88 protein-coding genes and 1 tRNA gene are annotated in these 93,442 nt (G+C 73.0%); 64 read left to right on the top strand and 25 right to left on the bottom strand.

Going from position 1 to position 93,442, the window contains the following annotated elements:
* Positions 1-106: 106 nt before the first annotated feature.
* The gene (locus DT076_RS18200; RefSeq protein WP_233494065.1) at positions 107-3,163 is read left to right on the top strand and encodes an Rne/Rng family ribonuclease; all 3,057 of its coding nucleotides are present in this window, start codon (positions 107-109) and stop codon (positions 3,161-3,163) included.
* A gap of 20 nt (positions 3,164-3,183) precedes the next feature.
* On the opposite strand, the gene DT076_RS18195 is transcribed toward DT076_RS18200, so the two are convergent.
* Genes DT076_RS18195 through DT076_RS18180 form a run of 4 tightly spaced genes read right to left on the bottom strand, consistent with a single transcriptional unit; the run spans position 3,184 to position 9,070 of the window.
* Positions 3,184-4,932: a hypothetical protein gene (locus DT076_RS18195; protein WP_114128115.1), complete on the bottom strand. Its 1,749-nt coding sequence runs from the start codon at positions 4,930-4,932 to the stop codon at positions 3,184-3,186.
* Between the two features lie 16 nt (positions 4,933-4,948).
* The gene (locus DT076_RS18190) at positions 4,949-6,733 is read right to left on the bottom strand and encodes a hypothetical protein (protein ID WP_114128114.1); all 1,785 of its coding nucleotides are present in this window, start codon (positions 6,731-6,733) and stop codon (positions 4,949-4,951) included.
* The gene (locus DT076_RS18185; RefSeq protein WP_114128113.1) at positions 6,720-8,117 is read right to left on the bottom strand and encodes a polysialyltransferase family glycosyltransferase; all 1,398 of its coding nucleotides are present in this window, start codon (positions 8,115-8,117) and stop codon (positions 6,720-6,722) included. The genes DT076_RS18190 and DT076_RS18185 overlap by 14 nt, the downstream gene beginning before the upstream one ends.
* Positions 8,114-9,070, bottom strand: a complete 957-nt coding sequence (locus DT076_RS18180) for a glycosyltransferase family 2 protein (protein ID WP_114128112.1) — start codon at positions 9,068-9,070, stop codon at positions 8,114-8,116. The genes DT076_RS18185 and DT076_RS18180 overlap by 4 nt, the downstream gene beginning before the upstream one ends.
* 237 nt (positions 9,071-9,307) lie before the next feature.
* Between DT076_RS18180 and rplU the strand changes: the two genes are divergently transcribed.
* From rplU to DT076_RS18045, 28 genes are all read left to right on the top strand, one after another.
* Positions 9,308-9,616: a 50S ribosomal protein L21 gene (rplU, locus tag DT076_RS18175; RefSeq protein ID WP_114128111.1), complete on the top strand. Its 309-nt coding sequence runs from the start codon at positions 9,308-9,310 to the stop codon at positions 9,614-9,616.
* Positions 9,617-9,628: 12 nt separating this feature from the next.
* On the top strand, positions 9,629-9,895 hold the full coding sequence (gene rpmA, locus DT076_RS18170) for a 50S ribosomal protein L27 (protein ID WP_114128110.1): 267 nt from the start codon (positions 9,629-9,631) through the stop codon (positions 9,893-9,895).
* A gap of 64 nt (positions 9,896-9,959) precedes the next feature.
* Positions 9,960-11,120, top strand: coding sequence for an ATP-binding protein (locus DT076_RS18165; protein ID WP_147264192.1), 1,161 nt, complete (start codon positions 9,960-9,962; stop codon positions 11,118-11,120).
* A 76-nt stretch (positions 11,121-11,196) separates the two neighbouring features.
* The gene (gene obgE, locus DT076_RS18160; RefSeq protein ID WP_114128108.1) at positions 11,197-12,651 is read left to right on the top strand and encodes a GTPase ObgE; all 1,455 of its coding nucleotides are present in this window, start codon (positions 11,197-11,199) and stop codon (positions 12,649-12,651) included.
* On the top strand, positions 12,644-13,858 hold the full coding sequence (proB, locus tag DT076_RS18155) for a glutamate 5-kinase (RefSeq protein ID WP_114128107.1): 1,215 nt from the start codon (positions 12,644-12,646) through the stop codon (positions 13,856-13,858). The genes obgE and proB overlap by 8 nt, the downstream gene beginning before the upstream one ends.
* A 107-nt stretch (positions 13,859-13,965) precedes the next feature.
* Complete coding sequence (locus DT076_RS18150; protein WP_114128106.1) at positions 13,966-15,003, top strand: glycosyltransferase; 1,038 nt, start codon at positions 13,966-13,968, stop codon at positions 15,001-15,003.
* A complete protein-coding gene (locus DT076_RS18145; protein ID WP_114128105.1) occupies positions 14,996-15,472 on the top strand; it encodes a GtrA family protein in 477 nt (158 codons plus the stop codon). Before DT076_RS18150 ends, DT076_RS18145 begins: the two co-directional genes overlap by 8 nt.
* The gene (locus DT076_RS18140; RefSeq protein ID WP_114128104.1) at positions 15,469-16,962 is read left to right on the top strand and encodes a hypothetical protein; all 1,494 of its coding nucleotides are present in this window, start codon (positions 15,469-15,471) and stop codon (positions 16,960-16,962) included. Before DT076_RS18145 ends, DT076_RS18140 begins: the two co-directional genes overlap by 4 nt.
* A gap of 129 nt (positions 16,963-17,091) precedes the next feature.
* Positions 17,092-18,756 carry an ABC transporter substrate-binding protein gene (locus DT076_RS18135; protein WP_114128103.1) on the top strand — a complete coding sequence of 555 codons (1,665 nt, stop codon included), beginning with the start codon at positions 17,092-17,094 and terminating at the stop codon, positions 18,754-18,756.
* 3 nt (positions 18,757-18,759) lie between these two features.
* Entirely contained in the window at positions 18,760-19,782 is a 1,023-nt protein-coding gene (locus DT076_RS18130) for an ABC transporter permease (protein WP_114128102.1), read from the top strand.
* Positions 19,779-20,747 carry an ABC transporter permease gene (locus DT076_RS18125; RefSeq protein WP_233494062.1) on the top strand — a complete coding sequence of 323 codons (969 nt, stop codon included), beginning with the start codon at positions 19,779-19,781 and terminating at the stop codon, positions 20,745-20,747. The genes DT076_RS18130 and DT076_RS18125 overlap by 4 nt, the downstream gene beginning before the upstream one ends.
* Positions 20,748-20,752: 5 nt before the next feature.
* Positions 20,753-21,796 carry an ABC transporter ATP-binding protein gene (locus tag DT076_RS18120; RefSeq protein WP_233494061.1) on the top strand — a complete coding sequence of 348 codons (1,044 nt, stop codon included), beginning with the start codon at positions 20,753-20,755 and terminating at the stop codon, positions 21,794-21,796.
* The gene (locus tag DT076_RS18115) at positions 21,793-22,962 is read left to right on the top strand and encodes an ABC transporter ATP-binding protein (RefSeq protein ID WP_114128101.1); all 1,170 of its coding nucleotides are present in this window, start codon (positions 21,793-21,795) and stop codon (positions 22,960-22,962) included. Before DT076_RS18120 ends, DT076_RS18115 begins: the two co-directional genes overlap by 4 nt.
* 248 nt (positions 22,963-23,210) lie before the next feature.
* Complete coding sequence (locus DT076_RS18110; protein ID WP_114128100.1) at positions 23,211-23,840, top strand: PQ-loop domain-containing transporter; 630 nt, start codon at positions 23,211-23,213, stop codon at positions 23,838-23,840.
* Positions 23,841-23,930: 90 nt separating this feature from the next.
* On the top strand, positions 23,931-25,031 hold the full coding sequence (locus tag DT076_RS18105; RefSeq protein WP_114128127.1) for an S-(hydroxymethyl)mycothiol dehydrogenase: 1,101 nt from the start codon (positions 23,931-23,933) through the stop codon (positions 25,029-25,031).
* Positions 25,028-25,657 (top strand): MBL fold metallo-hydrolase, encoded by a 630-nt coding sequence (locus tag DT076_RS18100; protein ID WP_114128099.1) that lies wholly within the window; start codon positions 25,028-25,030, stop codon positions 25,655-25,657. Before DT076_RS18105 ends, DT076_RS18100 begins: the two co-directional genes overlap by 4 nt.
* A 294-nt stretch (positions 25,658-25,951) precedes the next feature.
* Positions 25,952-26,986: a LacI family DNA-binding transcriptional regulator gene (locus DT076_RS18095; protein ID WP_114128098.1), complete on the top strand. Its 1,035-nt coding sequence runs from the start codon at positions 25,952-25,954 to the stop codon at positions 26,984-26,986.
* A gap of 74 nt (positions 26,987-27,060) precedes the next feature.
* Positions 27,061-28,368 carry an ABC transporter substrate-binding protein gene (locus DT076_RS18090; protein ID WP_114128097.1) on the top strand — a complete coding sequence of 436 codons (1,308 nt, stop codon included), beginning with the start codon at positions 27,061-27,063 and terminating at the stop codon, positions 28,366-28,368.
* A 63-nt stretch (positions 28,369-28,431) separates the two neighbouring features.
* The gene (locus DT076_RS18085) at positions 28,432-29,424 is read left to right on the top strand and encodes a carbohydrate ABC transporter permease (protein WP_233494060.1); all 993 of its coding nucleotides are present in this window, start codon (positions 28,432-28,434) and stop codon (positions 29,422-29,424) included.
* A complete protein-coding gene (locus DT076_RS18080; RefSeq protein WP_233494059.1) occupies positions 29,421-30,287 on the top strand; it encodes a carbohydrate ABC transporter permease in 867 nt (288 codons plus the stop codon). Before DT076_RS18085 ends, DT076_RS18080 begins: the two co-directional genes overlap by 4 nt.
* 34 nt (positions 30,288-30,321) lie before the next feature.
* Positions 30,322-31,422 (top strand): glycoside hydrolase family 172 protein, encoded by a 1,101-nt coding sequence (locus DT076_RS18075; RefSeq protein ID WP_233494058.1) that lies wholly within the window; start codon positions 30,322-30,324, stop codon positions 31,420-31,422.
* A gap of 144 nt (positions 31,423-31,566) precedes the next feature.
* Positions 31,567-32,850, top strand: a complete 1,284-nt coding sequence (locus DT076_RS18070; protein WP_147264191.1) for an MFS transporter — start codon at positions 31,567-31,569, stop codon at positions 32,848-32,850.
* Positions 32,851-32,914: 64 nt separating this feature from the next.
* Positions 32,915-34,156, top strand: a complete 1,242-nt coding sequence (locus DT076_RS18065; RefSeq protein ID WP_114128095.1) for a glutamate-5-semialdehyde dehydrogenase — start codon at positions 32,915-32,917, stop codon at positions 34,154-34,156.
* Entirely contained in the window at positions 34,149-34,751 is a 603-nt protein-coding gene (locus tag DT076_RS18060) for a GNAT family N-acetyltransferase (RefSeq protein ID WP_233494057.1), read from the top strand. The genes DT076_RS18065 and DT076_RS18060 overlap by 8 nt, the downstream gene beginning before the upstream one ends.
* A gap of 10 nt (positions 34,752-34,761) precedes the next feature.
* Complete coding sequence (locus DT076_RS19505; RefSeq protein ID WP_157973972.1) at positions 34,762-34,911, top strand: hypothetical protein; 150 nt, start codon at positions 34,762-34,764, stop codon at positions 34,909-34,911.
* Between the two features lie 13 nt (positions 34,912-34,924).
* On the top strand, positions 34,925-35,617 hold the full coding sequence (gene nadD / locus DT076_RS18055; RefSeq protein WP_114128094.1) for a nicotinate-nucleotide adenylyltransferase: 693 nt from the start codon (positions 34,925-34,927) through the stop codon (positions 35,615-35,617).
* Positions 35,604-35,972 (top strand): ribosome silencing factor, encoded by a 369-nt coding sequence (rsfS, locus tag DT076_RS18050; protein ID WP_114128093.1) that lies wholly within the window; start codon positions 35,604-35,606, stop codon positions 35,970-35,972. Before nadD ends, rsfS begins: the two co-directional genes overlap by 14 nt.
* Positions 35,969-36,607, top strand: a complete 639-nt coding sequence (locus DT076_RS18045) for a histidine phosphatase family protein (protein WP_114128092.1) — start codon at positions 35,969-35,971, stop codon at positions 36,605-36,607. The genes rsfS and DT076_RS18045 overlap by 4 nt, the downstream gene beginning before the upstream one ends.
* A 70-nt stretch (positions 36,608-36,677) precedes the next feature.
* Here the strand turns inward: DT076_RS18045 and DT076_RS18040 are convergent, their stop codons facing one another.
* On the bottom strand, positions 36,678-37,817 hold the full coding sequence (locus DT076_RS18040) for a phosphatidylinositol-specific phospholipase C1-like protein (protein ID WP_114128091.1): 1,140 nt from the start codon (positions 37,815-37,817) through the stop codon (positions 36,678-36,680).
* 181 nt (positions 37,818-37,998) lie between these two features.
* On the opposite strand from DT076_RS18040, the gene DT076_RS18035 reads away from it, so the two are divergent.
* A tRNA-Ala gene (locus tag DT076_RS18035) sits at positions 37,999-38,074 on the top strand.
* A 26-nt stretch (positions 38,075-38,100) separates the two neighbouring features.
* On the opposite strand, the gene DT076_RS20160 is transcribed toward DT076_RS18035, so the two are convergent.
* The 5 genes from DT076_RS20160 to DT076_RS18015 form a co-directional block, all read right to left on the bottom strand.
* A complete protein-coding gene (locus DT076_RS20160; protein ID WP_233494056.1) occupies positions 38,101-38,739 on the bottom strand; it encodes an ArdC family protein in 639 nt (212 codons plus the stop codon).
* Positions 38,740-38,991: 252 nt separating this feature from the next.
* A complete protein-coding gene (locus DT076_RS20155; protein ID WP_233494055.1) occupies positions 38,992-39,420 on the bottom strand; it encodes a helix-turn-helix domain-containing protein in 429 nt (142 codons plus the stop codon).
* Entirely contained in the window at positions 39,417-39,926 is a 510-nt protein-coding gene (locus DT076_RS20150; RefSeq protein WP_233494054.1) for a hypothetical protein, read from the bottom strand. The genes DT076_RS20155 and DT076_RS20150 overlap by 4 nt, the downstream gene beginning before the upstream one ends.
* A 304-nt stretch (positions 39,927-40,230) precedes the next feature.
* Positions 40,231-41,784, bottom strand: coding sequence for an ABC transporter permease (locus DT076_RS18020; RefSeq protein ID WP_114128090.1), 1,554 nt, complete (start codon positions 41,782-41,784; stop codon positions 40,231-40,233).
* A complete protein-coding gene (locus tag DT076_RS18015; protein ID WP_114128089.1) occupies positions 41,781-42,692 on the bottom strand; it encodes an ABC transporter ATP-binding protein in 912 nt (303 codons plus the stop codon). Before DT076_RS18015 ends, DT076_RS18020 begins: the two co-directional genes overlap by 4 nt.
* Before the next feature lie 85 nt (positions 42,693-42,777).
* Between DT076_RS18015 and DT076_RS18010 the strand changes: the two genes are divergently transcribed.
* The 3 genes from DT076_RS18010 to DT076_RS20375 all read left to right on the top strand — a co-directional run bounded on the left by DT076_RS18010 (position 42,778) and on the right by DT076_RS20375 (position 44,449).
* Complete coding sequence (locus DT076_RS18010; RefSeq protein WP_114128088.1) at positions 42,778-43,221, top strand: GbsR/MarR family transcriptional regulator; 444 nt, start codon at positions 42,778-42,780, stop codon at positions 43,219-43,221.
* Positions 43,222-43,348: 127 nt separating this feature from the next.
* Positions 43,349-43,813, top strand: coding sequence for a TetR/AcrR family transcriptional regulator (locus tag DT076_RS20380; protein WP_407642746.1), 465 nt, complete (start codon positions 43,349-43,351; stop codon positions 43,811-43,813).
* Between the two features lie 228 nt (positions 43,814-44,041).
* The gene (locus DT076_RS20375) at positions 44,042-44,449 is read left to right on the top strand and encodes a relaxase domain-containing protein (protein ID WP_325048388.1); all 408 of its coding nucleotides are present in this window, start codon (positions 44,042-44,044) and stop codon (positions 44,447-44,449) included.
* Between the two features lie 92 nt (positions 44,450-44,541).
* On the opposite strand, the gene DT076_RS17995 is transcribed toward DT076_RS20375, so the two are convergent.
* Both DT076_RS17995 and DT076_RS17990 read right to left on the bottom strand, forming a co-directional pair.
* Positions 44,542-45,237, bottom strand: coding sequence for a DUF4365 domain-containing protein (locus tag DT076_RS17995; protein ID WP_267896850.1), 696 nt, complete (start codon positions 45,235-45,237; stop codon positions 44,542-44,544).
* The gene (locus DT076_RS17990; protein ID WP_114128086.1) at positions 45,238-46,407 is read right to left on the bottom strand and encodes a hypothetical protein; all 1,170 of its coding nucleotides are present in this window, start codon (positions 46,405-46,407) and stop codon (positions 45,238-45,240) included. It lies immediately after the preceding gene.
* A gap of 343 nt (positions 46,408-46,750) precedes the next feature.
* Between DT076_RS17990 and DT076_RS17985 the strand changes: the two genes are divergently transcribed.
* Positions 46,751-47,083, top strand: coding sequence for a hypothetical protein (locus DT076_RS17985; RefSeq protein ID WP_114128085.1), 333 nt, complete (start codon positions 46,751-46,753; stop codon positions 47,081-47,083).
* Positions 47,084-47,094: 11 nt separating this feature from the next.
* Here DT076_RS17985 and DT076_RS17980 read toward each other — a convergent pair whose 3' ends face one another.
* Together DT076_RS17980 and DT076_RS17970 are read right to left on the bottom strand one after the other, a co-directional pair.
* Positions 47,095-47,403: a helix-turn-helix domain-containing protein gene (locus DT076_RS17980; RefSeq protein ID WP_114128122.1), complete on the bottom strand. Its 309-nt coding sequence runs from the start codon at positions 47,401-47,403 to the stop codon at positions 47,095-47,097.
* A gap of 463 nt (positions 47,404-47,866) precedes the next feature.
* On the bottom strand, positions 47,867-48,724 hold the full coding sequence (locus DT076_RS17970) for a helix-turn-helix transcriptional regulator (RefSeq protein WP_114128083.1): 858 nt from the start codon (positions 48,722-48,724) through the stop codon (positions 47,867-47,869).
* A 102-nt stretch (positions 48,725-48,826) separates the two neighbouring features.
* On the opposite strand from DT076_RS17970, the gene DT076_RS17965 reads away from it, so the two are divergent.
* Complete coding sequence (locus DT076_RS17965; RefSeq protein WP_114128082.1) at positions 48,827-49,585, top strand: SDR family oxidoreductase; 759 nt, start codon at positions 48,827-48,829, stop codon at positions 49,583-49,585.
* 27 nt (positions 49,586-49,612) lie between these two features.
* Here the strand turns inward: DT076_RS17965 and DT076_RS17960 are convergent, their stop codons facing one another.
* The gene (locus tag DT076_RS17960) at positions 49,613-50,245 is read right to left on the bottom strand and encodes a M15 family metallopeptidase (protein ID WP_114128081.1); all 633 of its coding nucleotides are present in this window, start codon (positions 50,243-50,245) and stop codon (positions 49,613-49,615) included.
* Between the two features lie 88 nt (positions 50,246-50,333).
* Between DT076_RS17960 and DT076_RS17955 the strand changes: the two genes are divergently transcribed.
* Both DT076_RS17955 and DT076_RS17950 read left to right on the top strand, forming a co-directional pair.
* Positions 50,334-51,014: a response regulator transcription factor gene (locus DT076_RS17955; RefSeq protein ID WP_114128080.1), complete on the top strand. Its 681-nt coding sequence runs from the start codon at positions 50,334-50,336 to the stop codon at positions 51,012-51,014.
* Entirely contained in the window at positions 51,007-52,209 is a 1,203-nt protein-coding gene (locus DT076_RS17950; protein ID WP_114128079.1) for a sensor histidine kinase, read from the top strand. The genes DT076_RS17955 and DT076_RS17950 overlap by 8 nt, the downstream gene beginning before the upstream one ends.
* On the opposite strand, the gene DT076_RS17945 is transcribed toward DT076_RS17950, so the two are convergent.
* Positions 52,140-52,610, bottom strand: a complete 471-nt coding sequence (locus DT076_RS17945) for a hemerythrin domain-containing protein (protein ID WP_114128078.1) — start codon at positions 52,608-52,610, stop codon at positions 52,140-52,142. The genes DT076_RS17950 and DT076_RS17945 overlap by 70 nt on opposite strands.
* A gap of 292 nt (positions 52,611-52,902) precedes the next feature.
* Here DT076_RS17945 and DT076_RS17940 point away from each other — a divergent pair, with 292 nt between their 5' ends.
* Together DT076_RS17940 and DT076_RS17935 are read left to right on the top strand one after the other, a co-directional pair.
* Positions 52,903-54,021 (top strand): glycerate kinase, encoded by a 1,119-nt coding sequence (locus DT076_RS17940; protein WP_114128077.1) that lies wholly within the window; start codon positions 52,903-52,905, stop codon positions 54,019-54,021.
* Positions 54,022-54,106: 85 nt separating this feature from the next.
* Positions 54,107-54,556 carry an iron chaperone gene (locus DT076_RS17935; protein ID WP_114128076.1) on the top strand — a complete coding sequence of 150 codons (450 nt, stop codon included), beginning with the start codon at positions 54,107-54,109 and terminating at the stop codon, positions 54,554-54,556.
* Here DT076_RS17935 and DT076_RS17930 read toward each other — a convergent pair.
* A complete protein-coding gene (locus DT076_RS17930) occupies positions 54,549-55,511 on the bottom strand; it encodes a beta-ketoacyl-ACP synthase 3 (protein ID WP_114128075.1) in 963 nt (320 codons plus the stop codon). The two genes, DT076_RS17935 and DT076_RS17930, sit on opposite strands and share 8 nt — an antisense overlap.
* Before the next feature lie 82 nt (positions 55,512-55,593).
* Here DT076_RS17930 and DT076_RS17925 point away from each other — a divergent pair, with 82 nt between their 5' ends.
* The 4 genes from DT076_RS17925 to DT076_RS17915 all read left to right on the top strand — a co-directional run bounded on the left by DT076_RS17925 (position 55,594) and on the right by DT076_RS17915 (position 59,187).
* A complete protein-coding gene (locus tag DT076_RS17925; protein WP_114128074.1) occupies positions 55,594-56,109 on the top strand; it encodes an ArsR/SmtB family transcription factor in 516 nt (171 codons plus the stop codon).
* A gap of 11 nt (positions 56,110-56,120) precedes the next feature.
* Positions 56,121-57,179, top strand: a complete 1,059-nt coding sequence (locus DT076_RS17920) for a serine hydrolase domain-containing protein (RefSeq protein ID WP_199539284.1) — start codon at positions 56,121-56,123, stop codon at positions 57,177-57,179.
* A gap of 2 nt (positions 57,180-57,181) precedes the next feature.
* Positions 57,182-57,550 carry a hypothetical protein gene (locus tag DT076_RS19725; RefSeq protein ID WP_199539283.1) on the top strand — a complete coding sequence of 123 codons (369 nt, stop codon included), beginning with the start codon at positions 57,182-57,184 and terminating at the stop codon, positions 57,548-57,550.
* A gap of 92 nt (positions 57,551-57,642) precedes the next feature.
* The gene (locus tag DT076_RS17915; protein ID WP_114128073.1) at positions 57,643-59,187 is read left to right on the top strand and encodes an NCS2 family permease; all 1,545 of its coding nucleotides are present in this window, start codon (positions 57,643-57,645) and stop codon (positions 59,185-59,187) included.
* Here the strand turns inward: DT076_RS17915 and DT076_RS17910 are convergent.
* Positions 59,145-59,648: a DUF1707 SHOCT-like domain-containing protein gene (locus DT076_RS17910; RefSeq protein ID WP_114128072.1), complete on the bottom strand. Its 504-nt coding sequence runs from the start codon at positions 59,646-59,648 to the stop codon at positions 59,145-59,147. The genes DT076_RS17915 and DT076_RS17910 overlap by 43 nt on opposite strands.
* A 275-nt stretch (positions 59,649-59,923) precedes the next feature.
* Here DT076_RS17910 and DT076_RS17905 point away from each other — a divergent pair, with 275 nt between their 5' ends.
* The 16 genes from DT076_RS17905 to DT076_RS17840 all read left to right on the top strand — a co-directional run bounded on the left by DT076_RS17905 (position 59,924) and on the right by DT076_RS17840 (position 78,947).
* Positions 59,924-61,081 carry a L,D-transpeptidase family protein gene (locus DT076_RS17905; protein ID WP_233494053.1) on the top strand — a complete coding sequence of 386 codons (1,158 nt, stop codon included), beginning with the start codon at positions 59,924-59,926 and terminating at the stop codon, positions 61,079-61,081.
* On the top strand, positions 61,078-62,304 hold the full coding sequence (locus DT076_RS17900) for a glycosyltransferase family 4 protein (RefSeq protein ID WP_114128070.1): 1,227 nt from the start codon (positions 61,078-61,080) through the stop codon (positions 62,302-62,304). Before DT076_RS17905 ends, DT076_RS17900 begins: the two co-directional genes overlap by 4 nt.
* A gap of 149 nt (positions 62,305-62,453) precedes the next feature.
* Positions 62,454-63,359 (top strand): DMT family protein, encoded by a 906-nt coding sequence (locus tag DT076_RS19720; protein WP_199539282.1) that lies wholly within the window; start codon positions 62,454-62,456, stop codon positions 63,357-63,359.
* Complete coding sequence (locus DT076_RS19715; RefSeq protein ID WP_199539281.1) at positions 63,356-64,537, top strand: glycosyltransferase; 1,182 nt, start codon at positions 63,356-63,358, stop codon at positions 64,535-64,537. Before DT076_RS19720 ends, DT076_RS19715 begins: the two co-directional genes overlap by 4 nt.
* A 42-nt stretch (positions 64,538-64,579) precedes the next feature.
* Positions 64,580-65,230 carry a DedA family protein gene (locus tag DT076_RS17890; protein WP_233494052.1) on the top strand — a complete coding sequence of 217 codons (651 nt, stop codon included), beginning with the start codon at positions 64,580-64,582 and terminating at the stop codon, positions 65,228-65,230.
* Positions 65,231-65,319: 89 nt separating this feature from the next.
* Complete coding sequence (locus DT076_RS17885) at positions 65,320-66,306, top strand: DUF4192 domain-containing protein (protein ID WP_114128069.1); 987 nt, start codon at positions 65,320-65,322, stop codon at positions 66,304-66,306.
* A 65-nt stretch (positions 66,307-66,371) separates the two neighbouring features.
* Positions 66,372-67,133 (top strand): CPBP family glutamic-type intramembrane protease, encoded by a 762-nt coding sequence (locus tag DT076_RS17880; protein ID WP_114128068.1) that lies wholly within the window; start codon positions 66,372-66,374, stop codon positions 67,131-67,133.
* Between the two features lie 49 nt (positions 67,134-67,182).
* The gene (locus DT076_RS17875; protein ID WP_158548194.1) at positions 67,183-68,562 is read left to right on the top strand and encodes an NAD(P)H-binding protein; all 1,380 of its coding nucleotides are present in this window, start codon (positions 67,183-67,185) and stop codon (positions 68,560-68,562) included.
* A complete protein-coding gene (locus DT076_RS19500; RefSeq protein WP_158548193.1) occupies positions 68,559-69,335 on the top strand; it encodes a tryptophan-rich sensory protein in 777 nt (258 codons plus the stop codon). The genes DT076_RS17875 and DT076_RS19500 overlap by 4 nt, the downstream gene beginning before the upstream one ends.
* An 11-nt stretch (positions 69,336-69,346) precedes the next feature.
* Positions 69,347-70,315, top strand: a complete 969-nt coding sequence (locus DT076_RS17870) for a PfkB family carbohydrate kinase (protein WP_158548192.1) — start codon at positions 69,347-69,349, stop codon at positions 70,313-70,315.
* A gap of 153 nt (positions 70,316-70,468) precedes the next feature.
* Positions 70,469-72,997, top strand: a complete 2,529-nt coding sequence (leuS, locus tag DT076_RS17865) for a leucine--tRNA ligase (protein ID WP_114128066.1) — start codon at positions 70,469-70,471, stop codon at positions 72,995-72,997.
* Between the two features lie 31 nt (positions 72,998-73,028).
* Positions 73,029-74,225, top strand: coding sequence for a glycosyltransferase (locus DT076_RS17860; RefSeq protein WP_233494051.1), 1,197 nt, complete (start codon positions 73,029-73,031; stop codon positions 74,223-74,225).
* Positions 74,222-74,986: a PIG-L family deacetylase gene (locus tag DT076_RS17855; protein ID WP_199539279.1), complete on the top strand. Its 765-nt coding sequence runs from the start codon at positions 74,222-74,224 to the stop codon at positions 74,984-74,986. The genes DT076_RS17860 and DT076_RS17855 overlap by 4 nt, the downstream gene beginning before the upstream one ends.
* Positions 74,987-75,079: 93 nt before the next feature.
* A complete protein-coding gene (locus tag DT076_RS20310) occupies positions 75,080-76,324 on the top strand; it encodes a helix-hairpin-helix domain-containing protein (protein ID WP_147264190.1) in 1,245 nt (414 codons plus the stop codon).
* A 58-nt stretch (positions 76,325-76,382) separates the two neighbouring features.
* Complete coding sequence (locus DT076_RS19710) at positions 76,383-77,516, top strand: NTP transferase domain-containing protein (RefSeq protein ID WP_199539278.1); 1,134 nt, start codon at positions 76,383-76,385, stop codon at positions 77,514-77,516.
* A gap of 87 nt (positions 77,517-77,603) precedes the next feature.
* Positions 77,604-78,947 (top strand): MFS transporter, encoded by a 1,344-nt coding sequence (locus tag DT076_RS17840; RefSeq protein WP_114128064.1) that lies wholly within the window; start codon positions 77,604-77,606, stop codon positions 78,945-78,947.
* A 376-nt stretch (positions 78,948-79,323) separates the two neighbouring features.
* Here the strand turns inward: DT076_RS17840 and DT076_RS17835 are convergent, their stop codons facing one another.
* The 4 genes from DT076_RS17835 to DT076_RS17820 all read right to left on the bottom strand — a co-directional run bounded on the left by DT076_RS17835 (position 79,324) and on the right by DT076_RS17820 (position 85,398).
* On the bottom strand, positions 79,324-80,460 hold the full coding sequence (locus DT076_RS17835; protein ID WP_114128063.1) for a fatty acid desaturase: 1,137 nt from the start codon (positions 80,458-80,460) through the stop codon (positions 79,324-79,326).
* 154 nt (positions 80,461-80,614) lie between these two features.
* Positions 80,615-82,261, bottom strand: coding sequence for a DNA repair helicase XPB (locus tag DT076_RS17830; protein WP_114128062.1), 1,647 nt, complete (start codon positions 82,259-82,261; stop codon positions 80,615-80,617).
* A 58-nt stretch (positions 82,262-82,319) separates the two neighbouring features.
* Positions 82,320-84,497: a helicase-associated domain-containing protein gene (locus DT076_RS17825; protein ID WP_114128061.1), complete on the bottom strand. Its 2,178-nt coding sequence runs from the start codon at positions 84,495-84,497 to the stop codon at positions 82,320-82,322.
* Position 84,498: 1 nt separating this feature from the next.
* A complete protein-coding gene (locus DT076_RS17820) occupies positions 84,499-85,398 on the bottom strand; it encodes an MFS transporter (RefSeq protein WP_147264189.1) in 900 nt (299 codons plus the stop codon).
* A 121-nt stretch (positions 85,399-85,519) separates the two neighbouring features.
* Between DT076_RS17820 and DT076_RS17815 the strand changes: the two genes are divergently transcribed.
* Both DT076_RS17815 and nagB read left to right on the top strand, forming a co-directional pair.
* Positions 85,520-87,919 (top strand): FdhF/YdeP family oxidoreductase, encoded by a 2,400-nt coding sequence (locus DT076_RS17815; protein ID WP_114128059.1) that lies wholly within the window; start codon positions 85,520-85,522, stop codon positions 87,917-87,919.
* Positions 87,920-87,975: 56 nt separating this feature from the next.
* Complete coding sequence (nagB, locus tag DT076_RS17810; protein WP_114128058.1) at positions 87,976-88,761, top strand: glucosamine-6-phosphate deaminase; 786 nt, start codon at positions 87,976-87,978, stop codon at positions 88,759-88,761.
* Between the two features lie 28 nt (positions 88,762-88,789).
* Here the strand turns inward: nagB and DT076_RS17805 are convergent, their stop codons facing one another.
* Both DT076_RS17805 and DT076_RS17800 read right to left on the bottom strand, forming a co-directional pair.
* Entirely contained in the window at positions 88,790-89,077 is a 288-nt protein-coding gene (locus DT076_RS17805; protein WP_114128057.1) for a HesB/IscA family protein, read from the bottom strand.
* A 111-nt stretch (positions 89,078-89,188) separates the two neighbouring features.
* Positions 89,189-90,451: an MFS transporter gene (locus DT076_RS17800; protein WP_158548191.1), complete on the bottom strand. Its 1,263-nt coding sequence runs from the start codon at positions 90,449-90,451 to the stop codon at positions 89,189-89,191.
* A 174-nt stretch (positions 90,452-90,625) separates the two neighbouring features.
* Here DT076_RS17800 and DT076_RS17795 point away from each other — a divergent pair, with 174 nt between their 5' ends.
* Positions 90,626-91,492, top strand: coding sequence for a LysR substrate-binding domain-containing protein (locus DT076_RS17795; RefSeq protein WP_233494050.1), 867 nt, complete (start codon positions 90,626-90,628; stop codon positions 91,490-91,492).
* Between the two features lies 1 nt (position 91,493).
* On the opposite strand, the gene DT076_RS17790 is transcribed toward DT076_RS17795, so the two are convergent.
* Positions 91,494-91,919 (bottom strand): DoxX family protein, encoded by a 426-nt coding sequence (locus DT076_RS17790; protein WP_114128054.1) that lies wholly within the window; start codon positions 91,917-91,919, stop codon positions 91,494-91,496.
* Positions 91,920-92,028: 109 nt separating this feature from the next.
* On the opposite strand from DT076_RS17790, the gene DT076_RS17785 reads away from it, so the two are divergent.
* Entirely contained in the window at positions 92,029-92,412 is a 384-nt protein-coding gene (locus tag DT076_RS17785) for a cold-shock protein (protein WP_114128053.1), read from the top strand.
* Complete coding sequence (locus DT076_RS17780) at positions 92,409-93,209, top strand: DUF3027 domain-containing protein (protein WP_114128052.1); 801 nt, start codon at positions 92,409-92,411, stop codon at positions 93,207-93,209. The genes DT076_RS17785 and DT076_RS17780 overlap by 4 nt, the downstream gene beginning before the upstream one ends.
* Positions 93,210-93,442: the final 233 nt, after the last annotated feature.

The raw sequence follows: 93,442 nt of genomic DNA, 5'->3' as shown, positions 1-93,442 counted from the left end.
CGCGCAGAGCTCCGGCTTCTCCGGGATCATCCGCTACAGCACCTTCACCCACGTCGACCGCCGCCGTCGTGCGGCCACCCGTCCCGCCGGGACGCCCGCCCCGGTCGTGCCGGCGCCCACCCCGGAACCGCCCGCCCCGGAGCCGGTCGCGGAGCAGCCTGCCCCCGAGGAGGAGGCGGAGGACGAGCAGGCCGCCGAGGCCACGGTCACCGAGGAGCCGGTCGCCGACAGCACGCTCACCGAGGAGCCGGTCGCCGACAGCACGCTCACCGAGGAGCCGGCGACCGGGGCCCCGACCGCCGAGACCCCCGCCGCCGAGACCCCCGCCGCCGAGACCCCCGCCGCCGAGGGCGCGCCGGTCGAGCCCGCGCCGACCGCGGACGAGAAGCCGCGCCGCACCCGTGGGGGACGCGGTCGCCGCCGTGCCGCCACCGAGGACGAGACCGCTCCCGCCACGACGGCCCCCACCGAGACCAGCGCCGCCGAGCCGGGCGCCACCGGGACCAGCGCCACCGAGGACGCGGCCGCCGCCACCCCCGCGCCGGAGGAGACCGAGCCGGTCGAGCCGCCGACCCGCACCCGCGGACGCCGCCGCCGTCCGACCGCCGGCGTGGCCAACCCCTTCGCCACCCCCGCCGATCCCGCGCCCGACGCCGTCGAGGACAGCCAGGACGGCGATGAGGTCGACCCGCTGAGCGTGGCCGTCCGGGCGGTCTTCGACCAGGCCGACCGTGACGGCTCCGCCGAGACGGCCGACGACGAGCCGACGACGCCGGAGACCGCCGCCGAGGCCACCGACCAGGACGAGGAGCCGGCGGGGGCGGGCACCGCCGAGACCGATGAGGACGACGACCAGCCGCGCCGCCGTCGTCGTCGCCGGGGCGGTCGGCGCCGCCGCCGTGGCGCGGGCGAGAACGACAACGACAACGACAACGGCGACACCGACGACGACGAGGACGGCGACGACGAGCCGGCCGACCAGGAGGGCGAGGACGGCGACGACGGCCGGACCGCCCAGCAGACGGGCGCCGAGGACGGCGAGGGCGAGGAGGACTCCGGCGAGCAGTCCTCCGGACGGCGCCGGCGCCGGCGTCGGCGTCGCCGCGGTGAGGACGCCTCCGGCAGCGACGACGACCCGAGCGACACCGTGGTCCGCGTCCGCGAGCCGCGGCGAACCTCGCGGGAGAAGACCGCTAGCGACCAGATCACCGGCATCGACGGGTCGACCCGGCTGGAGGCCAAGCGGCAGCGCCGGCGCGAGGGCCGGCAGAGCAGCCGCCGTCGCACCCCGATCCTCAGCGAGGCCGAGTTCCTGGCCCGCCGGGAGTCGGTCGAGCGCACGATGGTGATCCGCCAGCGCGACGACCTCTCCCAGCTGGCCGTGCTGGAGGACGGCGTCCTGGTCGAGCACTACGTCGACCGGGAGAGCGCCACCTCGCTGATCGGCAACGTCTACCTGGGCCGCGTGCAGAACGTGCTGCCCTCGATGGAGGCCGCCTTCGTCGACATCGGCCGCGGCCGCAACGCGGTGCTCTACGCCGGTGAGGTCGACTGGGACGCCCACGGCGCGGCCAAGTCCGACCGGCAGATCGAGAAGGTGCTGAAGTCCGGCCAGACCGTCCTGGTGCAGGTCACCAAGGACCCGGTCGGGGCCAAGGGCGCCCGGCTGACCAACCACGTCTCGATCCCCGGCCGCTACGTCGTGTACTCCCCGGGTGGCCACCTGTCGGGGATCTCGCGCAAGCTGCCCGAGAACGAGCGCAAGCGGCTGAAGGCCATCCTCGGCGAGCTGGTGCCCGACGAGGCCAGCGTCATCGTGCGGACCGCCGCCGAAGGGGCCAGCGAGGACGAGCTGGTCCGCGACGTCAACCGGCTCAAGGCGCAGTGGGAGCAGATCGAGAAGAAGATCCGCTCCGGCAGCGCCCCGCAGCTGCTCTACGCCGAGCCCGACCTGACGCTGCGGATCGTCCGCGACCTCTTCACCGAGGACTTCTCCTCGCTGGTGGTCGACGGCAACGCCGGGCAGAACGACGCCTACGAGACGGTCGAGAGCTACGTCGGCCACGTGGCCCCGCACCTGGCCGACCGGCTGCAGCGCTGGGACTCCGAGGAGAAGGGCGACGTCTTCGCCGCGCACCGGCTGGACGAGCAGATCGCCAAGGCGCTGGACCGCAAGGTGTTCCTGCCCTCGGGCGGGTCGCTGATCATCGACCGCACCGAGGCGATGACGGTGATCGACGTCAACACCGGCAAGTTCACCGGTTCCGGCGGCAACCTCGAGACCACGGTGACCAGCAACAACCTGGAGGCGGCGGAGGAGATCGTCCGCCAGCTCCGGCTGCGCGACATCGGCGGGATCATCGTCATCGACTTCATCGACATGGTGCTGCCGAGCAACCGCGAGCTGCTGCTGCGCCGGCTGGTGGAGTGCCTGGGTCGCGACCGCACCCGGCACCAGGTGGCCGAGGTGACCAGCCTCGGTCTGGTGCAGATGACGCGGAAGAAGATCGGCACGGGGCTGGCCGAGGCGTTCACCGAGCCGTGCGAGCACTGCGACGGTCTGGGCTACCACACCTACGAGACGCCGGTGCAGAGCCAGCACGCCGCCGACGGGGGCGAGCGGACGTCCCGGAAGGGTCGCAGCAGCCGCAACAAGGGCGGCCGTGGACGCGGCAAGAAGGGCGAGCAGCCCGAGGAGCCGGTGAAGCGCAACGGCGGCCCGCAGGACGTCTACGCCGCCATGCACAAGGACGGCCACCCCAGGGACGACTCCGAGGACGCCGGGACGGCACCTGCGGACGCCCCGCAGACGGCCGCCGGTTCGGACGAGCCGGCGCTGCCCGTCGCCGAGCCCGCCACCGCCGAGGCCGGCGAGCCGGCACCCGCCGAGCCGGTCGTGGCTGAGCCGACGCCCGAGCCGGCCGTCGCCGGGGCCACCGACGCCGAGCCGGTCGGCGCGACGGAGGAGGAGCCCGTGGCGGATCCGGTGACCGCCGAGGTCGTCGGGGACCCGTCCGCAGCCGACCCGGTCGCCGAGACCTCGCCGCTGCCCGGTGTGGCGGACGCCGCGACCGGGGAGACCACCTCGGAGCCGGAGACGCCGGAGCCGGCCAGCGACACCCGCGACGAGCAGGAGCAGGAGCAGGGGCCGACGGCCGGCTGAGCGGCGCCGGTCGGCCGGGATCAGCCGCGGGTGGCTGCTCCCGGTCCGGGCGGCTGGCAGAACGCCGCCCGTGCGGCCACCGGGTCGGCGGGCACGTCGAGGAAGGTGAGCCGCGGCGCGGCGGCGACGTTGTCCCAGAACCGCTCCACGGTCAGCGGCGCCGAGACGGCGTCCTGCAGCTCGGCGAGGTCACCGCAGGCCAGTGCCGAGCGGGCCGCCCGCACCTCCGGCGGGTCGTCCACGCGCGGCGCGGCGTAGCGGGCGCGGCGCCAGTCCGGGGGAGTGGTGGAGTGCCCGACCCGCGAGCCCGGCTCCGGGACGACCTCCATCCGCGACTGCACCGCATCGGCCAGCGAGTGGCGGTCGGCCATGAAGACGTCGGTGCCGGCCACGACGGCCGTCAGCCCGATGTTGTCCTCGGTGGTGATGACGCCCATCCCCGCCGCCGCGGGGAGCCGCAGGGTGCGGTCGGAGTAGTAGGACCGGCCCTGCGCGGCGGCCTGGCGGTGCTCCAGCCCACGCTCGTACCAGCCCGAGCCCTGCCAGTCCTGCACCGAGACCGACCGGTGGCTGGGGATGCGGGCCAGGTAGTAGGCCCGCTCGTCGGCGATGCCGGTCGCCTCGTCCCAGCGTTCGAAGGCTGGGAAGCGCAGGAACAACCCGCTCACCAGGCTGCTCACCGCGACCACCGCGAAGGCGCCGACCAGCACCCGGCTCCGCAGCCGCACCGCCACCACCGGCGCCGCCATCGCGAGCGCGAACAGCGCCGGCAGCAGCATCCGGCCGTGCATGAAGTCACCACCCACCCGGATCACGTACAGCCCGTGCAGCACGGCGGCGACCAGCGGCGCCAGCGCCAGCGCGGTGCGTCCCAGGTCGCGGCCCGTGAGCACGGTGTCGAGGGCGCGGGCGAGCACCAGCAGCGCGATCAGCGCGCCCGGCAGCAGCAGCCCGTAGCGGCCGAAGAGGTCGAGGAAGTAGGTCGTCCCACGCTGCCACTCCGCGTCCCCGGCCGCCTTGGCCAGCGCGGTGTTCGGCACCAGAGAGGCGAAGTAGCCCATCCGGAACAGCTGCCAGGCCGCGGGCAGCACCAGCGCGGCCAGCAGGGTGGCCCACCAGGAGGAGAGGCGTCGGGGGTTCTGCAGCACCAGCGCCAGCCCGAAGATCGCGCCCATCAGGGTGAGGTCGGGACGCACCAGGGGCGCCAGCCCGATCAGCACCGGCACCCACAGCGGGCGCCAGGCCGGCAGGTCGGGACGGGCCGAGAGCCGCCAGCTGAGGGCGAGCAGGCTGCAGCCGATCCAGGCGAAGGTCAGACCGGTCTCCAGGCCGCTGGTGGTGAAGTCCCACACCGGCGGCACCATCGCCACCAGCAGCGTCCCGAAGGGCAGCAGCAGCGCGCCCCGCCCGCGGTCGCGGTACCACAGCACCCCGGCCAGGGTCCCGGCCACCAGCCCGCCGAGGGTCAGCACCCAGCCCAGACCCACCGCGAGCACCGAGGTCTCGCTCATCGGGGTGACGGCCTGGGCGAGCACCAGCAGCCACAGCCACAGCGTGCTGGTGGTCACCTCCACCCGCTCGGCGGCGTTGAACCCCAGGCCGTTGCCGGCCAGCACCTGGTGCACCACCCGGACGTTGATCATCCCGTCGTCGGCCATCCACCGGCGCTGCCACCCGGCCACCGCCAGGACCGCCACCGGCACCGCGAGCAGCACGAGACCGATCCAGGTCCGCGCCGGCGCGACGAGCCCATCCTTCGACGTCACCACGTGCCTCTCCGTCCGATCAGCCGTCTCGGCGGGGGCAGACCCGCCACGAGCTGGTACCCACGTCGCGCCCGCAGTCGAACCAGCGCTCGATGGCCTCCCGGGTCGTCTGCGCCCGGTCGCGCTCGAGCTTCATCCAGTGGTCGTTGATCACCACGTACTCCGCCCGTGGGTCCTCCAGACAGGCGAGGTTCTCCGCGAAGCCCCGCAGCCCCTCGGTGTCGGCCCACAGGTTGCGCTGCAGGTAGGTCGCCGCGGCGTACCGACAGTACGTGGGGTGGCCGAACAGGTAGCTGTCCTCGCCGAAGGCGAGGTAGACGACCGGGGCGTCGGGCCCGATCCGCTGGTCGATCTCGGCGATCTGCTCCAGCCCCTGCTGGCGGCGCTCCTTCTCGCTCTCGGGGGTGTAGCCGCCGAGCTGGAAGCCGTAGGAGAACGGCATGCTCGGCAGCAGCGCCCCCGCCAGCCCGATCACGACGACCGCGGTCGCGACCCCCACCGCGACGCGCGGCCGGGCGCGACCGGCGGCTGCCGGGTGCGGCGCGGACGCCCGTCGGGTGCCGGCCAGCGCCACGCCGACCGCCACCACCAGCAGGACGACCACGAGCACGACCTGCCCCCAGTAGGCCAGCTCGGTGCGCGGCAGCACCCCGAGCACCGGCGGCGCCTCCTCACGCACCTCCAGTGGGGGCGTCATCAGCCACCAGGTGGACACCGCGGCCACCAGCGTGCCCAGACCCAGCACCACCCGTGCGGGCCAGGGGCTGGCCGCCACCGCCCAGGCCACCCACCCGGCGGCCAGCACCGGCAGCGCGTCGAGCTGGTAGCTGTACCAGGACGCCTGCACGACCACGCCGGCGCCGACCAGCAGCACGGCCGCCGCCGGGACGACGAGCGCCACCCGCCGGGCGGCGCCGCGCAGCCGGAGGACGAGGACGCCGATCGCCGCCGGCCAGACCAGCAGCAGCGGGCTGAGCAGCCCCATCGTGGCCAGCAGGGACTGCGGCGGGCAGCTGCCCCAGCTCTCACCGGTCTGGCACCACCACTGGGCGCTGAACTCGCTGTTGAGCGCGCCCAGCTCGGTGAACCAGGTCCACTCCACCGGCACCAGCGCGAACTGCACGCCGAGCACGACCAACCCCACCACCCCGGTCAGCAGCGCGACCACGACCGCGCGGCGCAGCTGCACCAGGGCCAGCACGAGCAGGGCCACCAGGGCGGTGGTGGCGGTGGTGTACTTCATCAGCGCGGTCGCGGCGAGCAGCACCGCGGCGAGCGGCACGCCCCAGCGCGCACGGGCCAGACCCGCGGCGACGGCGGCCACGGCCAGCGCGCTGGCCGACCACTCCGGTTGCCAGACGTCACGCTGCGGGGCCCAGACGAGGGCGACGAGCACCCCGGTCGCCAGCGCGGCGGCCTGCGCGTCGGGCAGGTGGGAGCGCAGCGCATGCGCCAGGCAGGCCGCGGCCACCCCGCACAGCAGACCGCCGGCCAGCAGCCAGAGCACCTCACGGGTGGCGGGCTCGCCCCAGGTCACCGCGTCCACCGCCGCCATCAGGAGCCGGTTCGTCATCGGCCGGTGGGCCCAGACCTCCGCCGGCGACCATCCGGTCGCGGCGGTGGTGTGCAGCGCCCCCAGCGTGTAGCGGACGTCGCCGTTGAGGCTGAACACCGGCGCCCGCACCGCACCGAGCAGGAGACCGAGCAGCGGCCAGGCCAGCCACCACCACCGCGCCGCCCGCGGGCGGGCCGCCGACTCGCCGGCGGTGTGGCGCGGGGCGGTGGTGCGGTCAGCGACGGGCACGGCGGATCCGGCGGTAGACCTTGCGAGCGCGGCTGACGGCCTCGCGGATCCGGGGGTGGTCGGCCTGACCGGCCTCGAGCAGGACGCGCTGCACCGGTGTGCGCTGGGGACCGGGGAGCTCGGCGGCCAGCAGCCGCCGCTTGTAGAAGTAGCGCTTGTAGGCCGGGTAGTTCTCGCGGAGGAACTGCACCGCCGCCGGACGCAGGTGCTCGGTGTGGCCGGGCTGCATGGCGTGGGCCACCGCGGTCAGCAGCGGCGCGAGGTCCTCGGCGCCGGGCCGGTCGGCGCGACGCAGGTCGGCCACCGACTGCGGGACCAGCTGGTCGATGATCGTCAGCGGGATGCGGTTGCTGTTCTGGTAGGGCCGCAGGACGGTCAGCAGGGTGTCGGTGCCGAGGCTGGCCACCGGGACGCCGTAGAGGTTGGCCGCCGTCATCAGCGCGGTGGAGAACGCGCTGAGCACCAGGCCCACCGACAGGCGTTCGTACAGCACCTCGGCGATGATCGGCTCGTCGAAGACCACCAGCCGCACCCCCAGCTCCTCGGCGCGGCGCTGCAGCGGCGTGATCATGGCCGAGCCCGCGCTCGGGTGCGGCTTGAAGACGACGGTGCCGAAGCCCGCCTCGGCGGCCAGAGCGAGCAGGCGCAGGTGGAGGTCGGTCTCCTCCTCCAGCGTGATCAGCTCGAGGTCGCTCATGTACTGCCCCAGCACCAGCGCCACCGGTTCGTCCGCAGGCACCGGCAGCGCGAGGTGCTCGCCCAGACCAGCCACCACGGCCCGGAAGGCCGCGGTGTCGACCACCTCGGTGCGGGCCCCCCACTCCGAGAGCAGCAGCGGGCGCAGCCCCGGCACCAGGTCCAGGTGCAGCACCCGGTCGATCCGGGTGCCGACGGTCGCCCCCAGCCGGTCCCGGGTGGGGCCGTAGCTCATCAGGCCGTCGGCGTAGACGTCGATGGTGGCGTCGGGGAACATCCGGCAGACCGTCGTCGCCGGCGGGGCCTGGATGCTCTCGCAGACGATCTGCACCTCCGCCTCGCCGATGCCCCAGGCCTGGCGTGCGGCGCGCTCCCACATCAGCAGCTCCTCCTCGCGGGGGCGCCAGGCCGACGGGTGCAGGGGGGTGATCCAGGCGTTGTAGTCGACCACCTCGTCGAAGTGGCGGGCGAGGTGGTCGAAGTCGGGCTGGTCGACCAGTCGCGGCGACGTCTCGGGGTGGGCGGAGTTGTTGCTCAGCACCAGCACCCGCCGGTCGGGTCGACCGAGCTGGCCGGAGTCGGCGAGCGCGGTCAGGGTCACCGTGCCGTAGAGGGTGGAGGCGAGGCAGAGCTGGACGGTCGGACGCGGGCGGGCGCTCGGACGGGGCTCGACGATCTGCTCGGTCATGCGGGCACCCCCACCTTGGACAGGACGTGGCGACGGTCGGGGGACTGCAGCGCGTACTGCTCGGCGAAGGCGTCGTCCCACAGCACGGTCAGCGACTGGTGGGCCCGCCGGCGCAGCTCGGCCTTGAGCGCGTGGCTGTACTCGGGCTTGGTGAGGTGGAAGGAGAGCATCGCCAGGTAGGTCCGGGCCACCTTGGGCTCGAACCGGAGGAAGTCCGGGTTGGCGCGGACGGCGGCGAGCACCTTCTCGTAGGAGGGGATGAAGTCGAACTGCCGGTCGTCGGTGATGGCGGTGAGGGAGGAGGTCACCTCCCGGCGCCAGAACTGCCCGGTCAGCCCGACCACGGCGAAGGAGTCGGCGGCCAGGTAGAGCCGCCACATCTGCTCGCGGTCCTCCGCGGTGCGCAGGCTCTCGTCGAAGCGCAGCACGTCGAGCTCGTCGTGCAGCCGGCGCGAGTAGATCCCGGTCCAGGGCTGGGGCACGTCGATGGAGGTGGAGAGGTTCACCGGCAGGATGCCGTTGCGCGGCGAGTCGGGCACCCGGCGCGGTCCGTGCGGGATCCGGTGCACCTGCCGCCGACGCCCGTGCACCCGGACGTGGTCGGCCCGGACGAAGTCGACCCCCAGCTCCTCGATCGCGGCGATCATCGAGGTGTAGTGGTCGGGGGCCACGAAGTCGTCGCCGTCGAGGTAGCAGATGTAGTCACCCTGGGCGCGGGAGAGGGCCAGGTTGCGGGTGGCGGAGATGCCCAGGTTGTGCTCGTTGCGCAGCAGCGTGGCGTTCGGCACCCGCTCGACCAACCGGGTGAGCTCGTCGTAGGTGCCGTCGGGGGAGCAGTCGTCGACGAGGATGAACTCGATGTCGGGGGTGGCAGCCCGGCTCAGGCTGGTCAGGGTGTGGGCGACGATGGACTCGATCGAGTAGAACGTGGCGATGACGGACAGTCGTGGCATTCGGTCGGGTCTGCTCCTCGTACGGGGGGTCTGGGTGCGACTCAGGCTCCAGCGCCGGGTAGTAGGCTAACGGCAACGCCGGGGCGCAGCCGTCCCAGCGCGTGTTTGACCCTCGTCCCCCGTGACGCGTAAAGTAGCCCCTCGGTGCTTGCCTCCTGCTCTGCGTGGCCCCGCTCCGCGGCGGCCCCGGCGGTCAGCCGGCACCGAGCCCAGACGTGAGAAGAGAGAAGGTCAGTCGTGTACGCGATCGTGCGCTGTGGCGGACGCCAGCACAAGGTGGCCGTCGGCGACGTCGTCACCATCGACAAGGTGGCGGACGAGGCCGGGGCCGAGCTCCAGCTCCAGCCCCTGCTGCTGGTCGACGGTGAGACCGTCACCACCGACAAGGGTGCCCTGGACAAGGCCACGGTGACCGCAGAGGTGCTGGCCGAGACCAAGGGTCCGAAGATCCGCATCCTCAAGTACAAGAACAAGACCGGCTACCGCAAGCGCCAGGGCCACCGCCAGCGCCACACGCAGGTCAAGGTCACCGGGATCAAGGGCTGAGGGAGACAAGCAATGGCACACAAGAAGGGCGCGTCGTCCACCCGTAACGGGCGCGACTCCAACGCCCAGCGGCTCGGTGTGAAGCGCTTCGGCGGCGAGGACGTCAACGCCGGCGAGATCATCGTCCGCCAGCGCGGCACCCACTTCCACCCCGGTGACAACGTCGGCCGTGGTGGGGACGACACCCTGTTCGCGCTGCGTCCGGGCACCGTCGAGTTCGGTACCCGTCGCGGGCGCCGGGTGGTCAACATCCTCGAGCGCGACGCCGTCGCCAGCTGACTCCCGCTGTACCTCAATAACCTAAAATCTTCGGGTTTTAGGTTATTGGGGTAGAGTGCTGTTCATGGCCGGTCCGTTCTTCCCCGGCGCGGGGACCAGCCCCTTCCGGCTGGAGGGCCGCGACCGCGAGTTGCGCACCTGGCGGCGGATGCTGACCGACGTCGGGGTCTTCGGCCACACCCAGGAGCGCCAGCTGATCCTGCAGGGCGTTCGCGGGGTCGGCAAGACCTCGCTGCTCAAGCAGTTCGCCGAGGACACCCTGCGCCAGGGCGGGCTCGCGGTGCGGGTGCGCTGCCAGACCAGTGCCCGGGAGCCGCTGATGGAGCGGGTCCGGGCCGCGGTGCAGGAGGCGCTGCAGCGTCCGCCCGACTTCGCCGACGCCCACGGCCGGGTGGTGCGCGCCGCGATCTCGACCCCCGTCGGCGGTCTGGAGGTCGAGCGTGAGCTGCGGCCGGAGTCCCCGGGGCTGACCGACACCGCCTTCATGCAGGAGCTGGTGGACGCCACCACCGAGGTCTGCCGGCGCGGCGGGCTCGGGCTGGCCCTGCTGGTCGACGAGACCCAGTACGCCGACCAGGCCAGCCTGGTCAACCTGTCCGAGCTGGTCTCGCTGATCGGGGAGCGCGACGGCGACAAGCCGCCGCTGCTGCTGTGCTTCGCGGGGCTGCCCGACACCGTGGAGAAGGTCGGCCGGTCCTCCAGCCACGCCGAGCGGGTCTACCGCACGCTCGAGCTGGGCTACCTGGACGAGGACAGCACGCGCGACGCCTTCCTGCTGCCGGTGCACGAGGCCGGCGGGCGCTGGACACCGGAGGCGCTGGCCGAGGCGGTCACCGTCTCCGGCGGCTACCCGGCCTTCATCCAGGAGTACGGGCAGGCGTTCTGGGAGCTGCGCCGCGATGACCTCATCGACGCCGACGTGGTGGCCGAGGGTGTCAGAGCGGCCGGCCCGCAGATCGAGGCCTACTTCCAGGGCGCCTGGAACGCCGCCCCGCCGCTGGGGCGCTCGGCGCTGGTCGAGCTGGCCCGGGCCGGTGGCCGGCTGCGGATGCGCGAGCTGGCGACCGCCCTGGGTCGCGGCTCGAGCAGCGAGATCTCCTGGGCGGTGGACGAGCTGCGCCGGCGCGGCACCGTCGCCCGCCCCGAGCGCGGGGTGGTCGTCTTCGGCCGCCCCGGCATGCGGGAGTGGGTGCTCGCCCAGCAGGACGACGGGGACGACCGGTGAGCACACCTCCGACCACCTCCCCGACCCGACCCGGACGGCCCGCGCCGTCCGGCACCACCGACCCCAGGAGGCCGTGATGGCGATCCCCAGCTTCGTCGACCGCGTGACCCTGCAGGTGCAGGGCGGCAACGGAGGGCACGGCTGCGCCTCGGTGCACCGCGAGAAGTTCAAGCCGCTCGGCGGTCCCGACGGGGGCAACGGCGGTGACGGCGGGTCGGTCCTGCTGCGCGTCGACCCCGGCCTGACCACGCTGGTGGAGTACCACCGCCAGTCCGTGCGGCGGGCCCAGAACGGCCAGCCCGGACGCGGTGACCACCAGAACGGCTCGCGCGGGGAGGACGTCGTGCTCGGCGTGCCCGACGGCACCGTGGTCAGCGATGCCGACACCGGCGAGGTGCTGGCCGACCTCACCGGTGCCGGGGCGGAGCTGGTGGTGGCCGCGGGCGGACGCGGCGGGCTCGGCAACGCCGCGCTGGCCTCCAGCACCCGCAAGGCACCCGGTTTCGCCCTGCTCGGGGAGGAGGGCGACGGGCGCCGCATCCAGCTCGAGCTCAAGGTGGTGGCCGACATCGGCCTGGTCGGCTTCCCCAGCGCCGGCAAGTCCTCGCTGGTCGCGGCCATCTCGCGGGCCCGTCCCAAGATCGCCGACTACCCGTTCACCACCCTGGTGCCGAACCTCGGCGTGGTGGTGGCGGGGGAGACCACCTTCACCGTGGCCGACGTGCCCGGGCTGATCGAGGGCGCCAGCGCGGGACGCGGGCTGGGTCACGACTTCCTGCGCCACGTCGAGCGCTGCGCGGCGCTGGTGCACGTCATCGACACCGCCACCTACGAGCCGGGCCGCGACCCGCTGTCCGACCTCGACGTGATCGAGGGCGAGCTGGCCGCGCACGGCGGGCTGGAGGACCGGCCGCGGCTGGTGGTGCTCAACAAGGCCGACGTCCCCGACGGCGCCGACCTCGCCGAGCTGGTCCGCGAGGACGTCGCCGCCCGCGGCTGGCCGGTGTTCGTGGTCTCGACGATGAGTGGGCAGGGGCTCAACGAGCTGACCTTCGCGATGGCCGAGCTGGTCCGCCGGCGTCGCGCCACCCAGCCGGCGCCGGAGCCGCAGCGGATCGTGCTGCGGCCCGATCCCGTCCGCGGCGGGGGCGCGGAGTTCACCGTCGACCGCCAGGGCGACGGGCAGGGCGGCCACGTGTGGCGGGTGCGGGGGACGAAGCCGGAGCGGTGGGTCCGCCAGACCGACTTCAACAACCCCGAGGCGGTGGGCTACCTCGCCGACCGGCTGAACCGGATCGGCATCGAGGACCGGCTGCTCGAGCTCGGCGCCCGGGCCGGCGACGCGGTGGCGATCGGCGGCGAGGACGCCGTCGTCTTCGACTTCGCCCCCCAGGTCGAGGTCGGTGCGGAGATCCTCAGCCGCCGCGGTGAGGACCAGCGGCTGGAGAGCGACCGGCCGGCCGCCCAGCGCCGCCGGGCCAAGGACGCCGAGTACCACGCCCGCCGCGAGCTCGAGGACGACGATGAGTGACGGCGCCACCGACGCACCGGCCGCAGGGGCAGCAACCCGGCCCCAGCGCCCGGAGCCCGCACCCCGGCGCCCTGAGCCTGTCGAAGGGCGGGCAGCCGACACCCGGCACCAGATCGCCGCCGCCCGCCGGGTGGTGGTCAAGGTGGGGTCGTCCTCGCTGACGAGCCCCGACGGCCGCCTCGACCTCGACCGGGTGGCCCGGCTGGTGGATGCCCTGGCCGGGGTCCGGCAGCAGGGCCGGGAGGTCGTCCTGGTCTCCTCCGGTGCGATCGCGGCCGGGCTGGCACCGCTCGGGCTGCGCCGGCGCCCGCGCGACCTGGCCACCCAGCAGGCGGCGGCCGCGGTCGGCCAGGGGCTGCTGGTGGAGCAGTACATGCAGCGCTTCGCCCGCCACCGGATCACCGTCGGGCAGGTGCTGCTCACCGTCGAGGACGTCACGGTGCAGAGCAAGTACCGCAACGCCTACCGCACCGCGGCCAAGCTCCTCGAGCTCGGCGTGCTGCCGATCGTCAACGAGAACGACACGGTGGCGACCAAGGAGATCCGCTTCGGCGACAACGACCGGCTGGCCGCGCTGGTGGCGCACCTGGTGCACGCCGAGGCCCTGGTGCTGCTCAGCGACGTGCCCGCCCTCTACACCGCCCACCCCGAGACCCCGGGTGCCGAGCGGGTGCGCGACGTCGTCGACGTCGGCGCGCTGACCGGGATCGACATCTCCCGCCGTGGCTCGGCCGTCGGCACCGGCGGCATGGTCACCAAGCTGGAGGCGGCCCGGATCGCCACCTCGGCCGGCATCCCGGCCCTGCTGGGCGCCGCCGACGACGCCGCGGCCGCGCTGGCCGGGCAGGACGTCGGCACCGCCTTCGCCGCCACCGGACGCCGCCGTCCCACCCGGTTGCTCTGGCTGGCCCACGTCTCCGACGCCCAGGGCAGCCTGGTGCTGGACGCCGGGGCGGTGCAGGCCGTGACCCAGCGCAAGGCGAGCCTGCTGCCGGCCGGCATCACCGACGTGCACGGCAGCTTCACCGCCGGCGAGCCGGTCGATCTGGTCGGCCCCGACGGCGCGGTGGTGGCCCGCGGGTTGGTCAGCTACGACGCCGCCGACCTGCCGCAGATGATCGGGCAGCGCACCGGCGACCTGGTCGAGGAGCGCGGGGCCGAGTACGCCCGCGTGGTCGTCCACCGCGACGCCCTGGTGGTGCTGTGAGCACGGACCGCCCGGGCGGACCGGCCGCGCGTCGGGATCCCGCCCTGCACCCCGCGCCCTATCCTGAGCCCGTTCCCACCCCGACCGACCACGAGCAGGGACCCCGGATGTCGCCTCACGACCCACGCGCCGGCCTGCGCATCGCCGCCATCGTGCCGTGCCACAACGAAGAGCTCACCGTCGCCAAGGTGGTGCGCGACCTCCGGGCCGCCGTGCCCGGGATGACGGTGTACGTCTACGACAACAACAGCACCGACGCCACCGCCGAGCAGGCTCGCCAGGCGGGTGCGGTGGTGCGCAGCGAGAGCCGCGCGGGCAAGGGCAACGTCATCCGGCGCGCCTTCGCCGACGTCGACGCCGACATCTACGTCACCATCGACGGCGACGACACCTACGAGGCCGCCGACCTGCCGGCCATGATCGACCTGCTGCTACGGGGTCCCTACGACCACGTGCTGGGCGTGCGCACCGAGACCCAGGAGACGTCCTCCTACCGGCCGGGGCACGAGGCGGGGAACCGGATGTTCAACTGGCTGACCAGCGCCCTGTTCCGCGACCGGGTGACCGACATGCTGTCGGGCTACCGGGTCTTCTCCCGCCGGTTCGTCAAGTCGTTCCCGGCGATCAGCAAGCGCTTCGAGACCGAGACCGAGCTCACCGTGCACATGATGTCGCTGCGGCTGCCGTGCACCGAGTACCCGGTCGGCTTCCGCGACCGGCCCGAGGGCAGCGAGTCCAAGCTGTCCACCTTCGGCGACGGGTTCCGCATCCTCGGGCTGCTGTTCGAGCTGGTGCGCCACGAGCGGCCGGCGGTCTTCTACGGCGCGCTGTCGTTCCTCGTCGCGGTCCTCTCGCTGGCGCTCGGGGTGCCGGTGGTGGCCGAGTACGCCGAGACCGGGCTGGTGCCGCGGTTCCCGACCGCGATCCTCGCCTCGGCGCTGATGATCCTGGCCTTCCTGCTGGGCAGCGTCGGGCTGGTGCTGGACGGCCTGCGCCGGGCCCGTCGGGAGGCGGCGCGGCTGGCCTACCTGCAGCTGCACCCGACGACCGACCGCGGCACGTTGGAGGTGCTCGAACCCGCACCCTCCCCGGAGCGTCCCGGCGTCGAGCGCAGCAGCACCGCGGTCCCGCAGCCCCGTGGCTGAACGCCGCTGGCGCGCCCTGGCCACCGAGGTCTGGCGCTTCGGCGTCATCGGCGGGCTCACCTACGTGGTGGACACCGGGCTGTCGAACCTCCTGGTCTACGGGCTCGGCCCGGTCCCCGCGCTGCTGCCGGACGCGCCGCTGGTGGCCAAGTCGATCGCCTTCCTCGTCGCGATGGTGCTCGCCTGGGCCGGCAACCGCTGGTGGACCTACGGCCACCGCGAGACCGGCTCCTCGCTGCGCAGCGTCGGGCTCTACCTGCTGGTCAACCTGGCCTCGATGGTCATCGTGCTCATCCCGGCTGGGGTCAGCTGGTACCTGCTCGGGCTGCAGGACCCGGTCTCGTTCAACATCTCGACCAACGTCATCGGGTTCGTCCTCGGGCTGCTGTTCCGGTTCTGGGCCTACCGCACCTGGGTCTTCCGCGACCAGCGCGAACCGGACGCCGTCCCGACGGAGGAGGTCCGGTGAGCACCCTGCTGGCGCGGCTCGACGCGCTGCTGCGCCCCCGCGCGGCCTGGGCGGTGGTCTGCGCCGTGGTGCTGGCCGTCCAGGGCGCCTTCATGCTGCTGCTCAGCGCGCCGGGACGGGCCAACGTCGATGTCGTCTACCAGGCACGGCAGGCGCTCGGCGAGGTCCCCTACAACGACTGGCACCCGCCGGTGATGAGCGCGCTGTGGGAGCTGCTGATCGACCTCACCGGCGACGTCGGTTCGCTGTTCCGCCTGCAGACCGGCGTCCTCCTCCTCACCGTGTGGGCGTCCGTGCTGCTCGTGCACCGTGCCACCGGTCACCGGCGCTGGACGCTGTGGCTGCTGCTGCTGCCGCTCGCGCCGTGGGTGCTGGGGCAGACCGCGGTGCTGTGGAAGGACACCCAGATGGCGGTCGCGCTGCTCGCGGGCTGCCTGTGCCTGTTCTTCATCGACGTCCGCCGCCGCCGCACCTGGATCCTCGTGCTGCCGGCGCTGGTGCTGCTCAGCTATGCCACCGCGGTGCGCAAGAACGCCGTGTTCGCGCTGGTGCCGATCGCGGTCTACCTGGGGGTCCTGCTGGCTCAGGTGGTGTGGAAGCGCTTCTACCGGGCCGGTGACGGGCGGCGCTGGGTCCGGCTGACGGCGGCCAGCCTGGTGGCGCTGCTGGTGCTCGGCGCCTCCAGCTCGCTGCTGGACCGCGGGGTCACCGCCGCGAAGGAGGTGCAGCCGACGTCCTCGCTCGCGACCGTGATGCTGGACGACGTCACCTTCAGCGTGCCGGAGGCGGAGCTGCGGGCCAGCGACGCCCCGCCGGAGCTGGTGGAGCGCATCCTCGGCTCCCGCGCGAGGTGCCGCGAGATCGACGAGGCCTGGGACTCCTACCTGCACTGCTTCGGCCGGGGCGGTGCCGAGCTCTTCGCCCCCGTCGAGGACGCCGAGGCCATCCAGGAGCTGTGGGTGGAGCACGTCCTGCCGCACCCGGTGCGCTACCTCATCTACCGCTCGGGCGTGTTCAGCTACTACTTCTTCAGCTCGGCCCTGGAGTGGTGGCCCTACGGGTGGCGCGGGGACGCCGAGACGGTCGGCCTCGGGCCGCAGAACTACAACGCCGACGTGATCGCCCGCTACTACGTCGTCGACTTCGCGGCCGAGACGTTCCCGATGCTGTTCAAGCCGTGGTTCTGGAGCGCCCTCGGCATCGCCTGCGTGGTGCTCAGCCGACGAGCCGGACGCCGGCTGCAGGGGCCCGTCCTCGCCCTGGCCTGGTCCGCCCTCGCCTACGTCGCGGGGTACCTGCCGATCGCCCCGGCCAACCACTTCCGCTACACGTTCTGGCCGGCGCTGGCGGTGTCCGTCGCGCTGGGGATGCTGTGCGCGGGCTGGTGGGCCCGGCACCGGCGGACCTCCCTCCGCCGGGTGGAGCCGGACGCCGTCCGGACCGACGGGCACGCCGAGCGGGCCGCGACCCCCGGTGGGGAGCCGACGTGAAGAAATGTTGCGAACACGACACGATCCGGTGAGCGTGGCGACAACCGGCGGTCACCCCGCTAGGTTCTCCCGTACGCGCTGGGCGACCCCCGAGCGCGGTCAGGCCACGACCCGCGAGGTGGACAGCACATGCAGCGATCGATCCTTCGTCGAGCGGGGGCGCTGCTGGCGTCCCTCGCCCTGGTGGGCGGGCTGGCCGCCTGCGCCGAGAGCCAGCGGGAGTTCGACGCCGGGGGCGAGGGCACCGAGGGCGGCACCTTCGTCTTCGCCGCCTCCTCCGACCCGGTGATGCTCGACCCGGCCATGGCCAGCGACGGCGAGACCTTCCGCGTCGCCCGCCAGATCTTCGAGGGCCTGGTCTCCACCGTCCCCGGCACCACCGAGCTGGCCCCGCTGCTGGCCACCGAGTGGAGCAGCAGCGACGACGGCCTGAGCCACTCCTTCACGCTGCGCGAGGGCGTCACCTTCCACGACGGGACGCCGTTCGACGCCGACGCGGTCTGCGCCAACTTCGAGCGCTGGTACAACTGGACGGGCATCAACCAGTCCGACAACATCACCTACTACTACGGCAAGCTGTTCCGCGGCTACAAGGGCGACGAGACCGCCCTGTACGAGAGCTGCAGCGCAGAGAGCCCGACGCAGGTGACGATCAACCTCACCTCGCCGTTCGCCGCCTTCGTGCAGGCGATGACGCTGCCGGCGTTCTCGATGCAGAGCCCCACCGCGCTGGAGCAGCACAACGCCGACGACACCGCCGGCACCGAGGACGACCCGCGCTTCTCCGAGTACGCCACCGCCCACCCGACCGGCACCGGACCGTTCCGCTTCGGCAGCTGGGAGCGCGACCAGCAGGTGACGCTGGAGCGCTACGACGAGTACTGGGGCGAGAAGGCGATCATCAGCCAGGCGATCATCCGCACCATCAGCGACCCGACCGCCCGCACCCAGGAGCTGCAGCAGGGCAGCATCGACGGCTACGACCTCGTCGCGCCGGCCGACCTGCAGCCGCTGCAGGACGCCGGCTTCCAGATCCAGAACCGTCCGGCGTTCAACATCCTCTACCTGGCGCTGAACCAGAACACCCCGGAGATGAAGGACGTCCGCGTCCGCCGCGCGATCGCCCACGCCATCGACAAGGACGCGCTGATCTCCCAGACGCTGCCCGAGGGCACGCTGCCGGCCACCCAGTTCATGCCGGAGATGGTCAACGGCTACGCCGAGGACGTCACCACCTACGACTACGACCCCGACCGGGCCCGGGCCCTGCTGGCCGAGGCCGGCCAGGAGGACCTGACCATCCGGCTGGCCTACCCGACCGGCGTCTCGCGGCCCTACATGCCCACCCCGGAGGACACCTTCGTGGCCATCCAGTCCCAGCTCGAGGCGGTCGGCATCACCATCGAGCCGGTGGCTGCCCAGTGGAGCCCCGACTACCTCGACATGGTCCAGGGCGAGGCCGGCCAGGGTGCGCGTGACGCCCACTTCCTCGGCTGGACCGGCGACTACAACGATCCCGACAACTTCGTCGGGACGTTCTTCGGCCAGCAGGGCTACGAGTTCGGCTTCGACAACCCCGAGCTCTTCGACGCCCTGCGCGAGGCCCGCGGCCTGCCCACCGCCGAGGAACAGATCCCGGCCTACCAGGAGATCAACCGCACCATCGCCGAGTTCGTGCCCGGCGTCCCGCTGGCCCACCCGGCGCCGTCCCTGGCCTTCTCCGAGAACGTCCAGGGCTACGTCGCCAGCCCGGTGCAGGACGAGGTCTGGAACACCGTCAGCATCACCGAGTGATCGATGGCCCGGTTCATCATCCGGCGCCTGCTGCTGCTCGTGCCGGTGCTCTTCGGGCTGAGCGTGCTCCTCTTCCTGTGGTTGCGCGCCCTGCCCGGGGACCCGGCACGAGCACTGCTCGGCGACAAGGCGACGCCTGAGTCCATCGCGCGGGTCAACGAGCAGTACGGCTTCGACGAGCCGCTGCTGCAGCAGTACCTGCGCTACACCGGATCGCTGCTGCGCGGTGACTTCGGCGCCTCGGCGATCAGCGGCGAGCCGGTGCTGCCGACCTTCCTCGACCGGTTCCCCGCGACCATCGAGCTGGCCGCGGCGGCGCTGCTGTTCGCGGTCGTCGTCGGCATCCCGCTGGGCTACCTGGCCGCCCGCCGCAACGGCGGCGCGCTCGACCTGCTGGCCGTCGGCACCTCGCTGGCGGGGGTGACCATCCCGGTGTTCGTGCTGGCCTACCTGCTCAAGCTGGTCTTCGCCGTCGGGCTGCCCGGTCTGGACTTCCTCGCGGTGCTGCCCGCCTCGGGACGCCAGGACGTCCGGATCGACGCCACCCACATCACCAACTTCTACGTCCTGGACGGGCTGCTGACCCGGGAGTGGGACGCCGCCTGGAACGCCGTGGTGCACCTGGTGCTGCCGGCGATCGCGCTCGGCTCGATCCCGCTGGCGATCGTGGTGCGGATGACCCGGGCCAGCGTGCTGGAGGTGCTGCACGAGGACTACGTGCGCACCGCCAACGCCAAGGGCCTGGCCCGCGGGCTCATCACCCGCCGGCACGTGCTGCGCCCGGCGATGCTGCCGGTGACCACCACCATCGGCCTGCAGACCGGCGCACTGCTGGCCGGGGCGGTGCTGACCGAGACGGTGTTCGCCTTCAACGGCATCGGCAGCTACCTCTTCGACGCCATCTCCAGCCTCGACTACGCCGTGCTGCAGGGGTTCATCCTCTTCATCGCCCTCACCTTCGCCCTGGTGAACCTGGTGGTCGACGTGCTCTACGGCGTCATCGACCCGAGGATGCGCACCTCGTGAGCGGCTCGGTGGAGCGGTCCGCGGACCGCCGTGCGCAGGAGCGTCCCGCCTGGCCGCCGGCGCTCGTGGAGGTGATGGGCGGCACGGCGGTCGCCGACGAGAAGGGGACCAGCCTGTGGCGCGGGGCCGTGCAGCGGCTGCGGCGCAACCCCTCGGCCATCGTCGGTGCGGTGATCGTGCTCGCCTTCGTCGTGGTGGCGGCCGCAGCGCCGCTGCTGGCGCCGTACGAGCCGGCCAGCACCGAGTGGATCGCCATGGTGACGCCGTCCGACGTCCCCGGCCCGTTCCCGGGGCACCCGCTCGGGCTCGACCCGTTCGGCTCCGACCTACTCACCCAGCTGCTCTACGGCGCCCGGCAGTCCCTGCTCATCGGGGTGGTCTCGACCAGCCTCGGGCTGCTGGTCGGGGCGGCCCTCGGCGGGCTGGCCGGCGCCTTCGGCGGCTGGGTCGACACCCTGGTGATGCGGGTGGTCGACATCCTGCTGTCCATCCCGTCGCTGCTGCTCGCGGTCAGCGTGGCCGCGGTGCTCGGGCGCAACCCGCTGGCGATCATGATCGCCATCGCCGCCGCCCAGGTGCCGATCTTCGCCCGGCTGCTGCGGGGCTCGATGCTGTCCCAGCGCGGCCAGGACTACGTGCTGGCCGCGTCCTCGCTCGGACTGCGGCGCCGCACGGTGGTGATGAGCCACGTGCTGCCGAACTCGCTCGGCCCGGTGATCGTGCAGGCCACGCTCACCCTGGCGACCTCGATCATCGAGGTGGCCGCGCTGTCCTACCTGGGGCTCGGGGCGCCGAACCCGGCGGTCGCGGAGTGGGGGCGGATGCTGGTCAAGGGCCAGGAGCGGCTGCAGTCCGACCCGCACCTCACCCTGCTGCCCGGCGTGTGCATCGCCATCACGGCGCTCGGCTTCACCCTCTTCGGTGAGGCCCTGCGCGAGGCCCTCGACCCCAAGTCGCGGAGGTGACCCCGGTGGCCGAACACCCTGGGCCTGTCGAAGGGCCCCTGCTCGCCGTCGAGGACCTGTCGGTGACCTTCCAGCACCGGGGTGGACCCCCGACCCGCGCGGTGGACGGCGTCTCCTTCACCGTCGACCCCGGTGAGGTGGTCGGCATCGTCGGGGAGTCCGGCAGCGGCAAGTCGGTGACGTCGATGGCGGTGATGGGGCTGCTGCCCGCGCGGACCTCCCGGGTCACCGGCAGCGCCCGCTTCGACGACCGCGACCTGCTGAGGATGCCGGACGCCGAGCGCTCCCGGCTGCGCGGCAAGGAGATCGCGATGGTCTTCCAGGACCCGATGAGCTCGCTCAACCCGGTGCTCACCGTCGGCCTGCAGATCACCGAGGTGCTGCAACGCCACCAGCAGGTCGGTCGGGCCGAGGCCCGGGAGCAGGCGGTCGAGCTGCTGCACCGGGTCGGCATCCCCGACCCGCGCCGCCGGGTGGGGGAGTACCCGCACCAGCTGTCGGGCGGCATGCGGCAGCGGGCGCTGATCGCCGTCGCGCTGGCCTGCCGACCCCGGCTGCTGATCTGCGACGAGCCGACCACCGCGCTCGACGTCACCATCCAGGCCCAGGTGCTGGAGCTGCTGCGGGAGCTGGTCGCCGACCTCGGTACGGCGATGATCATGATCACCCACGACCTCGGCGTGGTGGCGGGGCTGTGCGACCGGGTCAACGTGATGTACGCCGGCCGGGTGGTCGAGTCGGCCGGACGCCGCGACCTGTTCGCCGCGCCACGGCACCGCTACACCGAGGGCCTGCTGGCCTCCATCCCGCGGCTGGACGCCCCGCGCGGGGAGGGGCTGACGCCGATCCCGGGCACCCCGCGCGACACCGTCGGCTGGGACCGGGCCTGCGCCTTCGCGCCCCGCTGCCGGCACGCCTCCGACGGGTGCGTGCGTCCCGATCTGGCGCTGGAGCCGATGGCCCCCCGCAGCGGCGAGGTCGAGCACCTGGTGCGCTGCGTCCACCCGGCCCCCGTCGGGGCGCCCGAGCACCTGGAGGGAGCGCGATGAGCGGCACCGACGGAACCGGGGCGGGCACGTCCGGGCGCGAGGACGTCCTGCTGGAGGTCGAGGACCTCCGCGTGCACTTCCCGATCCGGCGCGGGATCGTGTTCGACCGCACCATCGGTCACGTGCGGGCCGTGGACGGGGTCAGCCTGCGGATCGCCCGCGGCACCACCTACGGCCTGGTGGGGGAGTCCGGGTGCGGCAAGTCCACCCTCGGCCGGGCCCTGCTGCGGTTGAACGAGCCGACGTCCGGGCGCATCGTCCTCGACGGCACCGACGTGCGCGCGCTCGGGCGGGAGCCGCTGCGCCGCTTCCGCCGGCGGATGCAGATGGTGTTCCAGGACCCGCTGTCCAGCCTCGACCCGCGCCAGAGCGTGCAGAGCCTGCTCACCGAGCCGCTGCGGGTGCACGGGCTGGACGAGGCCGACCGCGGACGGCTGGGCGGGAACGGCGAGCGCGCCCACGTCGAGCGGGCCGCCGAGCTGCTCGAGGTGGTCGGGCTGCCCCGCTCGGCCCTGGCCCGCTACCCCCACGAGTTCTCCGGCGGGCAGCGCCAGCGGATCGGGATTGCCCGGGCGATGGTGCTCAACCCCGAGCTGGTGGTGGCCGACGAGCCGGTCAGCGCCCTGGACGTCTCGGTGCAGGCCCAGGTGATCAACCTGCTCGAGGAGCTGCAGGAGCTGCTCGGGCTGACCTACCTGGTGATCGCCCACGACCTCGCGGTGGTCCGCCACATCTCCGACACCATCGGGGTGATGTACCTCGGCGTGATCGTGGAGGAGGCGCCCAGCGACGCGCTGTACGAGCAGCCGCTGCACCCCTACACGCTGGCGCTGATGTCGGCGATCCCGGTGCCCGACCCGGCGGTGGAGGACGCCCGGGAGCGGATCCTGCTCGCCGGCGACCTGCCGAGCCCGGCCAACCCGCCGGCCGGCTGCCGGTTCCACACCCGCTGCCCCTTCGCCCAGGAGCGGCTGTGCGCCGACACGGTGCCCGAGCTGCGTGAGGTCGCCCCCGGACGCCGGGTGGCCTGCCACTGGGCCGAGGAGATCCGCGACGGCCGGATCACCGCGCACCGGGTCGACCCCGACGCCACCGTGACCGCGGACGTCCGCCCCGGCACCAGCGGCCCGTCCGGCACCGACCTGGACCCGCTCGCCGTCCCCTGATCGCCGGCCCCTCCCGCTCGCCGCACCCGGCACACACCGTCGTCAGGCCCCACACCCGATGCAGCCGGTGTGGGGCCTGACGACGGTGTGTGCCGGGGTGCGCGGAGGTTGCTGAGGAAGGCCGACGCGCCGGTATCTGGATCGATTTTGCAGCGGCGGTCGGTTCGGCCCTAGGCTCCGTCCCGCCAGCACGGACGACGCGGTCACGGCGGCCCCCTCACCACCTCTTTCGCGAACGGATTACGCCCGTGCTCGTCGCCGCACTCGGCTGGCTCGCTGCCGCCGTGGGGATGCTGTCGTCGCTCCCTCAGCTGTGGAAGCTCCTGCGTCACCGCCAGACCGCCGGCTGCTCGCTGCTGCTGTGGCAGCTGTCGATGGGCAACTGCCTGGCCTGGACCGGTCACGGCGTCCTCATCGGCGCGGCCCCGATGATCGTGCCGAACATGGTCCTGGCCCTGGTGGCCCTGCTGATCATCGCCACCCTGTGCCGGGCGCGCGGCCGGTCGCTGCTGCTGGTGGTGCTCGGCTCGCTGGGGCTGGCCGCGACCTGCCTGACGGTCGACGTCCTGCTCGGCCCGGTCGCCTTCGCCGCGGTCGTCTTCGTCCCCGCCCTGGTCGGCGTGCTGGCCCAGCTGCGGGTGATCGCCACCGGGCTGTCCCTCGACGGCGTGTCCGCGGGCTACCTGGTGGTCGCGGTGCTGATGCAGGGGCTGTGGCTGTGCTGGGCGGTGCTCAGCGGCGACATCTCGGTGCTCCTGGTCGGCGGGTCGATGCTCGGCTTCGCCACGCTCTCCCTCGCCTGGTACCTGGGACGCCGCACCGGGGTCGTCGCCGCCCTGGGCCGGGCCCACGGCGAGGACCTCACGCTGGCCGCCTGACCCTCGCCGCGACCCGTCCGGCCCCGGCCCTAGAGTCGGGGTCGAGCCCGGCCGACCACCGGAGCCGCCCCGACGTCGAGGAGGATGCACGTGCCCACCGAGGTCCAGGGTGTGATCGCCCGCAGCAAGGACGCCCCCGTCGAGCTCACCACCATCGTGGTGCCCGACCCCGGTCCCGGCGAGGTGGTGGTGGACGTCCAGGCCTGCGGGGTCTGCCACACCGACCTGCACTACCGCCAGGGCGGGATCAACGACGAGTTCCCCTTCCTGCTCGGCCACGAGGCCGCCGGGGTGGTGAGCGAGGTCGGCGAGGGCGTCACCGAGGTCGAGGTCGGTGACTACGTGGTGCTCAACTGGCGTGCCGTGTGCGGCCAGTGCCGGGCCTGCCGGCGGGGGCGTCCGTGGTACTGCTTCGACACCCACAACGCCCGGCAGAAGATGACGCTGACCGACGGCACCGAGCTCACCCCGGCCCTCGGCATCGGCGCCTTCGCCGAGAAGACGCTGGTCGCCCAGGGCCAGTGCACCAAGGTCGACCGGGGTGCCGCGCCCGAGGTGGCCGGCCTGCTCGGCTGCGGCGTGATGGCCGGCATCGGCGCGGCCATCAACACCGGCGGGGTGACCCGCGGCGACACGGTGGCCGTCTTCGGCTGCGGCGGCGTCGGTGACGCCGCCGTCCTCGGCGCCCGGCTGGCGGGGGCGTCGACGATCATCGGCGTCGACATCGACGACCGCAAGCTGCGGGTGGCCGAGGGCATCGGCGCCACCCACACCGTCAACTCCCACCAGACCGACCCGGTCGCCGCGATCCAGGAGCTGACCGGCGGGTTCGGCGTGGACGTCGCGATCGAGGCGGTCGGACGTCCCGAGACCTACCGGCAGGCCTTCTACGCCCGCGACCTGGCCGGCACCGTGGTGCTCGTCGGCGTGCCCACCCCCGACATGGAGATCACGCTGCCGCTGCTCGACGTGTTCGGCCGCGGCGGGGCGCTGAAGTCGTCCTGGTACGGCGACTGCCTGCCCAGCCGCGACTTCCCGATGCTCATCGGCCTGCACGTCCAGGGCCGGATCGACCTGTCGGCCTTCGTCACCGAGAAGATCGGGATCGGCGACGTCGAGACCGCCTTCGACAAGATGCACGCCGGCGACGTGCTGCGCTCGGTGGTCATGATCGAGGGGGCGCGGGCATGACCTTCCGGATCGAGAAGACCGTCACCTCGGGCACCTTCTCCCTCGACGGTGGCACCTGGGACGTCGACAACAACGTCTGGGTGGTCGGGGACGACACCGAGTGCCTGGTCATCGACGCCCCGCACGACTCCACCGCGATCGTCGACCTGGTGGCCGGGCGGACGGTGACCGCCATCCTGCTCACCCACGCCCACGACGACCACATCGACGCCGCCGGCAGCCTGTTCGACCAGGTCGAGGCGCCGATCCACCTGCACCCCGAGGACCGGATGCTCTGGGACGCCGTCTACGCCGATGCCGGCCCCGACGGCGACCTCGCCGACGGCCAGACCTTCTCGGTCGCCGGTCGCACCCTGACCGTGCTGCACACCCCCGGCCACAGCCCGGGCAGCTGCTGCTTCCACCTGCCGGAGGAGGGGGTGGTCTTCACCGGCGACACCCTGTTCTCCGGCGGCCCCGGTGCGACCGGACGCTCCTGGTCCAGCTTCGAGACGATCATCGACTCCATCACCGCGAAGCTGCTCACCCTGCCGCCCGAGACCGTGGTGCACACCGGCCACGGCGACTCCACCACCATCGGCGCGGAGGCCCCGCACCGCCAGGAGTGGATCGACCGCGGTCACTAGCCCGCCCGCAGCGGGCCGGGCACCCGGCCCAGCGACCTCCTCCGGCCGCGGCTCCGACGAGCCGCGGCCGGTCCGCGTCCTGGGGTCCTCCACCGCGTCGGGACGTGCGCCAGACCTCGGTCCAGCCGCGGTCCCGGTGGTGCGCGAGCGCCTCGTCACGCCGTCGGCCAGACCACGTCCGACGGCGGACCGGGCTCGTCGGATCACGATCCGATCACGCGGTTGCGTCAATCGCGTTGACGCCGAAAGGTGACGTCCATCGATTGACGTCGAACGTTTGACGAAGGGTGCGCAGTGCTGACGCTCAAGGACATCGCCGAGCGCGTGGGGGTCTCGCCCTCCACCGTCTCGCTGGTCCTCAACGACCAGGACGGCGGCCGCGTGCGTGCCGAGTCGGCCCAGCGCATCCGCGCGGTCGCCGAGGAGATGGGCTACGTGCCCAACCTCGTCGCCCGCGGCCTCAAGACCCGGCAGTCCCAGACCTTCGGCGTGCTGGCCGACGGCGTGGCCACCATCCCGTTCGCCGGTCAGATGCTGGCCGGCGCCCAGGAGGTGGCCTGGGAGCAGGGCTTCCTGCTGATGCTCATCGACACCGGCGCCAACGCCGACCTGGAGGGGCCCGCGGTGCGGGCGCTGCTGCAGCGCCACATCCAGGCCCTCGTCATCGCGGCCGAGTTCCACCGCAGCGTGCGGCTGCCGGTCACCCCGCCCCGGTTGCCCGTCGTGCTGCTGGACGGCGTCCCCGCCGACGACCCGTCGGGTGAGGAGCGGCCGGTCGACGCGGTGGTGCCCGACGAGCGCGGCGGCGCCCATGCGGCGGTGCAGCACCTGGTGCAGGCCGGTCACCGGCGTGTCGGGCTGCTGACCGTCGCCGACGACCGCTTCGTCGCCGAGGGGCTGCGGCGCGAGGGCTACCTGCAGGCGCTGCGCGAGGCCGGGATCGACCCCGACCCGTCGTTGGTGGTGGCGGCCGCCAGCCCGGACACCGTCCACGGGCGCGAACCGGCCACCGCCCTGCTCGACCGGCCCGACCGTCCCACCGCGGTCTTCTGCTTCTCCGACCGGCTCGCCATGGCGGCCTACCAGAGCGCCGCCGAGCTCGGCCTGCGGGTGCCTGAGGACGTCTCCGTGGTCGGCTTCGACAACCAGGTCGCCGTCGCCGACGCCCTGCTGCCGGGTCTGACCACCGTCCAGCTCCCGCACCGGGAGATGGGTGCCTGGGCCGCCGAGCGCGCCGTCCAGCGGGTGCGCAGCGTCTCCGGTCCGGGGGAGCGCCACCTCATGCCCTGTCCGCTCGTCCTCCGCCACTCGGTCGCGCCACCGCGCTGACCGTCCCCGTCCACCCCGCCCGTCCCGGGCACCGTCCGCACCACCAGACCGACACCACGAAGGAGTGATCCGTCATGCCCACATCCCGCCGCGCCCTGCGCGCCGCCGCCGCAGCCACGCTCACGCTCTGCCTCACCGCCGTCGCCGGGTGCACCTCCGACACCGGAGGCGACACGTTCACGATCCTGCAGTACGAGGACCCGACCACCGCGCAGGGCCAGGGCTGGGCCCGCGCGGTGGAGATCTTCCAGGAGCGTCACCCCGACGTGACGGTCGACTTCCAGACGACGAGCTTCGACGCGATGCGCCAGAACGCCCGGATCACCCTGGCGGGTAACGACACCCCCGACGTCGTCGAGTTCAACAAGGGCAACGCCGACGGCGGCCAGCTGGCCGCCCAGGGCCTGCTGGAGCCGCTGACCGAGGAGGCCGAGGCCCGCGGGTGGGACCAGCTGGTGACCGGCGGCATGCAGTCCTTCGCCCGCTACGACGAGAACGGCCTGGCCGGCAGCGGGGACTGGTACGGCGTGCCCAACATCGGTGAGTACGTGATGTTCTACTACAACGAGGACGTCTTCGCCGAGGCCGGGATCGAGCAGCCGCCCACCACCCTGGACGAGCTCGAGCAGACGATGGCCACGCTGCAGCAGGCCGGCGTCACCCCCGTCTCCAGCTCGGCCTCCACCAGCCAGGGCTTCAACCAGATGTGGCTCTGGTACAGCCTGGTCAGCGCCGAGGCGGACCGGCAGCAGATCGACGACTTCATGTTCCTGCGCCAGCCCGTCGACTTCTCCGCCGAGCCGTGGCGCAGCGCCACCGAGCGGTTCGTGGAGTGGACCGAGGCGGGCTACTTCGGCGAGGACCTGGCCGGGCTCAACTACGAGCAGGCCACCGTCAACTTCCTCAGCGGCCAGTCCGGGATGCTGATGTGGAACCAGGGCATCTTCGACCGGGTGCGCGACGAGGCCGACTTCGAGTGGGGCTACTTCACGATGCCGGCGGCCAACCTGACGATGGGCTCCTCGGGCCACCTGTGGGGCGTCCCCTCCGGCGCGGACAACAAGGACCTCGCCTACGACTGGATCGACATCACGCTGTCGCCGGAGGTGCAGAACCTCATCGGCGAGAACGGCGGGCTGCCGCTGGCCGGTGACACGGCCGCGATCCCCGACGAGGTCACGCGCACCTACACCGAGCGGTTCGACGAGCTGGTCGAGGCCGACGCGCTGAGCTTCTACCCCGACTACCCGGTGCCCGGGTTCCTCGACTTCATCCAGAGCAACATGCAGGCGATCGCCAACGGCAACCAGACCGCCGACGGCTACCTCACCGCCCTGCAGGAGTTCTACGACGAGGGCCGCGCCGCCGCCACCGGCAGCTGAGCAACCGTCCCAGACCCAGGGGCGGGCCCACCCGGGCCCGCCCCGCTCGAGAGGGGGAGAGCAGTGGCCACCACCGCCCACAGCCCGCGGCCCGGACCGGCCGGTCCGGCAGCGGCCCGCGGTCCAGCCTCGTCGTCGCGACCCGGCGGCCGCGCACCGCGACGCCACCGCCAGCGCAGCTACGCCTGGTACCTGCTGCCGATGGCCGTCCTGTTCACCGTCGTCGTCGCCGGGCCTTTCCTGGCCAACGTGTTCTTCAGCCTGTTCAGCTGGCGTGGCGGTCGCGCGCCGCTGCGGTGGAACGGCGTGGAGAACTACACCGAGCTGTTCACCGACGCCGAGTTCTGGCTGGCGTTCACGAACTCGTTGTTCATGATCGCCGCGGTGACGGTCGTGCCGACCCTGATCGGTCTCCTGCTCGCCGCGATGCTGTTCGACTACCTCGGCCGACGGTTCGGTGCCGCGGCGATCTCCGTGCTGCGCGGCGCCTACTACCTGCCGCAGATCCTGCCGGTCGCCGTCGCCGGCTTCATCTGGGCCTGGATCCTCGCCACCCGCGACGGCGCCCTGAACGCCATCCTCTCCGCCTTCGGTCCCGAGGTCGCCCCCGACTGGCTCGGGTCGCCCCAGCTGGCCGTCTACGCGGTCATGCTGATGCTGATCTGGCTGCAGATCGGCTACCCGACCGTCATCTTCATGGCGGCCCTGGAGCGCATCGACCCGGAGCTCTACGAGGCGGCCGAGCTCGACGGCGCCGGCTGGTGGAGCCGCTTCGTCCTCATCACCCTGCCCCAGATCCGACCGGAGGTCTTCGTGGTCGTGCTCACTGCGACGGTGGCGGCGCTCAAGGTGTTCGCCCCGATCCTCATCCTCACCGGCGGCGGCCCCGAGGGCTCGACCGTCGTGCCGTCCTACTACGCCTACCGCAACTTCTTCGAGCTCTCCCGGGTGGGCTACGGCTCGACCATCGCCACGGTGATGTCGCTGGTGATCTTCGTGGTCGCCGCCGCACTGCTGCACTGGCAGCGCCGCAGCGACGAGGGGGTGGCCCGGTGAGCACGGCGCAGGCGGTGACCGCACGAGGGCGGACGCCGGCCCTGCGTGGTCCGGTGCGCTACCTGGTGCTGGCCCTGGCGGTGGCGGTGGCGCTGGTGATGGTGGCGCCGTTCGGCCTGCTGGTGCTCAACGCGTTCAAGACCAGCGCCGACTACTCGACCAACGGTCCACTCGCCTGGCCCGAGGCGTTCAGCCTGGACGCCTTCCAGGGCTACCTGGCCAGGGTCGACTTCCCGGTCGCGCTGGCCAACTCGGTGCTCAGCTCGACGCTGGTCGCCTTCGCGGCGGTGGCCCTGGCCCTGATCAGCGCCTACGCCATCGGGGTGGGCCGGATCCGCAGCAGCTCGGCCGTGGTCGCGGTGCTGCTGGTCGCCACGATGCTGCCGCACGAGGCGCTCATCTACCCGCTGTTCTACCTGGCGCAGGCCACCGGGACGATCAACACCATCTGGTCGGTGGTCATCATCTTCACGGTGTTCCACGCCGCCTTCGGCACCTACATCCTCGCCAGCGTGATGGGGACCATCCCCAAGGAGCTGCTGGAGGCGGCCGCCGTGGACGGTGCCACCCGGTGGCAGATCCTGTGGCGGGTGCTGCTGCCGACGCTGCGTCCGACCCTGTCGGTGCTCGTGGTGTTCTTCTTCATCTGGACCTGGAACGAGTTCTACATCCCGCTGGTGCTCCTCGGATCGCCCGACTCCCACACCATCCCGATCGCGCTGTCCACCCTGCGCGGGCAGTACTCGATCGACGTCACCGTGATCAACGCCGGTTCGCTGCTGTCGCTGCTGCCGACCCTGGTCTTCTTCTTCCTGTTCCAACGGACCCTCAGCCGCGGCGTCACCGCCGGCGCGGTCAAGTGACCCGTCCCCTCCACCCACCTCAGAAGGGAAGCACGTGCCCACATCCTGGAGCTCCATCCTCACGCCCCCGCCCGGCGTCCGGTCCCGCACCATCAACGCCGAGAACCCGGCCGGGGAGGCCGGCATGGCGGCGCGGACGGCCTCGGCCCTCGGACCGGGGCGCAAGGGCAGTCCCGCCCTGCCGCTGCCGGCGGGCGAGACGATCACCCTGGCCGATGTCGAGGGGCCCGGGGTGATCCGCCACCTGTGGATCACCGTGCCCGACCGCACCCCGGCGGGGCCGTTCGTGCTGCGCGACCTCGTGCTCCGCATCTTCTGGGACGACGCCGAGCAGCCGGCCGTCGAGGTGCCGCTCGGTGACTTCTTCTGCAACGGATTCGCCGAGCGCGCGCAGCTGGTCTCCGAGCCGATCGTGGTCGCCCCCACCGGGGGGATGAACTGCTACTTCCCCATGCCGTTCCGTCGTCGGGCCCGGATCACCCTGGAGAGCCAGCACGAGGGCGACCTCAGCCACGTCTTCTTCCAGGTGGACTGCACCACCGGCGACGAGGTGGCCGAGGACGCCGGCTACCTGCACGCGCAGTGGCGGCGCTCCAACGGCACCACGGCGCTCGGGCAGGACCACGTCATCCTCGACGGCGTGCGTGGTCGCGGCACCTACGTGGGCACCTTCGTGGCGCTCACCTCGCTCCACCGCTACTGGTGGGGCGAGGGCGAGGTGAAGTTCTTCCTCGACGGTGACCGCGAGCACCCCAGCCTGTGCAGCACCGGACTGGAGGACTACGCGGGAGGGGCGTGGGCGTTCCAGGACGAGCTGCGCACCTCCCCCGAGCCCACCATCCTCACCTACAGCGCGCCCTGGAGCGGCTACCACCAGCACGACTCCCGCGACCGCACCCGGTTCTCGGAGTTCGCCACCGAGGCGCTGCCGATGCACGGGATGTACCGCTGGCACCTGCCCGACCCCATCTACTTCGAGCGTGAGATCGCCGTCACCGTGCAGCAGATCGGCTGCTGGGAGAAGGGGCTCTTCGAGCGCAGCGACGACGTCAGCACGGTGGCCTACTGGTACCAGCAGGGCGGGCAGGTCGAGCTGCCGCCGCTGCCGACGCGCGAGCAGCGCTGGCCGCGCTGACGTCGGTCCCGCTCGAGACGGCCGGCCGGACCGGGCCGTCAACCGGCGTGCGTCGGCCTGGTCGGCTCAGGTAGCGTCGGCCCGTACTCAATCGTTCCAGAAGCAGGAGGCCGCGCGGTGGGCGTCGGGCAGACAGACGGCGGCGTGACCCTCGGCACCGGGCCGTCGGCCTATCTGAGACTGCTGCGCCACGGCCCGGCGGCCCGGCCCTTCTTCGCCGCTCTGGTCGCCCGGCTGCCGATCGCGATGGCGCCGCTGGGCATCCTGCTGCTGATCGAGCGGGAGCGCGGGGCCTACAGCCTGGCCGGGTTCGTCACCGGTGCCTTCGCCGTCGGCTCGGCCATCGGGATGCCGCTGTGGGGGAGGCTGATGGACCGCCACGGCCAGCCGCGGGTGCTCGTGCCGACCTCGCTGACCAGTGCCGCCATGCTCGTCGCCGTCGCGGTCGCCACCCTCGGGGACGCCCCCTCGGCGGCCTTGCTGGTGCTGTCCTTCCTCGCCGGCCTGGCCTTCCCGCCGATGAGCCCGGCGATCCGGGCGGCGTGGCGGACGATCTTCCCCGCCCGGGCCTCCCGCCGGGTCGCCTTCGCCCTCGACGGCACCTCCGTCGAGCTGGTCTTCGTCGGCGGTCCGCTGCTGCTCTCGCTGCTGCTGGTGCTGACCCCGGGCGGCGTCCCGCTGGTGCTGACGGCGGTGCTGCTGGCCGGCGGCACCCTGGCCTACTGCCTGACGTCGGCCGCGCGCCGGTCCTCCGGGCTCAGCGGGGAGGATCCCGAGCCCGTGACGTCCCCGCGCCGCCGCGTCCCGGTGGTCTTCATCGGCGGGGTCGCCACCGTGCTGGCCACCATGCTCATCCTCAGCATCGGCTTCGGCCAGCTCGACACCTCGATGGCGGCCACTGCCGGGATCATGCTGGGCAGCACCGACAACGTCGGCATCCTCTTCGCCTGCATCGCCGGCGGCAGCACCCTGGGTGGCCTGGCCTACGGCGCCCGGCACTGGCGCTTCTCCGAGCGGCACGCGGTGCCGGTGCTCTTCGCGGCCTTCTCGGTGCTGCTCGGGCTGATGGCGCTGCTGCTGAGCTGGTCGGGAGCCTCGCTGGCCCTGGTGCTGCCGCTGCTGTTCGTCACCGGCGTCACCATCGCCCCGGCGCTGATCATGCAGCAGCAGCTGATGGACCACCTCGCCCCGCCGGACCGGCTGAACGAGGCCCAGTCCTTCCTCTCCGCGGCCAACACCACCGGTGCGGCCGCCGGCACCGCGGTGGCCGGGGTGCTCATCGACTTCCACGGCGTGGACTGGTCCTTCGCCGGCGCGTCGGCCGCGCTCGCGCTGGCCGTGGTGGTGGCGCTGGCCAGCCAGCGGCGCTGGAAGCGGGCCGAGCAGGAGGTCGTGGCGGCCACGCTGCCCGCCGACGTCCGCGTCTGAGCCGTCCCGGGTGGCCGGCGGAATCCGCCCCGCACCCCGGGCGCCGCGGACTAGCCTGGCCGACATGGACTTCACCGCGCAGGCGCGGGCGGCCAAGGACGCCTCCCGCGCGCTGGCCACCGCCACCCGGGCCACCAAGGACGCCGCGCTGCACGCGATGGCCGATGCCCTCGCCACCGCCGAGGCCGACGTGCTCGCGGCGAACGCGACCGACGTCGCGGCCGCCGAGCAGGCCGGCACGGCGGCCTCTCTCGTCGACCGGCTGCGGCTGGACCCGTCCCGTCTCGCCGGCATGGTCGACGGGCTCCGCCAGCTCGCCGCGCTGCCCGACCCGGTCGGGGACGTGGTGCGCGGATGGAGCCGGCCCGACGGCGTCCAGGTGCGTCAGGTGCGGGTGCCGCTCGGCGTGGTCGGGATCATCTACGAGGCCCGGCCCAACGTCACCGCCGACGCCGCCGGCATCTGCCTGAAGTCGGGCAACGCCGTGCTGCTGCGCGGGTCCTCCTCCGCGCTGCACTCCAACACCGCCGTCACCGCCGCGCTGCGGGCCGGGCTGGAGCGCGTCGGTCTCGACGCCGACGCCGTCCAGCTGGTCACCGGCGGCCGCGAGGTGACCAAGGAGATGATGGCGGCGCGTGGACTGGTCGACGTGCTGATCCCGCGCGGGGGAGCGGGGCTGATCGAGGCCGTGGTCACCGGCTCCCAGGTGCCGGTGATCGAGACCGGCACCGGCAACTGCCACCTCGTCGTGGACGCCGACGCCGACCCCGGGACCGCGCTGGGGATCATGGTCAACGCCAAGGTGCAGCGGCCCTCGGTGTGCAACTCCCTGGAGACGATGCTGGTGCACCGCGACATCGCGGCCGGCTTCCTGCCGCGGGCGCTGGCGGTGCTGGCCGAGCACGGGGTGACGGTGCACGGCGACCCGGAGGTGGCCGCCCTCGACGAGGCCGTGGTGCCGGCGGAGGAGGACGACTTCACCGGCGAGGCGCTCTCTCTCGACCTCTCCGTGGCGGTGGTCGACGACCTGGACGCCGCCCTGGCCCACATCCGCCGCTACGGCAGCGGCCACTCCGAGACGATCGTCACGGAGTCCCGGCGGGCGGCCGACCGCTTCGTCGCCGAGGTGGACGCCGCCGCGGTGCTGGTCAACGCCTCCAGCCGGTTCGTCGACGGCGGCGAGCTCGGGTTCGGCGCGGAGATCGGCATCTCCACCCAGAAGCTGCACGCCCGCGGGCCGATGGGGCTGGCCGAGATGACCTCGACCAAGTTCGTCCTGCTGGGCGACGGCCAGGTCCGTGCCTGAGCACCGCGTCGACGAGCTGCGCACGCCGCGGCTGCGGATGCACCGCTGGGGACCGCGGGAGCGCGACGCCCTGGCGGCGCTCAACGCCGACCCCGAGGTGATGCGCTTCTTCCCCGGCACCCAGGACCGGGCCCGCACCGACGCCCTGGTCGACCGGGTGGAGGCCTGCTTCGAGGAGCGCGGCTGGGGGCTGTGGGCGGTCACCCCCGACGCCACCGGGGAGCCGGTCGGCTTCGTCGGGCTGCACCCGCTGCCCGCGGGCGTCCCGGGCGCCGAGGCCGGCGGGGTCGAGGTCGGCTGGCGGCTGGCCCGGCACGCCTGGGGCCACGGCTACGCCACCGAGGCCGCCACCGCCGCCGTCACGGTGGCCTTCGACATCGTCGGCCTGCCCGACGTCTGGTCGATGACCGCCGAGCTGAACACCCCGTCCCAGGCGGTGATGCGCCGGCTCGGGCTGACCCTGCACAGCAGGTTCGAGCACCCGGCGGTCCCGGAGGGCAGCCCGCTGCGCGCCCACGTCATGTACCGGACGACCGCCGGGCGGTGGGCGCAGCGGCGGTCCGAGGCGGACGAGGCCGCCGTCGGCAGCCGGTAGGCTGCCCGCCATGAACGCTGGACTCATCTTCCTCGAGGTGTCGGGTCACCACCGCGAGCTGTTCATGCCGGCCTGGGTGTTCGGGCTGGTGGCCTTCGCCATCCTCATGCTCGGCCTGATCGCGCTGTGGAGCTACTCCAACCGCCGGCCGCACAGCTGAGCGTGGAGGCCGCGTGACTGAGACCGGGCTGGCCCGGCGTCCCGACCGCCCGCACGGGCAGCGTTACCGGCTCGGTGTGATGGGCGGCACCTTCGACCCCATCCACCACGGCCACCTGGTGGCCGCCAGCGAGGTCGCCCACCAGTTCGCGCTGGACGAGGTGGTCTTCGTCCCCACCGGCGTGCCGTGGCAGAAGAAGGACCGCCCGGTCTCCGCGCCGGAGGACCGCTACCTGATGACGACGATCGCGACGGCGTCCAACCCGCGGTTCACCGTCAGCCGGGTCGACATCGAGCGGCCCGGCGACACCTACACCGTCGACACCCTCAAGGACCTGCGGGCCGAGCGCGGCGAGGACGTCGACCTGTTCTTCATCACCGGTGCCGACGCGCTGGCCAAGATCCTCACCTGGCGGGGAGCGGACGAGCTGTTCGACCTGGCCCACTTCGTCGGGGTCTCCCGGCCCGGGACCGAGCTGCGCGCCCCCGCCGTCGACCACCTGCCGGCGGAGCGGGTCACCCTGGTGGGGGTGCCGGCGCTGGCCATCTCCTCCACCGACTGCCGCGCCCGCGCCTCGGCCGGCGAGCCGATCTGGTACCTGGTGCCCGACGGCATCGTCCAGTACATCCAGAAGCGGGGCCTCTACCTGGCCCCGGACCAACCGCACGCGCCCGAACCCCGGAGAGACGCCCATGGTGGCCACTGATCGCGCCCTCGAGCTGACTCGCGCCGCCGCGGAGGCGGCCGCCGACAAGCTCGGCACCGACATCGTCGGCTACGACGTCTCCGAGCAGCTCGCCATCACCGACACCTTCCTCATCGTCAGCGCCGGCAACGAGCGTCAGGTCGGCGCGGTGGTGGACGGGATCGAGGAGAAGCTGCGCGAGCTGGACGCCAAGCCGACCCGGCGCGAGGGCTACCGCGAGCAGCGCTGGGTGCTGCTGGACTACCTCGACCTGGTGGTGCACGTGCAGCACGCCGAGGAGCGCACGCTGTACTCGCTGGAGCGGCTGTGGGGCGACTGCCCGCGTCTCGACCTCGGGGTGGAGGAGAAGCGGTGACCGCTGGCCGGCTGCTGCTGTGGCGCCACGGCCAGACCAGCTGGAACGCCACCGGACGCTTCCAGGGCCAGGCCGACATCGAGCTCGACGAGACCGGGCTGCGCCAGGCCGCCGAGGCCGCGCCGGTGCTGGCGCGCGAGGGCGTCACGAGGCTGTACTGCTCCGACCTGCTGCGCACCCGGCAGACCGCGGCCGCGCTCACCGAGGTGACCGGTCTGGAGCCGACGCTGGACAAGCGCTTCCGCGAGATCTCGGTCGGTGACTGGGAGGGCTGGACGCTGAACGACGTGCTCGCCGCCGACCCGGGCTACCTGGAGCGCGAGCGGGCCGGCGAGGACGTCCGCCGCTCGCCGACGGGTGAGTCCCTCGGGGAGGTGGCCACCCGGTTCTCCGAGGCCCTGCACGAGGTGGCCGAGGACGCCGAGGAGACCGACACCGTGCTCGTCACCACCCACGGCCTGGCCGCGCGGGTGGGCACCGCCGCCTTCCTCGGGCTCGACCTGGTCGCCGCCCGCCGCTTCGGCGGGCTGCGCAACTGCCACTGGATCCTGCTGGTCCACAAGCACGACGACTGGCGGATCGACGGCTGGAACCTCGGCGTCAGCGCGGAGCACCTGGAGGGTCTGGTCGGCTGACCGTCCGGCCCGGGCGCCCCCATCCCAACGCCCTGAGCCTGTCGAAGGGCGAGCCCCGCGCCCCGACGCGTCACTCCAACCGGTCGTCCCGGCAGGTCCGCGGCTGGAGGACGGGGGTGCAGCGGGCCACCAGGTCGCCGGGCAGCGAGACGAAGAAGTCGCTGTCCCAGCGCGCCGCCATCCCGGCGACCGGGAAGTCGGTGGAGACCACCTGGGCGCCGCTGCGCAGGGCGTCCTCCCGCATCTGCGTGTCGCCCGACAGCACCGTGCCCATCGGCACGTCGGAGCGGGTGCGCACCAGGTAGCCCTGACGCACCAGCCCGGCGATCTCCTCGACGTGGCCGCGGGGCTCGTTGCGCTTCATGAAGGCCGCCGACGGCGTCCCGGGCGCGGAGTCGGTGAACAGCACCCGGCCCTCGAGGCTGGGGTGGCCCTCGAGGTAGGCGTCGCGGACGGCGTTGGTGTTGTCCATCGCGAACAGCACCTTCCCCCGCGAGGAGGCCAGGGTCGGCCAGCCGTGCTGCAGCACCGACTCCTCCAGGGTGAGCCCGGGCCGCCGGACGTCGTCGGGGGTGATCAGCTGGTCGTCGTCGAAGACCGAGCGGATCTCGTCCTCCAGCGCGGCGAAGGTGGACTCGTCCCAGGCCGGGCTCTGCACCCCGCCGAGCGCCTCGAAGCGGTCCTCGCTCGACTTGAACTCCAGCATGATGACCATCGGCACGTGCCGCGGGTTCGCCGCGGACCAGTCGGCCACCTCCTGCAGGCAGCCGACCAGGGTGGGGCAGGTGGTGCCGTAGTCGGCGTCGACGATGTGGAACACCTTGGTGCCCGGCTGCTGCCAGGCCGGGTCCTCCAGCGGCGGCAGGCCCGCGTTGCGACGCACCAGCGGGTGGGCGTACAGACCGCCCTCGGGGTCGGGCAGGACGTCCAGCTCGAGCGAGCGCACCTCCTGCTCGGCCAGCTGGTCGGTCAAGGAGGCGTGGGAGTAGAAGAGGTTGGGGTCGGCGCCGGGGTCGACCTCGAGCTGGGCCTCCTGCTCGGCCCCGGAGAGCTCGCGGTGGTAGCTGTTGTGGGTGGCGACCACCTGGAGCTCGTTGATCCGGGTGGCCCGGTCGGTGGAGCGGTCGGCGACGGCCGGGCCGGGTGCGGCCTGGGTGGCGAGGGCCGCGGCGACGAGCGCGGTGAGGGCGATCGGGGTACGACGGGACATGGGTCCTCCGGGGGGTGAGAGGGCGGGTCGTCCCCATCGTCACCGGCCGGCGCGCGGCCGTCCGCAACAGCGGGGTGAACGTCTGCCGACCTCTGGTGGAACGGTCCCGGCCGTCGGATTTGTGCGGCGGCGACGGCCCGCGCTACTCTCTCCTGGTCCTCGCGAGGGGGCACCTCCACGAGGGGCTATGGCGCAGTTGGTAGCGCGCTTCCATGGCATGGAAGAGGTCAGGGGTTCGAATCCCCTTAGCTCCACCAGAAGGTCGTTGTTCAAACCAGCGTCATCACCGGTTTGAGTTCCAGACTCCGCCTTCCGTCCTTGGTGGCGGAGGGCGAGGGTCTGGACGTCCGGGTTGAGGAACACGTTGAACGGAACGCCGGGTTCGCTGTGAATAGTGTCGTCGTCGGTGACGATGAGCTTGTCGAAGAAGGCTTGGTTGGCGATCCGGCGTAGCGAGTCGTCGATGCTCATGTAGATGGCGTGCATGTCGCCTGCGAGGGCGAGGCAGTCGTCCAGGTGCGCCTTGGCCTGTTTGTATTCGATGTCGCCGGCGTTGATCTGTGCGTCGAGGAACGCGAGCCGTCGGGTGATGCGGTCCTGCGAACCTGCCGGTCACTGGCGCGAGAATCTGGTAGCCGGGCTGGCCCTTCTCCACCTGACGGCCGAGCTGTTGCCACTGCTTGTAGCCGGCCACGTACGACGGGAACGGCCCCGGCACCCGACCGGCCTCGAACGCCTCCATGTGTTGGAGCCAGATCAAGGTGGCGTTGTTGAAGCTCCTCGACCGGAGCCTCGCGGCGAATGCCAGCGCTCGTGCCCAATCAGCGCCGGAAACCAGTTGTTCGACCGCGCCGGTCAGCTTCTCGTGCAGCTCATCGAGCTTCGCCTCGCGTGCTTCGCGGGCTTCCTGCCTCGTTGCCATCTGGTCTGGCCTCCTCCCGGCATCGACCGCGCCCAGCAGAGGGCGGCGGTGCACAAACGAGGTGCGCCAGGAGAACCAGCAGGTATGTCGAGACGGTCAGCGGACTACGAGGTCGGTAGGTTGGCCGTCAGGAGAACTCGTGGTGCGCCTGACGTAGGACATACCGGCCTACCGGGAATCTCCAGCCCGGTGGGGCCCGGTGCCGAGATGCTCCCGATATCCCGCTCGTGATGCTCAGATCGGGAGCGGCGTTCAGCTCGCGCGAAGGGTCAGTTGCCGGTACTGGGTGGGGGTGAGCCCGACGTACTTGCGGAACTGCTGGGCGGCGTGTCCGCGGCTGCGCCAGCCGACCTGTCGCATCGCGGTCTCGATCGGCAGGTCGGTCTCCCGCAACGACTTGGCAAGGTGCTCTGCGCGCAGCATCGTCAGATACGCCAGTGGCGTCTTGCCGTAGGCGTCGGTGAACACCCGGCTGAGCTGTGAGGGCGACAGATGCACCCTCGCGGCCAACGCGCCGAGGGTCCAGGGTTCCTCCGGCGCCCGGTGCAGCAACTCAGCGGCCCTCCGCGCCTCGGCACGCAACGGCGCGAACTGCCGGTGGCGTGGCAGTGTGGGCCGAATATGCGCACGCTGCGACGACGATATCCGCACCGGGGAGACCTTGACGAACGGCGCGATCACGTGGGCGATGCTGAACCACACCGCCTCATCCGGTAGAAGTTCCGGGCGAAGCCACCGTCGATACTTCGCTCGACCAGCTCATCCAGCCACGGCATCAGCATCCCCGCGCGCTCCTCACCGAGGCGGAGTATCTGCGCCGGCTCGGAATAGACCGTCTCTGCGAACCCGTGCGCTTCGAGCCGATCCTGCAACAGCCCGGCGTGCTGCCAGAACACCTGGTCGATCACATAGTCGGTATCCAGATAGACCGTCGTGACCGTGATGTGGCCCTCAGGCTCACTGCCATACAAGGTGTTCGCGCCCAGCAGCACAACATCACCGACGTTCACCGGCTTCTGGCCGAACTCGCTGAACAGAATGGCTGATCCCGACCGTATGACGATGATCTTGATGCAGTCATACGCGACGGGGCCAATCGGGCGGTGAACCGTTCTGGTCCGCGCCAGGATCGGCTGGTAGTCGTGGATCGCTAGAGGCATCAGCCGCGCCGCGAAGCATGCCCGCACGAAGGCGACCTAAGTTCAGTGTTCGGGCGACCATCACGCGACAGGGCGATCACTGACGGGTGCTGCAACTCACCGTGTCGTGCGCCGTTGAGGTTTCACGGTCGTTCGGCAAGAGGACGCGCTTTCGCCGCCCACTTATCCCGTGGTCGTCTCCGTATGACGCCGGTCCACGGCCATCGTTCGGCTTCAGCCGAGGACGCCTCGATACCTGTACTCAGGCTTGTCCGTGACGCTGGCAAGAGGTGACGGCTGCGGGCACGCGCTCCGTCCTCCGCCGCCCGCTATCGGCTAGCGGGTAACTCGATCAGTGGATGTCTTGATGGCGGATGCTCCTCGTGGCGACGGCAGCGAGAGCGGCTGCGATGAGGATGAGCAGGATGGTCTGCCAGGGGTGCGGCTCGCCGTCGGGGAGCTGTGGGACGAGAGCGAAGGGTGAGGCATAGAGTGCCTCGGGTGGCACGAGGCGAAACTCGACAGTGAACTCGAGCGCCTGGAATGCCCCGAGCACGATGAACGCGATTGCCGTGGCGGCGCGTGGGATGGTGGCGAGCAGCAGAGTGGTGAGGGCGATGAACACCCACGCCGCGGGCGCTCGCAGTGCACCGGCGACAGCCAGCACCCCGAACGAGCCGGGGTCGGTGCCGAGCTGTGCGACGCCGATGCCGAGCCCGAATGCGAACAGCACGGCGAGTGCTGCCAGGGCCCCGGTAATGGCGTAGGCAAGCAGCCAGGAGGTGCGGGCGACGGGGCGGGAGAGGACGGCTTCGGCGCGGCCGCTGGTGACCTCCCCGCGGAGCCGGAGGGTGGTCTGGATGCCGAGGATGGCAGCGAACAGCGGGGAGAGGTAGAGGGCGACCTGGACCAAGCCGGCACCGCTTCCCGCGCCAGTGCCGAGGGCGAGGTCGATCTGTTCGTCCACGGTCGAGGACACGCCGCCGATCATGAGTCCGACGACAAGCGCGCCTGCGGCCCAGCCGATGACGGCCCCCCGGCTGGTGCGCAGGGCGAGGGAGGTGGGACCGCGCAGGGCGGCGTTGGCGTGCGCGGGTCCCACCCGTTCGGGAAGCAGCCCTGCGCCCAGGTCGCGCCGGGAGGCGATCCATACCGCAACCGCAGCGAGAGCGATTGTGAGCCCCAGGACCGGCAGGAGCATCCAGGCATTGTTATGAGCGAAGGGGCGGACGGCGGCGATCCACCCGAACGGAGACATCCAGTAGGCGTTCCCGCCGATGGCGTCGCCGGCGCCGCGGAGAAGGAAGAAGGCGGCCACGACCGCGACGGCGATACCGGTCGCGGCGCGGGCGGTCTGCACTATCTGCCCGGTCAGCGCGGCCAACGCTGCGGCGAGCAGCCCGAACGAGGTGACCTGTGCCCCGACCAGGACAGAGCCCCCCGCCGACGCGCCGATGCCGAGGAAGCCCACACTGGCGACGATCCCGGCTGTCAGCGATCCGGCTGCAGTGACACCCAGCGTTGCGGCCAGCGGGGCGGCGCGTCCAATCGCCGCAGAGCCGAGCAACTCGCTGGTACCGCTTTCCTCTGGAGCGCGGGTGTTGCGCACCACGGTGAGGACGGAGGCGAGGCTGACGAAGATCGCCGCGATCCCCAGCATCCGCCACAGCCCGACTCCGCCGACATCGGTGCTGGACACGGGGCCGATCATGAACAGCTCGCCCGCGCTGGCGTTGACGGACTCGGCCAGCGCTTCCCGGTCGGCCGCGGTCGGGTAGGTGGCGATGATGCCCGCGGCGATCACCACCAGCAGTAGCCCGGACAGCACGTACCAGGCGGAGCCGTGCAACCGCTCCCTGCGAAGCGTCAGCCCGAGCATCGGGCGAGTTCCAGTCAGTGTGTTCATGCCGTCGCTCCTGCCCGGCTCTTGGCGGTGCCGGTCTGGTCGTAGTAGTGCAGGAACAGGTCCTCCAGGGTTGGCGGGGCGACGGTGAGGGCCTCGATCCCGAAGGAGGCGAGCCGGCTCATCACCTCATCGAATCGAGTCGTGGTCAGTTCGACCCGGTGCCCGTCTACGGCGATCTCTTCGATGCCCGCGAGTGTGTCCAGACCAGTCGGCAGTCGGGTCAGGGTTGCGGTCACCACGGTCGTGGCGTGCCCGCGCAGCTCGGCAAGGGTGCCGGTGTCCACGACCTTTCCGGCGCGGACGATGCTGACCCGGTCGCAGAGCTGTTCGACCTCGGAGAGGATGTGGCTGGACAGCAGCACGGTGCTCCCCTCGTCCCGAGCCTCGTGCACGCATTGCTTGAACACCTCCTCCATCAACGGGTCCAGGCCTGCGGTCGGCTCGTCCAGGATCAGCAGTTCGGCCGTCACGCTCAGCGCGGAGACCAGGCCGACCTTCTGCCGGTTGCCCTTGGAGTAGGTGCGGGACCGCTTGGTCGGGTCCAGTTCGAACCGCTCGATCAGCGCGTCCCGGCGGGCGCGGTCCTCGCCGCCGTGCATCCGCGCGAGCAGGTCGATTACCTCTCCACCGGTCAAGTTCGGCCACAGGCTCACGTCGCCCGGCACGTACGCCAACCGTCCACGTACCTCTGGCGCGGCCGTCCACGGGTCGTGGCCCAGCACGCGGGCCGTCCCGCTGTCGGCACGCAGCATCCCCAGCAGCACCCGGATCGTGGTGGACTTGCCCGCCCCGTTCGGCCCGAGCAGGCCATGCACCTCCCCGGCGCTGATCTTCAGGTCCAGACCGTCTAGTGCACGCGCATGCCCGAACGACTTGGTGATCTGGCGCAACTCCACGAGGTTTGTCATGGCACCGATACTACACGAAATTCGTGAACTACATGAATCAAGAGTAGGGTGCCGTGAGAGACAGACTCGGTGACAGGAGGCCACGATGGAGGAACGAGACGACAAGTTCGTGGAGCGGTTCGCCGGCGTGCTGGCCCGATCCGGCTGGCCGCGCATGTCCGCCCGCATCTTCGCCGCTCTGATGGCGACGCCAGCCGGCGCACGCACTGCCGCCGAGCTGTCCGCGCAGCTTGGCGTAGGTCCGTCGGCGATCTCCAACGGTGCGAAGATGCTCCGCACCCTCAGTCTGGTCGACGTGACCCGGCAGAGCGATCGCCAGATCGTCTACGAAGTCCGCCCCGACGCCTGGATGGAAGCCGTCGCCCACAACGAGGACGCACTGCGCACCCTCGAAAGCATCCTCACCGACGGCGCACAGGCCACCACAGATCCGCGGGCCTCGGCGCGACTCATTGAGACCGCCGACTTCTTTGCCTTCCTACGCGCACAACTCCCAGCACTCGTCCAGCAGTGGCGCGCCATGCGCTGACTCGACACGCAACAGTCCCGAACTGAGCATGCACTCGGCAACTGATCCCGCTGACCTCACTGCACGTGCGCGCATCCGCGATGCAGCAACGGCGTTGTTCGCCGCCCTAGGCTTTTACGGGGCGAGTGTGAGAGCGATCGCGAGCGCCGCCGGGGTAAGTCCGGGGTTGGTCATCCATCACTTCGGTTCGAAGGAGGGCTTACGCCGGTTGTGCGATGAGCATGTTGTCTCCGCCCTGTTTGATGATCACTTCGAACAAAACTCATCGGGCAGCCTGGTCCGATCGTTGGCGGAGCAGGCGGGTGCTGCAAGCGCAGGGATCGATTGCGTCGCGCGGATGCTCGTGGAGCCGGGAACAGGCGGCGACGAATTGTTCAACCGCCTGGTGGTGAGCAGTGCACACCGCTTGGCCGCCGGGCAGGAAGCGGGCACAATCCGTTCCGGGTGCGACACCCGCGTCACAGTGCTGATCGTCACGGTGTGCGAACTTGGGCAACTCGTTCTGCGAGAGCGCTTCGGGAGTGCGTTGGGAGCCGATCCATTCTCGCGCGAGGGTGGAGGCAGGCTCACCGCGCCAACCCTGGATTGCTGAGCCACGGTCTCTATGTCAACGACACCACACTGGCTACCACTCGCGAGGCTTTAGCCCGACAGGACGACAGCACGCCGACGCCGTAGAACAGACGACAGACCGGCCCGAGAGCGAAGCGCGAGCATCAGCAGCACCAGCCACTGACGACGAAGCTGCCACGACGAAGCTGCCACGACGAAGCTGCCACGCGTCTGGCAGGTCGAGGTTGAGCGGGCCATATCGCATCGGATGCAACAGGCGGTGGCTGCTCACCTGACTGTCGCGAAGGAGGCAGCGGTGACGGTTTCGATGCGGGTCATGTCGGCCGGGGACGGCTACAAGTACCTGCTGCGCACGGTCGCCGCCGCGGACGGCGATCGATCACTGTCGACGCCCCTGACCCGCTACTACGCGGAGGCGGGACCACCTCCTGGTCAATGGCTCGGGTCGGGTGTCGCCTCGCTCGGCAAGGGCGAGGTCGCGGTGGGTGATCGCGTGTCGGAGGCTCAGCTCCAACTCTTGATGGGGATGGGGCGTGACCCGATCACGGGCGACCCCCTGGGGCCTGGCGTTCCCCGCCTACAAGTCCGTCTCGGAACGGATCGAGGCGAGGATCGCCGATCTGGACTCCTCCATGTCACCGGGTGCGAAGGGTGAGGCGGTCGCCCAGATGAAGGGCAGCAGTGGCGCGCCAACACCAGTCATCCGCCTCACGTGCATCGTCGAGTGACAGCCCCTTCCGCTCGGCGTCATTCTCCCCTGCGAGTGCAGGAAGGGCTCATCGGTTCCAGAATCCGTTCAAGGTCGTCCCGGAAGAGCGTTTGCATGGCGAGGGCTTCGAGCCCGGAGATCGAATCTGGGGCCAGGTTCGGGTGGGGTGCGATGAGCCGGGGAGTGATGAGGGCATGCCGAACTTCGTCGACCGGTGCAAGATGCACCGCGCCGGTCCACGCAGTGCCATCCCAGGTCGGAGTCGGAAGCTGCGTCAGCGCGACGTCGGAGAGTGCTTCGTTGTGGTCCGCGTCAACGGTTTGGGAGGCCGGTACAAGAATCTTGGCGCCCTTACCGGTCGAGACGACTCGCTCAGGGGTGACGTGAACCCAGAACGAGAGGTTTCTGTCTTGATCGAGCAGGATCACCACGTGGGGCAGGGCGTGGCGCAGCCAGTAGTCGAAGTGTTCACGGTCGTCCTCGGCAAACCACCACCCAGTGATCGTGCCCTCGGCGTCCTTCTGCGGGGATTTGAAGTATGACGACCCGGTCTTGACCTGGGCACCCATCACGGCGCCGAGTTCGTACCGGCGGGCATCTCGCGGCCGCAGATACAGATCGGTGCCTGTGTCGTGCCGGCTATCGATCACCCCTCCCCAGCCCAAGCGCTCGAACTGCGCCAAGACCTCAGACTCACCCGAGGTTCCCGTAGCTTCGCTTTTTGGCGCGCGCACCTACGCCTCCTCCGTTGCCTCGTCCGCAACAACGCGAACGTTGCGCATCGCAGAGCCAGTGAATATGAGCGGTATGAACGAGTCTCGAAATGCGATTCCCGGTGGACGCCGCGTAGGCCCGCCACCGGGAGGAGCGGTGAGAGGGAACCTCATCCCGACCGGAGCCTTGCCTGAAACATGGTCAGGGTGCGGGCCGCCCACTGGGTAACCGGGGTGAGCGGGAGCGTCCAGATAGTCGGGAAGGTCTGCCCGTCCTTCGAAGTGTTTCGTGGCCGCGACATGGAACATCGCCCCGTGGGCCCAGGCGATCATGTACGCCTCGCCGAGAACGGCTGGGACATCCACCCTCAACTGCGTCAGCTCCAGTCCTTGTCGATGCCTGTCCACCTTGGGTGCCTGTGCGAGAACTTCGATAACGGGGCGGTCGAAGATGTCCACGGCGTCCGGGCCGGTCAGCGCACCAACCGGGATAGTCCCATTTGTGCTGGGCGGAGTGGTGACGAATGAGACTTTGAGGTCATCACGAGCGCGGACTGAGAGACCGTGCTTGACCTTGTTGTGAGCAGCGTTGAGTTGGAGCTCATGTCCCACGAGTAGGTCGATAGCGAACTGGAGCCAGTCGGCGAACACGTTGGACGCCGAAGCAAGTTGCTCGGTCATCCCGCTTTGCAAGTCCTGCTCGCGGAGAACCAGACGGGCGAACTGCATCGGGGCCTCCGCCGAGGAGAAGGACTCGCGGAGCTGGCTCACGACCTGATCGAGGTGGTTTGGCCCGGCCGACAGGGCCTCCCAAACGCACGATTCGGCAACGTTCGTCCGTTGCGAGAGCGCAGCCGTCAACCGCACAAGCGCCTCAGCCGCATGATGCCGCAGGGCGTACGCGTCCGTGGCGACCTGTGTAGCAATGGACCTCGGCGAGGTCTCGGGTATGAATCCCACCGGCCGACCAAGGAGGCGAGCGAACCGCCCACGGGTCTCGGTCGCGTGCTGCTGTTCATCATCGGGTGCGGCCAGGGGATGCTCATCGCTGTCGACGTCCGACTCTGCCCACCGCAGCATCATGCCGATCCGAGCGCTGAAGTACCCGTATGGATCAGACGACAGGAACGTGTCGTCAAGCTCCTGACACTGCTCGGCCGTCAGGTCCGGCCCGGCTGGTGGCGGGTACATTCAACAAGCGTATGGTCGCGAAATCGGCCTGCCCAGTCGCCTCGCCGAGCCACCGGCACGCAGCGTGATCCACACCTCATACGAGGAGAGTAGGACGGACGGCTAGTCGGGGCGCTCCAGGACCGCGACCGTAGCTGTCCAGCTTCCTTCCTTCCGACAGGAATCACCCGTAGACTTCCTGATGAGGCGGATTTCTCCTCTGTAGCGCGCCGCTCGTGGCAGACCCCCGGGTCACTCTCCAACGCACTGCCTCACCAGATGCACTGTGCGATGGAGAGGAACAAGACCATGATCCGTCTGATCTGGACCGTCAGCGTCCACCCGCTACTTCCTGCGGCGCTACATGCCCACCAACATCCTGCTGGATGCGATCCGCACCCGCCGTGGATTGAAGTGGGGCATCCCCGCGATGCTGCTCGCAGCCCCGTACATCCTGATCGCGAACGTCTGTGTCGAACTTGTCGAGCGCGGCGCCCCTGGATGGCTCCACCTCATAGTGCTGTGGGCGGTCTGGAACATGCTCAAGATGCTCTGGATCGGGCCGGTCAGCGCTGTGCTCCTGATCCGCGCCCGTGTCCGCGAGTCCGTCACCGCCCGTCGCGAGCGCACCAGCTCGCCCAGCGAAGCAGACGACGCCGAAGAGCGGGCCGTGGTGGACGCGATAGGTGTCCGGTGAGGTGTGAGAACTCAGGCGCCGCCCCGGCGACGACCGCCGGCACGGATCGTCCCGCCGCACGCGAGCACCGCCGAGCGCACGGCCTCGTGGCTGACTGCGAGTCGCGCGGCGACCTGAGCGAGCGTCATCCCACCCGCATAGAGCTGGGCGACGTCCTGTCGGATCGCGTCCGGCAACTCTGGTCGGCGCGCTGCCAAGCCCGCCTGCCGAGCTATCTCCCGGACGGTGCCGCGGTGCACGTTGAACCGCCTTGCCAGCTCCCGCACAGGCACGCCATCGGCGTAACCGGCGATCAGCTCGGCTCGATTGGAGACGCTCAAACGGGTTTGAGACTGCCGAGAATTCTCACGCACGGGACCGCGCTCATCGGCGATCTGAGTACCCCGAGTGCGCGGCCGATGAGTCCGAGAACCCCGTAGAACGCGGGAGATCAGCGATCCGAGAGGCTTCCGGGGGTTTGAGAAGCTGCTACGGAGGCCCACCCATCGAGAGATCGAACTGCCCCGTCCGCGACGACGGGGCAGTCTCATGTCGCCCGAGGCGGGTGCGCGTCGAGGTGGTCGGAGAGGCCGGACGCGGCCTCCATGCGAGCAGCTCCAGCTCGGCGGGTGTGCCCGCCCCGATGATCGCGCCGTCGCCGATCGTGACGCCCGCCAGGATGGTCGCGTTTCGCCCGGCGCACATCGCCGGCTCCCGACCGAGCGACGCCGGGGCTCGGGGCCACGCGGCCGTGCCGCCGGATCCGGCCGAGGGCCGAGGAGCGGCGCGTCCGGGCGCCGACGCCTACCGCGCGAGGTCGCGTCCCGGGCTGAACCGCTCGTGGCGCAGCACCGCCAGCAGCCGGATCTTGCCCTCGGCCTCGCTGCCGGGCCGCGGGGTGAGCACCAGCAGCGCCTGGCCCTGGTCGGCGGTGAAGAGCACCTGGCAGTCCACCTCGATCGCGCCGACCTCGGGGTGCAGCAGCACCTTGGAGTCCTCGAACCGCCGGGCCGCCTCGTGTCGTCCCCACAGCGCGGCGAACTCGCTCGACTCCGCCAGCAGCGCCCGCACCAGCGCGTCGGCCCGCGACCCGCGTCCGGCCGCACCGTGCGCCACCCGCAGCGAGGCGACCAGGCTGCGGCCCTGCCGGTCGTGGTCCTCGTCCGGGTAGACCGAGCGGGCGGCCGGGTCGGTGAACCAGCGGTAGACGTCGGCGCGCGCCAGACCGGTTCGGGTGTCCGGGTCGCCGAAGACGGTCTTCGCCAGCTCGTTGGCCACCAGCGTCTCCCCGAGGGAGGACAGCACCAGCGCCGGCGTGTCGTCGAGCCGGTCCAGCACCCGCAGCAGGGCCGGCGCGACGTGGGTGTCCTCGGGGTCGCGCCGGGGGACGTTGTGCCCGGCCAGCCGGTACAGGTGGTCGCGCTCGTCGGCGGTCAGCCGCAGCGCGCGGGCCAGCGCCGACAGCATCTGCTCCGACGGCTGCGGGCCGCGGCGCTGCTCCAGCCGGATGTAGTAGTCGCCCGACATGCCGGTCAGTGCCGCCACCTCCTCCCGCCGCAGCCCGGGCGTGCGTCGCCGCGCCCCCGGTGGCAGCCCCACGTCGACGGGACGCAGCGCCTCGCGACGGCGTCGCAGGAAGTCGGCCAGCCCAGCTCGGTCCACGCCCCCATCCTGACCGCCAGACGTCCGCCCAGCCAGGGACCGCGGGTCCCCCGATCGGCGGTGCTCTCCCGCCCGACGCCCCCGCCGAGCACGGTGGGCGGCATGGACATCACCGGACACACCATCTTCGTCCCCGGCGCCACCTCCGGCATCGGGCTCGCCCTCGCGCTGCGGCTGCAGGCCCGCGGCAACACCGTCGTCATCGGCGGACGCCGCACCGAGCTGCTCGACCAGCTGGCCGCCGAGCACGGCTTCGACACCGTGCGCATCGACACCGCCGACCCCGCCTCGATCACCGCGGCGGCCGCCGAGGTGCTGCGGCGCCACCCCGACCTCGACGTGCTGATCGCGATGGCCGGGATCATGCGCGTCGAGGACTGGACCAGCGCCGACTTCCTCGTCGACGCCGAGGAGGTCGTCACCACCAACCTGCTCGGTCCGATCCGGCTGGTCGCCGCCTTCACCGAGCACCTGCAGACCCGTCCCGGCGCGACCATCCTCACCGTCTCCTCCGGGCTGGCCCACGTGCCGCTGCGGGTGACCCCGAGCTACAACGCCAGCAAGGCCGCCATCCACCAGCTCAGCGAGTCGATCCGGCTCCAGCTCGAGCCCGTCGGCGTCCGGGTGGTGGAGATCGTGCCGCCGTCGGTGCGCACGGCGCTGCTGCCGGGGCAGGAGACCTCGGAGTTCGCGATGCCGCTGGACGAGTTCGCCGACGAGGTGGTGCACCTGCTGGAGAGCCAGCCCGAGGCGACCGAGATCCTCGTCGAGCGGGTGGGCTTCCTCCGCTTCGCCGAGGTGCGCGGCGACTACCCGCAGGTCGTGGCCGCCCTCAACGCCGCCGACCCGCACGCCCGCTGACGCCTCCGCCGCCTCGCCGGGCGCGCCTCAGCCCCGCATCCGCGGGTCCTCGGTCGGGTCGGCGAACGACGGCGGGCAGCCGTCGTCGACGGCTTCCGGGCGCAGCTCGAAGTGCCACGGCTCGTTGCCGTAGACCTGGCACAGGCCGTGGTCCGCGCCGTGACGCCCCAGCCAGTAGGCGGCGTCGGTCGGTCCGATGTCGACGGCGTCCCCGGACACGTGCGGGGACGTCCCGGCGGTGGCCACCCACCGCTCGGCCTCGGCCCGCGAGCCGTAGGTCGCCACCGCCTCCGCCAGCAGCTGCTCCTGGTACTCCGCCGAACGCCAGCCGCTGTTGACCTGCAGCACCACCCCGTCCTCGGCGGCGTCCGCGGCCGCGGCGCGCAGGGCCGCCAGCAGCTCGGGGTCGAGCCGGGCGATGCCGGGCAGGGTGTCGTCGGCGACCGTGACGCCGTCGGGCAGCAGCCCGTCGGCGCTGGTGACGAGGCCGTCGACCTCGGCCGGCGGCGGGGCCTCCGCGCCGGTCGTCGGAGCCCACCCGGTGAGCGAGTGGTGGAGCAGGGTCAGGGTGAGGCCCACGGTGGCGAGGAGGAGGGCGACCGAGGCGGCGCGGGGTCCGCGGCGGGACCGGCGGAGCGGTGGTGCTGGTGCGGTCTGCATGGGCGCCAGCCAAGCCGCAGCGCTGTGGTCGGGGCGTATGGCGTTTCGGCTACAGCGGCGATATGTCCGGGCTCCTAGCATCGCCTCCATGCGTGTGCTGCTCGTGGAGGACGAGCCCGTCCTGGCGTCCGCGGTCCGCGACGGTCTGCGGCTGGAGGCGATCGCGGCCGACGTCGCCGGGGACGGCCACACCGCGCTGGAGCTGCTCGCGGTCAACCGCTACGACATCGCCGTCCTCGACCGCGACGTCCCCGGCCCGTCGGGTGATGAGATCGCCGGGCGGATCGTCGCCTCCGGCAGCGGACTGCCGATCCTCATGCTCACCGCCGCCGACCGGCTCGACGACAAGGCGTCCGGCTTCGAGCTCGGCGCCGACGACTACCTCACCAAGCCGTTCGAGCTGCGCGAGCTGGTGCTGCGGCTGCGGGCGTTGGACCGTCGGCGGGCCCACCACCGTCCGCCGGTGCGGGAGATGCTCGGGCTGCGCCTCGACCCGTTCCGCCGCGAGGTGTACCGGGACGGCCGCTACGTCGGTCTCACCCGCAAGCAGTTCGCGGTGCTGGACGTCCTGATGGCCGCCGAGGGTGGGGTGGTCAGCGCCGAGGAGCTGCTGGAGCGGGCCTGGGACGAGAACGCCGACCCCTTCACCAACGCCGTCCGGATCACCGTCTCCGCGCTGCGCCGCCGCCTCGGCGAGCCGTGGCTGATCGCGACCGTGCCCGGGGTCGGGTACCGGATGGGAGTGGTCGACGGGGACGGGCGTGGGTAGGCCACCGGGCACCAGCGTCCGGCTCCGCCTGACCGTCAGCTATGCCGCCCTCGTCCTGGTGGCCGGGGTCGGGTTGATCGCGGTGGTGTGGGTCTTCCTGCTGCGCTACGTGCCCGAGCGGGCCGTCGTCCTGCCGGTCGAACGGGTTCCCGGGGCCGGCTCGCGGACGCCGGGCGGCACGCTCTTCATCCCCGGCCAGTCGGACCTGTGGGAGGCCTTCGCGCCGAAGGCCGCCCTGATGCTGGCCCTGCTGCTGGTGCTCGGGCTGGTCGGCGGGTGGTTCCTCGCCGGCCGGATGCTGGCCCCGGTGCAGCAGATCGCCGCAGCCACCCGACGGGCCGGCAGCGGCTCGCTCTCGCACCGGATCGAGCTGCCCGGCCGCCGTGACGAGTTCCGCGAGCTGGCCGACGCCTTCGACGGGATGCTGGCCCGGCTCGAGGCCCACGTCGCCGAGCAGCGCCGCTTCGCCGCCAACGCCTCCCACGAGCTGCGCACCCCGCTGGCCATCACCCAGACGCTGCTCGACGTCGCCCGCCGCGACCCCGACCGCGTCACCGGCGAGCTGGTGCAGCTGCTCACCGAGGTCAACACCCGTGCCATCGACCTCACCGAGGCGCTGCTGCTGCTCAGCCGCGCCGAGCAGGCGTCCTCGGTCCGGGAGCCCGTCGACCTGTCGCTGGCGGCGGAGGAGGCGGCCGAGACGCTGCTGCCGCTGGCCGAGCGCCGCGGCACCACGCTGGAGGTCACCGGCGACCCGGCCCCGGTGGTCGGCTCGCCCGCGCTGCTGCTGCAGATGACGACGAACCTGGTGCACAACGCGATCGTGCACAACCTCCCCGAGGGCGGACTCGTCGCGGTGCGCACCGGCGCCGTGGACGGCGGGGTCGCGCTGACGGTGGAGAACACCGGGGCCGAGCTCCCCGCACCGCTGGTCAGCACCCTCACCGAGCCCTTCCAGCGCGGTGAGGGGCGCACCGCCGGCCACGCCGCCGGGGTGGGCCTGGGGCTGGCGATCGTGCAGACCATCGTCACCGCCCACGACGGCACCCTGATCCTGCGCGCCCGGCCCGGCGGCGGGTTGGGCGTGACGGTGCACCTCCCCGCCGCCGCTCAGAGCGCCGCTGCTCAGAGCGGACCGAGGACGTCACGGGGGTCGGCGTCCAGTGCCAGCCCGTCGAGCACCCGGAGCAGCTGACGCTCCTCGTAGCGGAAGTGGCTCTCCATGATCGCCGCGATCCCCTCCAGGTGGCGGTCGAGCTCGGCGGGTGAGGCCGTGCGGCGCACCGCTTCCTGCAGCCCGGTGAGCAGGTGCGCGATCATCGAGTGGTCCTGCTGCAGGTACCGCAGGGTGTCGGCCAGCCCGGGGTGCGCGGCGGCGATGGCGGGGAACAGCTGGCGGTCCTCGCCGCGGTGGTGGCCGTCCAGCGCGCTGCAGAAGCCGTGGCAGTACAGCAGCAGCTCCCGCGTCGCGGGCTCGACCGGGTCACCGGCGTCCACCGCCTCCCGGGTCACCCGCAACGCCTGGCGCAGCCGCTCGTGCACCGCTCTCAGCTCCCGGCTCCAGGCCACCAGCCTGCTCTGCTCGCCCTCAGTCACGGGAGGGCGGGAGGGACGACGTCGTCATCGTCGTGCTCCTTCTCGTCCGGCGCCTCCATGCCTGGCACTGCCTGCCACCGGCACGCGACGCTGACCTGCACCCTACCGGGACGCCGACGGCGACCTGCCGGTGCAGGGCGGTCGACCGCCGGAGCCGGGGAGTGCCTGGAAGCGGCGGCCGACCCCCGGCTCTGGTGCGCACGGGTCGTCCACCGCGCCGGCTCGGAGCCGTCCCAGCCGGCGGGTGCGCCACAATCGGCTCCCGACGGGGTGGTCGACGGGAAGCGGGAGCATGCGGGTACTGGTGGCGCCGGACAAGTTCAAGGGGACGCTGACGGGTCGGCAGGCCGGGGAGGCCATCGCGGCCGGGCTGCGCCGGGCCCGCCCCGACGCCGAGGTGGTCGTGCTGCCCATCGCCGACGGCGGCGAGGGCACCCTGGAGGCGGCGGTCTCCGCCGGCGCCGAGCTGCGCCGCACCGAGGTCCGTGGTCCGCTCGACGACACCGTGACCGCCGGCTGGGCGCTCTTCGACGACGGCCGGGCCGTGGTCGAGACGGCCCTGGCCAGCGGTCTGGCCCTGGTCGACCCCGACCCCCGTACCGCGGCCGCCGCCCACTGCTGGGGCGTCGGTGAGCTGGTCGCGGCCGCCCTGGACGCCGGCGCCCGCGAGCTCGTCCTCGGCATCGGCGGCTCGGCGATGACCGACGGCGGGTCGGGTGCGCTGCGGGCGCTCGGGGCCCGGCTGCTGGACGCCGACGGGGCGGAGGTCCCGCTGGGCGGGGCCGCCCTGGGCCGGGCCGCCACCCTCGATGTGAGCGGGCTCGACCCCCGGCTCGCCAGCACCCGGATCTCCATCGCCTGCGACGTCGACAACCCGCTCACCGGCCCCGAGGGCGCCGCGGCCGTGTTCGGCCCGCAGAAGGGCGCCGACCCGGCGACCGTCCGGCTGCTCGACGACGCCCTGACCCGCTGGGCCGAGCTGCTGCGGGCCACCACCGGCGTCGACGTCGTCGTCCCCGGCTCCGGGGCCGCCGGCGGCTTCCCCGCCGCCTTCCTCGCCACCACCCCGACCCGGCTGGTCAACGGCTTCGACCTCGTCGCCGAGCTGGTCGGCCTGGCCGACGCGGTCGCCGGCGTCGACCTCGTGCTCACCGGGGAGGGCTCCCTGGACGCCCAGTCGCTGCGGGGCAAGGGCCCGATCGGGGTGGCCGAGCTGGCCCGCCAGCACGGCATCGACGCGCTCGCGCTGGCCGGGGTGGTCAGTGCCGGTGCGGAGGAGCTGGCGGCCCGAGGCGTGGTCGGCTCGGCGGCGCTGGTGGAGGTGGCCCCGACCCGCGAGGCGGCGCTCACCGAGGCAGCCCGCTGGCTGGAGGAGGCGGCCGCCCGGCTGCTCACCGCCCACACCCGCTGACCCCGCCCAAGCCGGTCAGGAATCGAGAAGCACCCCGGCGGTGCGCCTCCGTAGCGTGAGGAGTACACCGACCGAGGGAGGCACCATGACCACCAGCGAGAGCACCGGAGCCCGCAGCAGCGAGGTCTTCTCCGACTACGAGAAGCAGGCGATGAAGGAGCGCGCCGCCGAGCTCAAGGCCCAGTCCGGGCGGCGCGGGAAGAAGGACGGCGAGGCCGACGTGCTGGCCAAGATCGCCGAGATGCCGGCCGACGAGCGCGCGATCGCCGAGGGCCTGCACGCCCTGGTGAAGGAGGTGCACCCGACCTCGACCTGCAAGACCTGGTACGGGATGCCGGCCTACCAGCGCGACGGGCGCACGATCGTCTTCTTCCAGAGCGCCACCAAGATGCAGACCCGCTACTCCACCGTCGCCTTCGACGGCGCGGCGAACCTCGACGACGGGCCGATGTGGCCGACGTCCTTCGCGGTCACCCGCTGGGACGACGCCGTCGCCGCCCGTGTTCGGGAGCTGCTGGAGCGCGCCTTCAGCTGAGCGACTGGTGCTCCGGCGCCCCGACCACCTGCCCGGCGTAGGCCAGCCCGCCGCCGAAGGCGAAGAGCAGGACCGGGGCGCCGGGCGGCAGGGGGTTCTGGCGCAGCAGCTTCGACAGCGCCAGCGGGATCGAGGCGGCCGAGGTGTTGCCCGACTCGGTGACGTCGGTGGCCACCACCGCCTGCTCGGCGCCGATCTTCGCCGCCAGCGGTTCGATGATGCGCAGGTTGGCCTGGTGCAGCACGATCGCGGCCAGCTCCGACGGCGCGATCCCGGCCCGCTCGACCACCTGCTGCGCGATCGCCGGCAGCTCGAAGGTGGTCCAGCGGAACACCGCCCGGCCGTCCTGGGCGAACTTGTCGCCCTCGTCGGGGTTGATCCGCACCGCCTGCCCGAGCTCGGGCACCGAGCCCCACAGCACCGGGGAGATCTGCTGCTCCTCGCTCGCCGTCACCAGCATCGCCCCGGCCCCGTCGGCGGTGAGCACGCACGTGGTGCGGTCGGTGAAGTCGGTGAAGTCGGTGAGCTTCTCCGAGCCGATCACCAGAGCGGTGCGGGCCGAGCCGACCGCGATCGCCTGCTGGGCCAGCGCCAGCGCGTGCGGGAAGCCCGAGCACGCGACGTTGACGTCGAGCGTCGCCGGCCGGTGCGCCATCCCCAGCGCGTGGGCGACGGCCGCGGCGGTGTTGGGGGAGCGGACCGCGTTCGTGCAGGTGGCCACCAGCACCAGGTCGACGTCGGCGGCGTCCCACCGGCCGACCGCGAGCGCATCCCGGGCCGCCGCGGTGGCCATCGTCACCACCGTGTCCTCCGGCCCGGCCCAGCGCCGCTCGCGGATGCCGACCCGGCGGCTGATCCACTCGTCGGAGGTCTCCACCAGCTGTTCGAGCTCGGAGTTCGGCACGACCCGAGCCGGCTGGAAGTGACCCAGGGACACCACACGCGAACCGATCACGACGTCGCAGCCTACGCGACCGTAGGTATCCGTTCTCCTCCGTCTCTTGACTGGTTGTACGAAGTTACGTAGTTTGTGAGACATGAGCGACGAGCGGTGGCAGGAGCTGGCCGAGCAGGTGCAGCGGCTGACCGAGCGTCTGGACGCCCTGGAGACCGCGACCCCGGCCGGGAGCGGCTCGGTGGAGGTCGACCTCTGGGCGATCGAGGGACTGAGGCAGCGCGCCGGGGCCGAGGTCGCCGACCTGGTGCTGATGGCCGGCGAGGTGGCCACCGACGCCGGGCCGGTCGCCTGGCAGTGGGCGCGGCCCGCGGCGGTGCTGTCCGACCCGGACGCCGACGCCGTCGACCACGTCGCCACCCGGCTGGCCGCGCTCGGCTCGCCGGTGCGGCTCCGGCTGGTGCTCGCGGTGCTCCGCGGCCGCACCACCGTGGCCGAGCTGACCGAGCTGGAGGAGATGGGCACCTCCGGGCAGATCTACCACCACATCCGCAGCCTGACCGCCGCCGGCTGGCTGCGCAGCACCGGACGCGGCCGGGTCGGCGTGCCGCCCGACCGGGTGGTGCCGCTGCTGGTGGCCGTGCTGGCGGCCGAGTGAGAGGGGACGGGATGCGGATCGGGAGGACGGTGGCCGCCGTGCTGAGCGGGCTGGTCGTGCTGGTGGGGGCGGTGGCGCTGCGCCCCGCGCCCACCCCGCTGCCGGAGACGGCGGTAGGCGACCAGGCGCTGGCCGAGCGGGTGCGGGCCGTGGTCGGGGAGGAGCGTCCGGCTGTCGCGGTCGCGGTGGTCACCGCCGACGGCACCCGCACCGCCACCATCGGCGCCCAGCCCACCGACCGGTTCGAGATCGGGAGCATCAGCAAGGGGCTGACCGGGCTGCTGCTGGCCCAGGCGATCGAGCGGGGCGAGGTCACCGAGCAGACCACGGTGGGCGAGCTGCTGCCGCTGGAGGGTGCCCCGGTGGCCGACGTCACCCTGCAGCAGCTCGCCACCCACACCTCCGGGCTCCCGGTGCAGCCGCTGTCGCTGCGCCAGGCCGGCAAGAACATCTGGTCCACGCTGTCCGGGGCCAACCCCTACGACAACACGCTGGATCAGGAGCTGGCCGAGGTGCGCGGGCTCGAGCTGGACGCCCGGCCCGGCACCTACTCCAACCTCGGCTTCGAGCTGCTCGGGCACGCGCTGGCCGCGGCTGCCGACCAGCCCTACCCCGAGCTGCTCCGCGAGCGGGTGCTCGAGCCGCTGGGGATGAGCGGGACGACCGTGCCGACCGGCCCGGCGGAGCTCGACGGACGTGACCTGGTCGGCCAGAACGCCAACGGCCGGCGGATGGAGCCGTGGGTGGGGGAGGCGATGGCGCCCGCGGGCGGCGTCCGCTCCGACGTGGAGGACATGGCGCGGCTGGCGCAGGCGCTGCTCACCGAGCAGGCGCCGGGGGTCGAGGCCACCCGACCCCGGGTCGGCTTCGACGAGGACCGGATCGGCTGGGCCTGGATCACCAGCACCACCGACGACGGGCGCACGATCACCTGGCACAACGGCGGGACGGGTGGGTTCTCCTCCTGGCTGGGCGTGGACCGCGAGGCCGGCACCGCGGTGGTGGTCCTGTCGGCCACCAGCGCGTCGGTCGACGGGGCCGGCCTCGCACTGCTCGAGCAGGGGGTCTGAGGATGGCGACGATGGTCGGGTGGGTCGCGATGGTCGGCCTGGCCGGGTGGTTCGCCGTCCGCACCTGGGTGCCCCGGCTCGCCGCTGCCGACCGGCGCTCGCTGGTCTCGGACGGGGTGTCGGCCCTCGTCGTGCTGCTGCTCGGGCGGGCGATCACGCCGATGCCGGGGGTGCTGTCCTGGTGGTGGGTGGCCCTGGCCGTCGGGGTCGCGGTCACGGTGGCGCGGGCCGTCTGGCGCGGTGCGGGGTTGCCGTGGACGGGCCCGGCCGGCGGCGACGTCAGCACGCACCCGCGCTGGACCGTCCCGGCGCTGGTCAGCGTCTCCCTGCACGCCCTGCTCGGGGTCCTCGCCGTGGTGGTGCTGGTCTGAACGGCACCCGGCCGGACGGCGCCCGCGGCTGAGCGGCGTCCGCGTCGCGGTGCGGGCGGGACGGGGGTGCCGGCGACCCTACGATGTCGCCCATGGTGACCTCCTCGCCCCGTGCCGCCAAGCGTCCTCCCGGCCCGTCCGGCTCCCGGCTGGGGGCCCTGGACCGGTGGTTCGAGATCACCGCGCGCGGTTCCACGGTCGGTCGTGAGGTCCGCGGTGGGCTGGTCACGTTCGTCACGATGTCCTACATCCTGGCGCTCAACCCGCTGATCATCGGCACCAAGCCGGACGCCGAGGGCAACCTGCTCGGCGGGCTGCCCTACACCGATGCGGCCGGGCAGGTGATCGGGGCCAACGTGGACGCCGCCATCGCCATGGTGGCCGCGGCCACCGCACTGGTGGCCGGGGTGATGACCATCCTCATGGGCGTGGTCGGACGCTTCCCGGTCGGGCTGGCCACCGGTCTCGGGCTGAACGCCTTCCTGGCGGTCCTGATCGCCCCGCAGATGACCTGGCCGCAGGCCATGGGGCTGGTGGTCATCGAGGGCGTCATCATCGCGGTGCTGGTGCTGACCGGCTTCCGCACCGCCGTGTTCCGCGCCATCCCGCGCTCGCTGCGCACCGGCATCTCGGTCGGCATCGGGCTGTTCATCACCTTCGTCGGGCTGGTCGACGGCGGCATCGTCCGCCCGGGTTCGGGCACCCCGGTGCAGCTGGGCATCGGCGGGTCGCTGTCGGGCTGGCCGGTGCTGGTCTTCGTGCTCGGGCTGGGGCTGCTGCTGGTGCTGCACGTGCTGCGGGTGCGCGGCGCGATGCTCATCGCCATCGCCACGGCCACCGTGGTCGCGGTCATCATCGAGGCCGTCGCGCAGATCGGGCCGAAGGTGGGGGAGGAGAACCCGGAGGGCTGGCTGCTCAACGTGCCCACCCTGGACGGGGTGGCCTCGCTGCCCGACCTGTCCCTGATCGGCCAGGTGGACGTGTTCGGCGCCTTCGCCGCCACCTTCGACGGCGGCTTCCGCGCCAACCTCTTCTTCGGCCTGGCGCTACTGGTGTTCGCGCTGCTGCTGGCCGACTTCTTCGACACCATGGGCACCGTGGTCGCCATCGGTGCGGAGGGCAACCTGCTCGACGACAAGGGCAACCCCCCGCACCTGACCCCGATCCTGCTGGTCGACTCCGCCGCGGCGGCCGCCGGCGGTGTCGGCTCGGTGTCGTCCAACACCTCCTACATCGAGTCCGCGGCCGGTGTCGGCGACGGGGCCCGCACCGGGCTGGCCTCGGTCGTCACCGGGGCGGCCTTCCTGCTGTCGATGTTCCTGGCGCCGCTGATCAGCATCATCCCCAGCGAGGCGGCCACCCCGGCCCTGGTCTTCGTCGGCTTCCTGATGATCAGCCAGGTGCTGAAGATCCAGTGGGACGACCCCGAGCAGGGCATCCCGGCCTTCCTCACCATGGTGCTGATGCCGTTCACCTACTCCATCACGGTCGGCATCGGGGCCGGGATCCTCAGCTACCTGCTGCTCAAGGTCGCCCGCGGCAAGGCGCGCCAGGTGCACTGGCTGATGTACCTGGTGGGGGCCGCCTTCGGTGTCTACTTCGCCCAGGGCATCCTCTCCCGCGTGCTCGGCGGCTGAGCCGGGGCGGGGCGCCGCATCCACAGCATCCCCAGCGCCACCCCGCCGACGGCCGCGACCGTCCCGCCGACCAGGGCGGAGAAGCCCCAGGCCGGCGCGATGGCCATCGCGACGAAGATCATCATCAGGCAGACGAAGAGGCTGGCCGCCAGCACCATGCCGGCCACCACGGTCACCCCGGAGGCGGGCTGGGCGGGTCGTCCGGCCGGCGGCTGCGGGGTCGGGGCGTCCAGGCGGGGGAGGTCGGCCAGCAGGCGGGCCAGGTCGGCCTGGGTCCGGGCGGCCATCGCCGCGGCCAGCCGGTCCTCCAGCTCGTCGGGCTCCAGACGGCCCGCGCTGTAGTGGCTGCTGAGCACCTCGCAGGTGCGGGTGCGTTCGGCGTCCCCGACCCGCAGCACGGGGACGATCCTCGGCGGGGCCGGGTGCGGGAAGGGCTCGGTGCGGATGATCGGGGAGGTCATGGCCTCATCCTCCGGATCCCGCCGGGAGCGGGCGAGCGGTCGGCGACCAGAGGGGCAGGACGCCCCCCGGACCGACGACCACGGTCGGAGCCGGACGCCGTCCGCTCCGTCCCCGGGTGGCCTCCCGCGCCCGCCCCCCGACGCACCACCGCAGGAATCTGACAGGCTGCTGAGAATGCGACGGTCTGGTCACAGCGCTCCGCGTCGGGAGGTGCCCGGCGCCGGCACCCGTTAGGGTGTTCCCGCCCGTCTGTGTCCAGAAGGAGTGTCTTGTCGTGCGTGGAGATCGAGCGTCCTCGGCCGTGCTGGCCCTGGTAGCTGCCGTGCTCGCCACCGGCCTGGCCGCTTGCGCGCCCGGTGTGAGCGCCGCCCCCAGCCCGAGCTCCGCACCGGCCACCCCGGTGGTGCGCAGCAGCAGCCCGACGCCCTCCCACCCGACGCCATCCCCCGCCCCGACGCCGACGCCGAGCGCGACGCCCAGCCCCACCCCGACGCCGACGCCCACCGCCAAGCCGGTGCTCAGCCCGGGCGACACCGGGGACAAGGTGCGCGAGCTGCAGTCCCGGCTCAAGCAGATCGAGTGGTTCTCGGGCAAGATCACCGACACCTACGGCGACTCCACCCGAGCGGCGGTGGACGGGTTCCAGGACAAGCGCGAGCTCGAGGTCACCGGCGTGGTCGACGAGCTGACCTGGGCGGCCCTGGTCGACATGACCCGCACCCCGACCGACGACGAGATGCACAACCGGCTCACCCCCGGCCCCGCGCTGTACGAGAAGGGCTCGCAGGGCGAGGAGGTCCGTGAGGTGCAGGCGCGTCTGAAGCAGATCGGCTGGTTCTCCGGTGAGGTCACCGACTTCTACGGTGACGCCACCGCCGCCGCGGTGAAGGGCTTCCAGGAGAAGCGGGAGCTCCCGGTCACCGGTGAGGTCGACCAGCGCACCCTCACCTCGCTGGAGGGCATGACCCGCGAGCCGACGAAGGCCGAGCTCACCAACGAGAAGCCCAAGAAGAAGAAGGAGAAGGAGAAGGAGGACGGCGGTTCCGACGCCGAGGCCGCCGGCTGGGACGACCGCTGCCTGACCGGCCGCGCGCTGTGCATCTCCAAGCAGACCAGCCAGATGGCCTGGATCATCGACGGCGAGGTGCAGTCCACCTTCGACGTCCGCTTCGGCTCGGAGAAGACGCCGACCCGCGAGGGCTCCTTCGTGGTCGGCTGGAAGTCCCGCGACCACGTCTCCACCATCTACGACACCCCGATGCCCTACGCGATGTTCTTCGACGGCGGGCAGGCGGTGCACTACTCGGCCGACTTCGCCGCCCGCGGCTACAACGGCGCCTCCCACGGGTGCGTCAACGTCCGCGACAAGGCCGGCATCAAGGCGCTCTTCGAGCAGGTCGACGTCTACGACAAGGTGATCGTCTACTCGTGATCCGCGCCACTGGCCGGCCCTGCCGGGTCGCGGTGGTCTCGGACTACTCCTTCGACACCCTCGGCGGTGCCGAGACCGCGATGTTCGAGCAGGCCCGCGCCCTGGCCGCCGAGCTCGACGTGACGGTGCTGGCACCCCGCAGCAGCCGGATGCCCGAGCTGGCCAGAACGCACCAGGTGCGGGTGGTCGGGGTGCCCTCGCAGGGACGGCTGTCCGTGCTCGGGATGCCGGTGCTGCGGAACACCCGTGAGCTGCGCACCCGGCTGCGCCGGCTGCTGGTGCGCCGCGACGTCGAGGTGGTGCACCTGCACTCGGAGTTCGGTCTGGCCGCCGCCGCCACGGCCGCCGCGCACGACCTCGGCATCCCCGTCGTGCAGACGGTGCACACCTTCTTCTGGCAGACCACCTGGCCGGTGCAGCAGCTGCTGCGTTGGGGTGCGCCCGGGTTCCACTCCCTGCTCACCGGGCTGCGGCCGACCCGCGTCCGGCTGGACGAGCGGCCCGGCAACTCCGCGATGCGCAACATGACCCTCACCCAGGCCCGCACCGTGGAGCGGGTGGTCTCACCGTCAGCCCACCAGGCCGCCGCGCTGCGGGCCGCCGGGCTGGAGCGGGTGGACGTCGTGCCGAACACCCTGTCGGTCGCCGCCGCGGCGACCGAACCGCTGCGCGGTGTGGACGGGCCGCTGCGGGTGGTGTGGGTCGGTCGGATGGTGCCGGAGAAGCGTCCGCTGCCGCTGGTGCGGGCGGCGCTGGCGGCGGTCGAGCGGCTCGGCCCGGGCCGGCTGCACCTCACCCTGGCCGGTGACGGCGAGCAGCTGGCCGAGGCCCGGGCCCTGGTCGGGGACCACCCTGAGGTGGAGCTGGTCGGCCGCACCTCGCACGCCCGGGTGCTCGACCTCATCGCCGGAGCCCACCTGTGCGCCCTCACCTCGGTCGGCTGGGACAACCAGCCGATGACGGTGGTGGAGGCGGTCAGCAACCTGCGCGGCGTCCTCTACTGCGACCCCCGGCTGACCGAGGGCCTGCGCTCGGCGGGGATCCTCGCCGACGGTGCGGACGAGGCCGCGCTGACCCGCCTGCTGGTCGAGCTGGCCGACGACCCGGCCCGGGTGGTGGCCGCCTCCGAAGGCGCCCTGACCGACCGCCGCGAGTTCGCCCCGGACGTCTTCCGGCGCCGGATCGGCGACGTCTACACCGCCGCCGCAGCGAGCCTGCGGTGAACGTCAGGTGTCGTCGCTGCGACCGCGGACCGAACATGCACCCCGGCCTCGCGACCATGGTTGTTTCAGGGTCCTGAGGCCCTGATCCGGCGCGAGCCGGCTGATAACTTCCACAGCATTCGGGAGTTCTCAGCCGGGGAGGCGACATCGTGTGGACCGCAGTGGCGATCGGCCTCGGGCTGGTGGCCGCCGTCTGCTTCGCCCTCGCCGCCGCGCAGCAGCACCACGCCGTCGGGCGCCACGTCGAGCGCACCGACAACGACCGGCACCTGAGCCTGCGCCACTTCATCGGACTGATGCGCACCCCGCGATGGCTGTTCGGCGTCGGGTTCGGTGCGCTGGGTGCGCTGCTGCACGTCAACGCCCTGCGGCTGGCCCCGGTCTCGGTGGTGCAACCGGTGGGGGTGATGGCGGTCCCACTCAGCGTGCTGCTGACCGCCCGGCGGACCCGGGTGCGGCCGCCGGCGAAGGTGTGGGCGGGGGTGGCGGCCACACTGCTGGGTGTCGTCGGGTTCGTCCTGCTGACCGCCGGCAGCGCCGGCAGCGAGGTGCCCGACTTCACCCACGTGCTCGTGGTCAGCGGCGGCGTCGCCGTCCTCTGCCTGGCGCTCGTCGCCGCCGCCACCCGGGCTCCCGGACGCTGGCCCACCCTGCTGTGGGCCAGCGCCGGCGCCTGCGCCTTCGGGCTGGCCTCGGCCTACGTCAAGGCCCTCTTCCTCATCCTCGGTGCCGGCACGCCGCTGACCTCACCGCAGGTGTGGGGCACGGCCCTGGTGATGGGGCTGGCCTTCGCGCTGGGGGGCTGGATGACCCAGCACGGCTACCTCGCCGGGTCGCCGGAGGTCGTGGTCGGCGCGCTGACCGTGACCGACCCGGTGGTCGCCGTCCTGATCGGTCTGTTCCTGCTGGGCGAGGGCGGCTTCGCGCTGCCGGTCCTGGCGGGGATGCTCGTCTCCGGACTGGTCGCCATCGCCGGTGTGGTCGTCCTCTCCAGCCACCACCCCGAGGTGGCCAAGCACCGTCCGCTCGTCGAGTCGAACCGGAGCACCTCGTGAAGATCCTCATCGCCGCCGACACCTACGCCCCCCAGATCAACGGGGCGGCCCGCTTCACCGAGCGGCTCGCCGAGGGGCTGGCCCGACGCGGCCACGACGTCCACGTCGCCGCGCCCTCACCGGACGGCCGCCCGGCCCGGCAGCGGGTGCGGGGGATCACCGTCCACCACGTGCGCTCCTACCGCTACCCCCGCTACGAGCGGTTCCGGCTGGGTGGGCCGTGGCGGACCGCGGCCCAGCCGCTGGTCGACGAGCTGCGCCCGGAGGTGGTGCACATCCAGGCCCACTTCACCGTCGGACGGGCCTTCGCCGCCGCCGCGGTGCACCGTGGCATCCCGGTGGTGGGCACCAACCACCTGATGATCGACAACGTCTTCGACCACCTGCCGGTGCCGGGCTTCGCCCGCGGGTGGGTGACGCGCACCGTCTGGCGCGACATCGGCCGGGTGTTCGGCCAGGCCTCCGTGGTCACGACCCCGACCCCGAGCGCGGTGCAGCTGCTCACCGAGGCCACCGGGCTGCAGGCGCTGGCGGTCTCCTGCGGGATCGACAACCACTCCTTCGCCGAGGCGAGCGGTCGGTGGGCCCCGGCCAAGGAGGCCGCGGACTGGGTGCCGACGGTGCTGTTCGTGGGCCGGCTCGACCCGGAGAAGCGGGTGGACGAGCTGCTGCGGGCCTTCGCCCAGCTGCCCGCCGACGTCCCGGCCCGGCTCGAGGTGGTCGGGCACGGCTCCTGCGGCGCCCAGCTGCGGGCGATGGCCGAGCGGCTGGGCGTGACCGACCGCGTCACCTTCCACGGCGTGGTCACCGACGAGGAGCTGGTCGAGGCCTACGGCCGGGCCGACCTGTTCTGCATGCCCGGGGTGGCCGAGCTGCAGTCGATCGTCACCCTGGAGGCGATGGCGGCCGGACGCCCGGTGGTGGCGGCCGATGCGATGGCGCTGCCGCACCTGGTGCGACCGGGACGCAACGGCTACCTCTACACCCCCGGCGACGTGGAGGAGCTGTCGGGCCACCTGCGTCGGCTGCTCGCCGACCCGGCGCTGCGGGCCCGGATGGGCCGGGAGAGCGAGACCATCGTGGCCGGGCACACCCTGGACGCCACGCTGGCCCGCTTCGAGGACATCTACTGCCAGGTGACCCGTGGCAGGATCGTGCGTCTGCGGCGCGCTGCCTGAGCGCCGACCGCCCGACCGCCTCCGAGACAAGGACCTGCCAGCGTGTTCGAACGTGTCGTCGACTGGGTCGTCAGCCTGATGACGGTGATCGGCGCCCCCGGCGTCGGTCTGGCCATCCTGCTGGAGAACGTCTTCCCGCCGATCCCGAGCGAGGTGGTGCTGCCGCTGGCCGGGTTCACCGCCCAGCAGGGCAACTTCAGCGTGGTCGCGGCCCTGCTCTGGGCCACCGCCGGCTCGCTGGTGGGAGCCTGGCTGCTGTACGCGCTGGGCGCCGCCTTCGGTGAGCGGCGGCTGGCCGCGATCGCGGACAAGATCCCGCTGACCGAGGCCGGCGACGTGCACCGCGCCACCGCCTGGTTCGACCGCCACGGCGCCCGCGCGATCTTCCTCGGCCGGCTGGTCCCGGGGGTGCGCAGCCTGATCTCGATCCCGGCCGGGGTGGACCGGATGAACCCGCTCACCTTCACCCTCTACACCCTCCTCGGCAGCGCCCTGTGGAACAGCCTGCTGATCGGCGCGGGCTACCTGCTCGGCACCCGTTGGCACCTGGTCGAGCAGTACATGGGCGTGATCTCCCGGGTGGTCTACGTCATCCTGGTGGCGCTGCTGGTCTACCTGGTGTGGTGGCTGATCCGCCGCCAGCGCCGGGCCGCGACCGCCGCCAAGGGCCTCCCGCAGGACGAGCAGGACTGATCCCCGGCGCCGTCCACAGGGCGGATCCGTCGTCCACAGCCGGCCCGGGGCGGTCGGCAGCCGTGCCCGTCCCGGCACACCTGGCGGGCATGACCTCTGACTCGCCGCCGACCGACCGTGTCCTGCCGACCGCGCCACCGACCATCCGCGCCGGCGACCCGTCCGAGGTACTGGGCGTGATCCCGTACCTGGTCGGGTTCCTGCCGGCCGACGACCTGGTGGTGGTGCTGCTGGCCGACCGGTGCGTGGTGGTGACCGCCCGGATGGACCTGGCCTCGGTGCCCGATGGCGGGGAGCTGGCCCAGCAGGTGGAGGACCTGGCCGACCTGCACGGGGCCGACGCCGCCGTGGTGGTGGCCTACTGCGCCGACCCCGAGCCGGTGGCCGCGCTGTTCGAGGGTCTGCCCGAGCGGCTCGACGGCGTCCGCCTGGTCGACCTGCTGCACGTCGACGGGCGGCGCTGGTGGTCGTGGCTGTGCAGCGCCGGCTGCTGCCCGCCGGAGGGTCGGCCCTACGACGTGGCCTCGAGCCGGACGGCGGCCGCGGCCGTCTTCGCCGGTCTGACCACCCTGCCCTCGCGCGACAGCCTGGCCGAGCTGGTCCGGCCCGAACCGGCGACCGAGGAGCGGGTCGGGCTGTACGAGACGGTGGCCGGCGACCTGCTGCCGCTCGGCCCGGACGCCGCCGCCAGGGTGGTCGCCCGCGTCGAGGCGCTGTGCGCGGCGGATGAGCTGCCCGACGAGCAGGCCGCGGCCGAGCTCGCGGTCAGCCTGTTCGACGTCGGCGTCCGGGACGCGGTGTGGGGCGCGCAGACCCGCTCGGGTGCGGCGCGGGCGGTGGGGCTGTGGTCGCGGGTGAGCCGGCTCGCACTGCCCCCGTTCCGGGTGGCCCCGGTGTGCCAGCTCGCCACCGCCGCCTGGCTGTCGGGGGACGGGGCGCTGATGTCGGTGTGCCTGGAGACGCTGGAGGCGGAGGGGGAGGAGAACCGGCTGGTGGCCGTCCTCGACAGCATCAACCGGCTGGGGCTGCCGCCGTCGTGGTGGGACGAGCCCGGTGCGGGGCGCACCACCGGGTGAGCCCGCCGGTCCCGCGTCGGCGGGCCCCTCCGTACGCTGGGCCCCGCCCGGCGGGAGGGGAGCGGATGCCGACGCAGCAGACCGGCCGGCGGTCGGCGACCGCCCTGGTCGGCCGTGCGCTGCTGCAGGTGCCCGACGACCCCGGGCCGGCGGCGGGCCGCGCTCCCGGACCGGCCGGTGCCCGCCGGCGTCGCCGGGTGGTGGTCGCGGGGACGCTGCTGGTCGGGACGGCGTTGCTCGGCTGGTCGCTGACCCGGCCGCCCGGCGACCCCTGGTTCGTCGCCTCCACGTTCGCCCTGGCCGCGGTCTGGGTGGTCGGCGCGCTGCTCTCGGGCCCGCTGCCGCTGGGCCGGTGGGTCACCGGCTCCGGGCGGGTGGTACCGCCGGTGCTGCCGGGGCTGCTGATCGGGACGTCGGCGGTCGCCCTGTTCTGCGCCGGCGGGTTCCTGGTCTCCCAGGTCGACGTGCTGCAGGCCGCCGTGCTGGCCGTCCTGTCGCACCTGCGGTGGTCGGTGCTCGGGCTGGTGGTGGCCGCGGCGCTGGTCAACGCGGTCGCCGAGGAGCTGTTCTTCCGCGGCGCCCTGCACGACGCGGTCGACGAGCTCCGACATCCCTGGCGGGCGGTGCTGGTCACCACCGCCGTCTACACGGTGGTGACGGCCGCCTCGCTCAACGGAGCGCTGGTGCTCGCGGCGGCGGTCCTCGGCACCCTGTGCGGGCTGCACCGGCGCGCCACCGGCGGGGTGCTGGGGCCGGTGCTGGTGCACGTGGTCTGGTCCACCGGGATGGTGGTCCTGCTCCGACCGGTGGTGCTGGCGGCCGGGTGAGCCGGGCGCCACCCCACTAGGGTCGGCAGCAGCCGGCGGAGGAGAGGCAGTGCAGCAGCAGGACGGGGAGCGGCGGGGCACCGCGCTGGTGACCGGGGCGACCGGGTACATCGGCTCGCGGCTGGTCCCGGCGCTGCTGGCCGACGGCTGGACGGTCCGGGTGCTCACCCGCTCCGCCGACCGGCTCCGGCGCCACCGGTGGGGCGACCGGGTCGAGGCGGTGGAGGGCAGCGCCGACGACCGCGCCGCGCTCGACGAGGCGCTGGCCGGGGTGGACGTGGCGTTCTGGCTGATCCACTCGATGGACGGCGACGGCGACTTCGCCGCCCGCGACCGAGAGCTCGCCGGCTCCTTCGCCGACGCCTGCGACCGGGCTGGCGTCGGCCGGATCGTCTACCTCGGCGGGCTGCACCCCGACGGGGAGGAGCTGTCGCCGCACCTGGCCTCCCGCCGCGAGGTGGAGCAGATCGTGCTGGCGGCCCGCACGCCGGCGGTGGTGCTGCGGGCCGCGGTCATCGTCGGCAGCGGATCGGCCTCCTTCGAGATGCTGCGCCACCTCACCCAGCGGCTGCCGGTGATGCTCGGACCGTCCTGGCTCGACAACCGCATCCAGCCGATCGCGGTCACCGACGTTCTGCACCACCTGACCGGCGTGGCCGCCGCGCCCGGACGGCTCGACCGCGCCTTCGACATCGGCGGGCCCGAGGTGCTCACCTACCGGCAGATGATCGAGCGCTACGCCCGGCAGGCCGGTCTCCTGCCGCGGCTCGTGCGCACCGTGCCGGTGCTCACCCCGCGGCTGGCCAGCCAGTGGGTCGGTCTGATCATCCCGGTGCCGACGGGGCTGGCCAGACCGCTGGTCGGCAGCCTGGTGCACGAGGTGGTGTGCGGCGAGCACGACATCGCCGAGGTCGTGCCCGACCCGCCGCAGGGGTTGCGCGGGTTCGACGACGCCGTCGCCGAGGCCCTGGCCGAACCCGACCCGGAGCGCTCGCCGGCCGGCCACACCGACGCCGACCCCGCCTGGGCCGGCCCGGTGGTGCGCACCGACCGCTACACCACCACGATCGCCGCGCCCCCCGAGGACGTCTGGGCGGCGCTGCGCGAGGTCGTGCTCGAGCACCCGGCGACCCAGCTCGGCTGGTGGGCGGAGCAGCAGAGCACCCCACCGCACCAGCTCGTGCTGCGCGCGCGCCGCGCGCTGACCGGACGCACGGAGCTGACCGCGACGCTCGAGCCCGTCCCGACCGGTTCGCGGCTCACCCTGCGCACCGAGCACCGGCCGCGCGGGCTGGCCGGCCAGCTCGGGTGGGTGCTGTCGGCCCCGCTGCGGGTGGTCGCCCAGGTGGTGGGCCAGCGGGCGGTCGCCCGGCAGGCGCTGGCCCGGCGCGAGCTCGCCGCCGGGGGAGCGGGGAGCGCTCGGAGGTGACGACACCGACCGACCGCATCCGCCAGCTGGCCGTGACGGCCGCGCTGGTGCTCGGCCTGGTCGGTCTGGTCTCCGGCAACGGGCTCCTCGGCGCCCCGGCCGCCGACCGCGCCGGTGGGGCGGCCGCGGAGGCCTCCGCCCTGGTCGTGCCGGCCGCGCCGGGATGGGCGCTCTGGCCGGTGGTCTACACCGGGCTGGTCGGCTACACGGTGTGGCAGTGGCGGCCGGGCCAGGGTGCGGCGCCCGCCCAGCGGGCCGCCGGCTGGTGGCTGGCGGCGGCCATGGCGCTGCAGGCCGTCTGGCTGCTGGCGGTCCCGGCCGGACGGCTCTGGCTCGCGGTCGTCGCCGTCCTCGGTCTCGCGGTGGTGCTCGCGACGCTGCTGCGCGCCCGCCAGGACGACGTCCCGGGCGACCGGGTCGAGCGGCTGCTGGTCGACGGCACCGCCGGGCTGCTGCTGGGCTGGGTGGTGGTCGCCGCCGTCGCCGACGTCGCCGCGGCCCTCGGCGACAGCGGGTCCGAACCGCCGGCCCCGGTCCGCGAGGGGCTGGTGGTGGTCGCGGTGGCGCTGGCGCTGATGCTGCTGGCCTCGACACTGCTCCGGCTCCGGGGACGCCTCGCCGTGGCCGTCGGTGGGGTCTGGGCGCTCGGATGGCTGGCGGTCGACCGGCTGACCGGCGAGCCGGCGTCCACCCCGGTCGGGGTGACCGCGCTGGTCGCGGTCGCCGGTGTCGTGGTGGCGTTCCTGGCCGGACGACGGGCGGCGGCACGCTAGCGTTGCCCGCCATGAGGTTCGTCGTCTGCGGTGAGGCCCTGATCGATCTCGCCAACGTCCCGGAGCCGTCCGACTCGTCCTTCCGCAGCACCTGGCAGGCGCTGTCGGCCGGCGGCCCGATGAACAGCGCGGTCGCGCTGGCCCGGCTGGAGCGGGACGTGCAGTTCCTGGGCCGGATGTCCACCGACCGCTTCGGCACCCAGCTGCGCCAGCACCTCGAGGCGGACGGGGTCGGGCTCGACGCCGTCGTCACCGTCGACGACCCGACCGCGGTGGCCGTGGTCAGCCTGGACGCCCACGGCAAGGCCAGCTACGCCTTCCACACCGAGCGCACCGCCACCTTCGGCTGGCGTCCCGGCGAGCTGCCCGCGCTCGGTGCGGACGACTGGCTGCACTTCGGCTCCATGCTGCTGGTGGTCGAGCCGGGGGCGTCGACCTTCCTCGAGTGGGTCCGCGACTGCCCGGCCCGGATGTCGGTCGACCTCAACGTGCGCAGCGCCGTCGTCGCCGACCCCGACGAGTACTGGCGCCGGGTCGAGCCCTACCTGGCGGTGGTCGGCCGCCGCGGCGGGGTGGCCAAGGCCAGCGACGACGACGTCCTCTTCCTCGCCCGGGCCGCCGACGCCAGCGCCGACCCGTCCGCCGACCCGGTCGCGCTGGTCACCGCGTGGGTGCAGCGGTTCGGGCTCGGTCTGTTCGTGCTCACGCTCGGCCCCGACGGCGCGCTCGCCGTGCTGGCCGACGGCGCCGTGGTGCGGGTGCGCGGGCACCGGGTCGAGGTCGTGGACACCGTGGGGGCGGGGGACACCTTCATGGCCGGCTTCCTCGCCGCCTGGGCGGGGGCCGACGGCGCGCCGACCGAGACCGTCCGCACCGCCCTGCAGCAGGGTGCGGCCGCCTCGGCCATCGTCTGCGGACGGCAGGGCGCCCAGCCGCCCACCCTGGCCGAGGTCCGCGCCTTCCTGGACGCCGCGGGCTGACGGCGACCGGGAAGCGGTCGGCCGCGCGCCCGGGCCGGCCGCTGGGGCTAGGATGGGCGGGTGCGCAACCAGCAGCTCCGGCTTCCCTAGCCGTCGGGTCGACCACCCGGCGGCTGCCCCTCGTGCCCAGCGGCACCGACGAGGGGCTTTTTCATGCCCCTGCTGCCCCGCACCGCACCACCGAGGAGGACTGACGTGACCGAGCAGACCGAGCGCCGGGTCTACGACGCGGCCGCAGCGCAGGAACGCTGGCAGGCCTACTGGGCCGAGCACGGCACCTTCGCCCCGGCCGACGACGGCAGCCGCGAGCGCCGCTACGTGCTCGACATGTTCCCCTACCCCTCCGGCGACCTGCACATGGGTCACGCCGAGGCCTTCGTCATGGGTGACGTGGTGGCCCGCCGGCTGAAGCTGCAGGGCTACGACGTCATGCACCCGATCGGCTGGGACTCCTTCGGGCTGCCGGCCGAGAACGCCGCCATCCAGCGCGGGTCGCACCCCGCCGACTGGACCTACGCGAACATCGAGACCCAGGCCCGCTCGTTCAAGCGCTACGGGCTGAGCCTGGACTGGTCGCGCCGGCTGCACACCTCCGACCCCGAGTACTACCGCTGGACGCAGTGGCTGTTCCTGCGCTTCCGCGAGCGTGGGCTGGCCTACCGCAAGGACAGCTTCGTCAACTGGTGCCCCACCGACCAGACCGTGCTGGCCAACGAGCAGGTGGTGCAGGGGCTGTGCGAGCGCTGCGGCTCGGTCGTCACCAAGCGCCGGCTCAACCAGTGGTACTACAAGATCACCGAGTACGCCGACCGGCTGCTGGACGACATGGCCTCGCTGGAGGGCGGCTGGCCCGAGCGCGTGCTGACCATGCAGCGCAACTGGATCGGCCGCTCGGAGGGCGCCTACGTCGACTTCGCCATCGAACGGGCCGACGGCAGCCGGCGCAGCACGCCGGTGCGGGTCTTCACCACCCGTCCCGACACCCTGTACGGGGCCACCTTCTTCCTGGTGGCGCCGGAGTCCGACCTGGCCGCCGAGCTGGTCGACGAGAGCCGGCGCGGCGACCTGGAGGCCTACGTCGAACGCACCCAGCAGGCCACCGAGATCGAGCGGCAGTCCACCGAGCGGCCCAAGACCGGGGTCTTCCTGGGGGTGCACGCGGTCAACCCGGTCAACGACGAGCGGATCCCGGTGTGGGCCGCCGACTACGTGCTGGCCGACTACGGCACCGGCGCGGTGATGGCCGTGCCCGCCCACGACCAGCGCGACCTGGACTTCGCCCGCACCTTCGACCTGCCCGTGCGGGTGGTCGTCGACACCGGTGCGGAGGACCCGGCCGTGACCGGCGTGGCCACTCCCGGCGACGGCCGCTACGTCGCCTCGCCGCTGCTGGAGGGGCTGAGCGACAAGGCCACCGGCGTCCGCACCATCGTCGAGCGGCTGGAGGCCGACGGCCGCGGCGAGGGTGCGGTGACCTACCGGCTGCGGGACTGGCTGCTGAGCCGGCAGCGGTTCTGGGGCTGCCCGATCCCGATCATCCACTGCCCCTCCTGCGGTGAGGTGCCGGTGCCCGACGACCAGCTGCCGGTGCGGCTGCCCGACCTGCGCGGGGCCGACCTGGCGCCGAAGGGCACCAGCCCGCTGGCCGCCGCCACCGACTGGGTGCAGGTGGAGTGCCCGTCCTGCGGCGGGTCCGCCAACCGCGACACCGACACCATGGACACCTTCGTGGACTCGTCCTGGTACTTCTTCCGCTACTGCTCGCCCGGCTACGAGGGCGGTCCGTTCGACCCCGAGGACGTCCGCCGCTGGATGCCGGTCGCCCAGTACGTCGGCGGCGTCGAGCACGCGATCCTGCACCTGCTGTACATGCGCTTCTTCACCAAGGTGCTGCACGACATGGGTCTGGTCGACTTCGAGGAGCCGATGCGCCGGCTGCTGAACCAGGGCCAGGTGATCAACCAGGGCAAGGCGATGAGCAAGTCGCTGGGCAACGGGGTCGACCTGGGCGCCCAGATCGACCAGTACGGGGTGGACGCCATCCGCACCACCGTCGTCTTCGCCGGACCGCCGGAGGACGACATCGACTGGGCCGACGTGTCGCCGGCCGGCTCGCTGAAGTTCCTGCAGCGGGCCTACCGGCTGGCCGACGACGTCGCCAGCGAGCCCGGCACCGACCCGGCCGGCGGTGACCTGGAGCTGCGACGCACCACACACCGGTGCGTCGCCGAGGTGACCATGCTGCTGGAGGACCAGCGCTTCAACGTCGTGGTCGCGCGCGTGATGGAGCTGGTCAACGCCACCCGCAAGGCCATCGACTCCGGCCCCGGTGCCGCCGACCCGGCGGTGCGCGAGGCCGCCGAGGTGGTCACGGTGGTGCTCAGCCTGGTCGCACCGTACGTGGCCGAGGAGATGTGGGAGCTGCTGGGCCACGGGCCGTCGGTGGCCGAGGCCAGCTGGCCGGTGGCCGACCCGGCGCTGCTGGTGGCCGAGTCGGTCACCTGCGTGGTGCAGGTCAAGGGCAAGGTGCGCGGACGCCTGCAGGTGCCGCCCACGATCGGTGAGGACGAGCTGCGGGAGCTGGCACTGGCCGACCCCGGCGTGCAGCGGGCGCTGGCCGGTCAGGCGGTCGGGAAGGTGATCGTCCGTGCGCCGAAGCTGGTCAGCATCGTCCCGGCCTGAGCCGTACCTCCCCGACCCGAAGGACTGCTGAGTGCACATCGCGATGATCTCCCTGCACACCTCCCCCGCCGACCTGCCGGGGGAGGGTGATGCGGGCGGGATGAACGTGGTCGAGCGGATGCAGGCCGACGCGCTGGCCCAGCTGGGGCACCGGGTCGAGTTCCTCACCCGGCGGACCCACCCCGACGTCCCGGAGGTCAGCGAGCTGTCGCCGGGGGTGACCCTGCGCCAGATCACCGCCGGGCCGGTCGAGGTGGTGGCCAAGAGCGCCGTCTCCGACCACATCGACGCCTTCGCCGCCCAGCTGGAGCACCTCGACGGCTACGACCTGGTGCACTCCCAGCACTGGATGTCGGGGATGGCCGCCCTCGGGTGGGCACAGCGGATGGGCGTGCCGCACGTGCAGAGCTACCACTCCCTGGCCGTCCCGCTCGGCCGCACCCTCGCCGAGGGCGAGCCGGCCGAGACCGAGGAGCGGGTGGCGGGGGAGAAGCTGCTCGCGCAGGCCTCGGACCTGGTGGTGGCGATCAGCCGGGCGGAGGCCACCACCGTGCTGGAGCGCTGCGACGCCGACCCCGACCGGGTGGTCGTCGTCCCGCCCGGGGTCGACCTCGAGCTCTTCCACCCGCCGGCCGGTGACATCACCGACGCCGACCCGCCCACCGGTGGCGGGCTCGGCCGCGGCTACGTCGTCTTCGCCGCCCGGCTGCAGCCGCTCAAGGCACCCGACCTGGCGATCGCGGCGATGGCCGGGCTGCCCCGCGACCGGCGGCCGCACCTGGTGCTGGTCGGCGGGGTGTCGCCGGACTTCCTGCGCTACCGCGCGGAGGTGGAGCGGGTGGTGGCCGAGCACCGCCTGCAGGACTGGGTCAGCTTTCGCGGGCCGCAGAGCCGCCAGCAGCTGGCCGAGCTGTTCCGTGGTGCCCGGGCGCTGCTGGTGCCGTCGTGGTCGGAGACCTTCGGGCTGGTGGCGCTGGAGGCCGCGGCCAGCGGCACCCCGGTGGTGGCCAACGACGCCGGCGGGCTGCGGGAGGCCGTCATCGACGGCGTCACCGGGTTGCTGGTCTCCAGCCGCGACCCGGCCGACTGGGCCCGGGCCGTCGACCGGGTGCTCTCCCCGGGCGAGCGCGGACCGATGAGCGTCGCCGCCCGGGAGCACGCCGAGCGGTTCACCCCCGAGCTGGCCGGACAGCTGCTGGTCGAGGCCTACGAGCGGGTGCTCTCGTGACCGCCCTCGGCGGCGCCGGCTCGCTGCTGGAGGGCATGACGTCCAGCCTGCTGGTGCACGCCCACCCCGACGACGAGACGCTGGCCACCGGCGCCCTCATCGCCGAGCTGGTCGGGCGCGGCCGCGACGTCGCGGTGCTCACCGCCACCCGCGGCGAGCAGGGCGAGATCGTCCCCGGCACGGTCGACGCGGCGGAGGGCAGCCCCGAGCTCAGCCGCGCCCGCGAGGCCGAGCTGGCCGGGGCGCTCGCCGCGCTCGGCGTGCGGCGCTCGGCCTTCCTCGGACAGCCGCCCGCCCGGGTGCCGGGCCGTTCGGCGCGCGGCTACCGCGACTCCGGCATGCGGTGGGTCTCGCCCGGTGTGGCAGGGCCGGCGGAGTCGGCCGACGACCGCTCCTTCACCTCGGCCGGGCTGGAGGAGGTGGTGGACGACCTGTGCGCCTACGTCGAGGTGGTCCGGCCCACCGTGCTCGTGAGCTACGACGCCGGCGGCACCTACGGCCACCCCGACCACGTCCGCTGCCACCACGTCACCCGGGAGGCGGCGCGCCGGACCGGGCTGGCGATGGTGGAGGTGCTGGTGCACGGAGAGGCGGACGACGCGGAGTGGTGGGACCTCTCCGCGCACCGCGCCACCGTGGTCGAGGCGCTGCGCCACCACGCGAGCCAGCTGACCGTGCTGCCGGGTGAGCAGGAGGTGCGCCACGTGGGCGGCCAGACCGAACCGGTCGCGCTGCGGGTGGGTCTCCGGCTCGTCGGCTGACCCTTCGTCCCCAGACCCGGGACGGGTCGGAGCGTTGTCCACAGGCGCGCTGGTCGGACGTGCGCACGGGCCCTCGCCGCCAACGGTGCCGGCATGTCAGGTCGAGGGGAGTCCGCCCGCAGCGACTACGTGCAGGCCCGGCTGGACGCCATCCTGTCCGGGGCCGCGACGTCGTCGGGCCGTCCGCCGGTCGAGGGTGCCACCGTGCTCTCGGCCCGTCGCCGGCTGCCCATCCCGGTGCTGGCCGAGGCGATGGGTCCACCGCGTCGCGGCCGCGCCCGCGACGGGGCGGCGGAGGGGGCTCGTCGAGCGGGTGGTGGCGTGGAGACGCTGATCCGGTCGTCCGACGCCGCCGCCGAGCGGCCGGCGCCGGTGACCGGCTGGTCGGAGTCGGCAGATGTGCCCGGCTCCTGGGCGCGGTCAGCGGACCCGCATGGGTCCTGGCCGGGCTCGGACGAGCCGACCGAGCCGCTCGACCTGCCTCCCCACCCGGCGGAGGCACCCGGCTCTCCCGACCCGTCCGGGCCGTCCGGACGGGTCGGGCGGTCCGGGCCGACCGGGCGGGTGGAGCGGTCCGGGGTCGACGACGACTGGCGTGCGGGGACGAGCGCGGGACGTGATGCGGCCGCGGAGGACCGGTGGACGAGCGCGCCCGAGGACGACCGGGCGGTCCGGGTGACCATCCCGCGGCTGACCCGTCGGCACCTGGCCGTGCTGGCCACCGTGCTCGCGCTCGCCGTGGCCTTCAGCGCGTTCCTGCTGCTGCGCGCCCGCGCCGACCCGGTTCCGGTGGTCACGGCGACACCGGTGACCCCGGAGGCCCAGCAGGGTGGCCCGCCGCCGGCCGGGCCGAGCCCCAGCCCGACCCCGGTGCCGACGCTGGTGGTGCACGTGCTCGGGGCGGTGCGCGAGCCGGGGGTGGTGGAGCTGCCCGCCGGCTCGCGGGTGGCCGACGCGATCGAGGCCGCCGGTGGGCTGGAGGACGACGCCGACCCGGGCGAGCTCAACCTGGCCCAGCCGCTGCAGGACGGCCAGCAGGTGCACGTGTCGGAGCAGGGCGAGGACTCGGAGGTGCGCGGGCCCGGGAGCGACGGCGGCGGTGGCGGAGGTGCTGTCGGCGGTGGGTCCGGCGGTGGGGGCACGGGCCAGCTGCTCGACCTCAACTCCGCCACGGCCGCGCAGCTGGAGGAGCTGCCCGGGGTGGGGCCGGTGACGGCGGAGAAGATCCTCGCCTGGCGGGAGGAGCACGGCCGGTTCAGCCGGGTCGAGGAGCTGCAGGAGGTGTCGGGGATCGGTCCGAAGTCCTACGCCGAGATCGCCCCGCACGTGCGGGTGTGAGCCGGGGCGGGCGGAGCGGCCGGTCCGCCGGGAGGCGGTGCGCCACTAGCCTGGCCGGGTGAGCGAGCGCTACCGCACCTTCGTCCCGGTGCCCCCGGCCGAACGCCACGAGCTGCGGCGGCGGGCGGTGCGCGTCCTCGTGGTCGGACGGTCCGCGGACGGTGAGGAGGTGCTGCTGTTCGAGGACACCGATCCCGGCGTCCCCGGCGTGTCGTGGTGGATGACCCCCGGCGGCGGCATCGACCCGGGGGAGGGCGAGCTGGAGGCGGCGGTGCGCGAGCTGGCCGAGGAGACCGGGCTGGTGGTCACCGCCGACCGGCTGGTCGGCCCGGTGGCCCGGCGGGAGGTGGTGCACGGCTACAGCGACCAGGTGGTCATCCAGACCGAGTCCTTCTGGCTGCTCGAGCTGGACCGCTTCGAGGTCGACATCGCCGGCCACACCGAGGAGGAGCAGCTCACCATCCAGCAGCACCGCTGGTGGCCGCTGGCCGAGCTCAGCAGCACCACCGCCTGGATCTGGCCGGCCGAGCTGGTCGCCCTGGTCGAGGCCGGCCGGGGCGGCGGCGCGGTGGTCGAGCTGGGCCGCCAGGAGGAGTCGACCGTGCCGGTCGAGGTGCCCACGGGCTACGACGCGCTGGTGCTGGCCGGCGGTCGCGCCCGTCGTCTGGACGGGGCGAGCAAGCCCGAGGTCGAGCTCCGCGGACGTCGGCTGGTCGACCACGTCCTCGGTGCCGTCACCGGCGCCGACGCCACGGTGGTGGTGGCGCCCGAGACGCTGGCGCTGCCCGACGGTGTGCGCCGCACGCTGGAGTCGCCGCCCTCCGGCGGTCCGGTCGCCGGGCTGGTGGCCGGGCTGGCCGCCCTCGCCGACGGCCGCACGCCGGGTCAGCTCACCGTGGTGCTCGGCTGCGACGCCCCGTTCGTCGCCGGTGCGCTGCCCCGCCTGCTGGCGGCGCTCGTGGCGGACCCGCAGCTGGACGGGGCGGTGGTCGCCGACGCCGACGGACGTCGGCAGTGGCTGTCGGCGGCCTACCGCACCGAGGCGCTGCGGCGGGCGCTCGGGGGCTCCGACGGCCGCGACGCGGCGGTCCGGGCCGTTCTCGGCGGGCTGCGGCTGCACGTCGAGCCGGCGCGCGGGCTGGAGGCGGTCGACCTCGACACCTGGGACGACATCCGCGCCGTCCAGGCCTGAGCGCTCCGTCCGCCGGCAGCCGAGACGAGAGGGGCGACGCGGAGCGGCGAGCCAGGCTAGCCTCACCTCAGCACGTGAGGGGGAGCCATGAGCCAGCCACCAGCACCGACCGGACCGGAGGACTCCGGAGGCGGGGTCGTCGAGCCGAGCACGCTCGGCCCCTGGCAGCGCAACAGCCTGGTCACCGGGCTCTACGTGACCCAGTTCGTCGGAGTCGGCTTCCTCGGCACCGGCCTCTCGGTCGTGCTGCGCGACAACGGCTACGGCCTCGACGTCCTCGGCTGGCTGGCGCTGGCCGGACTGGTGTGGCCGCTGAAGGTGCTGTGGGCGCCGCTGGTCGACCGTTGGGGCTGGGCCGTCGTCGGCGGGCACTACCGGGGCTGGCTGCTGGCGCTGCAGCCGCTGATGGTGCTGGTGATCCTGGCGATGGTGCCCTTCGACGACCTCTCCGACCTCACCCCCGTCGTCGTCCTCGGCATCCTGCTCGCCATGCTGTCGGCGACCCAGGACACCGCCAGCGACGCCCTGGCCCTGCTGGTCATGCGCGGCCGCGAGCGCGGGCTGGCCAACGGCCTGCAGGTCCTCGGCGGCTACCTCGGGAACCTCCTGGGTGGCGGTCTGACCGTGGTCGTCTACGACTGGTGGGGCTGGTCGGCGGCCATGCTCTTCCTCGCCGTGGTCACCGCCCTGCCGATCGCCAACATCGTCGTGCTCCGCGAACCCGCGGTGGCCGTCCGGGCGCGGCCGGACCTGCGCACCGCCGTCGCCGCGCTGGGCACCGTGCTGCGCCAACCCGGTGCCGCGCGGTGGGCCCTGCTGGTGGTGCCGCTGGCCATCGGCGCGGCCGGCATGGTCACCGCCCTGCTCGCACCCGCGCTGGTCGACCAGGGCTGGACGCCCGCGCAGGTGGCGTCGGTGACCGGTGTGCTGACCGGGCTCGCCGGGATGGTCGGCGGTCTGCTCGGAGGTCTGCTGGTCCGCCACGCCGGCCGCGTCCGCACCGTGGTGGTCAGCGGGGTGGTCCTCGTGCTGGCGGCCCTGACCCTGGTCGTCACGGCCTTCGCCGACGCCGACCGGGTGGTGGTCGTCTGGGTGGTGACCGTCTACTACCTGGGCTTCTGCGCCCTCTCCGCGGTGCTCTACACCGTCCACATGGACTACGCCCGCCCGGGCACGGCCGCCACCGACTACGCCCTGGTCAACACCCCGGCGCAGGTCGTCGGCTTCCTCACCGGCTCGGTCGCCCTTTTCGCCGCCGGGGCCGTCGGCTACCGACCGGTCGCGCTCGTCGCCGCGCTCGCCTTCGCCGCCGCCGTCGTGCTGGCGCTGCTGCACCTGGACCGCTACCGCCCCGATCTCGCCCAGCACGAGCCGTCCGCCTCACCCGAGCTCTCCGGCCCCCGCGACGTCGCCCGCGGCCAGGTCGGCTAGCCGAACCGGGCGGGTCCGGGCGGGCGCCCGGGATCCCGCGTACGCCTGCTGGTGAGGGGTGCCCGTCCGCTGCGCTGGCGTGGCTGAGGCGCCGCTGGATGCTGAGGGTTCCCGTCGCGGCGCTCGGGCTGGTCGAGCGGCGCTGGTCCTGAGGGGTGCCCACTCGAGGCGCTCGTCCCGGCGGCGGAGGCGCTGGGTGCTGAGGGCCGCCCGGTCGGCGCGGTGCTCGGCCGCGACTGTCCTCCCGCTCGCGAGGAGCGCCCACCCGGTGCGCTCGTCGGCCGCTGGCGTGCCGCGCACGCTGAGGACCGCCCGATCAGCGCATCGCCCATCCGGGGTCTCGTCATGACCTGGCCGCGCCCACTGGGACGACTCCTCAGCGGGGAGCAGCTGGCCGGCTGCCGGAGGACCGGCCGGTCGATGCGCCGCCCGGCTGGTGCGCCGCCGTGGGCGCCGGCTCCGCCTGCTCGGTCGGCCTCGGCGCCCGCCACAGCTCGGCGATGGAGTGGAGGAGCCCCGGGGACTCGGTCAGGTGGTAGGCCGAGCCGGCCGGCAGCTGCGTAACCAGACGGTGGTGCGCCTCGCGGTAGGCGTGGTAGGGCAGCGAGGGCACCAGGTGGTGCAGCGCGTGCAGCCGCAGCCCCACCGGACCCCACACCAGCCCGGCCACCCGTGAGCGCGGGTAGTTGATGGTGTCGATCATCTGCAGCACCAGGTTGGCCTCGGAGTCGTTGCCGAGGTAGCGGTGCGCGCCGAGCAGCCGTGCGGTGTCCAGACCGGCGACGCCGACCATCAGCGCCAGCCACCACAGCAGCACCACGGGGGAGAGGACGCCGGTCAGCACCAGGCCGAGCACCGCCCAGACCAGGACGAAGCAGACCGCCTCCTGCACCAGCCAGCGCGTCCGCTGCGACCGCTTCGGCGGGTGCCCGCGGTACTCCACGTCGATCTTGATCGTGGACGCCCGGGCGTAGACCCACTCCCGGGTGCGCGGCACCAGCCACGACACCGGCGCCAGCACGCCGAAGCGGACCGGGCCGAACAGCGGCAGCACCAGCGCGCTGAGCGCCATCTTCACCATCTCGCTGCGCGACATCCGGGCGAAGGCCACGTACTCGGCGTCCCCGGCGGTGCCGTAGAGCCGGCGGCTGTGGTGCTCGGAGTGCCCCTCGTACATGAAGTAGGGGATGAGCAGCCAGAACCCCACCAGCACGTTCCACCCCAGCCCGAACCGGCTGCGGTGCTCGCGCCGGCGGAAGTGCACCAGCTCGTGGATGAACAGCGTGGCCCGATACATCGCCACCGCCGCCGGTAACAGCAGCAGCGCCGCCCAGGGAGTCCTCGGCGTCAGCACCACCACCGCTCCGAAGGCCGACCACCCCGCCAGCGCCGACAGGCACAGGTCGGTCCAGTACACCGCCATCCGCGGGGTCATCAGGTCCGAGAGCAGCCGGATGGCGCGGGCCGCGTCGAAGTCGGCAGCCGCCGCCACCCGTTCGGCGTGGGTGCTCACCGGCCGACCCGCCGGTGGCGCGCAGCGGTCGGGATCATGGCCCGACGCTACCGCGTCCCGAGCCGGCCGGGAGGCCCTCACCCGGTCTGCGACGACCCTCGCGGAACCGCGGCGCCGCACACCTCGTCGACGGACCCCTCGCCCGCCGGTGGGCTCAGGCGGTCGGCTCGGCGGGGACGTCCTCGGCGTCGATGATCCGGTAGGCGTAGCCCTGCTCGGCCAGGAACCGCTGCCGGTGCTGGGCGAACTCGGCGTCCACGGTGTCGCGGGAGACCACCGCGTAGAACCGCGCGGACTTGCCCTCCTGCGGGCGCAGCAGCCGGCCCAGCCGCTGGGCCTCCTCCTGGCGCGAGCCGAAGGCGCCCGACACCTGGATCGCCACCTGCGCCGAGGGCAGGTCGACGGAGAAGTTGGCCACCTTGCTGACCACCAGCAGGTCGATCTCGCCCTCCCGGAAGGCCTGGTACAGCTTCTCGCGCTGCCGGGTGGTGGTGTCGCCCTTGATGACCGGCGCCCCGAGCCGCTCGGCCAGCTCGTCCAGCTGGTCGACGTACTGCCCGATCACCAGCCGCGGGACGCCCTCGTGGCGGCGGGCCAGGTCCTCGACCACGCTCATCTTGGACTCCGCCGAGGCGGCCAGCCGGTAGCGGACGTCCGGCTCGGCCATCGCGTAGGCCATCCGCTCCTCCTCGGTGAGCGTGACCCGCACCTCGACGCAGTCGGCCGGCGCGATCCAGCCCTGGGCCTCGATGTCCTTCCACGGGGCGTCGAACCGCTTCGGCCCGATCAGGGAGAACACGTCGCCCTCGTGACCGTCCTCGCGCACCAGGGTGGCGGTCAGCCCGAGCCGGCGCCGCGCCTGCAGATCGGCGGTCATCCGGAACACCGGGGCCGGCAGCAGGTGCACCTCGTCGTAGATCACCAGACCCCAGTCGCGGGCCTCGAACAGCTCCAGGTGCGGGTGCACGCCGTTCCGCTTGGTGGTGATCACCTGGTAGGTGGCGATGGTGACCGGACGGATCTCCTTGCGCGAGCCGGAGTACTCACCGATCTCGTCCGCGCTCAGCGTGGTGCGCCGGATCAGCTCGTCGCGCCACTGCCGGGCCGAGACGGTGTTGGTGACGAGGATCAGCGTGGTCGCCGACGCCTTGGCCATCGAGGCCGCGCCGACGATCGTCTTGCCCGCGCCGCAGGGCAGCACCACCACGCCCGAGCCGCCGGCCCAGAACCCGTCGGCCGCCTGGGCCTGGTAGGGCCGCAGCTGCCAGCCGTCGGTGGCCAGACCGATCGGGTGCTTCTCGCCGTCGACGTAGCCGGCCAGGTCCTCCGCGGGCCAGCCCAGGGTGAGCAGCACCTGCTTGAGGTGGCCGCGCTCCGACGGGTGCACCGCGACGGTCTCGGCGTCGATCTTCGGCCCGAGCAGCCCCTTGACCTTGGCGCTGCGGCAGACCTCGGTGAGCACCGCCGGGTCGGAGGAGACCAGCACCAGCTCGTGGGTGGGGTGCTTCTCGATCCGCAGCCGGCCGTAGCGGTCCATGGTGTCGGCGACGTCGACCAGCAGTGCGCTGGGCACCGGGTAGCGGCTGTACTTCAGCAGCACGTCCACCACCTGCTCGGCGTCGTGGCCGGCGGCGCGGGCGTTCCACAACCCCAGCGGCGTCAGCCGGTAGGTGTGGATGTGCTCGGGGGCCCGTTCGAGCTCGGCGAAGGGGGCGATGGCGATCCGGCACTCGTCGGCCTGCTCGTGGTCGACCTCGAGCAGCAGGGTGCGGTCGGACTGGACGACGAGGGGGCCGTTCACGCGCGGCTCCCGGGGCGGGTGGGCTCAGCAGGCATGACGTCCATTCTGCTCCGCGGAGTCAACGCCGGGCCGGGCCGTCTGGTCGGGCCGCCACCACCCGGGCCAGCGGGACGCTGACCACCTGCCCGGACGCCCGCAGCCGGACCGCGCCGGAGGTCACCGTCAGCGGGGTCGCCCGGCTGGTCGTGCTCTCCCCGGCCGCGGTCACCCAGTCCACCACCACCTCGGTGCCCGTCGCGGCCGCTCGGCGCAGCACGTCGACCGCGGAGTCGACCGCCTCCGCCCGGGCCCGGCGGTCCCGCTCGCGGTCGAGCAGCAGGTCCGCGGCCAGCCGGGCGTCCACCGGCTCGGCCTCACCGCCGCCGCGCTCGACCTCCCTCGCCCGCGGCGGAGGAGGGGCGGTGAGGGTGGCGCCGCTGGCGTCGGTTGCCACCGGGGCCAGGCCGACGCCCTGCAGCGCCCGCACCACCTCGTCGGGCTCCACCGAGGCGGCCAGCACCCCCGGCGCGAGCTGCTGCAGACCCAGCGCGCGGGCCTCGGGACGCTGCAGCAGGCTGGCGGCCTGCGCCGGGTCGTCGCAGCGCACCACCGCCAGCGTGGGCGTCACGCGGATGCTGCCGTGGCGGCGGGCGACGTCGCCGAGCAGGTACCGCAGCGGCTGCGGCACCCCGGTGGAGGAGTGCTCGGCCAACCAGGCCTCCACCTCGGTCGAGCTCCAGCCGGCGTCGAAGGCGCGCCGGAGGCTGCGCTCGGTGAAGCGGTACACGCCGCCGCCGCCGCGCGACTCCTGCTCGGCCAGCAGCCGCAGGTCATGGGCCACCTCGGCCCGCAGCGGCCCGGGCGCCACCGCGGTGAGGTCGGCCTGCACCACCAGGTGCCCGATCGGTTCGGGGAACAGCGCGGCGACCGCCTCGTCGAGCTCGGCGCCCAGTGCGGTCCGGGCCAGCGGGGAGACCGCACCCAGGGCGGTCAGCCCGGCCTGCTCGGCCTCGGTGAGCAGCTCACCGACCAGCTCGGCCAGCGGCAGCCGTTCGGCCCACACCGGGTGGTGCCAGCCGACGGCGGCGGTGAGCTCGTCGGGCTCCACCCGCTGCCCGACCGGCTGCCGGGCGAGCACCTCCAGCACCCCGGCGCGGATCTCGGCGGCGCCGCGGACCGGCAGGTCGGTGGCCAGCGCGTGCGCACCCTCGCGGGCCCCGGCCATCGGCCAGCGCGGGGTGGCGGCCCAGGCCCGGACCAGCTGCAGCCACCGTTGTGCGCCGTCGGCGGCGGTCCAGCGGTCGTAACCGGGGGTGGGCAGCAGCCGCGGCCCGTCGGTGGCGACCAGCCCGGCCGCGCCGGCCCACTCCAGCAGCATCGCCGCCTGCGCCGGCTGCAGCGCGACCCGGCGCCCGCGGGCGGCGACCTCGCGGGCCGGGACGCCGCCGTCGCGCAGCACCGCGCAGGGCCGGGTGGACAGGTCGTCGACCAGCTGCTCCACGTCGTGCACCAGCGCCCAGGCCGCGCCGACCGCGGCGGGGGTGACCACCCCCGCCGGACGGGTGCCGGAGGTCAGCGTCGGCGGCTCGGCGGTCGGGGTGGTGCGGGTGAGCCGGTGCCCGCGCAGCTCCCACGACACCTCCCGCGGCAGCAGCACCGTGTCGGTGTCGGCCGGCCGCAGCAGCCCGAGGGCCAGCAACCGCTCGACCGGGTTGCGGGCGGTCTCCAGGGTGACGCTGCGGTCGGCCTGGCGCAGCGCGCCGGTCGGCTGCTCCCACAGCAGCCGGTCGAGGATCACCTCCTCCGCCAGCCCGACCTGCTCCAGCGCGGCGCGGACGTCGGCGGGTGACAGCGGCCGCGGTGAGACCGGCGCCAACCCGGCCGGGAACGGGCCGAGCACCTCTCGCACGGTCCGCACCACGTGCAGCTCGGCGTCCTCGCCCCAGACCAGGGCCGCCAGCCGCAGCCGCTGCAGCGTCTCCGGCAGGGCGTCGCGCGGCACGTCGCCGAGCAGGCCGGCCAGGTCGTCCACGCCGACGCCGTCCGGGGCGGCCGCCAGCCCCAGCACGACGTGACGCTGCCAGGCGTCCAGCCGGTCGACGGCGCGGCTGGTGGAGGCCACGGTGACCGCCCTGGCCGCCAGCTCAGCGAGGTCGGCCGGCAGCGGACGGGCGAGGTCCTCGCGCAGGGCGAGGAGGGCGGACAGCTGCTCGGTGCTGAAGCCGGCCAGCGCCTCCGAGAGCGAGCGTGGCGCCACCTCAGCCCCAGGCCGAGGGGTTGCGGGTCGCGTACGGTCCGCGTTCCTCGGGCTCGCCGGCCTGCACGCTGAGGTAGCTCAGCACCGGGTGCACCACGAGCATCGCCAGGCAGAACAGGGTCGCCATCGGCTGCACCGCGGTGACCAGCCCGCTGAAGGACAGGGTGTCGAGGAAGCCGACCAGCCCGACCAGGGCCAGCACGCCGAACCCGATCGCGTAGCCGACCCGCGCCTGGCTCCGCCGGCGCGGCACCCAGTTCGTCAGCACCGCGGCACCGACCACGCAGAACAGCGAGAGCGGGAAGATCAGGACGCCCAGCCCCAGCACGATGAGGACGGGCCACGTCACGCCCTGCACCACACGGGTCCCCGTGCTGCGGAAGTCGCCGTGCGCCTCCGGCGGCTCCCAGGAGGTGGGGGCGAACCACTGGTCGGTCCCTGGTGCGGGGTGCGCGGGACCGGCCGGCGGGGGCAGCTGCGGCTGGCCCGGCCGCATCCCCTGCCCGACGGCGAAGGGCTGCTGGGGGTCGTGACCGCCGACGACCGGGGCCGGGGCCGCCGGCGCCGGCGTCCCGGGAGGCGGGGCCCACTGCTGGCTCCAGGAGCTGGAGTGCGCCGCGCTCCAGGCTCGCGGGCCGGAGGACGGCTGCTCGGTCATCACCGACTGCACGACGTCGAAGGCACGGTGCGGGTCGCGCTGCTCGCCACGGTCCGGCACCAGCGTCTCCAGCCCGGCCACCTGGGCGCGCATCTCGTAGCGCAGCGGTGGCGCCAGCGGCTCGGACGCCGAGGGTCGCGGCGCCGGCGGGGCGGCGCCCAGCGACGGCGCGTCGGCGGGAGGCTGGAACTGGTCCGGCCGCTGGTGCGGCGCGTACTCCGGTCCGTCCTCCCAGGTCGCCATGGCGGCCATGCTATCCCCGCCGTCATCGGCTCCGGCCCGCCCGAGCGCCGCCGGGCGGACGGGGCCGGAGGCACGCGTAGAGTCGTCGGGCAGCCCGAACCACCCCGAGCGAGGAGCGGCGATGACAGCGACGTCCACCCCTGGGACCTCCGATGGCCGCGAGACGCCCGAGGCGGAGCTGGAGGTGCACCACCCCAAGACGGCCGCGGCCGGCGTCACCGGGGTGGCGGTGGCGATGAAGCGCTCGGTGGAGCGGATGGGGCCGGTCCGCTCGGCCCGCGCCCTGCTCAAGCTCAACCAGACCGACGGCTTCGACTGCATGAGCTGCGCCTGGCCCGATCCCGACCCCGAGCACCGCCACACCGCGGAGTTCTGCGAGAACGGCGCCAAGGCCGTCGCCGAGGAAGGCACGAAGCGGCGGGCCGACCCGCACTTCTTCGCCACCCACAGCATCGCCGAGCTGGACGCCCACGACGAGTGGTGGCTGGGCCAGCAGGGCCGGATCACCCAGCCCATGGTCAAGCGTCCCGGCGGCACCCACTACGAGCCGCTGGACTGGTCCGAGGCCTTCCGGGTGGTCGCCGACCACCTGCAGGCGCTCGACTCGCCGGACGAGGCCGTCTTCTACACCTCCGGACGGGCGTCCAACGAGGCCGCCTTCGCCTACCAGCTGTTCGCCCGGGCCTTCGGCACCAACAACCTGCCCGACTGCTCGAACATGTGCCACGAGTCGACCAGCGTGGCGCTGGCGGAGTCGATCGGCATCGGCAAGGGCAGCGTCACGCTGAACGACATCTACCACGCCGAGCTGATCATCATCGCCGGGCAGAACCCGGGCACCAACCACCCGCGGATGCTGCAGGCCCTGGAGGTCGCCAAGCGGCGCGGCGCGAAGATCATCGCGATCAACCCGCTGCGCGAGGCCGGACTGGTCAACTTCCGCAACCCGCAGAAGGCCCGTGGCGTGGTCGGCGCCGGCACCGACATCGCCGACCTGCACCTGCCGGTGCGCAACAACGGCGACCTGGCGCTGTTCCAGGGCATCGGCGCGCTGCTGGTCGAGTGGGACGCGGTCGACCACGACTTCGTGCAGGCCCACACCACCGGGTTCGAGGCCTGGCGCGACCACGTCGCGGCCGTCGACTGGGCGCAGGTGGAACGCGACAGCGGGCTCACCCGGGCCCAGATCACCGAGGCCGCGGAGCTGCTGCGCGGCTCGCGGGCCACCATCTGGTGCTGGGCGATGGGGTTGACCCAGCACCGCAACGCGGTGGCGACCATCAAGGAGCTGACCAACCTGGCACTGGTCCGCGGCGACATCGGCAGGAAGGGTGCCGGGCTGTGCCCGGTCCGCGGCCACTCCAACGTGCAGGGCGACCGCACCATGGGCATCTGGGAGAAGTCGCCCGACAGCTTCCTCGACGCCCTGGGCGCGGAGTTCGGCTTCGACCCGCCGCGCGAGCACGGGCTGGACACCGTCGAGTCGATCAAGGCCCTGCGGGACGGCCGCGCGCACGTCTTCGTCGGGCTGGGCGGCAACTTCGTGCACGCCGCCCCCGACACCGACGTCGTGGTGGAGGCGATGCGACGGGCGCGGCTGACCGTGCACGTCTCCACCAAGCTCAACCGCTCCCACCTGGTGTGCGGGGAGACGGCGCTGATCCTGCCCACGAAGGGACGCACCGAGAAGGACGTCCACGACGGCGTCGAGCAGTTCGTCACCGTCGAGGACTCCATGTCGCAGGTGCACTCCTCCCGCGGACCGCTCGAACCGGCCGGCCCGCACCTGCGCTCGGAGGTGCAGATCGTCACCGGACTGGCCCGGGCCACGCTGGGGGACCGGTACGGCATCGACTGGGCGGCGATGGGGGCGGACTACTCGGTGGTCCGCGACCACATCAGCCGGGTGGTGCCCGGCTGCGAGGACTACGAGGAGCGGGCCGACCGTCCCGGCGGGTTCACCCTGCCGCACCCGCCGCGCGACAGCCGCACCTTCCGCACGTCCTCCGGGCGGGCCGAGATCGTGGTCTCACCGATGGAGGTGGTGCAGGTGCCGGAGGGCCACCTGCTGCTGCAGACGCTGCGCAGCCACGACCAGTTCAACACCACCATCTACGGCTACAGCGACCGCTACCGCGGTGTGGAGGGCGGCCGGCGGGTGGTGTTCGTGCACCCCGAGGACCTGGCGGTGCGGGGGTTCGCCGACGGCGACGTGGTCGACCTGCGCTCGACCTGGGACGACGACGTGGAACGGGTGGCCAAGGGGTTCCGCTGCGTCGCCTACGACACCCCGCGCGGGTCGGTGGCGGCCTACTACCCCGAGACGAACCCGCTGGTGCCGCTGGACTCCACCGCCGAGGGCAGCAACTGCCCGACCTCGAAGTCGGTGGTCGTCACCCTGCACCGGCCCGGCACCGGCGGGGAGGGCGTCCGGCCCGAGGAGGCCGACCGGGCGGGCGACGCGGGCACCAGCCGCAGCACCGGCAGCCGACCGGACCCGAGGCCGGCGCACCAGTCCTGACGCGTACCGCGGGCGACGGCCGGCGCGGGCGTCCGGATCTGCCAGACTGACGCCCCGTGGAGGTCATCATCTGCCCTGACGCCGACGAGGTGGGCCGGGTCGCCGCGGCCAAGGTGGCGCGGGTCTGCGCCGACGAGGAGCGCCCCGTCCTCGGCCTGGCCACCGGCTCGTCCCCGCTCGCGATCTACGCCCACCTGGCCGCCAAGGTGGAGGCGGGTGAGCTCGACCTGTCGGCCGTCGACGCCTTCGCCCTCGACGAGTACGTCGGGCTGGACCGCAACCACCCGGAGAGCTATGCCAGCGTGATCGCCCGCACGGTGACCGAGCCGCTGCGGATGGATCCGGCCCGGGTCCACGTCCCCGATGGCGCGGCCGAGGACATCGAGGCCGCGGCCGAGGCCTACGAGCGGGCCATCAGCGAGGCCGGTGGGGTCAGCGTGCAGATCCTCGGCATCGGCACCAACGGCCACATCGGGTTCAACGAGCCGACCTCGTCGTTCAGCTCACGCACCCGGATCAAGACGCTGGCCGAGCGCACCCGGCTCGACAACCAGCGCTTCTTCTCCTCCCTGGAGGAGGTGCCGACCCACTGCCTCACCCAGGGCCTGGGCACGATCATGGACGCCCGGCACGTCCTGCTGGTGGCGCAGGGCGCGGCCAAGGCGGATGCCGTCGCGGCCACCGTGGAGGGCCCGGTGTCGGCGGTCTGCCCGGCCAGCATCCTCCAGCACCACCGGCGGGCCACCGTCGTGCTGGACGAGGCGGCCGCCAGCGGGCTGCGGCTGCGCGGCTACTACCAGCACGTGTACGCGCACAAGCCCGGGTGGCAGCGTTTCGCCTGACCCGGGCCCGTGCGCGTGAGGGAGTGGCTCAGACCGTCTGCTGCGGCCCGAGCGCGAACTCCACGTTGCCCTGCTCGTCGACCTGGGCGTCCAGCACCATGTCGCTGAGCAGCTCCGAGGCGCTCTGGTCGACGAAGACCCGCGCCCCGTCCGCCTCCACCACGGTGTCGCCCGGCTCGGGATCCGGGGTCACGGTGATCCCCAGGCTGCCCGCTGCCTCGTCGGTGGCCGCGATCCGCAGGCCGGCGTCGTCGGCCTCGTGCTGACCGGAGATGGTCCGGACCACGGTGCTGGCCCGTTCGCTCAGGGTGAGCATGCTGCTGTCCTTCCGTCGGGGACGTCCGAACAACCCACCCTGCGTGGCTCTCCGGACGAACCCAAGCGGCCGTCTCACCCAGCAAGACCGGCCCGGTGACCCGCGTCGGGGTCAGGGGACCCGGACGATGCTCAGCCGCGGGGCCCAGCGCTCACGCTGCAGCGCCAGCCGCAGGTGCGCCTGACGGGCCATCAGCGCGGCCAGCACCGCCGTGACGAGCAGGAGCACCACACCGCAGAGCACCAGCGCCGCGCGCGGGCCGAGCCAGTCGCTGAAACGTCCGACCAGGGGTCCGGCGATCGACTGCCCACCGAGCAGCACCATCATGTAGACGCTCATCACCCGGCCCCGGACCTCCGGTGCGGTGCTCAGCTGGATGAGGGAGTTCGCGCCGATGAGGAACGACATGGTGGCCACACCGGACAGGACGAGCAGCGCGGTGAAGGCCCACTGGCCCGGGACCACCGCCATCGTCGCGTAGAGGACGCCGAGCGCCCCCAGGCCACCGGTGAGCGAGCGCAGGCGGCTGGTGGTGGTGCGGCTGCCGGCCCACAGCCCGCCGACCAGCGCACCGACGGCGTTGACGGTGGTGAGCAGGCTGTAGCCGCTGACCCCGGTGTGGAACTCGCTGTCGGCCATCGTGGCGAGCAGCACCGGCAGGTTGAACGCCATCAGCCCGGCCAGCGCGACCAGCAGGATCGCCCAGAACACCTCCGAGGTGGACATGATGTAGCGCAGCCCCTGGCGCAGCGCACCGGGGGCGCGCGGGACGACCGGGCGGGTGAACTGCGGGCGCACGGTGAAGACGATGGCCGCCACCGCCGTGCAGGCCAGGCCGTTGATCATGAACGCCCAGCCGTTGCCGACCACGGCGACCAGGACACCCGAGACCGCCGGGCCGAGCACCCCGCTGAACTGGAAGACGGTGCTGTTCAGCCCGACCGCGTTGCGCACCTGCGAGGAGGGCACCAGCTCGCTGACGAAGGCCTGCCGGGCCGGGCCGTCCACCACGACGACCAGGCCGAGGGCCAGGGCGATGGCGTAGACGTGCCACACCTGCACCACACCGGCCAGCGACAGCCCGCCCAGCAGCAGGGCGAGCGCGGCCGCGATGCTCTGGGTGAGGACCAGCAGCCGGCGGATCGGGAAGCGGTCGACGAGGACGCCGCCCCACAGACCCAGCAGCAGCATCGGCAGGAACTGCATCGCGACCACCAGGCCGACCGCGGCGGCCGAGCCGGTCAGCTCGAGGACCAGCCAGTCCTGGGCGATGCGCTGCATCCAGACACCGGTGCTGCCGATGAACTGGGCAGGGATGAAGCGTCGGTAGGCGGGCGAGGACAGGGCGGAGAAGGTGGCCGGGAGACGGCGCACGGTGATCACCTGGATCGGGTCGGAACGGGTGCGAGGAGAGCTGGCGACGCTGCCATGGGACCGGTCTCGCGGAGGCCGGGACGTCCCCGGGGGGACGACCACACGTTAACCGCGCGGTTGACATTTCTGCGAACTATGCTCGCTATAAGTCGCATAAGGGGTCATGATGATCCAGTGACCCGCTACTTCGACCCGACGCTGCTGCGCACCTTCCTGGCGGTCGCCAACGGGCTCAGCTTCACCCGGGCCGCGGCGGAGCTGGGCATCTCCCAGCCCGCGGTGTCCCAGCAGATCCGGCGGCTGGAGGACGCGGCCGGGCGCCAGCTGGTCAGCCGCGACACCCGCACCATCACGCTGACCGACAACGGGGAGGCGATGGCCGGATTCGCCCGGACCATCCTCGCCGCCCACGACGAGGCCGCCAGCTACTTCACCGGCTCGGCGATGTCCGGCCGGCTCCGCTTCGGTGCGGCCGACGAGCTGGCGCTGAGCGAGCTGCCCAGCATCCTGCGCCACTTCCGCCAGGTGTACCCCCGGATCAACCTCGAGCTCACCGTCACCCAGAGCGGCACCCTGCTGCGCAGCCTGGAGCGCAACGCCCTCGACCTCATCTTCATCAACCAGGAGGCCGACACCGACCTCGGTCGGATGGTGCGTCGCGACCGCCTGGTGTGGGTGGGGCTGGACCGGCTCGAGCTCGACCCCACCCAGCCGCTCCCGCTGGTGACCTACCACGCGCCCAGCTTCGGCCGCAGCGCCGCGATCAGCGCCCTCACCGCTGCCGGCCGGGCCTGGCGGATCACCTGCAACACCCGTCAGATCAACGGCATCCTGGCCGCGGTCCGGGCCGGGCTCGGGGTGTGCGTCCTGGCCCAGAGCCGGGTGCCCCCGGACCTGCGCAACCTCACCGGACGGGTCGACCTGCCCGAGCTGCCGGACGTCGAGATGGCGCTGGTGGCCAACCCGCGCTCGGCCTCGGAGCCGGTGGAGGCGCTGACCAAGGCCATCCTCAACCTGCCGCTGGCCCCGATCGGGCGCTGACTCAGCGCTCGGGCCCGGCCAGGCCGTCCAGCACCAGGGACGTGCCGATGCCGAGCATCCAGACGTCCTTGGCGATGCCGATGCCCTCCGGCGTCGGCGCGACGCTGCCGGGCTGGCGCAGCCCCGGGGTGCGCAGGTACAGCCCGACCAGGCCGCTGGAGAGGCCGGTGAGCAGCGCGCCGGCCACCGCGCGCGGGACGAACGGCACCAGCAGCGCGAGCCCGGTGGTGATCTCGACCAGCGCCAGCAGCTTGAGGAAGAGCGTCGGCTCGATCTTCTTGAGGAAGGGGTAGGCGCCGGCGGCCATGCCGTGGGTGCCTTGCGCGGTCTCGGCGTCGCCGTTCCACTTCTGCCAGCCGGAGTGCACGATGAAGGCGCCGGTGGCGAGGCGCTCGGGGTAGCGGGTCAGCTTCGGGCTCAGGGTCATCGTTCCTCCTGCGGGGGTTGTCGAGGTGGTTTCAGTGTTGCACCGCTCGATAGGCTGGGCCGACCCGGCCGGACGGTCGGGCCCTTGGCATGACTTGAGTGAGGTTGCGGTGCCGACTGGCAAGGTGCGTTTCTACGACGCGGAGAAGGGCTTCGGGTTCTTGTCCTCCGACGACGGTGGGGACGTCTACGTGCGCGCGTCAGCGCTGCCCGCGGGGGTGACCAGCCTGAAGCCCGGTCAGAAGGTCGAGTTCGGGGTGGTGGCCGGCCGCAAGGGCGACCAGGCGCTGTCGCTGCGCGTGGTCGAGGCGCCGCCGTCGCTGTCGAAGGCCCAGCGCAAGTCGCCCGAGCAGATGGCGGTCATCGTCGAGGACCTCATCAAGATGCTGGACGGCCTCGGCAACGGCTACCGCCGCGGTCGGCATCCCGACGGGCGGGTGGGCACCAAGGTGGCCACCGTGCTGCGGGCCGTCGCCGACGAGCTGGAGCTCTGAGCGTGCCGACGGCGACCCGTACCCGCGCCGGCCGCGCGCCCAAGCTCGACAGCATCCTCGCCGAGGCGGTCGACCTCGCCCGCGAGGCGGCCGAGGAGGAGGGCCCCGGCCAGGTCGGGGAGCACCTCGGCGTCCAGGCCGAGGACGACCGCGTGGTCAGCCACCTCTTCGGGTGCACCCACCCCGGCTACCGGGGCTGGCGCTGGTCGGTGACGCTGTCGCGCGCCTCCCGGGCCAGGCGGGCCACCCTCAACGAGGTCGTGCTGCTGCCCGGCGAGGACGCCCTGCTGGCCCCCAGCTGGACGCCGTGGGCCGACCGGATCGAGGGCGGTGACGTCACCCCCGGCGTGGTCATGCCGACCCCGGACGACGACCCACGCCTGGAGCCCGGCTACACCGGGGGCGAGCACGCCGCCGACACCGACCCGGCCGAGGCGAGCATCACCCGCTCCGTGGTCGCCGAGCTCGGGCTCGGCCGCGAGCGGGTGCTCACCCCCTACGGCCGGGACGAGGCCACCGAGCGGTGGCTGGACGGCGAGCCCGGCCCCGACAACGAGTCGACCCGGCAGGCTCCGGGCAACTGCGTGACCTGCGGCTACTTCGTGCGCCTGCAGGGCAGCCTCGGACGGCAGTTCGGCGTCTGCACCAACGTGTGGTCCCCGCGCGACGCCGGTGTGGTGAGCGTCGACCACGGCTGCGGTGCCCACTCCGACGTCGTCGCCGAGCAGCGGGTGGCCGAGCTGCCCCCGCCGGTGTGGGAGACCGTGGAGGTCACCGAAGGCTCCCTGTTCACCTAGACCGCGCTCGGGGTCGCGGTTGGTTTTTGGTCCGGTCGCGGCCCCGGCGGCGGGACGTCCCGCCCGGCCGAGCCTCCTCCTCGTTCCTCGGAGGAGTTCGGCACAACGCCCGCCACACCCCGACGCCCCGCCGCCGGGGCCGCGACCTCCTGCCCCGTCGCGATCTGCCTCCCACGAGGCCGGACCTCGTCACGGGGAGGCGTCCCGCGCACCCGACCGCTCACGCACCCACA

Source organism: Desertihabitans brevis (assembly GCF_003327535.1).
Lineage (GTDB): Bacteria > Actinomycetota > Actinomycetes > Propionibacteriales > Propionibacteriaceae > Desertihabitans > Desertihabitans brevis.
This window is presented reverse-complemented; position numbering and strand designations above follow the sequence as displayed.

What these genes read in the sequence shown, in the direction of transcription:
- DT076_RS18185 (WP_114128113.1), bottom strand. Translation starts at nt 8,117, where the DNA reads ATGACCGAGCAGATCGTCGAGCCCCGTCCGAGCGCCCGCCCGCGTCCG.
- DT076_RS18180 (WP_114128112.1), bottom strand. Translation starts at nt 9,070, where the DNA reads ATGCCACGACTGTCCGTCATCGCCACGTTCTACTCGATCGAGTCCATC.
- rpmA (WP_114128110.1), top strand. Translation starts at nt 9,629, where the DNA reads ATGGCACACAAGAAGGGCGCGTCGTCCACCCGTAACGGGCGCGACTCC.
- DT076_RS18165 (WP_147264192.1), top strand. Translation starts at nt 9,960, where the DNA reads ATGGCCGGTCCGTTCTTCCCCGGCGCGGGGACCAGCCCCTTCCGGCTG.
- obgE (WP_114128108.1), top strand. Translation starts at nt 11,197, where the DNA reads ATGGCGATCCCCAGCTTCGTCGACCGCGTGACCCTGCAGGTGCAGGGC.
- proB (WP_114128107.1), top strand. Translation starts at nt 12,644, where the DNA reads ATGAGTGACGGCGCCACCGACGCACCGGCCGCAGGGGCAGCAACCCGG.
- DT076_RS18150 (WP_114128106.1), top strand. Translation starts at nt 13,966, where the DNA reads ATGTCGCCTCACGACCCACGCGCCGGCCTGCGCATCGCCGCCATCGTG.
- DT076_RS18135 (WP_114128103.1), top strand. Translation starts at nt 17,092, where the DNA reads ATGCAGCGATCGATCCTTCGTCGAGCGGGGGCGCTGCTGGCGTCCCTC.
- DT076_RS18130 (WP_114128102.1), top strand. Translation starts at nt 18,760, where the DNA reads ATGGCCCGGTTCATCATCCGGCGCCTGCTGCTGCTCGTGCCGGTGCTC.
- DT076_RS18115 (WP_114128101.1), top strand. Translation starts at nt 21,793, where the DNA reads ATGAGCGGCACCGACGGAACCGGGGCGGGCACGTCCGGGCGCGAGGAC.
- DT076_RS18100 (WP_114128099.1), top strand. Translation starts at nt 25,028, where the DNA reads ATGACCTTCCGGATCGAGAAGACCGTCACCTCGGGCACCTTCTCCCTC.
- DT076_RS18090 (WP_114128097.1), top strand. Translation starts at nt 27,061, where the DNA reads ATGCCCACATCCCGCCGCGCCCTGCGCGCCGCCGCCGCAGCCACGCTC.
- DT076_RS18065 (WP_114128095.1), top strand. Translation starts at nt 32,915, where the DNA reads ATGGACTTCACCGCGCAGGCGCGGGCGGCCAAGGACGCCTCCCGCGCG.
- DT076_RS19505 (WP_157973972.1), top strand. Translation starts at nt 34,762, where the DNA reads ATGAACGCTGGACTCATCTTCCTCGAGGTGTCGGGTCACCACCGCGAG.
- rsfS (WP_114128093.1), top strand. Translation starts at nt 35,604, where the DNA reads ATGGTGGCCACTGATCGCGCCCTCGAGCTGACTCGCGCCGCCGCGGAG.
- DT076_RS18040 (WP_114128091.1), bottom strand. Translation starts at nt 37,817, where the DNA reads ATGTCCCGTCGTACCCCGATCGCCCTCACCGCGCTCGTCGCCGCGGCC.
- DT076_RS20160 (WP_233494056.1), bottom strand. Translation starts at nt 38,739, where the DNA reads ATGGCAACGAGGCAGGAAGCCCGCGAAGCACGCGAGGCGAAGCTCGAT.
- DT076_RS18020 (WP_114128090.1), bottom strand. Translation starts at nt 41,784, where the DNA reads ATGAACACACTGACTGGAACTCGCCCGATGCTCGGGCTGACGCTTCGC.
- DT076_RS18015 (WP_114128089.1), bottom strand. Translation starts at nt 42,692, where the DNA reads ATGACAAACCTCGTGGAGTTGCGCCAGATCACCAAGTCGTTCGGGCAT.
- DT076_RS18010 (WP_114128088.1), top strand. Translation starts at nt 42,778, where the DNA reads ATGGAGGAACGAGACGACAAGTTCGTGGAGCGGTTCGCCGGCGTGCTG.
- DT076_RS20375 (WP_325048388.1), top strand. Translation starts at nt 44,042, where the DNA reads ATGCAACAGGCGGTGGCTGCTCACCTGACTGTCGCGAAGGAGGCAGCG.
- DT076_RS17990 (WP_114128086.1), bottom strand. Translation starts at nt 46,407, where the DNA reads ATGTACCCGCCACCAGCCGGGCCGGACCTGACGGCCGAGCAGTGTCAG.
- DT076_RS17985 (WP_114128085.1), top strand. Translation starts at nt 46,751, where the DNA reads ATGCCCACCAACATCCTGCTGGATGCGATCCGCACCCGCCGTGGATTG.
- DT076_RS17965 (WP_114128082.1), top strand. Translation starts at nt 48,827, where the DNA reads ATGGACATCACCGGACACACCATCTTCGTCCCCGGCGCCACCTCCGGC.
- DT076_RS17960 (WP_114128081.1), bottom strand. Translation starts at nt 50,245, where the DNA reads ATGCAGACCGCACCAGCACCACCGCTCCGCCGGTCCCGCCGCGGACCC.
- DT076_RS17955 (WP_114128080.1), top strand. Translation starts at nt 50,334, where the DNA reads ATGCGTGTGCTGCTCGTGGAGGACGAGCCCGTCCTGGCGTCCGCGGTC.
- DT076_RS17940 (WP_114128077.1), top strand. Translation starts at nt 52,903, where the DNA reads ATGCGGGTACTGGTGGCGCCGGACAAGTTCAAGGGGACGCTGACGGGT.
- DT076_RS17935 (WP_114128076.1), top strand. Translation starts at nt 54,107, where the DNA reads ATGACCACCAGCGAGAGCACCGGAGCCCGCAGCAGCGAGGTCTTCTCC.
- DT076_RS17925 (WP_114128074.1), top strand. Translation starts at nt 55,594, where the DNA reads ATGAGCGACGAGCGGTGGCAGGAGCTGGCCGAGCAGGTGCAGCGGCTG.
- DT076_RS17920 (WP_199539284.1), top strand. Translation starts at nt 56,121, where the DNA reads ATGCGGATCGGGAGGACGGTGGCCGCCGTGCTGAGCGGGCTGGTCGTG.
- DT076_RS19725 (WP_199539283.1), top strand. Translation starts at nt 57,182, where the DNA reads ATGGCGACGATGGTCGGGTGGGTCGCGATGGTCGGCCTGGCCGGGTGG.
- DT076_RS17915 (WP_114128073.1), top strand. Translation starts at nt 57,643, where the DNA reads ATGGTGACCTCCTCGCCCCGTGCCGCCAAGCGTCCTCCCGGCCCGTCC.
- DT076_RS17910 (WP_114128072.1), bottom strand. Translation starts at nt 59,648, where the DNA reads ATGACCTCCCCGATCATCCGCACCGAGCCCTTCCCGCACCCGGCCCCG.
- DT076_RS17885 (WP_114128069.1), top strand. Translation starts at nt 65,320, where the DNA reads ATGACCTCTGACTCGCCGCCGACCGACCGTGTCCTGCCGACCGCGCCA.
- DT076_RS17880 (WP_114128068.1), top strand. Translation starts at nt 66,372, where the DNA reads ATGCCGACGCAGCAGACCGGCCGGCGGTCGGCGACCGCCCTGGTCGGC.
- DT076_RS17870 (WP_158548192.1), top strand. Translation starts at nt 69,347, where the DNA reads ATGAGGTTCGTCGTCTGCGGTGAGGCCCTGATCGATCTCGCCAACGTC.
- leuS (WP_114128066.1), top strand. Translation starts at nt 70,469, where the DNA reads ATGCCCCTGCTGCCCCGCACCGCACCACCGAGGAGGACTGACGTGACC.
- DT076_RS20310 (WP_147264190.1), top strand. Translation starts at nt 75,080, where the DNA reads ATGTCAGGTCGAGGGGAGTCCGCCCGCAGCGACTACGTGCAGGCCCGG.
- DT076_RS17840 (WP_114128064.1), top strand. Translation starts at nt 77,604, where the DNA reads ATGAGCCAGCCACCAGCACCGACCGGACCGGAGGACTCCGGAGGCGGG.
- DT076_RS17820 (WP_147264189.1), bottom strand. Translation starts at nt 85,398, where the DNA reads ATGGCGACCTGGGAGGACGGACCGGAGTACGCGCCGCACCAGCGGCCG.
- DT076_RS17815 (WP_114128059.1), top strand. Translation starts at nt 85,520, where the DNA reads ATGACAGCGACGTCCACCCCTGGGACCTCCGATGGCCGCGAGACGCCC.
- DT076_RS17805 (WP_114128057.1), bottom strand. Translation starts at nt 89,077, where the DNA reads ATGCTCACCCTGAGCGAACGGGCCAGCACCGTGGTCCGGACCATCTCC.
- DT076_RS17790 (WP_114128054.1), bottom strand. Translation starts at nt 91,919, where the DNA reads ATGACCCTGAGCCCGAAGCTGACCCGCTACCCCGAGCGCCTCGCCACC.